This is a genomic window from Arthrobacter sp. D3-18 (genome assembly GCF_054408525.1).
Genome location: NZ_CP096440.1, coordinates 791,478 through 906,820 on the forward strand (window position 1 = coordinate 791,478; position 115,343 = coordinate 906,820).

A 115,343-nucleotide genomic window follows, 5' to 3' on the forward strand; every position below is an offset into this window, starting at 1 on the left:
TTCGATTTGTTTGGCCAGGGATCCGGTCCGCGGTGTTGCAGCCTCCTGGGCAAGGTCTTTTTCCACAGTGCGCTCCTATCTGAGCTCTGAAGGTTTCATTCATTGCCACGCGAATGGTTCCGTCATGCGGAATGCGAATATCACATGAGGGAATGTGATGGAGATTACACTTTGGGATACCAGAAGGCCATGGTTAGCGTGTAAACAGAATGTGACCGGGAGCTCAAATGGGGGTTGGCAGGCGCGGCGTGATGACCTCTTTTGAAGCTTTGGGCAGTGGAATGCATCCAATTTAGGTTGATTTTTCGCCGTTGAGGCGTCAAAAGAGGTCAGGATGCCACGGCCCAACAACCACCGGACCTCACTAAAAACCGTCCGGGCAATAGTGGCCCGTGAGCCCGCTAGTATGCCAGCGGCTCACGGGCCACTTGGAGTTACCAGCGGCCGCCGCCACCTGGACCCTGAGCCTGGGTGTACTCGCCGGCCGTCACTGTCCCCTGCTCTTCGGCGCCGGAGATGGAGCCGGTTGTCACCCCGGACTCAGCGTCAGCACTGCCTCCTGTGTACACGGTGTACGTCTCACCGTCGGTGATCGCGGAGGACGAGAACACCAAGGATGCGATCGTCTTGGTGGTCACGAACGTCGCCACCACTGCTCCCGAAGAATCAACAATGTGCACGGGGGTGCCTGCGGAAACCGAGGAGTTGAGAGTCACCTGCACACCGGACTGGGTGGATGAGGTTCCCGGGGCCACTGCCATTCCGGCGCTGCCTGCCGCTGCCACGGTGCCGCCGGTCACGGTCAGTTCACCGTTGACGTCGAGTGCGCCGTTGCCGTTGTTTGTGGGTCCGTTGACCACCACGGTGCCGCCGGAGATGGTGGCGCCACCGTTTGAATCCAGGCCGTCGCCCTCGGAATTGATGGTCAGCGTTCCGCCGGAAACGTCCACGGTGTAGTCACCAGCTGCGGACTCGCCCCCGCCCATCGGCCCTCCGCCGCCCGCCGCGCCGGAGTCGGTACTGGTGGACGACCCGCCCGAGGCGTTCACGCCGTCGTCGTTCGCCGTGACGGTAACGTCGCCACCGGTGATCGCCATGTGCTGTGCTTCGAGGCCTTCCTCGGACTCAGCCACTGTGACTGTTCCACCGGAAACAGTGAGGGTGTTGAAGGCCTTCACACCGTCATCGCCCGCGTTGACCGTCAACGAGCCGCCGCTGACCAGGAGCCAACCGCGGCCTTCGTCCGTTTCGTTGTCTGCTTTCACGCCGTCTCCTCCAGCGGTCACCTGGTACGCGCCGTCCAAGAGAACCGTGTAGTCCTTGCCACGAATGCCGTCATCCACAGCCTCCACGGTGACCTTGCCGGCGGCCATCACCAGACCATCCTTGGACACGATTCCGTCGTTGGATTTCCCGTTGACCGTGAGTGAACCGGTGCCGGCGATGGTCAGGTCGGCCATGGAGTAGAGGGCTGCATTGGGGGCTTCCTCGCCTTGGTCGGCGTAGCTGGCGGCATCGGTCAGAGTGTTCGTGCTGCCGTCCTCCAGGTACACGATTGCCTCATCCGCGCTCTGCACCACAAAAGGCGAGCCTGAGGAGTTGCCCAGTTCCACACCGTCCAGGATGATCCGCACGGCGTCTTCCTCACCCGCGGCCACCACGATCCGGCCATCGCTGAGTGAGCCGCTGAGGCGGTAGGTTCCCGCCGCAGTTATGGTGACGGTATCGCCGTCAACCGCCACGCCAGTGGAGGACGACGACGTCACTTTGCTGCCGCCGTCGGCCAGGCTGATTGCCACTTCGGTTGCCGCGTCCCACGTGAGGTCGTCGCTGTCGTAGTGGGTGTCCTCCTCGATGGTTCCGGCAGTAACTGCCTGCTGGGTGGTTGTTGTGCCGGAGTCGCTGGAGGTAGTGCCAGTGGACGTAGAGCTGGTGACGGCCGTGGAGCAGCCGGCCAAGGAAATGGCGAGGGCGACGGCGGCAACGGAAAGGGATGTACGGAAAGAGCGCATGGTGGATTCCTAAGTCTGTGGAGGGAAGGTCAGTGGAGAGGGCGCAGGGGCATCCTGCGCCGGAGGGTTTGGTTCCAGCGGTTGGCAGGCAGCTCCGGGTGCAGCGCGGCCATGCCAGTGGCAAATTTTGAGATGCGGCAAGGACGGACACCGTGTGCCCAGAGGTGCCTGTCCAACGGGCCGGGGGCGGAGCCGGATTTCGTCTCCACCACCACCGCGTTGTCCAGCCGCCATGGCAGGCCGTCGGGACTCTGCCAGGTGACGTCGGTATCGATGGTTGCGCGGCTCCCGGATTCGGGGAGGAACAGTGTGATGCGGTCGTAGCGTGTGGAGAGGACAGGCTCCAGGGGGCCGAATCTCACGTCACCGATAGCCGCCGCCAGTGTCTCGTTCACGTACGCGAGCCCCTCCTCTGTCAGCCGGTCGCGATCGCACAGCTCGTACGGGATCCGCTCCTTGACCGTCGCCTCGCGGGCACCTTCGGTTTTCACTTCCAGGAAGCTGACCGCACTGTCCAGATAGGTCCGCGTGCGGATCTTGAACCGTCGGCGTCGGCCACGCGCGGCCAGCATGTAACTGTCCAACTCGGGGGTGTCGAAGTACACGGAGTCGTAAGCGAACGTGCGGTTCCCGTCCATCTCCAAGACCCTGGCCTCAGAGCTGAACGTGCTGAGGACCGCGCGCGCAGTAGCCGACGGCACCAAATACTTGCGGTCCACCCGGGTCAACAGCGCGGCTTCCGTGGTGAGTTCTTCAAGTCCGACGGCGGGCAGCTGGCTCAGTTGCGGAATGATCGGTTCGGCGTCGACGCGGCTCACGCTACACCTGCCGAGGTGGGCACGGACTGCTGGGCCTGAGGCGCCGCCTGCGATGGCGGCGCATCCTGGGCTGGTTGTGCCGGAAGTTCCTGCGGTGCCGGCGAGAGTGCACCCGCCAACCGGTCGAAACCGAGCTGTGAATGCTTCGGCTGCAGCGGTCGGACCGCGTACCGGACGTCCACGATCGTCTTGTCGTTCACCAGGTCCAGTTCCTGGATGGTGGCTGAGTGGACGGTGCCGTTGAGGACTTCCTCCAGCCGTGCGTAGAGTTCAGGCTCGCTGTTGATGGCCCGGTCCAGTACTACGGTCTGGTGGCGGTAGGCGGGCAGGACCCGGGGGTTATCGCCGACGAACATCACCAGGAGGACCAACGCCATGAGGGACAAGGTCAGCCACACCGGCTCGACCCCGATCCCTGCGATGAGGCCCAGGGCCAACGCAGAGAAGTAATACGCCACCTCGTGCTGGGCCAGTTCCGTAGACCGGAGCCGGATGATGGAGAGAACACCGAACAAGCCCAATCCCAAACCAACGCCGGCGGCCGAACCGGACAAAGCCGTGGCAACTGCAAGCACGCCGACGTTCATGCCGAGGTAGGAAACAACCAGGTCACGACGCCGGTGCCGGCGGAGGTAGAGGGCGAGTGTCAGAATGGTGATCGCGGCCAGGTCTGCCGCGATGAGGATGATGGTGTTCATCAGTTACTCCGGAATCTCTTGGGGGATTGATCTCCACTTTTCCCGGTCATGCTGTGCTGAAACTGTGCTCGAACCAAGGTTGGGATATGTGTTTCGACTCGAGTAGCCTGCGCCTCCCGGACGAACAGGAACCGTTGCTGCACCGCGTAGCTGAAGCCCAGCAGGGTCACTTCGGTGACGAGCTTGGCCAGGAGGTCCGGTACAGCCAGTGACGTGAGTGCCCACATCGCGGCGTAGTTGGCGGACAACAGGACAAGCACCAGCGCCACATAGCCCGTGGCCGCAGCCCTAAGCGAGGTGTCCCGTCCGTGTTCAAAGACCAGCCGACGGTTGACTATGAAATTCACCGAGGCACTGATCAGGCGGGCCCCCACCACCGCCAGTACCAAAGAGTCCGTCCAGGCGCTGAGGATCAGGAACATCACCATGTCCACCATGAACGCCGACAAGGACGAGCCCAAGAACTTCAGCAGGGGAGCATAGATCCGAAGGGAGTCGGCTATGGGGCGGAAATGCGATGCCGAATTGTGGTCCAGGTACACAGTGGCGATCTCCACGCTGTCGATGCCGAACCCAGCCTGTTTCGCCTCGAGCAGGAGATTCAGCTCGTACTCGTACCGCTCGCCGTGCACGGTCAGCAACCACGGGAGCATGTCCGCCCGGTAACCGCGGAGACCGGTTTGAGTGTCCGTGATCCGTTGTCCGGTTGCGAGCCTGAACAGCCCTCGCGTCACCGTATTGCCGAACTTGCTCCGGGCCGGGACGTCTCCGGAGAAATTCCGGCAGCCCAAGACCATGGCACCGGTGACACTGCGCACCCGGTCGGCAACAGCCAGGATGTCAACCACGGGATGCTGCCCGTCGCTGTCAGCGCAGACCACATCCTGGCCGGGAAACTCTGCCGCAATAAAGGCAAAGCCCCTCTTGAGCGCGTGGCCCTTGCCACGGTTCACCGCATAACCGAGCACATGGCACCCGAGCCGCGCAACGGCGTCGAACGTGTCTTTGTAGTCGGGGCCGGAGCCGTCGTCCACCACCACGATGGTCAACCACGGATCGGCTTCCTGAAGACTGCGGACAAGGGCAGTGAGGTGGCGGTTCGGCTCGTAGGCCGGTATGAGGATGATCATGACTGGGCGATGTAGAGGATGTCCGAGGTGCCGCGCTCTTTGTTCTCGCCGAGGGGGTTGTTCACCAGGGATCCGTTGAAGTACATGGTGGAGGAGCCGCCGCCGTCGATGTTGTAAGCGGTGGTGGCGCCCAGGTCCTTCATGATTTGGGCGAGGCCGGTCATGGTGACGCCGGCGCTGTAGCCGGGGCTGCGGCCGTCCACCACCACGAACACCAGGTGGTTCTCATCGATGACGCCAACGGCAGTGCGTGGCTGCTCGCCCTGAATGGAGTGGTTGCCGAAATTCGTATCAACCTCCACGTCCTCGATGCCGGAGGCGATCTCGCCATCCGCCAACAACGACGGGCCAAACGAAAGCGTGTTCCAGACGCCGTCCCCGATCAGTTGTTCAGCAGTCGTGGTGGTTTCGTCGTAGACCTTAACCGTGCCGTCCTTGTAGAACGCGAGACCTTGGCGGGCCCCCTCATCCCGGTACACCACACCATTGCGGATCACGATGCCCGTGTCCCGGAAGCCGTAGTAGTCGCCGTTGATGGCGAAGATCCCGTTATGGTCCTCGGCGATCGCGGACGTGGTTTCGGTGATGTTTTCGCCGTAAGTGTCTTCGGCAAACGCCGACTTCAGCGTTGTGGCATCATCAAGCACGACGTCGGCAACGTAGTACGTCACGGTGTCGTCGCCGCTGCCGGTGGTCACCGTGGAGATGGTGACGCCGGTGTCCCCGGAAGTGTACGAAGTGTCGGTGACCACGGCGCTCGCCGACGTATCAGCGGAGGTGGCGTCCGCCGTCGTGCCTTCCGTAGTTGTGGTGCCTGCCTGGCTCGCCTCGTATTCCGAAACGTTGGTGATCTCTGCGTGCGGGACTACGAAACGGTCGAGGGCCCACGCTGCGGCACCCCCGGCAGAAAGAGTGACCGCCAGAACGGCGGAGACGACGGCGCGCCGAGTCCGGCCGCCCTTACGGTGTTCAGTCTGTGGAGGAGTCATGCCTCATTTCTACGGAGCAAGGCTACGCCTGAGGTTTGCCCAACATATGCGGGGGCTGTGAAGGTTTAAGTGGTGCTTTCGCCTGCCTGCAGCGCGGCCTGCTCAATACGGGCACGGTGGGCTGCCCACTCTTCCACGGACCGGCCCGGGATGTTCGGATCGCCCGGTCTTTGCCCGATGTTGCCGTCAAGGAGTTCGCGAATAATGTCCGCGTGACCCGCATGCCTCGACGTTTCCACGCACATGTGGACCAGGATCTGGTGGAGAGTGACGTTCTTCTTCTCATCAGACCACCACGGCACAACGCCCGGAGCGTCCAAAGGGAGGGACTCGATGGTCTCGTCGCTGTGCTTGGCGGAAAAGTGGTGAAGCCCCAGGATTTCTTCGCGGCTCTCCGTTGCCGGAACCCACATATCCGAATCCGGTGCTGCATCATCGGCAAACCACGGCAGCTCCCTGCCGCTGGGCCGGCCAAAGGTTTCACCGAAATACCCCAGTTCCACACTGGCCACATGCTTGACCAGGCCCAGCAGATTGGTTCCCGTGGGTGCCATGGGCCGGCGCGCATCGTACTCGCTCAGCCCGTCCAATTTCCCGAGCAGGTCAGCCCGCCGGAGGCGCAAGTATGTGAGCAGCGTCGCTTTTTCATCCATGGTCAGGACTCTACCGAAGGGGTCCGACGGAATTGAGACTCCACCTCCGGATGCGGGGACGGGATACTGCTTTATTCCTCTCTTCCCCGTCGCGTTGACTTCAACCCAAGCCAGTGGCGGACCCGGCGAAAGACGCCGGACCCCGTCCCGCCACGAGTGTTAGGAGCAACTCCTTGTCACGTCAATTCCCCCGCAGGACCCTGCTCCAGGGTGCCGGCGCACTTTCCCTCGCGGCCGTGGTCAGCTCGATGTTTGCCCGGAACGCGTGGGCCGACACCGAACCGTACGCCTCGGAGTTCGCAGCGTTGCGAAGCCGCTGGGTGGACCAGATCACGGGCCGCAATGTCATCCAAGCGGGCGATCCGGACTTCGCCAAAGCGGTCACTGCCGTGAACACCAAGGCTGCCGACTCCTTGGCAAAGCTCAACCGGGCTCCAGCCCGAACGTCGGTCTTCACGGACTTGTCCTTCGCCAAGGACGCGGAAATGGTCACCACCTACACGCGCCTGTCACAGCTCGCCACGGCCTGGGCAACACCAACAGCGGCGGTGTTCGGGGATGCCTCCGTGCTGGCAGACATCAAAGCCGGCCTCGCTGACGCCAACACCCTCTGCTACAACGATGCCAAGGAAGAAGTTGGCAACTGGTGGTCCTGGGAGATCGGTGTACCCCGTGCACTCGCGGACGCCATGGTGCTCCTGCACGGGGAACTGTCCGCCGACGAGCGTACGGCCTACTGCGCGGCGATTGACCATTTTGTGCCCGACCCTTGGCTGCAGTTCCCACCCAAGCGCGGAAAGATCACGTCCGTAGGGGCCAACAGGGTGGACCTGTGCCAGGGAATCATCGTCCGGTCCCTTGCCGGCGAAGATCCGGCCAAACTCAACCATGCAGTCGCCGGGCTCAGCCAGGTATGGCAATACGTCACCAGTGGGGACGGGATCTTCCGCGATGGTTCGTTCATCCAACACAGCACCACCCCGTACACAGGCTCCTACGGTGTAGTCCTCCTCACCGGTTTGTCCAAGTTGTTCTCCGTGCTGGGAGGCACTGTTTTCGAGGTTTCCGACCCGTCGCGCAGCATCTTTTTCGACGCCGTGGAGGGGTCGTTTGCTCCCGTCATGATCAACGGAGCCATGGCCGATTCCGTTCGCGGCAGGAGCATCAGCCGCGAGGCCAACACCGGCTACGACCTCGGGGCGTCGGCGATCGAGGCCATCCTGCTCCTGGCCCGGGCCATGGATCCGGCTACTGCATCCCGATGGCGGGGTTTATGCGCGGGCTGGATTGCGCGTAATCCCTACCGCCCGATCCTTGCGGGGGCCAGCCTGCCCAGGACGGCACTGGTGAAGGAGCTCCGAGCCACTGGTGTTGCTCCCGTAGCGGAATCTTTCGGGCACAGGCTCTTCCCGGCGATGGACCGCACCATGCACCGGGGACCCGGCTGGGCATTGTCGCTCTCCATGTCCAGCAATCGCATTGCCTGGTATGAGTGCGGCAACGGAGAGAATAACCGCGGCTATCACACGGGTTCCGGCATGACCTACTTCTACACGTCCGACCTCGCCCAGTACGATGACGCGTTCTGGGCCACGGCCAACTATAACCGCCTCCCCGGTACCACCGTGGACACCACGGCCTTGCCGGACAAAGTGGAAGGGGAATGGGGCGCTGCGGTCCCGGCCAATGAGTGGAGCGGCGCCACCGCGCTGGGCGAGGTGGCCGCCGTCGGACAGCATCTGGTGGGGCCGGGCCGGACAGGCTTGTCCGCACGGAAGTCCTGGTTTGTCAGCGGGGAGGTCACGGTCTGCCTCGGCGCGGACATCAGCACTGGTTCGGGGGCCAAAGTGGAAAGCATCGTCGACCACCGCAAGCTTCACCAAGGCAGCAATACACTCACGACGGCGGCAGGCACCATAGCCGGATCGACCGGCAGCGCTGAGGTACTGGGCGATGGGCGCTGGGTCCATTTGGAAGGTTTCGGAGGCTACGCCATGCTCGACGATTCCCCGCTCCACGTGCTGCGGGAAATCCGCTCAGGCAGTTGGTCCGGGGTCAACGTCAACGGCAGTACTACGGTCCACCAGCGTAACTACGCAACGCTTTATATAGACCACGGCGCCGGATCTGCCTCGGGCAGCTATGCGTACGTTGTGGCACCAGGCGCATCAGTAGAACAGACCCAAAGACTGGTGCAGGGAAACAAATACAGGGTGATCCGCAACGATGCGACTGCGCAATCCGTGGAATTCAAGGCCGCGAAGACTACGGCAGCAACGTTCTGGAAGCCCGGGATGGCAGGGGATCTTGGAGCGTCGGGCGCTGCATGCGTGGTGTTCTCAAGGCACGACAACGTCCTCAGTCTGGCTGTCAGTGAGCCAACGCAAGAGGCTGACAGCCTCACGCTGACCCTCCCGGAAGGCACCTGGTCCAGCGTGCTGGAAGGTGCGGGCACACTGGGGACGGACTCTGCGGGCCAGACCACCCTGACCGTGGATACGGCCGGGCTCAGCGGCCAGACAAAGCTCATCAAGCTCCGCCGCTAGAGCCCTTGTTGTTAGGCCCACTCTGCGCGCTAGGTGGCCCTCGAAGGATGCAGAGCGGGCCTCGCAACAGGCTGGAGGTGGCTGGCCATCTTGGCCCCACACGAGTCACGGACAACGATGCGTGGCCGCAGCCGGATTTGGTACAGGGGACACGCGTCACCTTCGGTCAGCCGACGCAACAGGACATCGGCGGCCATGACGCCCAACCTGTGCTTGGCTGGAGAGACCGCCGTGAGCGGTATCCGGGCGAGGTCGGCCATTTCATCGTCATAGGAGACGAGGGCAAGATCTTCCGGCACCCGGACCCCGTGCCTGGACGCCGCTCCTTCCAGCAAGGCAGCTTCCCGGTCTCCGAAGACCAAGGCAGCCGTGGCGCCACTGCCCGTCAGCAGCGCAAACATGTGCTCGGCCTGGTCCGCTTCCCACTCGGGTTTCGTGGCGCTGAACGCCATGGGACCGGGCTGATCCGTACCCAATCCCAACGCAGAGATGGCGGCGGTATAGCCTGCGATGACCGCAGCCTGAGTCGGATTACTGCTGCGCGCGGCCTCATTCGCCCGCGTGAGCAGCCCGATCTTTCGGTGACCCAACCCGTGAAGGTGCATGACGGCGTCGTACGCTCCGCCTTGGTGATCTGAACAGACGTGCTCCGTCAGGTCGCCCGGGCCCAAGTCGTCCAGGCTCCGTTCCAGGAGGACAACCGGTACGGGCAGGGCCATGAGCTCGGCAACACGCTGCTGGGGGTTGGCCAGACCGGTCAACGTTGGCACCAGGATGAGGCCGTCCACCCCGGCATCCAGGAGGAATTGGATGCTGGCGTTCTCGCGGGTGAAGTCGTAGTGGTACGTGGACAACTGCAGGCTCGCTCCGCGGGCGGAGAGATGTTCCTCGATCCCCTGGAGGACACGCGGGTAATAGAGCTGTGTGTCCGGTAGCAGGACTCCGATAACAAAACGGGAGCGCTTCTGCGCACGCTGGGGTGCGGCGACAAAGCTGCCTGCGCCTTGCCTGCGGACCACCAGCCCTTTGCCCACGAGGTCCTCGAAGGCCCGCCGCACCGTAGTCAGGGAGAGCCCGGTTTCTGCTGCGAGTTGCTGCTCGGTGGGGAGTTTCGTCCCCACAGCCCACGTACCGGCAATGATGTCCCTGCGGAGGTCGTCGCTCAGGTCCTGAAACTTCAAATTGGCTTTGGCAGTGTCTCGCAGTGCTGTAGCACCGGAGTCCGCTTGCGGTTCCTGATTCCTCTTTGGCATGATCCATCTCCACCTGTGGACAGACAATTTCTCTTATCATGCACCACCAATGAGGGAGTATTCCGATAGTAATTTCCTTCGCGTGCGAGTACTTTCGTTCTGTTTGGGAATGCTCATTGATTCCTTGCCTCCGCCCTGCGTAGCAATGGAGGGTGTCCAACAAGAAGCCGAATATCCTGTTCATCCTCAGCGACGACCAAGGTGCGTGGGCCCTGGGGTGCGCGGGAAACCCCGAGATCCACACCCCGCATCTGGATGCCCTCGCTGCCCGCGGAACGCGCTTGGAGAACTTCTTCTGCGTCTCACCCGTCTGCTCACCGGCGCGCGCCAGCCTGATGACCGGGGACATCCCCTCGCGGCACGGCGTCCATGACTACTTGGCAGGCATTGAAACGGGACCTGAGGCCGTTGATTACCTGCAGGGACAACGCCTGTTCACGGATGACCTCGCCTTCGCAGGGTACCGCCTTGGTTTGTCCGGCAAATGGCACCTTGGCGCCAACGATGCTCCGCGGAACGGCTTCAGTCACTGGTTCGCGCTGGAGGGAGGCGGCAGCCCCTATGACCGTTCAGTGATGTACAGGTTCGACGGCGACACCAGCCACCGGGAACCGGTCACCGAATACTTGACGGACGCGATCACCAGCGATGCGTTGGACTTCTTGACTGAGGCCTCGCACGAAGCCGAGCCCTTCTTCCTGGCCCTTAACTACTTGGCCCCCCACAAACCTTGGAAGGACCAGCACCCACCGGAGTTCGAGGAGCTCTACAGCGACTGCACGTTTGCCAGCTGCCCGCAGGAAGCCATACACCCCTGGACTCCCACCGTGGAGGGTGTCCCAATCGGCGGCGAGGCGGACGTACGGGCCTCGTTGGTGGGATACTTTGCCGCGGTCAGTGCCATGGATGCCGGGATCGGCCTGGTCCTCAGCCGGCTGGAGGAACTCGGGATCCGGGACAACACCCTGGTGGTCTTCAGCAGCGATAACGGCTTCAATTGCGGCCATCACGGCGTTTGGGGGAAGGGCAACGGGACGTTCCCGCAGAACGTCTACGACTCCTCCGTCAAGGTTCCGGCGATCTTCGCGCTCCCGGGCAGGATCCAGCAGGGCGTGGTACTGACGGAACTGTTGTCCGCTTACGACGTAGCCGCCACTGTTCTGGAGCTCGCAGGCCTGGACGCCCGGCCCTTCGAACGCGGGCCTGGGCAGTCTTTTGCGGAGCTGTTGCGCGCGCTGCCGGACCCAGCAGGGGATGCCACCGGTGAGACCCCCGACGACGGCGGGCCGCCCGCCGCTGCCGGGGAACGTGCCGTGGTGGTCTTCGACGAATACGGCCCGGTCCGGATGATCCGCAGCACGGACTGGAAGTACGTGCACCGGTATCCGCACGGTCCGCATGAACTCTACGATCTGGTGGCCGACCCGGACGAGCGAGTCAACCTTGTGGACCAGCCGGCGCACTCGGCACGGGTGGCGGGCCTGCGAGCCCAACTCCAGGAATGGTTCCAGCGCTACGCCGTCCAAGGACTCGACGGGAGTTGGCTTCCGGTGGCAGGGGCAGGCCAGACTGCGTCCGTGCTGGACGATCCCTTGGGGGCTTTCACCCCACCCACCTGGGATGGCACGGGCGCAACCGGCGGCACGGCCTAGGGGACTTCGCTAAGGATGAGTCCGGCTCGGGCAGCGTCATCGGACTCGTTGAGGACCACCGGGCTCCCGGTCCCGGCGGCCTCGTAGGACGCCAGGACTACCTCGACGATGTGGCGGGCGTGCTCAACGCTGACCTTGGGTGCGCCGCCGTCGAGCACTCTGATGAAGTCCTGCAACTGCAGGAAGAAGCCCTCCTGGATGTCCTCCGGCTGCGGCTCCCATACCGTGCGGGTGGTGCCGTTGCAGCGGACCAAGGTTCCGTTGTGTGGACTGCAGGAAATGGTGCCGTGCTCGCACACGATAAGGATCTCGTCCATGCGCTGCGCGGCGTCGGAAACAACCACGACGCTGACGTGGACGCTGTTGCGGAGCGTCAGCGAGATGGCACCGTCGGTTTCCACCGGGACGCCGAAGCGCTTGAGGGTGGAGGCGTCGAGGGATTCAACGGGTGCGCCACCAAACCAGATGGAACGGTCAAGGCAATGGCCGCCGATATTCATCAGGGCGCCACCACCGGCCAGGGTTTCGCTGAAGAACCACTCCGGACGGGTCCCTGGACGGTAATCGGTGGTCCTGTAGTCGCGGATCATCAGCACCCGGCCAAGTTCGCCGCCGGCCAGCACGTCCTCGGCCGCCAGCTTCTCCGGAAGGAAATGCTGGATCTGCCCGATCACCAAGGACACCCCGGCCTCCCGGCAGGCCCGGATCATGCGATCGCAGTCGGCCACGGTGGTTGCCATGGGCTTTTCCACCAGGATATGCAATCCGTTTTCTGCTGCGGCCAGCACCATCTCGAGATGCAGGGCGTGCGGGGTATTGATGATGACCGCATGCAGGCCGGCCTCACGAAACATGGCCAAGTAGTCCCCGTAGACGGAAGCCCCCCATGGCGATGCGACCCTCTCGGCGGCTTCATGCCGCAGATCGCAGACGGCGGCCAACTCCACGTTGTCGATCCGCGCTGCGGATGCTGCATGGAAGTGTGCCACGGCGCCTGCGCCAATAATTCCAAGTCGTATCAATTTCCCTCTTTAGCTCGGAGCCGGAGCGCGGGCTCGTTTGATCGGAACACCGCGCAGGTCCCCTCGATTGTTGGGCAGTCCGAAAAGAGGAATAAATGCCTAATTGGGCCGGACCAGGCTGCAGTACGCAGGGGATGCCGGGCAGTCATCGAAAGTTTCCTAAATACTCATTGAATCCTGCTTTCGGGGGCTGTGAGAGTCGTCTCACTGAACCGCATCCGGCTGGTTCCCCCTCACTCGAAAGGTGATTCCCATGGGCAAAACAGCCCGTCATCTTCGCCCGCTGGCCGCCCTGTTGGGTGCAGCGCTTGCTTTATCCACCACGGCTTGCGGTGGAGCCACCGATGCCTCCACGGCCGCCGAAGCCGTGGATATTTCCGGCTCCATCTCGGGCCAGACCATCAACTACTGGTCCATGTGGAAAGACGGTGAGCCCCAGCAGAAGGTCATCGCCGCTGCCATCGCCGACTTTGAAAAGGAAACCGGAGCCACAGTCAGCGTCCAGTGGCAGGGCCGCAGCAACACTGAAAAGCTGGTCCCTGCGCTGAACACCAACAACGTCCCGGACCTGGTGGACGGGACGTTCGCCAAATTGGCTCCGGTGATCGGTGAAACCGGGCAGGCGAGCCCCTTGACGTCCGTGTACTCGTACGAGGTGGACGGGAAAGCCGTCAGCTCATTGATCCCCGAGAAGTTCACCAGCAACGGCGTTTTCAAAGGCGAAGACGGCCAGCCCTGGATGGTGCCCTACAGCATCAGCTCCGACGGCATTTGGTTCGATGCTGCCAAGCACCCGGAGCTCAAGGCGAAGCCGCCAGCTACGTGGGATGAATTCATTGAAGTCCTGGACGCGCTGAAGGCCGGTGGAACGGCTCCGATCGCTGCGGACGGAGACATCGCAGGCTACAACTCCACGTGGTTCGTCACGGCGCTGCTCCGACTCAAGGGAGCAGGAAGTTTCAAGGCCCTTGCTGAAGACAAGTCGGGTGAAGGATGGGACGATCCCGCTGTCCTTGAAGCGGCCGGGAAGGTGGAAACCCTGGTCAAGGGCGGGTACCTGAACAGTGGCTACAACGCGAGCAAGTTCCCGGCACAACAACAACTCTGGGCAAACGGCGACGCGGCCCTGATCCTCAACGGTTCCTGGACGCCTACCGAAACGGGCTCGTACGCCGCACCCGGGTTCGAATACTCCTCCTTCCAGTTCCCGGCCATCGATGACAAGCCGGCCAGTGCCCGGGTGGACTTCATCGGCTTCGCTGTCCCGGCAAAGTCCAAGAACCAAGCACCGGCGCAGCGACTCTCGGCGTTCCTGCTGGGCGCCAAGTACCAGAACGCCCTGGGAACGGACGCCAAGGTGCTGCCCGTGAGGTCGGACGCGCCGGTGGATCCCGCCGTCGCAAGCGTCAAAGCTGCCATCGATGCCGCTCCGGCCACCCACTTGCAGAACGACGGCGTGACGTTCCCCGGGTACACGGAGAAGGTCTTCTTCCCCAGGGACGATGAACTGTTCCTCGGAAAGACCACAGCCAAGGAGTTCGTGGCCAAGATGAAGGAAGCCCAGATCCAGTACTGGAAGGACAACGGCTGATGTCCTTGGGTCTGAAAGAGCCCCGCGCCGGGAAAGCGGCACTACAGAATCCGGCGTCCCGCAAACCGGTGACCACGAGGTCATCAGCTCAGAGCCGCCGGCAGGGAAGTTCCATTGACGTGCAGCGCAAGAAGCTGCTGTTTCCCTTCGTGGGTCCGGCATTCGTCTTGTACACCGTCCTCTTCATTGTCCCCGCCCTCGGCGCCGTGTGGATCAGCCTCCACAAGTGGGCCGGCTCCGGACCCATGAAGTTCGTGGGCTTGGACAATTACGGCAGGATCTTCGGGGACCCGCTGTTCCTGTCATCGTTCGGCAACACGCTGCTGCTGTTGTTTGTAGTGGGAACTGCCATCTTCGTCCTGGCCTTTGCCATGACGCTCGTCCTCAGGGACATGGCAGGAAAGAAGGTGGTCCGAAACGTCATCTTCTTCCCCCACCTCATCAACGCACTCGTATTCGGCGTCATGGCAGGTTTCATTTTCAATCCGGGTGGCATGGTGAACAGCCTGCTGGCACCTCTTGGTGTGACAGACCCACCAAAATGGCTGGCGCAGGACAACATTTTCCCGCTCATCATGGTCACGCTGGTCTGCACTACCACCGGCTACTTCACCACCATCCTGATGGCTGGCGTCGACCGTATTCCGCCCTATTACTACGAGGACTGTGCACTGGCAGGGGCCACCGCGTTCCAAAGGCTGCGCTACGTGATCCTGCCGCTGACGTGGGACGTTTTCGGCACATGTGCCGTGCTGTGGACCATCTCGTCGGTGAAGATCTTCGAGATCGTCTGGGTCTTCGGTGGAAGCTCCGGGGCCGGGGTGCCGCCAACCCAAAGCTGGACGGCCGCCGTCTATACCTACGTCAACGCTTTCTCCGGACAGTCAACGCCGGCCTATGGAGCCGCGACAGCGTCTGCCGTCTTGTCCCTGGCACTGATTTCCGTCCTGGTTGTCCTGCTGCGCCGCGCGATGCGTCGCGACGCCGTCGAGTTCTAAAGGAAATGTCATGAGCGAATACAAACTGTTGGGACCCATGGCTATCACCCGCAGGCCGGGCCGCCGGGGCGTCAGTCCCGCCTTGCGCGGGGAGCGCAGCGTGCTCAGGGGTATCGGGGTGGGGCTGCTGTGGTTGGTGGTCGCAATCAGTATCGCGGCACTGGTGTGGATGGTGGCCCAGGCATTCCGGGATACACGGGCCATCCTTGACGACCCCTGGGGCGTGCCATCGTCTTTGGACTTCGGCAACTTCGTCCGGGCATGGACCGTGGGCGACTTCGCGGTGGCCACATGGAACAGCCTGCTGACCACGGTGGTGTCTTCGGTCCTGACCGTCGCCATCGCCGCACCGTGCGCCTACTACCTGAGCCGGGTGGACAACAGGCTGACCCGTGGCTTGAGCCTGTACTTCATCCTGGGCCTTGGTATTCCGGCGCAGGTCATTCTGATTCCACTGTTCGTGATGCTCAACAAGGTGTATCTCACGGACAGCATCATCGGATTGAACCTCGTCTACATCGGCGTCTCCATGCCCTTCACGGTCTTCCTGCTGACGGCGTTCTTCCGATCCCTCCCCTTGGAAATGGAAGAGGCAGCGGCACTGGACGGGACCACCGCTTTCGGGACGTTCTGGCGCATCACGTTGCCGTTGGCGAAAGGGGGGATTCTCACCGCCTTCATCCTTCAGGTCATCTCGCACTGGAATGAAACCCTTTTGGCCTTGACCCTGCTTCAATCCACCGAGAAGTACACCCTCCCTGTCGCCCTGATTTCCTTCGTCCAGCAGCAGACCTACTCGGGTGCAGACTGGGGCGGGCTGTTTGCCGGCCTCGTGATGGTGGTGCTGCCCATGCTGGTCATCTATGTATGGTTGGGTCGGCGCCTAACCGAGGGACTCACGCTGGGGATGGGTAAATAACCCTCGGCGGCGGCGCTACCGCGGACTCTTGTCGATGACGCAGAAGCGGTTGCCGTCAGGGTCCGCGAGGACCACGAAGTCCGGATCCTCGGGGTACAGGTCCCAGTCGACTCGTTCTGCCCCGAGACCGATGAGCCGCGCCACTTCCGCGGCCTGGTCATCCGCGTAGAGATCCAAATGGGTGCGGGGATGCTCCTGCACCGGTGTTTCACTCAGCATCAGCGCGAGCTGTGGGCCGGGGCCGGACGCCGGTACCAGGATCACCCACGTGTCATCGCCCGGCTCGCGGGGAACATAGCCGAGCGCTCCGTGCCAGAATTCTGTGGCGCGGGCAATGTCATTGACGCCCAGGACAGTGCTGCCGATGGTCAACATGCGCCCAGCCTAGCTGCGGGTTGCCCGGCATGTCTTGTCCACGGCGCAGGGCCAGTGCCACAGTGAACCATGGCCACAGAGCACGACGTAAGACGCATCTGCCTGAGCATGCCTGGAGTGACCGAGCGCCAGAGCTGGGGGCAGCCCGCGTGGTTCGCCAAGTCCCTCATGGCGCGCATGTGGGAAGAGGGCGTGGGCACTGTGAAAACTGACGAACGCGAAGCGCTCGCAGCCATGAAACCCGACACATTCTTCTGGACTCCGCATCACGAACAGTCGCCGAAACTGATGCTGATCCGGCTGGAGAACATTGAGGTGGACGAGCTCGACGAACTGCTCCAGGAGTCGTACAGAATTGCCGGCGGCCCGGGCAAACCCACCCAACTGAGTCGCAGTTGACGCCGTTTTGAGGGCTCAAAACGGCATGTGCTGCTACTTAGTTGGGTTCGGGGGCTCACGCTAGACTCGGCCGCATGGGGGAAAACAACATACTTGGGGAACAGAACACACCGCAGCCTGCGCGCAGGGTCTCTGCCGTCGTCGTGCCTTTGCTGGGGTTGATCGCCGTGATCGTGGGGCTGATCGTGGCGTGGAACAATCAAAGCACAAGCTTCGGCTGGTTCGCCTACGCACCGCTCAGTGACACGGTCTTCATCGGAAACGGTGTAGCCATGGTCAGCCAAGGAACGCAGCTCGGGCTCGCCGTGACCGTCGTCGGCCTGTTGGTCCTCGCGTTCCGGGCCGGGCTCGTCATAGGCCGCCGCAGCCGCTGAGTTCGCCGGAAACGCGCCGAAACCGCCTGAGAAACGCGAAATCGCCGGAAGGCTCCCAGCGAACTGGCGGCTTTCCGGCGATCTCGGCGGACGGGCAAGGACTAGGTGAGCTTCACCTGGCGGTTCATGTCCTTGTACAGCAGGTAACGGAACTCGCCCGGACCACCGGCGTAGCAAGCCTGCGGGCAGAACGCGCGCAGCCACATGAAGTCGCCGGCCTCCACCTCAACCCAGTCGTTGTTGAGCAAGTACATGGCCTTGCCTTCCAGGACGTACAGGCCGTGCTCCATGACGTGGGTCTCCGGGAAGGGGATCACGCCGCCGGGCTGGAAGGTGACGATGTTGACCTGCATGTCGTGGGCCAGGTCGCTGGAGTCCGTGAAGCGCGTGGTCTTCCATACGTCGTTGGTGTCCGGCATGGAGGTGGGCTCCACGTCCTTCTCGTTGGTGACGAAGGACTTGGCTTCGAAGCCCTCAAGGCGTTCGTAGGCCTTGCGGATCCAGTGGAAGGAGACGATGTCGTCGGACACGTTCTCCAGGCCCCAGTCTGCGCCGGCAGCAAGGTAGGCGTAGCCGCCCTCTTCGAGGTGGTGCAGTTCGCCGTCGAGGGTCAGGTTGACCTGGCCCTTGGTGACAAAGATGACGCCTTCAACGCCGGACTCAAACTCGGCCTTGGGAGCGCCTCCGCCGGGTGCGATCTCTACGATCAGCTGGGAGAACGTGGTGGCGAAGCCGGAGATCGGCCGCGCGATGATCCACGAACGAGTGTTGGAGAAACCCGGCAGGTTGCTGGTGACGATGTCCGTCATGACGCCCTTGGGGATCACCGTGTAAGCCTCGGTGACGATCGCCCGTTCCGTGGTGAGGTGGGTCTGCGGCGGCAGGCCGCCCTGCGGGTAGTAGTACTTGCCCATGCGAAATGCTCCTATCAGTGGGAAGTCGGTTGCGCGAGCCGCGGGTGCGCCAGCGCGGTCAGCTGTGAAAGTTCGACGCCGGCAAGCGCCTTGACCTCGTCGGTCCCCACTGCGCCGCATTGGACGCCACGGAGGACGAAGCCAGCCAGCGCGCGGGCTGTGGCGGGCTCATCCATGACGCCGCCTTCGGTGCGCTCCACGTAGTTGCGGAGGCGGAGGGCCGCGGCGGGGAGGCCTTCGCGGTAGAAAGCGTACGACGCCGAGAAGCGGCTGGGCAGCTGGGCTGCGTGCAGGTCCCACCCCTGGTAGTAGCCGTTTTCCAGGGAGCGTCGGACCAGTCGGCCGTGCAGCTTCCAGGCATCTTCCACGCCATCGCCCACGGGGATGATGTTGGTGGAACCGTCGGAGAGGCGGATGCCCGTGCCGGCAACTGCAAGCTGCATGACTTCCTTGGCGAAATCGGCCACGGGGTGTTCCATGGACTGGTATTCCGCAGAGATGCCCAGAGAAGCGCTGTAATCGTAGGTCCCGTAGTGCAGGGCGCTGATACGTCCCGGCACAATGTGGGGGAGTTGGGCCACAGGAGACGTTCCGTCAGCGCCAAGAATGAGCTGAGGGGTTTCCACCTGGACCTCAAAGCGAAGCCTGCCGGCGGGGAGTCCGTGGACTTCTTCGAGGCGGGACACTGCGAAGTCCATCGCCTGCACCTGTGCCACCGTGGTGACCTTGGGCAGGGTGAGGATGAGTCCGGCCGGGAGTTCGCCGGCTTCGGCCAACGTGGAGACGAACAGGTCCAGCGTCTTCAGGCCGCGGGCCCTCGTGGGGGCTTCGAAGCACTTGAACCTGATGCCGATGAACGGCGGAGCTGTCCCGGCCGCAACTGCCTCTGCAACCTTCTTGGCGGCAGCAACGGCGTCGGCGTCTTCTGCCTCATCGCCGCGATCGCCGTAGCCGTCTTCGAAGTCCAGGCGGAGATCTTCGATCGGCTCAGCACGGAGCTTCTCCGCCACACGGGAGGCAACAGCGGCAGCCAAATGAGACTCCTGGCCCAACAGCTGACCGAGCTTTTCCAAGCCGCCGTGAGCTTCCGCCGTCGCCAGTGCCTGGGCGCCCCACTCTGCCGCAAGGGAAGGCGTGAAGCGGTCGGCCGGGATGTAGACAGTATGGATGGGCTGGCGTGAGCCGTCGTCGCCAGGGTAGTTGCGGTCAAGCAACTGGTCCGTCGCGGCGAGCTGGGACTCGATGTGAGCCAGATCAGAGGAAGAGAATGAGCCCATCTCAGCCCACCAGCTCATACGCGGGAGTGGTGAGGAAGTCCGTGTAATCGTCGGACAGACAGATGTCCTCAATCAGCTTGGACGCGGGCTCGTAGTACGCCTTGAAGTTCTCGTCACCGAACTCGATGCGCAGGCGCTCGGTTTCTTCGCCGAGGATGCGGCTGACGAGTTCACGGGTCACGGTGTTACCCGTGTCCGCGAGGACAGACTTGTTGCGGATCTGCTGCCAGACCTGCGAGCGGGAGATCTCCGCAGTAGCGGCGTCTTCCATGAGGTTGTGGATGGCCACAGCGCCGCTGCCGGAAATCCACACGCCCGTATAAGCGACGGCGACGTACAGGTTCAGCCGCAGGCCGGCTTCAGTGACCGTGCCGCCGGCAGAGGCGACGTCGATGAGCTGCTCGGCCGTGACGCTTACCTCGGGGCGCTGCTTGTCGAGCTGGTTGGGGCGGTCGCCGAGTACGGAGTCGAAGACTTCGCGGCAGGTGGAGACCAGGTCCGGGTGTGCAACCCAGGAGCCGTCGAAGCCGTCGTTTGCCTCGCGGGTCTTGTCGGCGCGGACCTTGTCGAAGGCTGCGGCGGTGACGTCCGGCTGCTTGCGGTTGGGGATGACGGCGGCCATGCCACCCATGGCGAAGGCCCCGCGCTTGTGGCAGGTCTTGACCAGGAGTTCCGTGTAGGCGCGCATGAACGGAGCCGTCATGGCAACGGTGGCGCGGTCCGGGAGGACAAACTCTTCGCCGGCATCACGGAAGTACTTGATGATGCTGAAGAGGTAATCCCAGCGGCCGGCGTTCAGGCCCGAGGCGTGGTCGCGCAGTTCGTAGAGGATCTCGTCCATCTCGAACGCTGCCGGGATGGTCTCGATGAGGACCGTGGCGCGGACGCTGCCCTGCGGGATGCCGAGGAAGTCCTGGGCGAACACGAAGACGTCGTTCCAGAGGCGCGCCTCAAGGTGGCTCTCCATCTTGGGCAGGTAGTAGTACGGGCCGTGGCCGTTGAGGAGGAGCTGCTTGGCGATGTGGAAGAAGTGCAGGCCGAAGTCCACCAGCGCACCCACGGCGGGTTCGCCGTCGATCAGCAGGTGGTTCTCTTCCATGTGCCAGCCGCGGGGGCGGGCAACAACAACAGCCAAGGGAGCATCGGTGCGAAGGCGGTATTCCTTGCCCTCGGGCGAGGTGTAGCTCAGGGTGCCCTGGGCAGCGTCGCGAAGGTTGAGGATGGCGTCGATGACGTTGGGCCACGTGGGCGTGCTGGCGTCCTCGAGGTCCGCGAGCCATACCTTGGCGCCGGAGTTCAGGGCGTTGATGGCCATCTTGGCGGGGGTTGCAGGGCCGGTCATCTCAACGCGGCGGTCCTGCAAAGCTGCCGGTGCCTCGGCAACCTTCCAGTCGCCGTCGCGGATTTCCTGCGTCTCCGGGAGGAAGTCCAGGCGGCTGGTGTCCGCAACCTTCTGGCGCTTGACTTTCCGCGCTTCCAACAGCTCATTGCGGGTGCCGGCGAAGCGCTTGTGCAGTTCCTCGATGAAGCCCAATGCCTTGGGGCTGAGGATTTCCTCGGCACGATCGATCGGCCGGGGATCGGTGACTGTGATAGCCATGTGAGCGGATTCCTTTTTCTAGAGTGCGCTGGCGGCGTTGGCGTGCGCAGCATTAGCTACGGCGGTCGCAACATCGGCGGCAACATGGGGATCGAAGACGCTGGGGATAATGTAACTCGCGTTCAGCTCATCGTCAGCTACCCGGTTGGCAATTGCCTCTGCGGCGGCCACCAGCATGTTCGGCGTAATGTCCGAGGCTCCGGCGTCCAGCAGGCCCCGGAAGAAGCCGGGGAAGGCCAGCACGTTGTTGATCTGGTTCGGGAAGTCGCTGCGGCCGGTGGCAACCACGGCCGCGTGCTTGGACGCGACAACGGGGTCGATTTCCGGCGTCGGGTTGGCCATGGCGAACACGATAGCGTCCTCGGCCATCGAAGCGACCTGCTCTTCGCCGATCACGTGCGGGGCGGAGACGCCGATGAAGACGTCCGCTCCCTTGAGGGCGTCGTGCAGGGTTCCGGAGAAGCCTTCTTCGTTGGTGTTCGCGGCGATCCAGCTGCGGTGCTCGTCGTCGTACTTTTCGCCCGAGTGGATGGCACCTGAGCGGCCGGCGGCGATGATGTGCTGTGCGCCCTGGGCCTTGAGGAGCTGGATGATGGCGGAACCGGCAGCGCCGACACCGGAAACGACGATCTTGACCTCGGACAGCTTCTTGTCCACAACGCGAAGGGCGTTGACCAAGGCCGCGAGCGTGACGATCGCGGTGCCGTGCTGGTCGTCGTGGAAGACCGGGATGTCCAGTTCCTCGCGGAGGCGGTTCTCGATCTCGAAGCAGCGCGGCGCGGCGATGTCTTCGAGGTTGATGCCGCCGTAGACGGGCGCCATGGCCTTGGCGATCATGATGATTTCTTCGGTGTCCTGGGTGTCCAGGCAGACCGGCCAGGCGTCAACGTTGGCGAACTGCTTGAAGAGCGCAGCCTTGCCTTCCATGACGGGCAGGGCAGCGGCGGGGCCGATGTTGCCCAGGCCCAGAACGGCCGAACCGTCGGTGAGGACTGCGATGGTGTTGCGCTTGACCGTGAGGTTGCGGGCTGCGGCCGGGTCCTCTGCGATGGCCATGCAAACACGTGCGACGCCGGGAGTGTAGGCACGGGACAGATCGTCGCGGTTGCGCAGGGCGACCTTGGGGACGACCTCGAGCTTGCCACCGAGGTGCATGAGGAAGGTGCGGTCCGAGACGTGCTGGACGGTGACGCCGTCGAGGGCGTTCAGGGCATCCTTCACGCGGGCTGCGTGATCGTCGTCGGTGGTGTTGCACGTGACGTCAACAACGATCGTCTCGTGGTGGGATTCCGTGACGTCCAGCGCGGTGATCGCTGCACCGGCTGCGCCGACAGCTGCTGCCAGTTCGCTGGTAGCGGTGAAGCTCGACGGTGCGGCGACGCGCAGGGTGATCGAGTTTCCGGGGCTCGGATTCGCCATTGAAATTCCTCCTGTAAGGCCCGTTCCCGGGCCGCCGTTCCAAACTGAATGTTTTCGTATTATGGATATTATTATCTACAAAGTGGAAACACAACCCCCTGCTTGGTCATGTTCGGTGTCATCGCGCAGGTTGACGGTGTGCTGTATGTTGGGTGTTCTAAGCAATTCTTTTCACGATGCGGATAAGAGTTGTCGGAATCTGAGTCATTGGAGACAAGGGAATGGCTGAAAAAGCCTCCGGAGGCGTGCAGTCCGTTGAGCGCGTCTTTGAACTGCTGGAACTGATCACGGACGCGGGCGGCGACGTCACCTTGAGCGAACTTTCTTCGTCCACTGACCTGCCCTTGCCTACCATCCACCGCTTGCTCCGCACGCTGGTGTCGCTCGGCTATATCCGTCAGCTGCCCAACCGCCGCTACGCCCTGGGTCCCCGGCTTATCCGGCTCGGCGAAGGTGCCAGCAAGCAACTCGGCGCCGTGGCGCGTCCGCAGCTGAAGACCCTCGTGGAACGCCTCGGCGAGACCTCCAACATGGCCGTGCTGGATTCCGACATGGTCATTTACGTGGCCCAGGTCCCGTCCATGCACTCCATGCGCATGTTCACGGAGGTCGGCCGCCGCGCCCACACGCACGACACCGGCGTGGGCAAAGCAATCCTCGCCCAGTTGGACGACGAGGTTGTCCGCGGCATCGTGGCCCGCACCGGGATGCCCACTCCCACGGCCAAGAGCATCGGCGACATCGACTCCCTGCTGGCCGACCTCAAGCTCATCCGTGAACGCGGCTACTCCATTGACGAGGAAGAGCAGGAGCTCGGCGTACGCTGCTTCGCCATGGCCGTGCCTAACGCGCCCACGCCCACCGCGATCTCCGTCTCCGGCCCCATCACCCGTGTGGACCAGAGCTTCGCCGATCGCGCCGTGCCCATGCTTCGCGAGGCTGCCATGGCGATCTCCGCGGAGCTCAACCAGAACTGATTTTCTTACGCCGAGTTGGCAGATAATGCCCATGTTTTCCAAAAACATGGGCATTATCTGTCAGCTCGGCGCGGATTTTGAACGGGTGGCTTTCCTCAGCATCGCGTTCACCACGATCGGGTGAACCGGCCGCACGACGCCGAAGTACAGCTTTCCCCTCCAGCCTTTGAGCTCGACGGCGGTAGTCACCCTGATGAGCCGGCTCACCGGATCCACCCCGACGGCGGCTGCGAAGTTCAAGTGCTTGTCCCTGACGAAGATCAGTGCTTCTTCGCCCGCCTGGTCCGTCACCTTGAACGTGTCCCGCGGTGCCTTCGGAACGCCGATCAAGGGCACAAGCGCCTGGCGCAAACCCATGGCGGCGGCAACCCAACGCGGCATGGACTCCAAGGAGAACAGCCGCCCGGCCCATTCCCCGGGGTCCGTCCCGGCGCCATCCGGGAGCGGGGCCAAGCACACGTCTGCGTAGTCGGGCTTCGGAATTTCGCGGAAGGCCAATGAGCGGAAGCAGGGTGACTGTTCGGTCATGGGCTGATCCTACGGTGCGAAGCGTGCAGGTGAGCTTCCCGCGCGGGTGAGTGCCGCCGTCGTACGTTCTGCGCGAGATGACACTTGGCGCCCATGTTTTCGATAAACATGGGCGCCAAGTGTCAACCCGCGGCAGAAATCTAGTGCTCCGACGCGCTGGACGTCTTGAGCGGGACTTCCTTGCCGTCGGCGTCGATGAGCTTGCCGTTCTCGAAGCGGTCGCCTTCGCTGAGGCACTTGATGTCCTCTTCGCTGACGATCCGGTCAGTGCCCGCGACGAACACCGACTGGTTGTCCGAGTTGCCGGCCTTGAGGTGATTGAAGAGGATGTTCAGCAGGATGGCCATGACGGCTGCCGAGCTGATGCCGGAGTGGAAGATCGTGGAGAACCAGGACGGGAAGGCGTCGTAGAAGGACGGTGCGGCGATGGGGATCATGCCGAAGCCGATGGAGGCCGCCACGATGATCAGGTTCATGTTGTTCTTGTACTCAACCTTGGCCAGGGTACGGATACCGCTGGCTGCTACGGTACCGAAGAGGACGACGCCGGCGCCGCCCAGGACGGGCGTCGGAACCGCTGCGACCACGCGGCCCAGGATCGGCAGGAGGCCCAGGATCACCAGGATGAGGCCGCCGGCGCTGACCACGAAGCGGCTCTTGATGCCCGTGATGGCAACAAGGCCGACGTTCTGGGCGAAGGCGCTCTGGGTGAAGGAGTTGAACAGCGGGGAGATGGCGCTGGAGAGCATGTCTGCGCGGAGGCCGTCGCCGATGCGGCGGGAGTCCACTTTGGTGTCCACGATTTCGCCCACTGCGATGATGTCTGCCGAGGTCTCCGTCAGGGTCACCAGAATGACGATAAGCATGGAGATGATTGCGGCGATTTCGAAGGTGGGAGCGCCGAAGGCAAACGGCGTGGGGAATGCGACGATGTCGCCCTGGCCAACCTTGGAGAAATCGGCCATGCCTGCCACGAACGCAATGATGGTGCCGATGACCATGGCCAGCAGGATCGAGAGCCGGGATATGGCGGCGTTGCCAACTTTGCTGAGGAGCAGGACGACGCCCATGGTTGCTGCTGCGAGGCCGATGTTGGCCATGCTGCCGTAGTTATCGGCCTTGGCGTTGCCGCCCATGGCCCAGTTCGCTGCCACCGGCATCAGTGTGAGGCCGATAGTGGTGATCACAGTTCCGGTAACCACCGGTGGGAAGAACTTGATGATCTTGGAGAACAGGGGAGTGATCGCCAGGCCAATCAGTGAGGCCACAATGACCGAGCCGAACACCGCCTGGATCCCGCCGCCACCTTGGACGATCGCCACCATGGTGGAAACGCCGGCGAAGGAAACGCCCTGTACCAATGGCAGCTGCGAGCCGAAGAACGGAATGCCGACGGTCTGCAGGATGGTGGCCAGGCCGCCAACGAACAAACAAGCGGCGATGAGGAGGCCGATGTCCTGCGAGGACATGCCGGCAGCCGCTCCAATGATCAGCGGCGGGGCAATGATTCCCCCGTACATGGTGAGGACGTGCTGGAAGCCGTAAGCGAAGGTGCTTCCGATGGAGAGCCGCTTGTCCTCGGGACGTTCCGGCTTGTGCGACTGCGAAGGGGCGGTATTCGCAGGGCGGGATTTCTTCTTGATGTTCATGGCAGACTTTCTGGTTTCATGGCAGACGTCTTCGTCTGGCTAACTGTGTCTGGCTAACAAAATCTTGGGTTGTTTGGGGTTGGGTTTGTGTGCAGGCCTGGCCTCCACGGGACGCCGTTGGGGAGACCTGCACACAAACCCTTGGGTGATGCGTTTTAGTGCTGGTTTGGTGCGGGCTTAGCAGAAGCCGGCGATGCCGCTCCAGGCAACCGGGGCAGCGTCGATGTTCTCGCGCTGGACGGTTGCTTCGATGAGGCCGTACGGGCGGTCCGCGGCGAAGAAGACCTCGTTGGGGTTGTCCAGGCCGAACGGGCTCAGGTCAACCAGGAAGTGGTGCTTGTTGGGCATGGAGAACTTGATCTCGTCCACTTCGCTGTGTGCTTCCAGGACCTTCTTGCCCATGTCGAACAGCGTCTGCTGCAGGGCGTGGGAGTAGTTCTCGGTGAAGCCTTCAAGCAGGAGGGCTTTGATGTCCTCGTAGCTCTTGTTGAAGTCCGTGCCGGCGAAGTCCAGGTTGGTGTTGTAGCGCCAGCGGGCGGATACATCGGTGGCCAGGATGCGGTCGGTGGTTTCCGGCAGGGTGGTGTACTTGTCGCGTGGGTAGCCGACAAAACCGGACTGCGTGGTCTTCAGGACGGTCAGGTCCTTGAGGCCGGAAATCACGTGGGTGGTTGCGCCATCACGGACGACGACGGCGGTACGCACCTCTTGTCCGTTGCGGACGAAGCTGTGGTCGTGTCCCTCGCCGTGGGCCTGGATGCGGTCCCAGCTGTAGGCTTCGGCTTCCCAGCGGCCACCGGTGACCCAGTCGAATTCGCCGGTGAAGTGGTTTGCGAGGCGAAGCAGGAAGGACTCGGGTGAGCCTACGCCTTCACGGGCAAAGGCGTAGACCGTGTTCTTCTGGGTGTCGGTGGCAACGACGTGGCCGTTGTCGCCTTCGAGGTGGGCCGCCTGGAAGTCGCCGCGCAACTGCGAGGTGACGTTCAAGTCTTCAATGTGGTGGCGGTCGGTATCCCGGGTGACCTTGACGACGCGGACTTCTGCCTTGCCGTACTGGTTTTCGCCGAGGACGATGTTGTTGCTCATGGTCATATCCCAACTTCTGTGAGGTGGAACCTAGGTTCCATCAATGAAATTAAGCGCGTGTTTCCACTGCGTTTCTGGTGGAGCCGACCCAACAAAAAAGAGCCAGCATCCATGGATGCCAGCTCATTACGACCCTGCCTGCTGCTCTCAGGTTACGTGACCTACGCCACGAACTGATTCGAGAGTAGCGCACTAATTCGTCTTGTGTATACGGGTTTCGAAGGATCGTTATGAACCATCCAAATGTGACCGGGGCAACTGGGTTTGGCTCCTCGGAGGTCTTGACGGCTGCTTTCACCGCTGCCTACACTTTCCACATAACAATAAAAGTTTTCCGAAGTACGGAAACTGCTTGCATGAGAAAGAGGAGGAACAGATGGACTCGAAGGATACGAACAACGTCGTGGAATTCCCGGCGCCGGGTCAGGAGCTGTACCTGCCCTTCGGTGCGACAGATCCCGACTTCTATATTCCGGCCGACTGTGACCGCAAAGCCGGCGGGTTCTCCCGTTGGCTGCGGGCGCTCCCGGTGTTCGGCCGGCAGCGCCCCTAGATCCCCGGCGGCCCCCTTTCCTCGCAAGCTCGGACAGGGAACCCTGCCGCCGTGGGTCCTTATGGGGACGGACTCTGCGCAACAGAGCCAACGAGGCGGGCGATACCTGGGGAGGTGTCGTCCGCCTTTCCGTGTGCTGCCGGGCCCTACCTAACGCGCCCGCCCGCCCGCCCGCGCTCGCCCCTGCCCGTGCGCCCGCGCCCCGCCCGCCCGTTTCGTGGGTTCCCAGCGCAGCGTGCCGTGCGCACCATCGAATGCGCAGCGAACCCCCGAGATGGGCTCTAGCTTGCTCTCCGCAAAACGCTCAGCACGCTCGTTTTGAACTCCTGTTCCCTGAATAGGTTCTGCCACTTGATCCGGATGAACTTCCAGCCGAGCTCGGTGAGGGCCTTTTCTCGCTGCCGTTCCTGGTAGATCACCTCGGCGGTGGGTGCGTAGTCGAAGTATTTGACCTTTCCATCGAACTCCAGGGCCACCTTCTTTTCCTTCCATGCAAAGTCCAACCGATGGTGGCCTTCAGCTGACGCCACCTTCACCTGTAGTTCGGGCAGCTCGATCCGCAACCTTTGGAGCAGCTCGCGGGTGAGGGTTTCGCCGGGTGACTCGGATCTGGCATCGGCATTCTCCAAAGCCCGTCGAAGAGTGAGAACTCCGTTGCGTCCGGCCAGCGATGCGCACATCTCTTGCAGTTTCGAGACGTTGGCACCCTTTCGGAGGGCGTGGTCCATGAGCACCAGGGCTTGTTTGTAATTGAGCATGAGGCAGCAGTCCACAACCGTCTGTTCCAGCGTGGTGCAAGGCATTCCCTTGACGAAAACAGCCCCCATCATCGCCAACGGGCGGGTGTGCGGGACGACGTCCTTGCCGTGTGAAGTGGTGGATGCTGTTGTTTCCGTTGTGATGTGGACTTTATCTCCAACATCCCACAGGAATAAGCCATGGAGACGCGCCGCCGAGGTGTGGCTGTAGACCAAGCCGCCGCCCGACGTCGAAAGTGTGCCGTGCGCGTGCGCGGCGACTAGCTGCAGAGTTTGAACCCAGGGCTTTTGGGCTGCCCATTTGCTGCCTCGGATATAGCAACCACGGCGCAGTCGTACTAAGGCGCCGGAGCGAACCAGCGCGGCGATCTTCCGATGGTTGATCCCTAACTCGTGGAGTTCATCGGTCCGCCACAAATCCATCCCCGCGGGAAGCTCGTTGCTGTTGCTCTGTGTCATGGATCAAGACTTCAATGAGCCGACGGGCGAAGATAGCGGTGAGTTTGACTATGTGGAGAAGCCCGTTTCGATGGCTCGCTGCGGACAGTGCCGTGCGAACGGCATCCTGCGCAGGGAACCATCGAAACGGGTGGCCTAGGAGAGCCTGGGCCTACCCGGCAACCAACTTCCGCGCCGCCGCCGAGTGCTCAGCGATCAGCCCGGCAACGTCCAGCCCGGGAATCGCACCGTCCACCACTCGCCAAGCACCGCCCACCATGACGCGGTCTGCACGGTCTGCCCCGCAGAGCAGCAACGCGGCGACGGGGTCGTGGCTGCCGGAGAATCGCAGCTCGTCGGGCTTGAACAGGGCCAAGTCCGCTTGGAGCCCCGGTGCCAGTTGGCCAATGTCGGAACGCCCCAATACGGCAGCGGATCCGCGAGTTGCCCATCCCAGCGCCCGCTCCACGGGAACCGATGCACCATAGCGCAGCCGCTGCAAATACAGGGCTTGCCGTGCCTCGAGGATCATGTTGGAGGCATCGTTCGACGCCGATCCGTCCACTCCCAACCCCACAGGAACGCCCGCAACCTCAAGTTCAAGGACGCGCGCCGTCCCGGAGGCAAGGCGCATATTGGAAGTGGGGCAGTGCGCGACGGCGGTGCCCGCGGCTCCCAGCCTGGCGATCTCGTCGTCGTTGAAATGGATGCCGTGCCCAAGCCAAGTGCGGGATCCCAACCAGCCCACGGATTCCAAGTAGTCCACGGTCCGCAGTCCGAACATGGAGCGGCAGAAGTCTTCCTCGTCGATGGTTTCCGCGAGGTGCGTGTGCAGTCTGACGTCGAAGCGTTCGGCCATTGCGGCGCTCTCGGCCATGATCTCCTTGGTCACCGAGAAAGGCGAACACGGGGCAAGCGCGATCTGCACAACAGCCCCGTCCCCTGTTTCGTGGTACTGACGGATCAGCCGTTCGCTGTCCGCAAGGATCGTCTCGGGTGACTGGACTGTGGTCCGGGGCGGCAGCCCGCCGTCGTCCTCTCCCAAGGTCATGGATCCGCGGGTCAGTGTTGCCCGCATGCCCATGGAGCGCACCGCTCCCACCTCAATATCAATGGCATCTTCCATGCCGTCGGGGAAGAGGTAGTGGTGATCGGCGGCGGTGGTGCAGCCGGACAACAAAAGCTCGGCGAGTGCAACCTGCACTGCCAGCTCAAGGCTCCGGGGTGTCAACCGCGCCCACACGGGGTACAAGTTTTGCAGCCAGGGGAACAGTGGCGCGTTGGCCACAGGACCCCAAGCTCGGGTGAGGGTTTGGTAGAAGTGGTGGTGCGTGTTGATGAGGCCGGGGAGGACCACGTGGGAGGAGGCTTCAAAGACGGCCGCAGGAGAAGTAGGTTGCCCGCCCGTAGGCACGAGCTCCAAGATTTTTCCGTCGGAAACCACCAGGCCGCCGCCGGCGTCGAGGTCGTTTGCGGTGAAGATACCCAGCGGGTTCTTGATCCAAAGGGGGGTCATGACAGGTTCCTTGTCTGGTCGGCGTGTGCGCGTTCCAGCTCAGTTAGGCCCTGTCTGCTGATCCAGGTTGCCGGGCCGTCAGAATGCGGCCCGGTCCGAAAAGCGTAGAATGCACGACGTCGGCCGTCAACGCCCGCAGGCGGGCCACGGTCACATTCGGGCACGGGCCCGACGCGAGCCCGGCACGGACCCGACGTGAGCCCAGCACCAGCCCGGCACCACCCGGCAGCAATAAGTAATTTCGCATGACGAAATTAAATTTTCAAAAAACTATGGCGCGGCTCACAAACCCGGTGCTACGCTCTAACTGCCAAAGGCGGGCACCCGGACCTCGGGAAGCTATCTACCAGGCGCAACTTAACCTTCATCGCACATGCTGAAGCCTGGTAACCAAGCTAACTGGAGCTCCTCTCTGTAGCGCCCCCAAACAGGTCACCTGGCTTCCTCAGCACTAAGGAAGTCGCAACATGAGTACAACCGTCACGGCCGAGCAATTCCTGGCCACATCCATTGAGCTGGCAACAGCCAATGTCCTTAACAGTGGGGGCCCCTTCGGCGCCGTCATTGTCACCGCGGACGGACGAGCCTTCGAAGGCGTCAACCGCGTCACCGCCACGAACGATCCCACCGCACACGCAGAAGTCACGGCCATACGTAACGCCTGCCGCGAACTCGGAACCTTCGATCTCAGCGGAGCAACCCTCTACACCAGCTGCGAGCCATGCCCCATGTGCCTGGCCTCCGCACTCTGGGCACGCGTTGACCGCGTGTTCTTTGCCGCAGACCGTCACGACGCCGCATCCGTCGGCTTCGACGACGCTGTCTTCTACGAGTACTTCGAGAACGACAACCGGGACGCGCTGATGCCGGTAGCCAAGTTGGAACTGGGCGACCCCCAGGCTCCAGCGGCCCTCCAGCCGTTCAACACATGGAACACGCTTGATTCCAGGATTGATTACTAGGGCCCGGTGGCTGACATGACAATCCTGGACAATTCCGCTGAAAAGCAGACAGCAGCTGAAAAGCAGGCTGCGCTCTTCCCCCAAGGAGACGGCGCAGAGCCCACAGCGGCAAAGCACACGGCAACCGGCCTGGCAGATGGCAACAAAAGGCCCCCGGTGTCGAACTCCTTCCTGGATAAGTTCTTCCAGATCTCGAAGCGTGGCTCCACGTTGGCCCGCGAATTCCGCGGCGGCTTGGTCACCTTCTTCACCATGGCGTACATCGTCATCCTGAACCCGCTCATCCTGGGCGGCTTCTCGGCGGAAAACGCCCCTACCGACGTCGCTGGCGGCTGGCTCTCAGCTGCACAAGTTGGTGCCGTTACTGGCCTGACCGCCGGCGTCATGACCATCATTTTTGGTCTCGTCGCCAACCTGCCCTTCGGCCTCGCAGCAGGCTTGGGCATCAACTCGTTCCTCGCCGTCGCGGTCATCCAGGAAGTCACGTGGCCGGAAGCCATGGGCCTGGTGGTCATCAACGGCATCCTGATTGTCATCTTCGGTGCTACGGGCGCCCGGACGGCGATCTTCAAGGCAGTCCCGAAGGAACTCAAGGCCGCCATCACCGTTGGCATCGGCTTGTTCATCGCCTTCATCGGCTTCGTTGACTCCGGCTTTGTCCGCGCCACCACGGGCGGTCCGCCGGTCCAGCTCGGGGACAACGGCTCCATCACGTCCATTCCCACCCTTGTCTTCATCATTGGACTGCTGACCATGGGCATCCTCGTGGCACGCAAAATCCAGGGCGGTTTGCTGATCGGCATCGTCGCCACCACCATCCTCGCCGCTGTTGCCGAGGCTGTGTTCCATATAGGTCCAGGCAGCGCCGACAACCCCGGCGGCTGGCACCTCAACGTGCCCATCCTGTCGAGCCAATTGGTGTCCGTCCCGGACCTCACCCTGGTGGGCCAGTTCGATCTCTTCGGCTCGTTTGCCAGGATCGGTGGATTGGCTGCGACCATGTTGGTCTTCACCCTGGTGTTCACCAACTTCTTCGACGCCATGGGCACCATGACGGGTTTGGCCAAGAGCGCAGGCGTGGCACACAAGGACGGCACGTTCCCCAAGCTGAAGTCGGCCTTCATTGTTGAAGGCATGGGTGCAGTGGTGGGCGGCGCAACGTCCGGTTCGTCCAACACCGTGTACATCGACTCGGCTGCGGGCATCGGCGAAGGCGCACGGACTGGCCTTGCCTCGGTGGTCACCGGCCTGCTGTTCCTGGGCTCCATGTTCTTCACACCGCTCACCTCGGTGGTCCCGTTGGAAGTAGCAGCAGCTGCCCTGGTGGTAGTGGGTGCGATGATGATGGCGCAAATCCGCGAGATCAAGTTCACCAAGTTCTCCATCGCCCTCCCGGCGTTCCTGACCATCGTGACCATGCCGCTGACGTACTCCATCGCCAACGGCATCGGCGTCGGCTTCATCTCCTTCGCGGTGATCAGCGCGGCGTCGGGCAAGGCCAAGAAGGTCCACCCGCTCATGTGGGTGGTCACGGCAGGGTTCATCATCTACTTCGCACGCGGCCCGATCAACGCGCTGATGGGCGTCTAACCCGGACCCGCACCCGTGCCGGCGGGCTCACATTCCGGCACTCCGATCGGCGGTCCGCCGGTACCCACCGCACGAATAGGCGTCCGCCGTCGTCGTCCCTATATAACAGGCACGACGGCGGGCGGCGGCCGGGCACCGACGCTCCGTCAGGGAACGGGGGCAGGGAGATGAAGCCCTTGCCCCCGTTCCTATGAACTCCCACTTTTACTGATTAACCGCGACTACCTCCTCTGGAAATGAGAATATGAGGCAAGATCGCGCACTGCTCCGGCCGGGCCACCTGGCCGGGACACCTGGAATGAGGATGTGTTGCCATGCTGGATCTGATGCCTTCACTGGGCAGCTGGCGGCCTGCGGTCTCCGGCCAACTGTGTGCTGTGGCCACGATCGTGGGGACCGGCGGCTCCGTGCCGCGGCCTATGGGGACCTCCATGATGGTCTCCGAAAACGGCGAAATCCTGGGCAGTTTGTCCGGAGGTTGCGTGGAAGGTGCCGTAGTGGAGGCGGCCTTGGAAGCAATGCGCGACGGCGGCTCTCGCCTTGAGTCCTTTGGCTACAGCTCTGAGGATGCGTTCGCCGTCGGCCTCACGTGTGGAGGAGAACTGGAAGTCCACATCCAGCCGCTCCGGGCCGGATCGCCTGAACTTTCAGTTTTTGCTGAAACGCAACGCCCTGCAGCCCTGATCCGTCGGCTGGATGCCCATGGCGGAGTCATGGTGGTCAATGATCCTGTGCGGTTCCGGGCCATGGAATCCGAGGAGCTGGCCAAGCTGTTGGGCGACCACCCCTCCACACTTTTCGCCGCTGCTGCCCAGGTGGAGCCGTTGCTCCAAGGTGGTCGCGCCGGCTTGGTCCGCTTGGCACCGCCCGAGGGTTGCATCGATGGCTGGGTCACCACCGAGAGGCTGGCTTTGCCCCCACAGGAGGAGACGCAGCCGGAGCCGATTACGCTGTTTGTGGAAAGCCGGTTGCCGGCGGCTCGGATGCTGATCTTCGGTGCCAACGATTTCGGCGCGGCCCTGCTCCCGGCCGGGCAACTTCTCGGTTACAACGTCACGCTGTGCGACGCCCGCCCAGCCTTCGCGACGCAAAGCCGCTTCGCAGGGGCAGACCAAGTGGTCACTGATTGGCCGCACCGTTACCTGGAAGCCGAGGCAGCGGCGGGACGCATCGATTCCCGCACAGTGGTGTGCATCCTGACCCACGACCCCAAATTCGACATCCCGTTGCTTGAGGGCGCCCTCCGGTTGAACCTGGCGTACGTCGGTGCGATGGGTTCCCGTCGCAGTCACCGCCAACGGATCGATGCCTTGCTCGAGGCAGGCACTCCGCCGGAGTCCTTGGAACGGCTGCATTCGCCCATCGGGCTGAACCTCGGCGCCGTGACTCCTGCCGAGGTAGCAGTTTCCATCACGGCAGAAATCATCGCTGAGCGTGGAGCTGGCCAGAAGCAGGCCAAGGCACCCGGGTTCCCGTCGCTCAAGGACAGCGCCGGCCCAATCCACCCGGCGCCGACTCACACAGCGCCGACTCACACAGCACCGACTCACACAGCACCGACTCACACAGCATCGACTCACACAGCAGCCCTACACCTCACTCAGGAGGACCCATGGACATGAACACCATCGAGGCCGTGGTCCCCACCACGGACCCGTCACAATGGCGCGACGGGGATGCCTGGCTCGCCGGAGGCACTGTCCTTTTCTCCTACGGCAGCACCGTCCTCAGACGGCTCCTTGACCTCGGCCAAGCAGAGTGGCCCGCCATCTCCATCTCGGACGAAGGCATCGAACTCGCCGCCACCTGCACCGTCGCCGAGCTCTACGCCCTGCCGCGGTCGGCGGAAACAGCAAACCGTGAATGGCCCGGACTGGCACTGATCCGCCCATGCTGCGACTCATTTGTGGCCTCGTTCAAAATCTGGAACATGTCCACGGTGGGCGGCAATATTTGCACCGGTCTCCCGGCAGGACCCATGACGTCACTGTGCGCAGGACTTGACGGCGAAGCCACCATCCTCAGCCCGGACGGCAGCAGCCGGGACGTCCCGGTGGCCGACGTCGTCATAGGGGACATGCAGACTGTCCTGGCACCAGGGGAGTTGCTCCGCAGCATCCATCTTCCCGCCAGCGCGCTGTCTGCCAGGGTTGCCTTCCGGCGTTTGTCGCTCAGCAACCTGGGCCGCTCCGGCGTGCTGCTGATCGGGCGGCTCGACCCCGACGGCGGTTTGGTCATCACGGTGACCGCCTCCACCAAAAGGCCGGTGCAACTGAGGTTCCCCGCCGGACAGGTTGCCGATGCCGGGACGCTGGCTGACGCCGTCGGCGATTCCATCCCGTGGCCGCTGTACCACGATGACATCCACGGGCTGCCTGCATGGCGGCGCGACATGACGTTCAAGCTGGCCGAGGAAATCCGCGCCGAGCTGCTGGGCGAATCAATGACCGTCTCCGGCGATTTCTGGCCGCCGCACAACACCTCGCCCCAGCCGTCCACCCAGCCAGCCGTAACAAGCACCCAGCAGAAGGAGGCCCGCAATGGCAATTGAGATCAACGGTTCTGCCTCACAGGCCACACCCCGCCCAGGACAATGCCTCCGCACCTTCCTTCGCGAAGAGGGCAACTTCGGCGTCAAGAAGGGCTGCGACGGCGGCGACTGCGGGGCCTGCACTGTGCACGTCGATGGCACGCCCGTCCACAGCTGCATCTACCCGGCGGTCCGCGCCGAAGGCAAAGCGGTCACCACCATCGAGGGCCTGTCCAAGGATGGCCAACTACACCCTGTGCAGGAGCAGTTCCTCGAGGCCCAGGGCTTCCAATGCGGCTTCTGCACCGCGGGCATGATGATGACGGCAGCAACGTTCGACGACGAGCAACGCGCCAACCTGCCCCGCAACCTCAAGGGCAACCTATGCCGCTGCACTGGCTACCGCTCCATCGCGGACGCGGTCTGCGGTCACGCTGGCGACCACAGCGGCGTCCACCAGCACGACGCCGGAGCGGACGTTTCGGGGGCACATTCAGTTTCGGGGACACAATCGTCCGCCGCTGTGCCCGCCACACCTGGCCAGCTCGGGGACAACGTTCCCGCACCCGCCGGCCAAGCCGTGGTGACAGGAACCGCCCGCTATGCCTTGGATGTGCCGGCTGAACAACTCCCAGGCCTGCTACACATGAAGCTCCTGCGTTCGCCGTATCCGCATGCCCGGATCGTGTCCGTCGACAAGGCTCCTGCTTTGGCTGTTCCTGGCGTCGTCGCGGTTTTCACCCACGACGACGCACCGCAGCTGCTGTTTTCCAGTGCCCAACACGAGAATTACACCGACGACCCGGACGATACCCGCGTGCTGGACAACGTGGTGCGGTTCATTGGGCAGCGGGTTGCCGCTGTCGTAGCCGAATCCGTGGGCGCGGCCGAGGCCGGTGCCCGTGCGTTGGCCGTGCAGTACGAACTCCTGGAGCCGGTGTTCACTCCGCAGGAGGCCATCCTCCCCGGAGCCCCGGCGATTCATGGGGAAAAGGACGGTGTCTTCTCTCGCATTTCCCGCCCGCTCCAGAACGTGGTGGCCGAGGTCCATGCCGAACTGGGCAGCGTGGCCGACGGTTTTGCGGCCGCAGACTTCATCCACGAGCACACGTACCAAACCCAACGTGTGCAGCATGTAGCGATGGAAACCCACGCGTCCATTGCCTGGCTGGATGAGGACGGCCGCTTGATGATCCGTTCTTCCACGCAGGTGCCATTCCTGGTGAAACGGACGTTGAGCCGCGTATTCAACCTGCCTCCTGAGACCATCCGAGTGGTGGCCGGCCGGGTTGGTGGCGGATTCGGCGGAAAGCAGGAAGTTCTCACTGAAGATTTGGTGGCCCTCGCAGCGCTTGCACTGCGGAGGCCCGTGCAGCTGGAATTCACCCGTACCGAGCAGTTCACGGCGACCACCACCCGGCACCCCTTCACCATCCATCTCAAGGCCGGCGCCAGCCGCGATGGTTCGCTCACTGCGCTGCAGTTGAACGTCCTCACCAACACCGGCGCCTATGGAAACCATGCTCCCGGCGTCATGTTCCACGGCTGTGGAGAGTCTTTGGCGGTCTACAAGTGCGTGAACAAGAAAGTGGATGCCCACGCCGTCTACACCAACACCGTCCCCGCGGGTGCTTTCCGGGGATATGGCCTGAGCCAGATGATCTTCGCGATCGAGTCGGCCATTGACGAACTGGCTATCGGCATCGGGATGGATCCGCTCGAGTTCCGGCTCAAGAACATGGTCCGGCCCGGCGATCATATGCTCTCCACAACGCCCGAGCCCGAAGAAGACGTCCACTACGGAAGCTACGGCCTGGATCAGTGCGTGTCCTTGGTGCGGGACGCTCTGGACCGCGGAAAGGAACGCTACCGGGCTGCCGGCTTGGATGAGCTGGGGCCGGATTGGGTGGTCGGGGAAGGCTCAGCCCTTTCCATGATCGACACCGTCCCGCCCCGCGGCCACTTCGCCCACACCCGGGTGAGCCTGGAAGCGAACGGAAGGTTCGCCGTCGACGTCGGTACTGCGGAATTCGGGAACGGCACCACAACCGTCCATGCGCAATTGGCTGCCACGGCTTTGGCTACGACGGCGTCCAAAGTGACGGTGCGGCAGTCCGATACCGATCTCTTGGAGCACGACACCGGCGCGTTCGGTTCGGCTGGAACCGTGGTGGCCGGTAAGGCGACCTTGGGTGCGGCGCTGGAACTCGCCACCCGGATCCAGACGGTCGCGGCTTCACTGACCGGTGTTCAGTTGGGCGATTGCCGACTAGTGGACGGCGCCGTTGAATGCGGAGACCGCACGGTGCCGCTGACGGAAATCGTCGACGCCGCCCTGCTGCAAGGCGTTCGGCTCGCCACGGATGGCAACTGGGGAGGGACGCCGCGCTCGGTCGCGTTCAACGTTCACGGCTTCCGGGTTGCTGTTAATACGGGAACCGGTGAGTTGCGGATCCTGCAGAGTGTCCAGGCCGCCGACGCCGGTGTGGTGGTGAATCCGCGGCAGTGTCGGGGGCAGATCGAAGGCGGCATTGCGCAGGCCCTGGGTGCGGTACTTTACGAGGAAGTGAAAGTGGACGACGCCGGACGCGTCACCACGGACATCCTGCGGCAGTACCACATTCCGTCGTTCGCGGACGTGCCCCGGAGCGAGGTCTATTTCGCCACTACCAACGACTCCACAGGCCCGCTCGGAGCCAAGTCCATGAGCGAGAGCCCGTTCAACCCCGTGGCTCCCGCCTTGGCCAACGCGATCCGCAACGCCACCGGGATCCGCTTCGGTGAACTGCCCATCGCGCGGGACAAGATCTATCTGGCCCTCCGCGACCGCACCCTCATCCCCAACTAGGTCGCAGTTGAGGTCGTTCTGAGCGTTCAAAACGGCCTCAACTGCTACCTACTTGGGGGAGACGGCTACTTGGGGGAGACGGCGAGCTCCATGAACACGCTGTTCGGGTCCAGCGTGTATTCCCCGAACGGCGGGCACTCCCTGAATCCGTGCCGGGCATACAAACGACGCGCGGGGGCGAAGTAGTCTTGGGTTCCCGTTTCCAGGCTCACACGCTCGTAACCCATCCGGGCAGCTTCGGCCACGATGTGTTCCAGCATTTGGGTGGCCACTCCACGTCCGCGGGCAATGGAAGTAGTGCGCATTGACTTGATCTCGGCGTGCCCGGAGGACAACGTCTTCAAGGCTCCACAACCCAGCAGAACGCCGTCCTCCCGGGCTGTCCAAAACGTCATCGACTCGTGCTTCAACGCCGAGTGGTCCAGTGCATGAACGCTTTCCGCAGGAGAAGCGGCGAACATATCGGCCAAGTGCTCGCTGAGGAGTTGGTGGACATCCGGGCGTGCGGGATCATCAGTCGCGATGCGGATCATGCACCTAAATTTACCCGCCGCTACCAGTCCAACCCGCCGCTACCCGTCCAACAGATGCAGCTGGTCCTTCGTGTCCAGGTCCTCCCCGGAGCAGAGGTCGCTGCAGTCCACCAGATCCACGAGGCCCGGATGCGCCTTGAGGAACGAACGCGCACCCGTGTCGCCATTAGCGGCCGCGGCCGCTTCGGAGCGGAGTCCGACGTCGAATATCACCGGGTGCCTGCGCTTCAGGTGGCCGGACTCGTCAGGGTAGGCGGCTGCGGTGACCCTGCCGGGCCGGTGGCTGCCCAGCAACCTGCTCACCGCCGTCGGGGTTAGTCCGGGCTGGTCCACCAGCGCCACCATGATGCTGTTGCCCGCCGTGGCCGCATCGATGCCGGCGCGGAAGGATCCGGCCATCCCCTTTGCCCAGTTCTCGTTCTCGACCACTACATGCGTGCCCAGATCGGTGCTTCGCCGGACATGGTCGGCCTCAGCGCCGAGCACCACCACAACCTCGCGGCATCCGCCGTCGAACAGTGTGTCCGCGAGTACCTCCACCAAAGTCCTGCCCCGGAAGGGGAGCAGTGCCTTGGGGCCGCGACCCAGCCGCGTCCCTGCCCCTGCAGCGAGGAGCACGCCCGTGGTGGGGGCCGTGCCGGTGTCAGTCATATCCTCACGATACGCGCGGGGCTGCATGCGGTCTCTAGCTCCTTGGGTTCTTTCCAAGAGATCTACCGATATCGGTTGTAAATTACCGATCAGTAGGGCTTTTGGTGCTCTGAAATGGCCGATATTGTCGATGAGGGAGTTATGAAGTCAGCTCGGATACGCAATGTCGCGTGAAAGAAACAGGGGAAAATGGCTGGCAGTTTTGAAATCATCAAAGCAGGAACCAACTCATTCCGGTTCCGGCTAACCGCGGAGGATGGAACCGTTGTGGCAGTGTCGCCACAGTTCCCGAATCTGAACGCGGTAGTGGCTGGTATCAACGCCGTTCGCGAGAACGCGGCAACCGGCTTCGTGGTGGATAGAAGGAACCTGGGCACTTAAGCCCGCTTCAACGAAACCCGCTCAACGACAATTGGCGGCAGCGTTCTTCACGAACGCTGCCGCCAATTTGTCATGCGGGCTATTTAGGCGCCGCCGCCTGCTCCGCCGGTGGTGCCGGCGTTCACGTCCAGCAGTTTGTAGCGGTCAATCGCGTACGACGGCGCGCCCTCCTCCACTTCGCCCCTCGCCGCCAGCAACTGGAGGGTTTTGGCGACGATGGAGTGGGTGTCGTTTTTGAAGTAGCGGCGTGCGGCTTGGCGGGTGTCGGAGAAGCCGAAGCCGTCTGCTCCGAGGGAGGCGAAGTCGTTGGGGATGAATTGGCGGATTTGGTCGGGGACGGCTTTCATGTAGTCGGACACGGCGATGACGGGTCCGGTGGTGCCGGCGAGTTGTTCGGTGATGAACGGGGTGCGGGCGGGTTGGCCGGGGTTGAGGAAGGCGTGTTCTTCGGCGGCGAGTCCGTCGCGTCGGAGTTCGTTCCAGGAGGTTACGGAGTAGATGTCGGCGGCGACGTTCCAGTCTTCGGCGAGGATCCGTTGGGCTTCGAGGGCCCAGGGTACGGAGACGCCGGAGGCGAGGATGGTCGCGGTGGGCCTGTTCCCGGTGGTGCTGTCCGCTGCGGGGGCGGGGGCGAGGCGGTAGATGCCTTTGAGGAGTCCGTCGATGTCGAGGTTTTCGGGTTCGGCGGGTTGGGTGATGGGTTCGTTGTAGACGGTGAGGTAGTACATCACGTTTTGATCAGTACTGTTCTCGCCGTACATTTCTTCGAGGCCGTGGCGGATGATGTGGCCGATTTCGTAGCCGTAGGCGGGGTCGTAGGTTTTCACGGCGGGGTTGGTGGAGGCCAGGATGGGGGAGTGCCCGTCGGCGTGTTGGAGTCCTTCGCCGGTGAGGGTGGTTCGTCCTGCGGTGGCGCCGATGATGAAGCCGCGGGTCATTTGGTCCGCGGCGGCCCAGAACGAGTCGCCGGTGCGTTGGAAGCCGAACATGGAGTAGAAGACGTAGATCGGGACCAGGGGTTCGCCGTGGGTGGCGTACGCGGTGCCGGCGGCGGTGAACGCTGCGACGGCGCCGGCTTCGTTGATGCCGGGGTGGATGAGTTGGCCTGCGGGTGATTCTTTGTAGGCCAGGACGAGGTCGCGGTCCACGGAGAGGTAGTTCTGGCCTTTGGGGTTGTAGATTTTCGCGGTCGGGAAGAACGCGTCCATGCCGAAGGTCCGGGATTCGTCGGGGACGACGGGCACGAACCGGGCCCCGAAGTTTTTGTCCCGCATCAGGTCCTTCAACAAACGGACGAAGGCCATGGTGGTGGCGGCTTGTTGTTTCCCGGATCCGCGTTTGGCCACGTCGTAGGATTTGGGCTCGGGCAGGGTCACGGGGGTGTGGGTGCGGCGGCGTTCGGGGACGAAGCCGCCGAGTTCGGCGCGGCGTTCCATCAGGTATTTGATTTCCGGGGCGTCCATGCCGGGGTGGTAGTACGGGGGCCGGTAGAGGTCAGCGTCGAGTTGGTCATCGCTGATGGGGATGCGGAGGTGGTCACGGAAGGCTTTGAGGTCTTCCATGGTCAGTTTCTTCATCTGGTGGGTGGCGTTGCGGCCTTCGAAGTGCGGGCCCAGGCCGTAGCCCTTGACCGTTTTAGCCAGGATCACGGTGGGTTTGCCCTTGAACTCGGTCGCTGCCTTGTACGCGGCGTAAACCTTGCGGTAGTCGTGACCGCCGCGTTTGAGGCCCCAGATCTGTTCGTCGTCCAGGTCCGCGACCATGTCTTTGGTCTGCGGGGACTTGCCGAAGAAGTGTTCCCGCACGAACCCGCCGGACTCGGCCTTGTAGGTCTGGTAGTCACCATCGGGGGTTTCGTTCATGATCTTCACCAACGCCCCGTCCCGGTCCGCTTCCAGGAGAGAATCCCACTCGCGGCCCCAGACGACCTTGATCACGTTCCAGCCCGCACCGCGGAAGAACGCCTCCAACTCCTGCATGATTTTGCCGTTACCGCGGACCGGTCCGTCCAGGCGCTGGAGGTTGCAGTTGATCACGAAGTTCAGGTTGTCCAGGTTCTCGTTCGCGGCGAGCTGGAGCAGGCCACGGGACTCGGGCTCGTCCATTTCCCCGTCGCCCAGGAACGCCCAGACCTGCTGGTCGGAGGTGTCCTTGATGCCACGGTTCTGCAGGTACCGGTTGGACTGGGCCTGGTAGATCGCGTTCATCGGGCCGATACCCATCGACACGGTCGGGAACTCCCAGAAATCCGGCATCAGGCGCGGGTGCGGATACGAGGACAGGGCATGACCGGCCTTGGACTTTTCCTGACGGAACCCGTCCAGATCCTCTTCGGTGAGGCGGCCTTCCATGAACGCCCTCGCGTACATGCCCGGCGAGGCGTGGCCCTGGAAGAACACCTGATCCCCGCCCGAGGGGTGGTCCTTGCCGCGGAAGAAGTGGTTGAAACCCACCTCGTACAACGTCGCAGCACCGGCATAAGTGGAAATGTGCCCGCCGACACCGATATCGGAACGCTGCGCACGGTGGACCATCACCGCGGCGTTCCACCGCATGTACGCCCGGTACCGGCGCTCGAACTCCTCGTTCCCCGGGAACGCAGCTTCCTGGTCCACCGGGATCGTGTTCACATAATCAGTGGTCGTCACCATCGGCACACCCACCGACCGGGCACCAGCACGCTGCAACAACGAACGCATAATGTACTGGGCACGCTCGGTACCCTGCTCCGCGATCAACGCATCAAGGGACTCAATCCACTCCGCGGTCTCTTCCGGATCACGATCAGGCAGCTGGGCAGTCAACCCGCTGAGGATGTGTGAGGTCTCTTCTCCTGCAGCCACGTCCAACCTCTCTTCATTGAATGTCTGGGCGCTTGCTCTGTGGGGGCGCTCAAGGAATTTCGTATTGTGAGAATAAAATTCTGCAATTCGAGATTACGTCTGCTGGTTGGGCAGCGTCAACACGGATTGCGTAACCGAATCAGTCAACTGGGAAACCGTCGGCCAAGCAACCGAATGTGACCCTGCATACACGAAGAACCTTGACGTTACGTGATCTGAGTCATAGAGTGCTTTCACTATTCAATAACTAGATTCCGTATTGTGGAATCTGTACGAAGTGGAGATCCACGATGCAGACGACTTCATCAGTCGGCGTCACTGAGACTCCGGGAGACAAAAACGCAGGTGGCCCCAACCATCCGGTCGTGGGCAACACTGACCTTTGCGCCATTGCTTCTGAAGCCGCAGGCCGTACCATCAGCCCAAGTCTTTACAACATCGACCTCGCACCCACTAAAGCCAAGGGCCGCAAGTGGACCAGCTACAGCATCTTTACCCTCTGGGCCAATGACGTCCACAGCCTGGGTAACTATGCCTTCGCCATCGGCCTGTTCTCCCTCGGTCTGGGCGGCTGGCAGATTCTGGTAGCACTGGGCATCGGCGCCATCCTCCTGTTCGCCCTCTTGAACTTTTCCGGGTTCATGGGTGAGAAGACCGGTGTTCCCTTCCCTGTCATGAGCCGCATCAGCTTCGGCATCAGGGGAGCGCAGATCGCCAGCCTGGTTCGCGGCGCTGTTGCCGTTGCTTGGTTCGGCATCCAGACGTACCTGGCATCCGTGGTCCTCCGCGTCATGCTCGTTGCCATTGCACCGGGCCTGAAGGACCTGGACAGCAACTCCATCCTTGGCCTCTCAACCCTGGGCTGGTTGTCGTTCGTGGCGCTATGGATCGTCCAATTGGTCATCGTTAGCTTTGGCATGGAGATGATCCGTAAGTATGAGGCCTTCGCCGGACCCATCATCCTGGTGACCATGGCAGCGATTGCCGTGTGGGTCTTCATCGAAGCGGGCGGCGCCATCCAGTGGAGCGGCATCAAGGGGCTTGAGGGTACCGAGATGTGGCTCACCATCTTTGCCGGCGGTGCTCTCTGGGTTTCCATCTACGGAACGTTCGTCCTGAACTTCTGCGACTTCACCCGCTCCTCTGCATCCAAGAAGTCCATCGTCAAGGGCAACTTCTGGGGCATCCCCATCAACATGCTCGTCTTCGGCGCAATCGTCGTGGTCATGGCCGGTGGCCAGTACAAGATCAACGGCACCGTCATCGAGAGTCCCTCGGACATTGTGGAGAGCATCCCTAATACGCTTCTGTTGGTCCTTGCTTGCCTGGCCCTGTTGATCCTGACCATCGCCGTGAATCTGATGGCCAACTTCGTAGCTCCCGTCTATGCCCTGACCAACCTCTTCCCGCGGCACCTGAACTTCCGCAAGGCGGCCTGGGTCAGCGGCACCATCGGCTTGATCATCCTGCCGTGGAACCTCTACAACAACCCGATCGTGATCGTGTACTTCCTGGGTGGCCTAGGTGCCTTGCTCGGCCCCCTGTTCGGTGTTGTCATGGCGGATTACTGGCTGGTCCGTCGAGGCAAGGTCAATGTCCCGGAGCTCTATACGGAGGATCCCAAGGGCGCCTACTTCTACAAGCGGGGCGTGAACCCGAAGGCCATCATCGCGATGCTCCCGGCAGCCGGCCTCGCCATTGCCATCGCTTTCATCCCCGCACTGGCCGCGGCTGCTCCGTTCGCTTGGTTCATCGGAGCCGGCGTCGCAGCGCTGACGTACTTCGCTGTCGCGGACAAGAAGCAGGTCCACGAGGACGTCTCCGGCGAGCCGATCGCCGTCGCCAGCACCCACTGACACTGAGGAAACCCATGCGCATCCTTGTCGCAAACGTAAACACCACCCAGTCCATGACGGACTCCATCGCGGCCCAGGCCCGTGCCGCAGCGGCCCCCGGAACCGAAATCATCGGCATCACACCTCGTTTCGGCGCCGACTCCTGCGAAGGCAACTTCGAAAGCTACCTGGCGGCGATCGCTGTCATGGATGCAGTGGTGAGCTATCCCGAACCCTTCGACGCCGTCATCCAAGCCGGCTACGGCGAGCACGGACGCGAAGGCCTCCAGGAACTCCTCGACGTCCCGGTAGTTGATATCACTGAGGCAGCAGCCAGCACCGCGATGTTCCTTGGCCACAAGTATTCAGTGGTCACCACGCTTGACCGCGCCGTACCGCTGATTGAGGACCGCCTCAAGCTCGCCGGTCTGGAAGCGCGTTGCGCCTCGGTCAGGGCCAGCGGCATGGCCGTGCTGGAGCTCGAGGAATACCCGGAGCGTGCTGTCGAAGCGATTGTGAGCCAGGCGGAACAAGCCGTCCAGAATGACAAAGCCGAGGTCATTGTTCTCGGCTGCGGCGGCATGGCCGGACTCGACGAACAAATCCGCCAGCGCACCGGCGTCCCCGTGGTGGATGGAGTGGCGGCGGCGGTCACCATCGCCGAGTCCCTGGTCCGCCTTGGGTTGTCTACGTCCAAGGTCAGGACCTATGCCACGCCGCGTCCGAAGACTGTCATAGGCTGGCCGATAACAGCCGCCCAGGCGGCACAAACCCAGGCAGCAGATGCCCAGTCAGCTGAAGCCGCACGCTGACGCTGCCACGAGCAATTCCCCGAAAGGCAACCACATGACTGACTCCAGCCCTCCCGCAAACTCGAGGGTCGCCGTCGTGACCGGGGCCGGTTCGGGTATTGGGCGGGCCGTCGCCAGGCTTATGCTCGCCGAGGGTTACCGCGTTGCGCTTGCCGGCCGCCGGGAGGCGCAACTCCTGGAAACGGCCAGCGACCATCCGGAAGCGCTGGCGGTTCCTTGTGATGTAACAGCGCCCGACGACGTAGCTCGCCTTTTCGCGGAGGTCCGCCAACGCTGGGGGCGGGTTGATGTGCTGTTCAACAACGCTGGCATTTTTGGACCGGCGGGCGACGTGGGAGACATCAGTGTGGAGGAGTGGGAAGCAACCCTTCGCGTGAACGTCACGGGCTCCATGTTGTGTGCTGCGGAGGCAGTGCGGACTATGAAAGCGCAAGAGCCGCAAGGTGGTCGAATCATCAACAACGGCTCCATTTCGGCGCACTCGCCCAGGCCCAAATCCGTGGCCTACACAGTCACCAAGCACGCGATGACGGGCCTGACCAAGAGTATCGAGCTCGATGGCAGGGAGTTCGGCATAACGTGCGGGCAGATCGACATCGGCAACACCCGCACGGAAATCATGGACACCATCGGAGTGGGCTCCGGCGCGCTGCAGGCTGATGGCAGCCGGAAGGTGGAGCCCATGTTCCCGGTGGACGATGCAGCCCGCGCCGTCCTGATGATGGCCAACATGCCGGCGTCGGCCAGTGTCGGATCCTTGGTGGTGACGGCTGCCGGCATGCCCTTCGTGGGCCGCGGCTAGCCTCATAGAACTGTTCCGAACGGTGGGCCTGTGCGGCCACCACCCACTTTGATTCCGAAATGCCCGTGACACGCCCTAGAAGGGTGTGTCACGGGCATTTCTGCGTCAAAGAAGGTCGTGGGCGCACCGCCAACCTAGCTCCGAACCCAATATGACTTTCCATAATATGGAAATGTTATTTCCCCTTGCGGAATGGTGTGAGCAGGCTTACATTTGAAAAACCCCCTCAAAATGTGGGGCCGTTCCCAAACTGATTGGTTCAGATCAATGAAGATCCCAGACTCCGCGGCGCTGAAGGCGAGTTCGGCCCCGCAGAAGAAAAAGCGGCTGTACCAGTCGCTCTTTTTTCAAATCCTGATCGCCGTCGTCGCAGGTGTACTCATCGGTCATTTTTGGCCGACCATTGGGTCCGCCCTCCGGCCACTGGGCGATGGATTCATTCAACTCATCAAGATGATCATTGCCCCGCTGATTTTCCTCGTGATCGTCACAGGCATCTCGGCAGTGGGCGACGTCAAGGCGGTCGGAAGGGTCGGGGTCAAAGCGCTCCTGTACTTCACCGGCGCCACTCTTTTCGCCCTCGTCTTCGGGCTCATCGTCGGAAACATCGTTCAGCCTGGTGCTGGCCTTAATATCGACCCCGCTACGCTCTCCCAGGACGCGCTCAACGCCAAGACCGGCAACGCGCCTCCCAAGGACGCTGCAGCCTTCATCCTGGATGTCATTCCCGTCAGCGTGATCGGTGCTTTTGCCAACAACAGCCTGCTTCAGGTGCTGTTCTTCTCCGTGTTCTTTGGTGCAGCGATCGTGGTCATCGGCCGCGAACGTTGCCTCCCGGTCATCAGCCTCATGGAAACCGTCCTGGAGCTGATCTTCAAGATCATGTCCTGGATCATGAAAGTGGCTCCCATCGGTGCATTTGGTGCCATGGCGTTCATTATTGGCCAGTACGGACTTGGCACGCTCAGCACTTATGCCCTCTTGATAGCTGCCTGCTACGGCGCAGCGATCATCTTCATTGGCCTGCTGTTCCTGGTGGCCTGGGGCTTCGCCCGGGTCCCGCTGTGGGCGTTCCTCAAGTACACCCGTGAAGAATTCCTGCTGGCACTCGGCACCGCCTCCACTGAAGCAGTCATGCCGCGCATCATGACCAAGCTGACCAATGCCGGCTGCTCCCGGGCCACCACGGGCCTGGTGGTTCCCACGGGTTACTCCTTCAACCTGGACGGCGCAGCGATCTACCTGTCTATTTCACTCCTGTTCCTAGCGCAGGCCTTCGGCCACAACCTTGACCTTGGTCAGCAACTGGCGGCGTTGGGCGTCCTGCTCCTCACCTCCAAGGGCATGGCCGGCGTGCCAGGTTCGTCCTTCCTGGCACTCTCCGCCACGGCAGCTGCGCTGGGCATCTTCCCGGTAGCCGGCGTGGCACTCCTCCTCGGAGCCGACCGCCTCATGGACTCCATGCGCGTCGTGGTGAACCTGTTGGGCAACTGCGTGGCAACGTTCGTTGTGGCCAAATGGGAAGGCCAGTTCGACCGTAGCGTCATGCTCCGCGCCTTCAATGGCGAGATCACCAATCACGATTCCGCCATCATGCTCGGCAAGGAAGAAGTCTTCGAGGAACAGGAACTCGAACGCATCAGTGGCGGCCAGGAGCCCTCGCCGAAATTCCGTGGTGGCCCAGCTTCGGAAGACATCCCGCAGTTCGAAATGAGCAAACGGGGCCAACCATCCGCCCCGGTCTGCCCGGACTAGTACGCCCCAAAGCATGAGGCCCCTCAAGAGAATTCTTGAGGGGCCTCAGCTGTATAAAAGCCCACTAAAGGGGCAGTAACTCCGAGAGGTCGGCACGTAAACCGGACGCAGTCAGCTTGTGTTCCGAAACAGCGTCTGCCCACGAAATCCTGCCCGTCACCAACGAAAGCCAAGTGGCGGCGTCGCACTCAATTACGTTCGGGGGAGTGCCACGCGTGTGGCGGGGCCCCTCCACGCACTGCGTCACACCGAACGGCGGCACGCGGACTTCCACAGAGTTGCCGGGGGCGCGGGCGGTGACTTCCTCCAGGGAGTAGCGGACCGCCGTCGCAATTAAAGTGCGCGACGGCGGTGTCCCGGCTACGCCTCCCGGCTCACCTGTACTGCCGGGAGGCTCGACGGCGGCCTGCCAGGCTGCGAGGGCGGCGCGGCCTTCATCAATGTTGACGCGTCGTCGTGCAACTGCCATGTGTTCTTCTCCTCCGAAGTACTAGTCCAGCAGGGCGGAGACAGCGTGGCCGAGCCGGATCTTGCCCACCTCGTGGCCGCCGCCGAGCACGGGCTCCACCACGCGCTCCAAAACACTGGAAACTGCCGGGATGTCCACGGCACCGCTCACGGCCAGGAGAGTCAGTCCTACCAAGGACGTGGCGCGAAGGTTGCCGTCCAGCATCTTCACGGCCACGGTGGCGCCTGTGGGAGTGGCCATGACCAGGACGCCCTCGGCGCCGATCTTGGCCAGGACATCCAGCTCCTCCATGACGATCGTGTTGGACTCACCCTTGCCTTGGACGGCCCAGGGGTAATCCAGCATGGACGTGGCGATGGTGGCGGCACGCGCGTTGGACGATTTATCGCCCGGGGACTTGGCCAGGCGGGAGTAGGCGCGGGCGAGGCCGGTCAACGAGATGGCGGCAACAGGTGCTCCACAGCCGTCGATGCCCAAGTGGGAGATGCGTTCGCCACTGTATTCCTCAATCACCGAGCGAACGCGCTGCTGCAGCGGGTGGTTTGGTTCGAGGTAGCTGCGCAGGTCCCAGTCGTTTTCGGTGCAAGCCCACAGGAATGCTGCGTGCTTGCCGGAGCAATTGAAGGCCAGCTTGGATTGTCCGCGGTCGGAGCGGATTAGCCAGTTGCGGGCCGTTTCGTCCTGGGGCCAGGCGGTGGGGCACTGGAGGTTTTCTTCTTTAACACCCGCTGCTTTCAGCATCCCCTCCACAACGTCCATATGATCCAGGGAACCGGTGTGGCTGCCACAAGCCACAGCAACCTGGGCGCCGCGGAGGGGCACGCCGGACTGCATGGACGCCAAGGCCTGGAAGGGTTTGAGGGTGGAGCGGGCGAGGATGGGGGCGTCGATGTCACCAAGACGGGTGACCACCGAGCCGTCACCGGCAAGAACCACGGCTGCGCCGATGTGCCGGGACTCAATAAAGCCACTTCGTTCGATCACTGCCAGTTCCACCGCGGACTCAACGTTGAACGTTTCATGCGAACTTATGGGCATGAAGCAAGTCTAGGGGCGCGGCAGGGCGGTTCCCCGGTCATACGCGCGCCCGCGCGCGTGATCCCGTGCACGCAGGCCCTGCACGGGATCCGTTTCCACAGGTCCGGTGAATGACACAGCTTAGGCCCCGCGCCCTTCACAAAGTACCCTTGAGGACTGTGAAGGTACTCGTCATTGGCCCAGGCGGCCGCGAACACGCCATTGTCCGCTCTCTGCTTGAAGACCCCAACGTTTCCGAGGTCCACGCGGCCCCAGGCAACGCGGGCATCAGCAAACTCGTTCCCACCCACGCGATTGACGGGAACAACCCGGAAGCCGTGTCCGCCCTCGCCACCAAGCTGGGCGTGGACCTGGTTGTTGTAGGACCCGAGGCACCCTTGGCTGCCGGTGTGTCCGACGCCGTCCGCGAAGCCGGCATCCCGGTGTTCGGTCCCAGCAAGGAAGCAGCCCAGCTGGAGGCTTCCAAGGCCTTCGCCAAGCAGATCATGGCCGAAGCCAACGTTCCCACAGCCATGGCCCGCGTTGCCACCAACGCCGACGAAGCTGCCGACGCCTTGGACACCTTTGGTGCCCCGTATGTAGTCAAGGACGACGGCCTGGCCGCGGGTAAGGGCGTGGTGGTCACCAGGGACCGCGCAGAGGCCCTGGCGCATGCACAGGCGTGCTTCGACGCCGGTGGAACCGTGGTCATCGAGGAATTCCTTGACGGCCCCGAGGTTTCCCTGTTCGTCCTCTGCGACGGCCGCACCACCGTTCCGTTGTCCCCGGCACAGGATTTCAAGCGCATCTTCGATAACGACGAAGGGCCCAACACCGGCGGCATGGGCGCGTACACCCCGCTTGAATGGGCTCCCGAGGGCCTGGTTCAGGAAGTCATCGACCGCGTTGCCCAGCCGACCGTGGACGAGATGGCCCGCCGCGGCACCCCCTTCGTTGGTGTGCTGTACTGCGGCCTCGCCCTGACTTCCCGCGGCATGCGTGTCATCGAGTTCAACGTTCGCTTCGGCGACCCCGAAACGCAGGCCGTCCTCGCTCGCCTCAAGACGCCTCTCGGTGCGCTGCTGCTGGCCGCTGCCAAGGGCGAACTGGACACGGCTGAAGAGCTGCGCTGGTCCAAGGACACGGCAGTCGCCGTCGTCGTTGCTGCCGAAAACTACCCCGACGCACCCCGGACGGGCGATCGCATCCGTGGCCTGAAGAAGGTGGATGAACTGGACGGTGTCCACGTAGTCCACGCCGGCACCAAGCTGGACGACGAAGGCAAAGTGGTCTCGGCCGGCGGCCGTGTCCTTGCTGTTGTCGCGCTCGGTTCAGATCTGGTGGAGGCCCGTGAAAAGGCGTACGACGGCGTTGAGCTGGTTCAGCTTGAAGGCTCACAGTTCCGTACGGACATCGGAGGCAAAGCCGCCCGCGGCGAAATCCGCGTTCCGTACACGGCTACAGGAACCATCCCGAAAGTGCAGGCCTGAGCATGACTGAAGGCATCCCTACGGGCGGCTTCGAAACCGAAACGCTGGAACTTCCGGGCTGGACGCACGTCTACTCCGGCAAGGTCCGCGACCTCTACGTCCCGGCAGACGAAGCAATCACGGACAAGATCGGCCAGGAATGCGTGCTGGTTGTCGCCAGCGACCGCATCAGCGCCTACGATCACGTGCTGAGCAGCGAAATCCCGGACAAGGGCCGTGTCCTGACGCAGCTGAGCTTGTGGTGGTTCGACCAGTTGGATGTTGAGCACCACGTGTTGGCGTCCACGGTTGAGGGTGGCGTTCCTGCCGCCGTCGAAGGCCGCGCCATGATCTGCAAGAAGCTGGACATGTTTCCGGTGGAATGCATCGCGCGCGGCTATCTCACCGGCTCCGGCCTGGCTGAGTACAAGGAATCCCGCACGGTCTGCAACATTCCGCTGCCCGAGGGCCTGGTTGACGGTTCACGCTTGGAAAAGGCCCTCTTCACGCCCTCTGCCAAGGCCGAAGTTGGCGAACACGACGTCAACATCACCTATGACGATGTGGTGGCCATGGTGGGCGACGACATCGCTGCCCGCCTCAGCGAACTCACGTTGAAGATCTACACCCGCGCTGAGGAGATCGCCCGCGACCGCGGCATCATCCTGGCCGACACCAAGGTGGAGTTCGGCATCGACGCGGCCACCGGCATCATCACACTGGGCGACGAAGTCCTCACCCCGGACTCCTCACGGTTCTGGGACGCATCCACCTATGCGCCGGGTCAGTCGCAGCCTTCGTACGACAAGCAGTACGTCCGTGACTGGCTAACGTCCGCCGAGTCCGGCTGGGACAAGTCCTCCGACACTCCGCCGCCTGCACTGCCCGCCGAGGTTGTGGAGCGCACCCGTGCCCGCTACGTTGAGGCTTACGAGAAGCTAACGGGCCGCACCTTCGCCTAGAAGCACCCAACTGAGTCGCAGTTCAGGTCGTTGTGAGCTCTCATAACGACCTGAACTGCGACTTACTTGGGTAATCAGGCTTCCGAGTGTTCCTTTGCGGCACGGCGCTCGGCGAGGCGGATCTCCAGCACTGCGTCCATGGCCTGCTGAACCCGGTCCGACGCTCCTGCCGCACTGAAGTCGTGCTGCGCCTCTTCCAGGAACTGGAGCGCCTCCGCGGCTTCCCCGGCTGCTTTTAAGGACTTGCCCAGCAGCAGCGAAACTTCACCTGCGGTGTGCCGCGCCAATACCTTGCGGTCGGCGTGGATCTCGCGGAGCTTCTCGACGGCGGCAGGGATGTCCCCGGTCAGGTACAGCCAGCGGGCGCGGATGAAGGCGACTTCAAGCTGGTCTGTCTTGTTTCCGCCCACAATGGACAGCGCGAGTTCTGCACGCTCAATGGCGGACAAGGTTTCCGGTTCCACAATCCCAGAGGACAGTCGAACCGCTGCGGATGCCTTGTTGAAACGGGCCCACAGCTCAATGTCGTTGGCGGGGGATAGGAGCTTGGCTGCACGCTCGTGGTGCTTGATGCCCTCAATGTAGTCGTGGCGCATGAAGGCGACGTTGCCGACCACCCAAGCGACTTCGCCGGCCAGTTGCGACATGGAGTGTTCGTCCATGTGCTCGATCATGGCCAGGCAGTACTGCCACGCTTCGTCCAGCTTGCCGCTCTCGGCCAGGGCACCAATCAGCGCGCGGTGCGCACCGATGATGAGCGTGGATCCCTTGGGCAGCTGCTCGCTGAGCTTTACGGCTTGCTTGGCATGCTCGACGGCGGTGGCCAGTTGGCCTTGTCCGTGACACACCGCGGCAAGCATCTGCCAGGCGCGGACTCCGAGGCCAGCGGATTCGGTGGCCATGGGGTGTTCCAGGAGGTGCTCAACGATTTGCTGACATTCCTTCAGCTGGCCTTGCTTCATCACGCACTCGGCCTGCATGTAAGTCATGTTCCACCAGGCGCTGTTGTTCTTGGCCTCGAGGGCAATCTGCGCGGCTGTGGCAGCGTGGCTGGCGGCGAGTTGGTAGTCGCGAAGATCCCAGGCCTGTCGGGCGTAGAGACCGGCGAGGACGTACTCGGCATCACTCACGGAGACCGGTTGGCTCCAGGCTTCCAAGGCCTTCGGTGCAAGTTCAAGCCTGCGGGCCAGCTCCTCGATGACCTCAGCCGTAGGCTCACGCCGGCCTGTCTCGAGCAGCGAAATGTAGCTCGGTGAATACAGGTTTTTGCCGAGCTCTGCCTGCGTTAACCCACGTTCGAGCCGTTCGGCACGTAGCTTCTCGCCGAATCCGTTTCCCACGGGTCCCTCCTACAGGTGTCTTTTGACCAAAACCTTGACAGTCTCTGTGGAAAACATTTTACAATGTATGTCAACAGGGACCGTGCAATTTCCGTAACGAATCCGACTCGCATTGGGGTACTACATCATGTTCAAGAAAATCATCGCTTCAGTGGCCGTGGCGGGCGCACTGACGTTCGCGGTTGCGGCTCCCGGGGTTGTCTCCGCTGCTCCTGCAGCAGATTCCAGCACAGTAAGCGCCATTGGTAACTGGCCGGACCCCATGCGGTCCACCACCACCACACCCAAGAAGGACAAGACCGAAACGACAGTCACCACGATGTCCATTGGTAACTGGCCCGACCCTATGTAAAACAATTGTAGTAAAGAAACCCCCGGAGCGTGACGAGCGATGCTCCGGGGGTTTCTTTTTGCCCTGACGCGGGTGGTGCGCGCCTTGGTTGGGAGAATGGGGAAACAAAAATGGCGCCGATTTCTCGACGCCATTCTCGTGTTTGGTCGGGATGACAGGATTTGAACCTGCGACCTCTTCGTCCCGAACGAAGCGCGCTACCAAGCTGCGCTACATCCCGATCCGCTGCGAAAGCAACTGTTCAAGAATAGCCGAAACGTGCCGTGATGCGAAATCGAGCAGCAGGTGTCCCTCGTCACTGCCTCGACCCACAGAAAGGCTAGACCAACGAGTCGCGCCAGGCCCCGTGCAGCTGGGCAAACCGTCCGCCACCGCTAATCAACTCGGCCGGCGTCCCGTCCTCCACAATGCGTCCGTCGTGGACCACCAGAACCCTGTCAGCCGTCTCCACAGTTGAGAGGCGGTGGGCGATGATGATTGCCGTCCGGGCTCCCCGGCCACCGGCCACTCCCTCCAACAGGTTGGACAGTCCTTGCTGGACCATGCGCTCAGAAGGAATGTCCAAGGAGGACGTTGCCTCATCCAGGATCAACACGGCAGGTGCGGCCAGGAACGCTCGGGCGAAGCCGATGAGCTGGCGTTGACCGGATGACACCCGACCACCCCGCTTGTTGACGTCCGTGTCGTATCCCTCGGGAAGGCTCATGATGAACTCGTGAGCACCCACCGCTGCAGCTGCGGACTCGACCTCAGAACGGGAAGCCTCTGGCCTGCCCAATGCAATGTTCTCTGCCACGGAGCCGCTGAAGAGGAACGCCTCCTGCGTCACCATCACCACGGCTCGGCGGAGGTCTGTGGTGGACAGGTCACGAAGATCGACGCCATCCAGGGTGATGGCGCCTGACGTGACGTCGTAGAAGCGTGCCACGAGCTTGGCCAACGTCGACTTTCCCGCACCCGTCTGACCCACCAGGGCAACTGTCTGGCCAGCCGGGATGTGAAGGTTGAGCTTTGGGACTACAACCTTGCCGTCGCTGTAGCCGAACTCCACAGCCTTGAAGTCGATCTCGCCGCGTGAGCTCTTCAGCGGTACCGGGTTCTTTGGTGGACGGACGGTGGGCACTTCTTCGAGGAGCCCGGACACCTTTTCCAAGGCAGCCTGTGCACTCTGGAAGGAGTTGTAGAACATAGCCATCTGGTCCACGGGCTGGAAGAAACGCTTGGTGGACAGGATCAGTGCCAGCAGGACGCCAACAGCCAGGTCTCCATTCAGCACGCGGAAGCCGCCAAACAGCAGGACCACGGCCACACAAACATTGCCGATCAGCACCAAACCAGGCTGGAAGATGCCGTTCAAGTTGATGGAGCGGACGGTGTTCTTGCGGTAGTCCTCAGCCAGCTCGCCGTATCGGGAGGCATTCTCGCGCTCCTTGCGGAAGGCTTTCACGGCACGGATCCCGGTCATCGTTTCCACGAAGTGAACGATCAAGCGGGCGGACACCACGCGAGACTCACGGAACGCGATCTGTGAATGCTTCTGGTACCAACGGGCGAGGAAGAACATGGGAACCCCGGCCGCGAGGACTATCAAGCCGCTGCGCCAGTCGAGCGCAAAGATCGTGAACGCGGTGAACACCATGAACAACATGCCGGACGCCAGGGAACTCACCCCGGAATCCAAGAGTTCGCGCAGCGCTTCGAGGTCCGAGGTCTGACGGGCAATGATGCGGCCCGAGGTGTATTTCTCGTGGAACTCCAGGCTCAACCGCTGGGTGTGCCGGAAGACCCGAAGGCGCAGATCCAACAGCATGGCCTGGCTCAGCCGGGCAGTGGAGGTCACGTAAAGCGCCGTCATCCCGGCCGTGGCAATTGCAGCTGCCAAGTACAGGGAACCGGCCAGCACCAAGGGCCCGTTGTCGCCGGCCTGCAGAGCGGGGAGCGCGTTATCGATGCCAAAGGCGATCAGCGCAGGCCCGGCAACCCGGGTGAGCTGCGAGACAACAACCATCACGATCGTCAGCCAAAAACGCAACCGCACGGGCCGGATGAGCGAGGCAAGCAAGGTGAGCGACCGGCGTCGTACGGCTTTGCTGTCTGCCTTGGTGAGGAGGGTGTTGTCCTCGTTGGCGGTTCCAAACGTTGCGGCAGTCACCGGCGGGCCTCCTCAGCTTCTTCGAGCTCATCCAGTTCGGTGTCCAGGTCCTTTGGACCGGCGTCCAGGCTGGCGATGACGTAGCGGTAGTGATCGTTCCCGGCCAGCAGTTCCGTATGGGTCCCGACGGCGGTGATGGTCCCGTTTTCGAGCAGGGCCACGCGGTCCGCCAAGGCCACGGTGGAGGGGCGGTGCGCGACGATCAGGGTGGTGGTCTCGCGCAGGACCTCGCGCAAACGGGCCTCCACACGTTCCTCGGTATTCACGTCCAGGGCGGACAGGGGATCGTCAAGGACCAAAACCTTGGGCTTGGCGGCGATGGCACGCGCCAACGCTATGCGCTGCCGTTGACCGCCGGAAAGGCTCAGCCCTTCCTCGCCGATCAAGGTGTGCACACCGTCAGGCAACGAGTAGGCGAACTGGGCCTGTGCCACATCCAGGGCCTCGTCCAAGGCGGCGTCGCTGGGATCGGGGGCTCCGAGCAGTACGTTGTCCCGGACCGAACTGGAGAACAGCGTGGTGTCCTCGAACGCCACGGCGACGATCTTTCGGAGTTCGTCGATGTCGTAGTCGCGAACGTCCACGCCGTCGATAGTCACGGCGCCCTCGGTGACGTCATAGAGGCGGGGGACCAGCTGGAGCAGGGCGCTCTTGCCGCTGCCCGTGATGCCGACAAGGGCCATTGTTTCCCCAGGGCGTATATCCAGGGTGACGTCGTGCAGGAGGGTGCCGCCGTCGTCGAACCCGAAACCTGCGTGCTCAAAGCGAAGGGCGCCCTTCACGCTTTCCGGAACAGCGGGTTGAGCCGGCGAGGTGATGGTGTTCTCCGTATCCATCACCTCGAAGTGGCGGTCCAAGGCGGTTTTGGCCGTCAGCGCCATGGCCAGGAGCATGCCGGAAAATTCCACCGGAGTGGCTACCACGGCCGCTGTTGCGAAGAACGCCACCAACGCGCCGATGCTGAGTTCCCCACTCGCGGCGAGCATGATGCCCACCACCAGGCCGACGCCCAACGCCAACTCCGGCAGCAGCGTAACTACCAGCGTGAAGCCAGCCTGCTGCTTGGCCTTGGCGATCTCGGTCTGGCGCAGTTCTTCTGCCTGGCCGTTGAAGTTCTCCAGCGCTTCACGGCTACGCCCGAAGGCCTTCAGGACACGGATGCCGTGGACTGATTCCTCCACGGTGGTGGCGAGGTCGCCAGCTTGGTCCTGGCTGAGGCGCGTAACCAAACTGAAGCGGCGGCGGAATCGGAACGAGTTGATCATGATCGGCACGGCCGCTCCGAGGAAGATCAGTGCCAACTGCCAGCTCATGGAGAACATGACGCCTACGCCGATGATCACAGTAAGCGTCGTGACCACTAGCATGATCGCGCCAAACGCCATCCAGCGGCGCAGGAAACTCAGGTCCGTCATGGCGCGCGACAGAAGTTGTCCCGAACCCCAGCGGTCGTGGAAAGCGACCGTCAGTTGTTGCAGGTGGCCGTAAAGGGTCACCCGCATCCGGGTCTCAACCGTCGTGGCCGGGTTGATGACGAACTGCCGGCGCAAGGCCACCAGCCCGGCTTCGGCAATACCCAAAGCAAGAATCACGACGGCGGCAATCCAGACGGCATCCGTGGAACCACCGGGCTGCAAAGAGTTGTTGACAAGAACCCGCAGCACTTGCGGGATGGTCAGCGCGACGATGCTGGCCAACAGGGCGCATAGCAGGCCCATGAATAGTCGGGGGAGGATGGGCCGCACGTGAGGGTACAGGCGGCCGACGGAGGTGAAGAATGACGTTTGCTTGGACATGCCCGCTTCTCAACAGCTGGATCTTCAGATGGTGCGGAGGTAGTTTCCCGTAGCAACTACCCTATGCCATGGCGTGATTCGTTTCACAGGACTACGCAATGAAGGTGAAATGTTTGACCCAGTTATTGAGGATCGCAATGATCTGCGGACTTGGCTGGTGGGCTCTAGTTGCGTGACGTGAGCGTCAGCAGCACTGCTTCCGGGCGGCACGCGATGCGGACCGGTGCGAAGCGGGACGTCCCGATGCCGCCGGAGACGTTCACCGGCGTCGTGAAGCTATCGCTTTCCCAATCGTGGAGGCCCTTGGCACGCCAGTTGGGGAGATCGCAGTTGGCGACGAGAGCACCGTAACCAGGGATGCAGATTTGGCCGCCGTGCGTGTGGCCAGCAAGGATCAGGTCTGCACTGGCCTCCGTGAAGTGGTCCAGCACGCGCTGGTACGGAGCGTGAATGACCGCTACCTTTAGGTGCGGGCGGGCATCCTGGTTGACCGTCCCTCGAGGCCAACCGGCATAGCGTTCGCGGTTCAGGTGGGGGTCATCGACTCCGGAGAAGTCGAAGCGCAGCCCGTTCAGCACCACTGACTGGGCGCGGTTGGTGAGGTCGATCCAGCCGCCCATGCCGAAGGCCGAGCGGAGCTTCGGCCAGTCCAAGGCAATCGGGTCGGTTCGCATCCGGGACGGGCCGCGGAAGTAGCCCACTGGGTTTTTGATCCGCGGGGCGTAGTAGTCATTGGAACCCGGAACGAAGACGCCCGGGAACTCCAGCAGGGGTCGCAGAGCCTGGATCAGGGGATCGACGGCCTTGGTGTGGCTGAGGTTGTCGCCCGTGTTGACCACGAGATCAGGCTTCAGATCTGCCAGTGATTGCAGCCACTGCGTCTTCTTATCCTGGCCCGGTACGAAGTGGATGTCGCTCAGGTGCAGGACACGGAGCGGGGCCGAGCCGACCGGCAGGATGGGCAAGGTTTCGTGGCGGACCTCGAACTGATCCTTCTCCCACCACCCGTATGCGGCCGCCGCTGCGCCTGCTGCTGCACCGACGGCAGCAGTGACGGCGAAACCGCGCCCGAAAGTGCGGACGCGGTTAGCCAATGAATCACTAAACGACATGATCAGTTCTTATTGCCGTTGCCGTTGTTGCCATTCCCAGTGGACGGCGGGTTGGGCGCCGTCGACGGGGTGTTTTTGGACGGGGTGTTGTTACGTTGTGGAGCAGGAGCTCCCGTCAGGTTCGACGGCGGAGCCGGGAACGGATTGGTCCCATAGGCCGGAGCCACAGCAAGCATGTAATTGGTGAACTGCGGACCAGCAATCATGTAGCCGTCAATAGCATCGTAGGACTTGCCATTAATGGTCAGATTACGGCCGGGACGAGACTGGTCATCCAGAGGATCACCAAACCATGAGGCAGTCGCGAGGCCGGAGGTGTACCCGACTACCCAGGTTGAGCCGTTGGTGTCATTGGTTCCGGTCTTGGCGGCCACCGGGAAGTTCTTGGAGTTCAAGGCCGGACGGATCAGAGATCCCGAGCCCTCGTCCAACACCTTGCCCATGGCATAGGCGACGCCTCGAGCAACCTCTGGCTTCACAGCATCCTTGCAACTGGAAGACTGGGCAGGCAAAGAGGCGCCGGACTGGTCTTTCACCGAAGTTATAGCAATTGGTTCACAGTACTTGCCGTCAGCGGCGAAGGTTGCGAAAGATGATGCCATGGTCAGAGGTGCGGTCTGCGTTGCACCAATGAGGTTGGACAATCGGGTCATCTGAACCTTCGGGTTTGGATCCGTGACTTTACCCGTGTCGTCGCGTGTCGGAAGGCCGCCGTGGATGCCTGTGGCATCAACGATGCCCTGGATGCCGCAGAGGTCAACCTGCGCCGCCGAAGCGAACGTGGCTGTGTTGATGGAGTTCTTGAGGCCCCAGAGGACCGTCATGTTCCGGTAGTACTGCGGTTCGGCATTTTGGAGGTCGAAGCTGCCCTGCACGTTGCCATCATAGAAGCCATCGGTCGGTGTGGGGCACGTATTTTTCCAAGGGAAGTTCTGCGGATATTTGCGAACCGCCGCGTTGACGTTCGTTTCCATCGACTTGCCCTCGTTCAGCCACTGGGCGAACGTGAAGGGCTTCATGGTTGAACCGGGCTGGAATCCGCCGATGCCGTTGAGGTCGTTGCCGTTGGCGTCCAGGACGTCAACGTTGAAGTTTTGCGTCTGATCGAACTTGCCCTCTTGAGGCAGCCAAACAGTGTTCTGGGCCATGCTGACGATCTGGCCGGTACCCGGCTGCACGGAGACGATCGACGCGCCCCACTTGTCCGGGTTAGCGCCAGCCGTTGCGTCGACCTGCTGCTGTGCGACGTTCTGAGCGGTGGGATCGAGGGTGGTCTGGATGGTGAGGCCGCCACGCTGGATGCGCTTGACGCGCTCTTCCGTGGTGTCACCGTACGCCGGGTTGTTGAAGAGCAGGTGGAGCACGTAGTCACAGAAGTACGGCGCCATGGTGGCATACGCGCAGCCCTGGCGAGCCGGGGTGACCTGCGTGGTGACCGGAGTGGCGACAGCTTCTTCGTACTGTGCCTGCGTGATCTTCCCCTGGTTGACCATGGAGGCGAGCACCAGGTCACGGCGAACCTTGGAGCTATCAGGGTTGGCGATGGGATCGAAGGCCGACGGGCTGTTCACCAGGCCGGCCAGGAGGGCAGCCTGCGGAAGCGTCAGGTCCTTGGCAGAGGTGCTGAAGAAGAACTTCGAGGCAGCCTCAATGCCGTAGGCGTCACGGTTGAAGAAGACGATGTTGAGATAACCCTCAAGTATCTGTTCCTTGGAGAACTTCTTCTCCAAGGCGATCGCAAGCTTCATTTCGCGGAGCTTGTCGCCCACGCCCTTTCCGCCACCGTTGAGCTTGACGTCTTCTTCGCGGTCGGATGCCACCAGGGACTCGTTGATGACGTTGTTCACGTACTGCTGCGTGATGGTGGACGCGCCCTGCTTGTTGCCGCGGGCGGTGCTGACGATGGCTCGCATGATGCCGGTGGTGTCAATGCCGCCGTGCTCATAAAAACGGCTGTCCTCGATAGCGATGACAGCGTCCTTGATGAACGGGCTCATTTGATCCAGCGGAACCTTGGTCCGGTTCTCCGCGTAGATCGAGGCGATCGGCGAACCGTCCTTCGCCAGGATCGTGGTGTTCTGGCTGGGCGGATCCACCTGGAGTTCCGCCGGCAGAGTGTCAAAGAACTGAATTGAACCACTTGCGGCACTGCCCGAAACGGCGGCTGCGGGGACCAAAAGGCCCGCCACCAGGACGCCACAAATCGCGCTCACACCAAGGAAGCCTAGAATCTTTCCGAGGGTGGTGGCAGTGTCGAATAGTGGGTTCTTGCGAGTCACCATGTTTTCCACTTTACCGGCAAGGGCTAGGCTTTCTGTCATGACCAAATGGGAGTACGCCACGATTCCGCTCATTATTCACGCTACGAAGCAGATCCTGGACCAGTGGGGCGAGGACGGCTGGGAGCTCGTCCAGGTCGTCGGTGGACCCGATGGCAAAGGCCTTGTTGCATACCTGAAGAGGGAGAAGCAGTAATCATGACCACCCCCGCAGAAACCACCTCTGCCGCGGAATCCGGCGCCCCCACGTCTGCTGTTGAGCAGCGTCTGGCCGAGCTCGGATTGACCCTCCCCGAGGTCGCCGCCCCCGTAGCCGATTACGTACCTGCCATCGTCTCAGGCAACTACGTTTACACCTCCGGACAGCTGCCGTTTATTAACGGCAAACTCGAAGCTACGGGCAAGGTGTCCCTCGGCGAGTTGGGCACGTCCGACGAACCCACCGTTGATCCGGAAGACGCCAAGCGATACGCAGCACTCTGCGCCATCAACGCCCTCGCCGCCGTCAAGAGCGTCATCGGCGATCTTGACCGCGTCACCCGCATCGTCAAGGTCGTGGGTTTCGTATCCTCCGAACCCACCTTCACTGGTCAGCCCGGCGTGATCAACGGTGCATCCGAACTCCTCGGACAGGTATTCGGCGACGCCGGCAAGCACGCACGCTCCGCCGTCGGCGTCTCTGTCTTGCCGCTCGACTCTCCCGTTGAAGTCGAGCTCATCGCTGAATTCAGCTAAGGAACCGGTTCACCCAATTGCCGCAGCTTGCCCGCCGTCTGTTCGTACTGCCCCCGGAACTCGAAGGGGCAGCACGAAACTGGCTTGAGCTTGGCGAACGGACCCCCAGGGCCGCCCGCTACGCCTCCTCAGTTGTGCTGTTGCGCGACTCGCCCACCGGCTTGGAAACCTGGCTTGGATACAGGCCAGGTTCCTCGCCGTTGGGCGTTGTCGCGTTTCCGGGCGGCTCGCTGGACCCGTCCGACGACGACCCCGTAGGTTGGCTAGGCCCCTCACCCCAGCATTGGGCTGAGCAGATGGGAACGGACGACGTCGGGCTCGCTCGCCGTCACGTAGTGGGTGCAATCCGCGAACTCTTCGAAGAAACCGGTGTCCTGCTCGCAGGCCCTGATGCTTCCTCTACGGTCGAGGCGAACTCCACCGTCGACTGGATGCGTGCCCGCGAAGCTGTGGCCGCCCAGGAGAAGTCCTTCACAGAGATGCTCTCCAAGCGCGGTCTCTCCCTCCGCACCGACCTCCTGAAACCACTGGTGAACTGGCTCAGCCCGGACTTCGCCCATGCACGTTTCAACACCCGATACTTCGCCGCCACCGTCCCCGTGAACCAGCAACCCAGCATCCTGGGCAGTAAGGGGGTTTGGGGCCGCTGGGTCACCGCCGCCGAAGCCATCGGCCTGCGGGACACTTCAGCACTCGGTGACGAAGTAGGCCAGGAAAATACCGTTGGCCTCAAGCTTGGTCAGCTCCTGGTACCTGGTTCCGAGATCATGCTCGAAAAGATGGCCAACGCCAACGGATGCATCGCTTACTTGAGCTACAAACGCAAAGCCCACGTGTACCAGGCGAAATTGGTGGACGAGGGCGGAATTCTGATGCTCGAGGTCGAAGCCGCCCGCACCGTGGCAGGGGAGCCCCAGCGCGAGCGCTAAGACGCTCTCTCACATCCCTCGGGCTTGAGGCGGTCGCTCGCTCACGTCCCTCGGGCTTGGGCCGGTCGCTCGCTCACATCCCTCGGGCGTTAGGCCGAGTCTGCCAGGTACTCGATGGCCAGCTTGTAGCCGAGCACACCTGCTCCCACGATGACCGCGTTGCACACCCCCGACAGGTACGAGTGGTGGCGGAACTCTTCACGTTGGTGAACGTTGGTGATGTGGACCTCGACGGCGGGCAGCTGCACAGCCGCCAGGGCGTCACGAAGGGCCACGGACGTATGTGTGTACGCGCCGGCGTTGATCACAATTCCGACGGCGGTGCCTCGCGCAGCGTGGATGGCGTCCAAGAGGTCGCCCTCATGGTTGGACTGAACGCAGTCAACCGTGAAGCCATGGGCGGCGGCCGCACTCATGGCCAGTTGCTCCACATCGGCAAGGGTGGACGTGCCGTACTTCTCAGGTTCGCGGGTACCCAGAAGGTTCAGGTTGGGGCCGTTTATCACAAGAATGGTGCCGCGACCGGTTTCGGCGGCGGGAGTGGCTTCAGTCATGACTCCCAATCTATAGCGGTCCGTGAGCGTGCGGGAATTGCGCCCGCTCAGTGAGCACGAGGCCCCTGAAAACACCCACGATGCGGGAGACGCCCTACTTACGAGTGCACTGACCGGCGGAGACGGGGTCGCTGAGGCCGGGAGCCTGCGCAGCCACCGGTTCCAGGTCCTGCATGGTGAGGGCGAAGCCGAGGGCGGCGTCGGTTGTGGTCTTGGCGAAGATCAACCCCGCCACCTGACCCTGCATAGTCAGCAGGGGACCACCGGAGTTACCCGGCTGGACGTCGCCCGCCAGCCTGTAGACCAGCTCCGGCGAAGGATTGTTGCCGTAAATATCCGGAACCAGAATGGTTGAAATGCCTTGTACCGTAGCCGGCTTGGATTGGAACGGACCGCCGTGCGGGTACCCTGCAAAAGCGGCGGGACTGCCCGCCGCCAAATCGGCACTCAAGGGCAGCGGGTTGGACTGAAGACCATCCACGGCTAGGACGGCGATGTCCCGCTGGGAGTCGAAGTACACCACCCGACCCGGCAACGCACCGCCGTCGGGAACTTCCACAACGGGCTGCGACACGCCCGCAACAACGTGCGCATTAGTGACGACGCGCCCGGGCGAGACAACGAATCCGGAACCGGTCTGGTTCTGCCCGCATTCGAATGCGGTACCGGCGATTTTGAGGACAGATTCGGCGGCCTGGTTGAGGGCTGGAGTGTCGGTTGACTCGTTGGGGACGGGCACCGGCGTGACGGGGCCGACGCCCTCAATGAGCTTGGGAATTCCGTCACCGATCACCGTGGACCGCAGCTGTGCCATGGTGCTCTTGACGGGCGTGGGAGTCACACTGTCGATGTAACGAATGACGCGGGACTCGGCCAATTGCTGCGAAACGAACGGCACGCCGAGAGAACTGATGCTGAACGCGAGCATGGACATCACCAGTGCCGCCACGACAACGCTCACCACGCCACCGATCAATCGGTCAACGGCATGCAACGGCTTGATCCGCACGGCGTGGCGGACTTTACGCCCGATCATGGTGCCCAGCCCGTGCCCCAAAGCGATAAGCACGACGGCGGCACCCACCGTGGCGGTCAGCCTCCAACCGCTGTCGGTCACCCAGCCGCTGACGAGTGGAACTGCCATGAAGGCCGCGATGGCGCCGACGACGAATCCTGCGATTCCACCCAGCGTGACCATAAAACCGTTCCGCAGGCCATAGATCAGGTAGGACAGCAGCATCAAGATCAATGCCAAATCCAATATCGTCAAGCCAAACACCAATGCTCCTCATAGCCGGGTAGCGCCAATTCTAGGTGGCCACCCTGACAACCAACCGTTAGTCCGGTCACGATATGGGCCGGTTATACCCCTCTGAAGGGCGTAAGGAGGGGCTGGATGCCCCGAAACCCGCGCCATTTCAGCGTTTCACGTGCCAAGTACGTCACAGAAGCTTAAAAATTCTGAAACAATGGCCTGAGCGCCACGACCGAAACTTATATTCAGGAGATTTCATGGACATCGAGGTATTGCGCCGCGCACCCCTCTTCGCCACCCTTGACGACGACGCATTCCGCTTGCTGACGGACGAACTCACCGAGGTGGACCTTTCACGTGGAGCTTCGGTGTTCCGCGAAGGCGACCAGGGTGACCAGCTCTACTTCATCGTTTCCGGCAAGGTAAAGCTCGGCCGCACGTCCCCCGACGGCCGCGAGTCGCTCCTGGCCATCCTTGGCCCAGGTGAGCTCTTCGGCGAAATGGCGTTGTTCGACCCCAGCCCGCGTACCGCAACGGCCACCGCCGTCTCGGAAACCCGCCTGGCCGGCCTCAAGAACGAGAGCCTCAACGCACTGCTCCGCACGCGCCCTGAGGTTTCCGCGCAGCTGCTGCAGGCCCTGGCCCGCCGTCTCCGCCGGACCAACGATTCCCTCTCCGACCTCGTCTTCTCCGACGTCCCGGGCCGTGTAGCCAAGGCACTCCTCGATCTGGCAGACCGCTTCGGCCGCCCCGCCACTGACGGAGTCCTGGTAGCGCACGAGCTCACCCAGGAAGAACTTGCCCAGCTGGTGGGCGCTTCCCGCGAAACCGTGAACAAGGCACTGGCCGAGTTCGTTCAGCGCGGCTGGCTCCGTCTGGAAGCCCGCGCCGTGGTGATCCTGGACATGCAGCGCCTTCGCCAGCGCTCACGCTAAACAGCGACGAAAAAGCCGCCCTGGTTCTGAACCGGGGCGGCTTTTTCGTGTCAACCGTGAGCGAACGTTGGTCTCAAGCCCGTGGGATGTGAGCGAGCGTGGGTCTCAAGCCCGTGGGATGTGAGCGGGCGTGCGGCTCAAGCCCGTGGGATGTGAGCGAGCATCAGAGGGCCGTGAACCGCAGCAGGATGGCATGCTCCGGGTTCAGGACCGGCATGGGAAGACCCACCTCACCCAGGAACCGTCCCGAAGCGTCAGCCCCGGACGCCAGCCACGGTGCGGGCTTTGCCTCAGTGAACGTGTGCCCGTAGTCAGCATCCCCAGGTGCAGGGAAGATCGCCTCCACCCGGTACATCCGGGACGGATCCAACGCCGGTATGGTCACTCGTCCGGGCAGTTCGCTAAAGCCTGTCCGGGTCTTCACCACGGCGAACAGGGCAGCCGCGGCACCGGACGTTGGAGCGTCAGCCACCACGCCGTGCACCATCAGCGACTCGTCCGGCACATCGGCCCGCACCATTCGGCCACTGTGGATGAGGCCACGGTGTTCCTTGTAGAGCCCGATGAAGCGCTTGAGTTCCTCACGCTCCTCCCCGGTGACGGAACGGACGTCCCACTCCATGCCGAAGTGTCCAAACAACGCCGTGATGGCGCGGAACGAGAGGTCGTGCGTCCGCCCGGTGGTGTGCGACGTGGTGGGTCCAATGTGCCCGCCCACCAGTTCCGGCGGGACCACCATGCCGGTCCATCGTTGGATGGTTTGCCGTTCCAAGGCGTCGTTGCAGTCTGACGCCCAGATCCGGTCGGTCCGCTCCAGGATCCCAAGGTCCACGCGGGCACCACCGGAGGAGCAGCTTTCGATTTCAACACCGGGGTGGGCTGCATGGAGCGCATCGAACAGCCGGTACGCGGCAAGGGTTTGCTCGTGCACCGAGGCCCGGCCAGCATGCCCGTGCTCCAGAAGGTCGCGGTTCTGGTCCCACTTAAGGTAGCTGATGTTGTTCTCACGCAGCAGCGCGTCAATACGGTCATAAATGTACTGCCATGCGTCCGGGTTCACGAGGTCGATCACGTGTTGCTGCCGCCACCCGAGGGGCAGGCGGCCGCCGTCTTTGTAGGAAACCGCTGAGGGGCCCACAATCCATTCGGGATGAGCCCTGGCGATGTCGGAGTCAAGGTTGACCATTTCCGGCTCAACCCAAAGACCGAATTCCATGCCACGGCTGGTCACGGCATCAATCAACGGTGTCAGGCCGCTTGGCCAGAGCGTCTCATCGACGTACCAGTCGCCCAGCCCCGCGTGGTCGCCGCGGCGCCCGCGGAACCAGCCGTCGTCGAGCACGAAGCGCTCAACTCCAAGATCGGCAGCCGACTCCGCCAGCTCGATCAGGGTGCCCAGTTTGTGGTCGAAATACACTGCTTCCCACGTGTTGAGGACTACTGGGCGGGCTTTCCCGAAAGCTGCACCCACATGGTGGGGCCGTGAACGGAACCAGGAGTAGAAAGCCTCGGAGATCCCGTCCAGGCCCCGGTCGGAGTAGGCTGCGAACAGCGCGGGAGTTGTGTAACTTTCGCCGGGCTGCAAGGCCACTTCTGCGGGTCCCAACAGCTCGGAGCCACCCACCATGGTGCGGCCATCAGCAACGTTGTCCGCAAACTGCTCGTGGTTGCCGCTCCAGGCCAGGTGCGTGGCCCACACCTTGCCGTGTCGGTTGCCGAAGCCGGCTGTTCCGGCCGCAAGCAGGAGCGAGGAGTCATGTCCGGTCCGTCCATGACGGCCCGTGCGGACCCAGGTTCCCTGCTGGATGGCCCTGCGCTGCGGGTGGCGCTCACGGCACCAACGACCCGTCAGGTCCAGAAGTTCGACGGCGTCAGGCGCCACCGGGAGCATGGTCGCCAACTCATCCACCTGGAAAGGCGACGTGCCGTCGTTCGTCACCGAGTGCCGCAGTTCGAGAAGCCCGCCGGGGTGCAAGGTGAGGTCGCTGGTCACGGTGATACCGGCGTCGGGATCTGCTTGAACAATCACCGCGGAGTTGCCATCGGAAGTCGCGCTCACCAGCCGAAGGCGGACGGAGAAATCAAAGCCGGGAACGCCATCCGTGAAACGGTGCCCACGAAGGCCCGGCCTGCCCTGCCACGACGACGAAGCCTGGGGGAGGAGCCCCGCGGGGACGTTGGCGTCAATGGACGACGGCGGGATGGGCTCGTTGAGGATGGCCGGATCCGGCAGGGTGTCGCCCAAATCGGCTCCCCAGTGGGTTATCTCAGCCTCTCCACGGTGGGTGCTGATCACCAAGCTGGTACCTGCGGAACGGAGATGGAGCGGGTGCATGTATGGAGTCACTTTCAGTTCGGGTCGTATGGGGGTGTTGTGGGGCCCGCTCTGCGCACTTCGCGAACGAAATGACGCGCAGAGCGGGCCTCACAACGGGAGGGTTGTTACTTCGCGAAGAGCGCGTTGACCTGTTCGTTGGCGGCCGTCAGTGAACTGGCGGGGGACTTGCCGGCGATCACCGCGTCCATTGCCGGCTTCATGATTCCCGAAACCTTGGAAGCGTTGTCAGTGATCGGGAGCATGAAGGTGGTCTTGTCCTTCACGTGTTGGGTGAAGGCGCTGACGTCCACATTCTTGGCCTTGAAGGCTTCTGCGGCTTTCTCGGAGGAGGTGGTGATGGCCGGGAACACGACGGCCTTGGAGGCAACGACGTCCTGGCACGCTGCGGAGCCGAGGTATTCGACCCACTTGATGGCGGCGTCTTTCTTCTTGGTGCCGGCCCACACGGAATCGGCCAGGCCATTGAACATGGAGGCGCGCTTGCCTTCGGGGCCCTGAGGTGTGGGGGCGATGCCGACATCGATGCCCTTGTAGCCGGTGTACTGGCCGATCATCCAGGAACCATTGCTGTTGATGGCGGCCTTCCCGGCGCCGAAACTGTCGGCAGCGTTGGCGCCAACGGTGGTTTCAAGCTTGGGCATGTAGCCCTTCACTGCGAGTGAGGCCCACCAGTCGATGGTGTCCTGGAGTTTTTTGTCGTCGTAGTTGAAGTGGGTGCCCCAGGGGTTCTTGTCTGTGGTGGTCCAGCCAGTGGTGGCGGACAGGTAGCTCCACTGAGTCTGGCCGGCGTTCTCGGCATCGGAGCCCGGCAGGCCCAATCCGTAGACGGCAACATTGTTCTTGTCGAAGCCTGCCTCGTCGCCGCGTTTGCCGTTCTTGTCCACAGTGAGTCGGGCAATTGCCTTCTCGTAGGTTCCGCCGTCCTGAGGGTTCCAGGTCAGGGAGCCCATTTGTTCAGGGGTGATGCCGGCGTCGGTGGCCATCTTCTGGTTGTAGAACAGTGCAATGGTGTCCCAGTCTTTGGGCAGGCCGTAGCGCTTGCCATCCTGACCCACCCAGAGGTCTGCGAGGCCTTCGTTGTACTGGGAAAGGTCCACCTTGTCTTGTGTGACGCTGTCGTCAAGGGCCACCAACTGCTTGGTCTTGAGGAAGTCGGGGTACTTGGACAGGTGGTCCGTAAAGACGTCCGGTGCGGTGCCGGAGGCCATGCCGTTGGTGAGCTTGGACCAGTAGTCGTCCCAACCGGTCTGGGTGATCTTGACGGTGATGTCGGGGTTGACCTTTGTGAAGTCAGTGGCGCACTGCTGGTAGGCAGGGAGCTGATTGGCGTCCCAGAGCCAGTAGCTGATCTCGCCCTTGGCAGCGTCTCCTCCGGAACTCCCTCCGGAAGTTCCGCCCGAGCAGGCGGACAGTGCGAGGACAGCAGCTGCGGCGACGGCGACGGCGCCTAATGCCTTCTTGTTCATCATGGTTGGTCCTTTCAGGACGGGATGGGGTGAGTGCCGGCACATGCCGGTTTCCGCGTGTGGGAGGTGGAGAAAGCTATTTGGTGCCGTTGAATCCGATGGAGTTGACGATTCGCTTGCCGAAGATGGCGAAGAGGATCAGCACGGGCGTGGCGGACACGAGCGTTGCGGCCATGAGCCCGGACCAGTCCGGTGCCCCTTGCGGGGACTGGGATTTGAAGACTCCCAGTCCCACAGTGAGCACCCGGGATTCCTCTGAGGTGCCTACGAGCAGGGGCCAGAAGTATTCGTTCCACTGACCCATGAAGGTCAGCAAGGCCAAGGTCGCGATCGGGGCAGCGGCGTTGGGCATGATGATTTGGAAGAAGATCCGCCAATGCTTGGCGCCGTCGAGCATTGCAGCTTCTTCAACTTCCCTGGACATGTTCAGGAAGAACTGGCGCATGAAGAAGATCGCGAACGGGGTCATGAACAGGTAAGGCAGCACGAGTCCGAGCATGGAATTCAGTAGGCCCAGGTTCTTGATGAGCAGGAAATTGGGCAGGGCGGTGAAGATCGGCGGAACCAGCATGGTGGCAAGGAACAGGGAGAAGACCGCGTCACGGCCTTTCCACCGCAGCCGGGAGAATGCATAGGCGGCCATTGAGCTGAAGAACACAGCACAGGCTGTAGTGATGCCGGAGAAGAGCAGCGAGTTCCAAAGGTACTGCCAGAAGTTGATTGAAGCGCCGGAGCCGCCTTCTGCGATGGCTTCGGAGGCGCTCTGGAGGCCGAAGACACGCTTGAATGCGCCCAGATTGAAGTCGGCCGGCAGCAGGTTGGCGGAGTTCGCGGCGAGGGAGCCGTTGGAGGACAGGGCTGTGCGCAACACCCAGTAGAAGGGCAGGATGCTCACAGCAACGGCCAGGGCGAGGAGGGTCAGGGCGATGGCTCGGCGCCAGTTGAAGGGACGGCTGAGCGGGCGACGGCGGTCGCCTTTCTTGGGCGATGCAAGAGTGGTCATGACGTGTCCTTAGTCCAGGTCCGACTGGTTGCCGCGGAGGAATTTCATCTGGATGAAAGCGACGATGGCGAGGATGAGGAAGAGGATGACAGCCAGGGCCGATCCATAGCCGAAATCCTGTTCATTGAAGGCGCGCTGGTAGATGTAGAACTGCAGCACACGGGTCGCGTTGACAGGTCCGCCGGCCGTGGTGACGGCAACAGTGTCAAAGACCTGGAAGGAGCCGATCACGGTCACTACGAGGACAAGTACCAGGACCGGTCGCAGCAGCGGTAGGGTGATCCGCCAGAAAGTGCTCACGGCCTTTGACCCGTCGATGCTGGCCGCCTCGTAGACGCTGTTCGGGATGGCCTGGAGCCCGGCGAAGATCAGGAGCGCTGTGTAGCCCATGTGCCGCCATGTGTTGATGAGCGCCTGGGTGGGGATGGCCCATTGCTCGCTGCCGAAGAAGGCGACCCGGGGCAGTCCGGTCCATTCGATGATCTGGTTGATGATGCCGATCTGGTAGTCAAGCATCCAGAACCACAGCAGAGCCGCGATGACGTTTGCCATCAGGTAAGGCATCAGGAGCGCACCGCGGATGAGGGTCGACTTTGCGACACGGTGCATCAGGATTGCCAGGCCCAGGGCCAACGCCGTCTGAAGGACGATGTTGATCACCACGTATTCCGACGTGACGCCCAAGGCGTTCCAGAACAGCGGATCCTTGGCTATGCGTTCATAGTTCCGTGCACCAATCCATTCCGGGTCGCCCAGGATGCTGTACTCGGTGAAGCTGAGGTAAATGCCCCGGATGGTCGGGACGAGGTAGAAGAGGATCAATCCGACCATCGCCGGAGCGATGAAGAGGAGTGCGACCTTCAGGTCCCCGATGCCCCGGAACCCGTCGGATGGTTTTCCCCGCTTCCGTGACTTCCGCGGCGCCCTGGCAGAGAGCCCCGGATCTGGTTGCTTGGTTAGCGTGGTCATCGTCGACCCTTTCCTGACTGTGATGTGCCTAACAACTGGATGCGAATCTACACGAGTAGATCTGGGCATAGCAAGAGGTGGCGGAAACTTTTGGTCAGAAATGTTCAAATATGTTGCTTCTGTTGACTCGAGTAGATGGCAGTGCAAGACTCAACGGGAAATCGCATGAGGACACAGCGGAGCTGCTTCGGCAGCCCAGGGAAGGTAAACAATGACGTTTTCGATCGGTGTTGTGGGTGCCGGGCAGTTCGGCAGCCAATTCGCCCATTTGTTCAAGCTCCACCCCGGCGTCAGTGCGGTCTATGCAATCGACGAACTTCCCGAGCGGGCTACTGCTGCGCAGGAACGTTGGGGGCTGGATGGCGTGATGGGCAGCTTTGAGGAGCTGCTGGAGTCCGACGTCGATGCTGTCGCCATCTTCACGCAGCGGTGGACGCACGGGCCGCTTGTCGAGCGGGCGCTGCGTGCTGGAAAGCACGTGTATTCAGCCGTGCCCATGGCCATTTCAGAAGATGAAATTGAACGGATCATCGAGGCCGTGCGTGAGACCAAGTTGGTCTACGCGATGGGCGAGACCAGCTACTACAACCCCGCAACGGTCTTCGCCCGGCAGCAACATGCCGCCGGCAAGTTTGGCCGCATCTTCTACACTGAGGGCGATTACGTCCACGACATGGATCTCGGGTTCTATGAGGCTTACCAGTACAGCGGCGGAGAGCGGTGGAAGGAAACCGCCAGCTACCCTCCCATGCTGTACCCCACTCACGCGATCGGCGGCGTCCTGGGCGCAGTCCCCGGACATGCGGTCAGCGTCAGCTGCATCGGCATGAAGGACCAGCGTGGCGATGGCGTCTTCGACAAGGACGTCAGCATGTTCGCCAACGATTTCTCGAACGCCACGGCGCTGTTTGAAATGAACGACGGCGGCGCGATGCGCACCAATGAGATGCGCCGCGTAGGGTACCCGTCGCATATTCGCGAGTCCCGCTTCCGTTTCTTTGGCACCGATGCCAGCTTCGAGCAACTTGCCACCACCACCGTGTGGCAGGACAAGTCCACTGTGGAAGACGTGTCCCAGCAGGTGGAAACCAAGCCAACCATGTCCTTGGATGATCCCTCCCTGGCAGACGTGGCCCCCGAGCTGCGGGATGCATTCATCTCGGGGCTGGCTCCAGTGCATGACCAGTCCAGGCTTCCCCAAGAGTTCCTTGGAGCGCCCAACGGGCATGAGGGAAGCCATCAGTTCCTGGTGGACGACTTCGTCACGGCTGTGAATAACCGCAGTCTTCCTCCCGTAAACGCCTGGGTGGCAGCCCGGTTTACGTTGCCGGGAATCGTCGCCCACGAGTCTGCGCTTCGCGGCGGGGAGCGCCTTCCCATCCGCGACTTCGGTGATGCTCCCGTGGAGTAGCTAGCATTTACCTCATGACAACTTCGGCGGTACAAACCTCGCGCGGCCCGGTTACACGCAAAGACGTGGCCCGGTACGCCGGGGTGAGTACCGCCGTCGTGAGTTATGTGGTGAATGGTGGGCCCAAGAACGTGGCCCCGGCGACGGAAGCCAAGGTTCGCGACGCCATCCGTGTCCTCGGGTACCGGCCAAACGCCGCCGCCCGGGCCCTGAAGCTGGGATCCAGCGAGACCATTGGCGTGGTGGTTCCGGACAACACCAACCCGTTTTTCACGCAACTGGCCCACGCTGTGGAAGACGCCGCAGCGGAACTGGGTTTCGGCATGGTACTCACCAACTCGGACGGAAGCCTGACGCGCGAACGCAAGAACATCCGCACGTTGGCCGCCCGCCAGGTGGACGGTGTATTTCTGGCCAGCTGTGTGTTCGATCCCGATGTCACGGAACTGGAGGCTTCGGAGATTCCGTCCGTGCTCCTGAACAATGCAGGGTCGCCGCCGGGACTTAGTAGCGTGGGTGTTGACCTCCAAGCCGGAGCGCGTGCCGCCGTGGAACATCTTATTGGTCACGGGCATACGAATATTGGCTTGGCAATCGGCACCAATACCGGCAACCAGCTGGATGGGCGCGAGGTGGGCTGGCTGGCCACCTTGCGCGACGCCGGGCTGCCGGACGGGCCTATGCTGCACGGTCCCTTTAGTCGTCCGGGCGGCTACGAGGTAGGCAAACGCTTCCTCGCCATGGCCAACCGTCCCACCGCGATCTTCGCCAGCAATGACATGCAGGCGATCGGCATCCTCCGGGCGCTGCATGAGGCAGGCGTTCGTGTGCCCGAGGACCTTGCGCTGGTGTCCTTCGACGGATCCCTTGACGCCGAATACTGCTGGCCAGCGCTGACGACTGTTGCCCAGCCCGTCCAAGCGATGGCCGAAGCCGCCGTACAGGCACTGATAGGCAAGGGCCGCGGCGATGAACTGCAACACCAGATCCTGCCCACTGAGCTGATCATCCGGCAGTCCTGCGGCTGCAAATAGCCCGCCGGGAAGCAAATAGCCCGCCGAGACGGCAGTTAATGCCAATGTTTGTGGGAAACACTGTCATTAAATGCCACCTCGGCGGGCGGTTTGCGGGGCTTCGGGGGGGATTACGACGGCGGCTGGCCGGGTTACGAGTCCATGCTCGCGTAGCGCTCGGGACGGGCCAGCACTTGGCTGATCTGCGCCGTTCCCGCGGCCACGGCCAGCCGGACCAGCAGGAATCCAGCCGCGAACACCCCGCCGATGGTCAGGAACACCACGGGCTGGGTCAGCAGTGCAGCACCCGTGAGCGGCAGGACCAGGACGGCAGCCGCAGCAGCTGAAATGCCCGCCACCAGGAACAGCGGCGACATCACGGCGTTGACCCGCGCCGCGACCATGAGCTTCTGTGGCATCCCAACCCGGTCCAGTGCCACCAGTGTAGAAGCCCGGTCCAGCACGGCAGCAGCCTGGTTCACACCAGCGGAACAGGCAACCATAAGGAACGAGCCCAGCAGGGTGATCATCACGCCGGTGTTGATGTCCCGGACAAGCAGGGTTGCTTGAGCGTCGCCGCCGGTGCCCATGGTGTCAGCCACAGCCAGGCCGACACCCACGAAAACCCCCACAAAACTGGTCATCGCCACGCCCCCGACTTGCCGCCACGATTCCTTCGGGCTCTCCAATACCGTCCGCGCGGCCAGCAGTTGCTCGGGTCGTTTGGCGCGTTTGAGCTGCGACGACGCCCGCAATCGCAGGATCCACGGTCCCATGAGGTTCAGGGCCAGAAGCGCCAGTCCGAAGCAACCGCCCATCACGGCAATGATCACAATGAACGCACCGAAGCTGCTGAGCATCCCCATCGCCCCCACTCCCACAACCACCACAACAGCCGCGATGAGTCCGCGAACCCAGTGCGCGCCGTCGGCCGTTTGTCGGGTCCGGACCCCCAGCGGTGTCACCACAACTTTCCGGAGCCCCAGTGCGGCGCTCGCCGCAGCAAGGACACAGACGGCCAGAACGCAGCCAAGGATGGACGGCACTGACAGCCACGCGTGGCTCCCGATTGGCTGGCCGCGGAACTGGATCAGCCCCAGGAACGGCGCCATGCAGGCATAGAGCCCCGCACCGGCCAACGCTCCCACGGCAGCGAGGACGGTTGATTCCATGACGGTCATCCACACCACGGTCGCGCTGTTGGCTCCGAGCAACCGCAAGGAAGCCAAGCGGTCATCACGACGGCGGGCGGCGAGTCGGGCGGCAGAGCCACCGAGCGTCAACAAGGGGATGATGAGCAAGACCATGGCGACGACGGCCAAGGCCTGGTAGGTGCCTGCGATGTCGTCGGACCAGGACCAGAAGATCTGTGAACCTCCGGCCACCGTGAGCAGCAGGGCGGTGACCGTCCCAAAGGCGAGGATCGGGAGCCCGGCATCGCGAAGACCGGTTTCCCGGAAGTTGCTCCCGTTGCTCCGGGCGAGATATGGGGTGAGGCGCAGGGCCATGGAGAGACTAGACATTGAAAGCACCCTTGAAGTCGGCGGTGGCTGGCGCAACCTGCGAGGGAGCCGGTGAGGGGCTGCCGCTATCTGCCACGATCCTGCCGTCGCACAACTCCACAACCCGTTGGCAGCGGGCAGCAACGTTGGGATCGTGGGTGACCACCAGCAGCGTCCGGCCATTGGCAGCTACTGAGTGGAGGAGCACGTCCAGGACTTCCTTGGAGGTCGCCGAGTCCAAAGCGCCGGTAGGCTCGTCGGCGAAGACAACCCGGGCGCCCGTTACCTGCGCGCGGGCGATAGCCACGCGCTGCACCTGTCCCCCCGAGAGCTCGCCCAAACGGCGTTGTTCCATGCCTGCAAGCCCCAAAGCACCAAGCCACTCGGCGGCCCTGGACTCGGAAGTGTTGCGGTCCGTGCCGTTGAGCATCAGGGCCAAGGCGACGTTCTCCAAGGCAGTGAGCTCCGGCAGCAGCATGCCCTGCTGGAAGACGAAGCCGAACTCCTCGCGCCGCAGGCGGGACAGCGCAGCGTCTCCCAGAGTGTCCAGCCGCAGAGGCGAGGACGGCGTGTTCAAGGTGATGGCGCCGGCGTCGGGCCTCAAAATTCCGGCGAGGCAGTGCAAAAGGGTGGTCTTACCGGAACCTGAGGGTCCAATGATCGCAATGGACTCGCCGGAGTTTGCTGTGAAGTCGACGTGGTCCAAAGCGATGCTGCCGGGGTAGTGCTTGGTGAGCTGCTGGGCGTGGAGGAAGGCGTTCATCTATCCAGCATCCCTGCGGCCCCTATCCTGGGTCGTCAGTCCCGCGGCTGAACTCTGCGGGCAGGCCTCCACCCGGGGTATGAGACCCAACTAAGTAACAGATCACGTCGTTTTGAGCTCTCAAAACGACGTCAACTGCTACCTACATGGGTTAGGCCTCGGCGATCCGAAGTTTTGCAACGTTCTCGGCCAGTACGCGCCGGGCGTCTTCACCAAGCAGCGAGTCCGTGATCAGTTCGTCGGCCTCTTCCAGTTGGGCGATCGAGGCAATGCCCACTACGCCCCATTTACTGTGGTCGGCCAGGACAACGGTGCTCCGGGCGGACGCCATGAAGGCGCGGTTTGTTTCCGCTTCCAGGAGGTTGGGGGTGGTGAAACCGGCGTGGGCATCCATGCCGTGGACACCCAGGAAAAGAACATCCAAGTGAAGCTGCTTCAGCGATGATGTGGCTATCGGGCCTACCAGGGCGTCTGACGGCGTCCGCTCGCCGCCGATCAAAATCACTGTGGATCCGAAGCGTGCAGGGCCGGACGAAGAACCGTGATGGAACAGATCTGCGATGCGCACCGAGTTGGTGACCACGGTGATGCGGGGCCCGTTGACGAGTTCCTTCGCCAACGCCCAGGTGGTGGTGCCGGCACCGAGGCCGATCGCCATGCCTTCCTGGACGAGGGACGCGGCTTCAACAGCGATCGCGTGTTTCTCGGCGGTTAGTTGCGTGGACTTGAGCTCGAACCCGGGTTCGTGGGTGCTCGCATCACCGGGAAGCTTGGCTCCGCCGTGGATGCGCTCAACGCGGCCGGCTTCCTCAAGGGCTTCGATGTCGCGGCGCACGGTCATGGGGGACACTCCCAGCAATTGCGCAAGGTCCGAGACCCGCACTACGCGTTCCCGTTGGACGGCGTCAATGATGGCGGAGTGGCGTGCTGCCTGAAGCATCAGGGCCTTTCTGGGGAACCTCGTCAAATGGGGCTGAATCTGGCTCCAGTCTAGGGCGGGAGGCTTCCGGAGCCCGGCAGGCCCAGCGCAGCGGCGTCACGCCTGCGTCACGTAAGTCCGGTGCGGAGGACGGCTTAACGCACGACGGCGCCGCTCGCCTCGTAAGGTGAGCGGCGCCGTCGTGAACTATTTACTTGCGGAGGGACTCCGCAATCTGGGCCATGATGCCGGGGTCTGCCAGGGTGGTGGCGTCGCCGGTGTCGCGGCCTTCTGCGATGTCCTTAAGGAGGCGGCGGACGATCTTTCCGGAGCGTGTCTTGGGCAGTTCCGGAACGATGAGCAGCTGCTTGGGCTTGGCGATCGGGCCGATTTCCTTGCCCACGTGGTTGCGCAGTTCCAGGACGGTTTCGTCGCCGTTGTTCACGGCGTCGCCGCGGAGGATGACGAATGCGACCACGGCCTGGCCGGTGGTCTCGTCAGCGGCACCAACCACGGCCGCTTCAGCGACGGACGGGTGGCTGACGAGGGCGGACTCGATCTCGGTGGTGGAGAGGCGGTGGCCGGACACGTTCATGACGTCGTCCACGCGGCCCAGGAGCCAGACGTCTCCGTCTTCGTCCTTCTTGGCACCGTCACCGGCGAAGTACATCGCCTCGAAGCGGGACCAGTAGGTGTCCTTGAATCGCTCGGGGTCGCCCCAGATGCCGCGGAGCATGGAGGGCCACGGTTCGCGGACCACCAGGTAGCCGCCTTCGCCGTTGGCCACGGATTGACCGTTCTCGTCCACGACGTCCACGGCGATGCCGGGCAGCGGAACCTGCGCGGAGCCGGGCTTGGTGGCCGTCACGCCGGGCAGCGGCGCGATCATCTGCGCACCCGTTTCTGTCTGCCACCAAGTGTCCACGATCGGGGCGGGGTGTTCCTTCTTTTCACCGTTCTTGCCGGCGTTGGCACCGATGACATCGCGGTACCACATCCATGCCTCGGGGTTGATGGATTCGCCCACGGAGCCCAGGACACGGATGGAGGAAAGATCGTACCTGTCCGGGATGTCCCGGCCCCACTTCATGAATGTCCGGATGGCAGTCGGCGCGGTGTACAGGATGGAGACCTTGTACTTCTCCACGATTTCCCACCAGCGGCCCTGGTGCGGGGAGTCGGGGGTGCCTTCGTACATGACCTGGGTGGCGCCGTTGATGAGCGGGGCGTAGGTGACGTAGGAGTGGCCGGTGACCCATCCGACGTCGGCGGTGCACCAGTAGACGTCCGTTTCGGGGTGGAGGTCGAATACGGCTTTGTGCGTGTACGCGCCTTGGGTGAGGTAGCCGCCCGTGGTGTGCAGGATGCCCTTGGGCTTGCCCGTGGTGCCGGAAGTGTAGAGGATGAACAGCGGGTGTTCGGAGTCATGGCCCACGGCGGTGTGCTCGGCTGAGGCCGTATCTACCGTCTCGCTCCACCAGAGGTCGCGGCCTTCCACCCAGTTGACGTCTTCGCCGTTGCGCTTGACCACCACGACGTTCTGGACAGTGTGACCTGCTTTGGAAAGGGCTTCGTCCACGGCTGGCTTCAGGGCACTGGGCTTGCCGCGACGGTAGGTGCCATCGGCGGTGACCACGAGCTTGGCTTCGGCGTCCTCGATCCGGGAGCGGAGGGCGTCTGCGGAGAAACCACCGAAGACCACCGAGTGAACGGCCCCGATCCTTGCACAGGCAAGGAGCGTGATGACGGCCTCGGGAATCATGGGAAGGTACACGGCCACGCGGTCGCCCTTGGCGACGCCGAGGGACTCGAAGGCGTTAGCAGCCTTCTTGACCTCTTCGGTCAGTTCCGCGTACGTGTAAGTGCGGGTGTCGCCGGGCTCGCCTTCAAAGTAGATGGCAACGCGGTCACCCAGGCCGTTCTCCACATGGCGGTCCAGCGCGTTGTACGCCGCGTTGACTTCGCCGCCGACGAACCACTTGGCGAACGGCGGGTTGGACCAATCCAGCGCCTCGGTGAAGTCCTTGTCCCAGGTCAAGAGTTCCCGGGCCTGCTTGGCCCAGAAGGCAGGACGATCAGCCTCGGCCTCAGCGTAGGCATCAGCGCTGGTCACGGCGTTTGCGGCGAACTCTGCCGACGGCGCGAACTTGCGGTTCTCGTGGAGGAGGTTTTCAAGCGCCTCAACGTGTGCGGCCGGACCGTTGTGCGCCGTTGAAGCTGCAGCGGTGGCCGTGGATCCGGTGGTGTCCTGGGACATGGTGAACCTCATCATTCATCGATCTTTGCTGCGCGGATCCTGCCGAGAGGTCCCCGCCCGGGCCGTCATCGGCGTCGAGCGCGTCCCTCAAGGGTCCGCAGAGTGCTGTCCGGCATCAACACTATCGCTTTGAGAAGTCCAACGTGTGCGTCATCACAAATGCGGCAGCGAGCGGCACGGATTTAGCGACGAATGGCTTCTTGGGCGGCGGGGAACCGTTTACATGACGACGACGGCGACCCTCGCCAGCCACTGCCGGTGCAGGAAGTGGTGGCTACTTTCCATAAGGAACCTTGGAGTTTGCTGTGGGCGAAGCTGGATGGCCGTTTTCAGCTAGAACCCTGTCAGTGGGGTGGCATAGGCTGAAGAAGTCTTGGGACGCACTTCTGGCGTGTCCGGTTCTCCGCGGAATCCCGCGGAGCTCGCCGGGCCGGACTGTCCAAGGCGCCGCCGTACGAAGGAGAAATAGATGAACCAGCTGAGCCCAGGCCCGCACGACTCACAGCCGACGGGACCGGACACCACGGCTGGAACGGCCACCGCTGCAGGTGGCAACGCTGCTGCTAAGGACGACGCTGCTAAGAACGACGCTGCCAAGTATGATGCCGTCGCCGGGCCATTCACCATCCGGGACCTTACTGTTTTCGGCTCCACGCTCCTGATGTTCGTCGCGTCGCTCCTGCCGATGTTCGGGGCACGCTACAACCTCTGGAACCTCGGAAACCTGTTCTTCCTGCTGCTGGGCATCATCCTGCCGCTGGTTGTGGTGGCGCTCTTCGTTGCCCGCAGGCTGCAACCGGGCACGATCGTCCGCGTTGGCTCGCTGTCCGTCGACCAGTTCGCATCCGTCACGGCCTCGTTCGCCTTCCCCTTGTTCTTCCTCACCATTGCCAACTCGTTCAACGGCAGCGTCCTGCTGGGTTTGGTCGGTTCTGTTGGCCTTCTGGCTGCGACGGTTCTGGCTCCACACCTTCCGTGGCTTTCCGCTGACTTCAAGGGCCGTGCTGAGACGCCGGCGCACGTTGTTGCACGCGAGGCAGCTGTGCCCAGCCGCAAGCCGGCCGCTCCCAAACCGCCGAAGGCCCCCAAAACGCCGAAGCCGTCCGCCACAACCGGTTCAACCCCAGGATTCCAGGGATCGACGCCCGGATACCAAGCACCCGTAGCCCATGTTTCGGGTACAGCGGCGGCCGCAGCCTCCACAGGTGCTCCAGGCGCGGGCGCCCCCGGCGCAGGTGCCGCAACAGGCTCCAGCCCCTTCGCCCCGCCGGCCAGTTACGGGACCACGCCGTCCCCGGCAACCGAAACCCCCGCCGTCGTGCATGCGGCTGACGCCAAGCCTGAGAACGCTGCCGCTTCTGCAACCACCAGTCCTGCGACCACTACCCCTGCGGATTCTCCCGCCGCTGCGCCTGCGCCGTCCGGTTCAGGCGCATCTCCTGCCACGTCTTCGCCAGAGATCGCAGAGCCTGCTGGAGAATCGGGTGCGAAGGACGCGCCGGCGACGGCCCCACGTTCGACGTCGGAGCCGGCCACCACCCAGCACGCTGCCCAACCGGCCACCACCCAGCATGCTGCGCAGCCGGCAGCGCAGCAGCCGTGGGCTGCAACCATGGCTACGCCCATAGTCTCCGGTGACACGCGCAGGGTCAGCGACTCGATTGGTGCCACCGTGGACCCGGCAAGCCGTCCGGAAGAATCCGATGCGCCACAGTATGAAGCCTTCTGGTTCGCTGTTGCCCAGCCCCGGACTGCGTATGACGAACACACGGGCGCTCCGGCCTTCACCATCGAACCTGGCGGTTGGGTCTTGGCACTGGAGGACCGCGGCCATGAATTCCTGGTCCAGGACACCGACGGCAAGGTTGGGGTTCTTCGGGAGCTCAGCAACATCGAACGCGGCTAAGCAGGGACACCGTGGCCATCGCTGAAGCTGGTTCGCTGCTCGCGCTCAAACGCCGGGCACGCAAGATCAACAGGGTTCTCGCTGATAAGTATCCCTACGCGCATGCGGAGTTGGATTTCAGGAACCCCTTTGAGCTGGTGGTGGCCACAGTCCTTTCGGCCCAAACCACTGATGTGGCGGTCAACCAGGTCACCAAGATCCTGTTTGCCCGCTACCCGGATGCCCGCGCCATGGCTGAGGCGGATCCCTTGGAGCTGGAGACAATCCTGCAGCCAACGGGCTTCTTCAGGGCTAAAGCGAGGAACGTCCTGGCCCTCAGTACGCGGCTTGTGGATGAGTACGACGGCGTGGTCCCGGGGCGTCTTGAAGATTTGGTGACGCTCCCGGGCGTCGGGCGCAAGACCGCGAAGGTCGTTTTGGGCAATGCGTTCGGTATTCCCGGGATCACCGTGGATACACACTTCGGCAGGCTGGCCCGCCGGTTCGGGTGGACTGCCTCGGACGATCCTGTGAAGATCGAGTTCGACGTCGCCGAATTGTTTGAACCCAAGGACTGGACCATGCTCTCGCATCGAGTGGTGTTCCATGGACGCAGGGTCTGCCATTCCAGGAAGCCGGCTTGTGGTGCCTGCCCGGTCGCGAGCCTCTGCCCGAGCTACGGCGAGGGTGAAACGGATCCCGTAAAGGCAGCCAAATTGCTGAAGTACGAGCTTGCGCCTGGCAATGAAGCTTTGCTGGACAAGCTCTTGGCCGAGACGCACAGGGCCGCGGAGATCCGCATGGAATCGCAAAGGAGGCCCGGGTGACCGCGCTTGAGGAACTGTCCGCGCTGGTCACCCGCTTTGAAGACGGCCAGCAACAGCACTCGGCCCTCTGGGAGAAGCTTCCTGTCACCCCCGAGACCAACCGGGCTGCCGCAGTCCTCATGCTTTTCGGCGTGCTGGACAACATTCCTGCCGAATCGGGGCGGCCTATCGCGCCGGCCGACCTCGATGTCCTCTTGCTGGAACGGGCCCACACACTTGACGACCATCCGGGCCAGGTGGCGTTCCCGGGCGGCAGCGTGGACCCGGAAGATGAGTCGGTAGTGGCCGCTGCCCTTCGCGAAGCTGTGGAAGAAACCGGCCTGGACGCAAGTGGCGTCCGTGTACTTGGAGTCATCCCTGAACTTGGCCTCATCCGGAGCAACTTCCGGGTGACGCCAGTCCTGGCATGGTGGGATGCGCCATCGCCCATTCGGGTTGTGGACTACGCCGAGTCTGCCCAGGTCTTCAGGGTGCCGGTGCGCGACCTTTTGGATCCAGTCAACCGCGTCACCGCCACTATCTCCCGGTTTGGCCGCACGTACACCAGCCCTGGGTTCACCGTAAATGGCGTGCTGGTATGGGGCTTCACCGGGATGGTCCTCAGTGGCCTCTTTGACGAACTGGGCTGGACCGTTCCCTGGGACAAGGACAAGCTGCACGACATCGACCTCTAATGGGACCCTTGCCTGACTGGTCCTGCGCCTTCGTGACTGATTAGGCGGCCTCGCGGGCCGTCGTCGATCGGTCCACGATCAGTCCCGTTGCGGCGTTTTCCCGCACGGCGTTGATTCCGGCGACCACGCCTTCCAGGTGCGTGAAAGTTGGTGATACGGCCACGACGGTTCCGTCAGCCGCAGTCAGGCGGAACCGGTAACCGTCGTTGTTGTCCTTGAGAATTTCAAACCTGCCAGCCATCGAAATGCTTCCCCCTTTTGATGCTTCCTTGCACACAGATGTGGATCAGCAAAACTATCCACATAGTGAAAGTATCCAGAACAGGGGACGAACTAAAGTTACTTCGCAGTACCCGTCATCGGCGGGTCATCCCGGCTCATACAGCGAGATGTGACTGGATAGTCCCACGGCTTGCCGCTATGGTCCGGCTACTTCGCTTTATCGTACGAATCGACCACCGCCACACTCACCGGAAATTCCACTGGAATTTGCCCGAACATGAGTTCCTTCGCTGCTGAAGCCGCTTCTTCGATGGCCCTGATACAGGCGTCTACCGCGTAGTCGGGTGCGTGAACCATCACTTCATCGTGCAGGAAGAAGACGAGTTCCCCGATTGGTGAGCCTTCTGCTCGCGAAGCCCGCAGCCGCCGTCGTAATTCCGCAAGCCAGCAGGCAGCCCACTCAGCCGCCGAGCCCTGGACCACGAAGTTGCGGGTGAAACGGCCCCTGGAACGGGCCAGGTTGTCAGCGCGGCGCTGTTCTTCAGCGGTGGTGGACTGCTGGCTCCGCAACCAACCGGCCGACGGCGGTGGGCTGCTCCTGCCCAGCCGCGTGGTGACTGTCCGGCCCGCTTCGCCCTCACGAGCCGCCTGCTCCACGAATCCGACGGCGCGTGGATAGGTTCGCGTGAGTTGCGGCATGAGCCTGCCCGACTCGCCCGTGGTGGCGCCGTAAATGGCTCCCAACAGCGCAATCTTTGCTTTGGCACGGTCACCGCCAAAACCTTGGGCAGCGATGCCGGCATAGAGGTCCTTGTCGCGGGCGGCCTCTGCCATTTTCGTGTCTTGCGCCAGTGCCACAAGGACCCTCGGCTCCAATTGCGAGGCATCGGCGACGATGAGTTTGTGGCCCGGGTCCGCATGGACCGCTGCCCGGATGTTGCGCGGAATCTGGAGCGCACCGCCACCGCGTGAAGCCCAGCGGCCTGACACGACGCCACCCACTACGTACTCCGGGTGGAATCGCCCGTCACGTACCCACGCGTCCAACCAGGACCAGCCGTTGGCGGTATGCAGGCGGGAGAGTTTCTTGTAGGCGAGCAGGGGCTGGATGGCAGGGTGCTTCGATTCCTGAAGCTCCCATTGACGGGTGCTTTTCACTTCGATCCCGTTCCGGTGCAGGGCGCGCATGAGGTCCTGCGGGGAGTCCGGATTCAGGCTGGGGGAGTTGAGGATACTCCGGAGCTCGGCGCAGAGAGCCTCGAGTGCCGGAGGCCTGTGCCCAATCGGCGGCCTGGGACCCAGGACATCGGCAAGGATCTGTTGGTGCAACTCTTCTCGCCACGGGACACCGGCGTGCTGCATCTCGATGGCGATGATGGCGCACGCAGACTCCGCGGCCAGCAGCAACTGCAGGCGTTGTTTCTGCTGGTGGTCAGCAGGGATCTGAGAGATGGCGTGCTGCTGGGCAGCGAACTCCTCCCTGAGTTCAGCCAACCCCGCTTTGGGGTTGGACGGCGACAGGTCTTCGAAGAGCGCGCCTTGGTCCACGGGCGGTGGCGGGGGCTGCAGAGCCCGTGGCGGTGTTGAGTCGTCGTCCTGCGTGAGCTTGACCGCATGCATCGCGTAGTCCGTATGCGCCGTGAATTCAGAGTGGGCCAAAATGACTCCGCAGAGCGCCAGGTCGTGGCAACGCTCCAGTTCTATGCCATGAGTCAGCAGTTCCGGATACCATTCCTGGGCACGATGCCACACCCAGCGGGGCCGCTGAGCTTCGAATTCACGCACGACGCCGGGCAAGTCACCGCGGGTGACGACGCGCGCGTCAGCAGTCGCCTTTCCGGTGGGAGAGATCCGTTGTATGGCTGCGCCTTCCTGGTGGGCGGCGAGCAGCAAATACATGGTGTCCATTCTGCCCTGTGCGGCGGGGTGCTGCGGTAGTGCTGGGGCGGGGAGCGACTACTCCTCCACAACTGCGGCCGTCCTCGGTTGTGCACATAACGGCATACAGACCTTATGTAGTCACGGCCGATTCAATCAGTGTGAATGTCATGAGCATGCGAAATCGTCGGCAAAGGCAAACCAGCACGCACCACGGGCAAAGCAGCAGCCAGACAGCGCAGGGGGACGCGGACGGATCCTGGGTGCCCCGCGACGCCGTCGGGATACTGCTTGTTTCCGGCGACCCCTACCTTCAGGAAGAGGCCAAACGGATAGTCGCAGCGGCAGGCGGGAACCTGAAAACGGCCATTGACGTGGCGGAGGCCGTCCATGGTTGGGATAACGCCGACGTCGTTCTAGTGGGCAGTGATATCCGCGAACTGCCCCCGCGGCGAAGGGCTCCCACAGTGTTGCTCGGCAAAGCCTCTGAAGGTGACGGGCTATGGCGTTTAGCTGCTTCACTGGGAGCTGAACGGGTAGCCGTCCTTCCCGAGGCCGCCGCCTGGCTGGCTGAACACCTCAGCACGTCCGGCTCTCCAGACCCCGGGGGCACGGTCATGGGAATCATCGGCGGTAGTGGCGGGGCGGGAGCTACAACCACCGCGATTTGGCTGGCCCAGGCTGCGGCAGGGCATGGCGTCAGCACCGTGCTGATCGATGGTGACCGTTGGGGTGGAGGCCTTGAACTGGCGGTGACGGCTGACGAAATTCCAGGCCTGCGGTGGCCGGACTTCGCCGAAACCCGCGGCAGCATTGATTCCTCCAAGTTCCGGGACTCCCTGCCCGTGGCCGGTGGGTTCGCCTACCTGTCATGGCCCGGGACCAGGGAACCGGTCCATATTCCCGCGGCCGGTGCTGTAGCCGCCGTGGTTGACGCCGCACGCCGAAGCTTCGAACTCGTCCTGGTGGACATCGGACGCAGCGGGGAAGGACTCGGGACGCTCGCGTGGGACTGCGACAGGATTTTGCTGTTGAGCAAGGCTCACCTCAAATGCGCTGTGGCGGCCGCGCGTGTCCTCGACGAGCTCCCACCCGGCGACGCCGGACTTTTGGTCCGCGGAACCGGCGCTACATCTGTGGACGCTCCGCTGATTTCCGAATCTTTGGGATTGCCGCTGTTGGGCGTCCTTCCCGAGATACGTGGCGTGGCGGCTGCTACCGAACGTGGACGATTACTGGAACTCGGACGCCGAAAGCAGATCAGTCGTTTTGCCGGTTCTGTGCTGGAATTGAACTCTGTGCCGGAGTTGAACGGTGTCATCCAATGAGCCGTTTCGCCGAGGGAACCCGGCGTCGGCAGGGCCGCAGGCTGGACGCCGTTCTTCTTGAGACGGTGCGGGAATCAGTGCTCGCCGGGACCGGAGCCGTCACCCCGTCAACGGTCGCAGCAGCTGTGCAGGCGAGCGGCAGACTTCTAGGTACTGCTGGGGCGTTGGAAGCTGCGGAATCCATCAGTGCGGAATTGAACGGGTTGGGACCCCTCCAACACCTTGCTCAGGATCCTTCCGTCACTGACATCTTTGTCAACGGACCCGATTCAGTCTGGTTGGACCGCGGTAACGGCTTGGAACGTTCATCGGTTCACTTCGACACTGAACAACAGATCAGGTCGCTGGCCACACGCTTGGTTGCAGCCGGGGGCAGGCGATTGGATGACGGTTCTCCCTGCGTGGACGTCCGGCTCAAGGGAGGCTACCGGGTGCATGCAGTCCTCGCACCGATCTCAACGGCAGGCACCCTGCTGTCCATCCGTATCCGCCGGGAAGAGGTGTTCACTCTGACCGAGTTGAGGGAAAGTGGAATGTTTTCTGAGCACGTCGAGGCGGTTCTGCATGCCATCATGGCGCACAAACTGAGTTTCCTCATCAGCGGTGCCACGGGTTCAGGAAAGACAACGCTGCTCTCCACGATGCTCGGGTTGAGCCATCCGGCCGAGCGATTGGTGCTCATCGAGGACGCCGCCGAGCTCAATCCCGTTCACCCACATGTAGTGACGCTCGAATCACGCCATGGAAACCTTGAGGGTGGAGGAGCCCAGGACCTCGGAGAGCTGGTCCGCCAAGCACTACGCATGCGGCCGGACAGGCTGATTGTAGGAGAATGCCGAGGCGCTGAAGTCCGTGAATTGCTGACCGCGCTCAACACCGGCCACACCGGCGGCGGTGGCACGATTCACGCCAACACCGCCGAGGCTGTACCCGCACGGTTGGTGGCCCTCGGCGCCCTAGCGGGTCTGAACGCAGAAGCCGTCCGGTTGCAGGTCTCCAGTGCCTTGGACGTCGTGATTCACGTAGACAGATCCTCGTCGGGGCGGAAAGTGGCATCCATTGGCGTAGTGGACGATACACGGGCTGGCCAGAAGGTGGTGCCGGCCCTCGGCTGGAACCGCTCAGGAGTGACATACGGACCAGCATGGCCAGGACTTGCCGCCCGGCTCTCCTTGGCGCCGCTGGAAGAGGACGCTAACTCGCGAGCAGTTGATTTGTCGCCACAGGCCGGGGACGGCAAATGATTGGGACGTTCGTCCTCGTTGCGGCACTCGCGGCATGGCTGCAGCTCCGGGGCCATGGTGCCGGCAGCCGACGAATTCGGAGGAGCCTGGCGGAGCCGACAGGCGGGAAGGAAAGTACCAACGCTCGTGTAAGGGCCTGGCCCCGACGCTCACGACGAAAGCGGACCGAGCCTTTGTCACTTGTGGTGCTGGTGCAACAGCTCGCAGCCCTCCTGCGCGGCGGGCGGGGAACCCACAGGCTGTGGGAAGAGCTATGGATTGTCCACGGTTCACGGCACATTACGGACGGTGGCACGGCCGCTGCAATGCAGAGGGGGAACGCCGGGCTGTCGAACGAGTCGCTAAAAGTACTGGCAGCAGCACGGGCAGCGTCAACCGTAGGAAATTCTCCTGCTGAAGCCATCCGTGGCACGGCAGCAAAGGCGTATCCGCGACGCGGAAGTTCCGAACGACGAGTGTGGATGGAACTGGCAGCATGCCTGGACATCGCCGAAACCAGCGGCTGCCCCCTAGCTGACCTCCTCACCCGATTCGCAGCCCAACTGGAAGCCGAGGAAGACTCCGAAGCCGCCCGCCAGACGGCGCTCGCAGGGCCCAAGGCTACCGTTCGGTTGTTGTCGTGGCTCCCGGTCTTCGGGCTTGGGCTGGGGATGGCATTGGGCGTGGATCCGTTGGGGATCTTGCTGAACAACTTCCTGGGTGTTGCCACGTTCGCGGCGGGACTCCTGCTAACGGTGGCGGGCAGGGTTTGGTCCTCACGGCTGGTCGCTTCTGCGGCCGGAGACCTCTGATGCCCGGAGCTCCGGTGTTGGTGATGATGGCGATCATGGCGTTCTCGGCCTTCATCAGCTTCGCGGCACCCACGCCGCTGAGGAGGCGGTTACGTCCCCGGGGTAGGGAGGCTGAAGCGCCGACGGGGTCATTGACGGCAGCCGATGGTGACCCGGCAACGGACGGGCTCCGCGATACGGCAATGATGCTGGAACTGGTGGCCTCCATGCTCGACGCTGGAGCTGGAATAGGGCGGGCACTGGAACTTATCTCAAAGTGTGCTTCCCCACCAATCGGGCAATCACTCCGGCCAGTTGTTGCCGCACTTGCCCTTGGTGCCGACTGGGAGACTGCCTGGCGGACCCCCACGACGCACGGCTCCGAGGTAACCCGCCTCAAGGACGCACTGGCTTTTGCAGCCCTGACCGGTGCTCCGTCTGCGGCCATCCTCTATGCGCAGGCTGCTAGGGAACGGCGTGAGCAGTTCCGGGCCGCGGAGAAGCGGGCCGCTGCCTTGGGAGTCAAGCTGGTGGTTCCTTTGGGTCTCTGCTCGTTGCCGGCCTTTATCTGCCTTGGGATCATTCCCGTCCTGATCGCCATGCTTCCCTCAGGCTGAAGGGGGAGACAGGCCTGCTCGAGGAAGAACCCCAACCTTTCCTCCACATCCTGCCATTCAAGAGTGGTTATCCACTTGCAGGAATCGACTTCTTTCCGGTTACTCCACGCCACGGAAGAGTCGGTTCTGTCGGCAGACCCGCTGGCACTTCTTGAAAGGAACCCACCGTGAAAACACTGTCCACTACGCTTCCTGACATTCTCTGTGATGCGCCCCGGGATCGACCGGACCCCGTTGAAGACCTTGGGGTTCTTTCCGGAGAATCGGGGACAACCCACGAGTACGAGCTCTCCGAGTACGAGCTTGAACACAACGACCTTGAGCGATTCGATCTCGAGGACGAACTCGGGCAGTTCGAAGTGGGATTCGACGATCTTGAGGAGTTCGAGGAGACACAACTTGCTGGCGATGGCTTCTGGGCAAGGACAAGGCTGATGGGTTCGGAAGCGGGCATGGCCACCGCCGAGTACGCCATAGCCACCCTCGCTGCTGTTGGGCTCGCGGGTCTCCTTGTGGTCATCCTTCGGAGCGAGGAGGTCCGCGGCTTCCTGCTCAACCTGATCCGTACGGCGTTGTCCTTACCATGACGGATATGCTGCCTGCCCGCGGGAGAGTGTTTGGGGGAGAGGCGGAACGGGGCGCTGTCACTGCGGAGTTCGCCGTCGCCCTGCCAGCCGTTGTGTTGCTCCTGGCGTTCCTGCTGGCAGGCGGCGCCGCAGGCATCACCCAACTTCGACTGGAGGAAGCAGCCAGGGCGGGAGCGCGCGCATCGGCCCGGGGTGAGACCTCGGGCTCGGTGGAAGGGGTCGTCAAGCGACTTGCCGGGGACGGCGTTAACGCCACGCTGACCGACGACGGCGAGTGGCTGACCGTGACAGCTTCGTCGCCAGTGGGCGGAGCCTTGGGCCCGCTTATCCCTTGGACGCTGAAAGCATCTGCGTCAGCACGGGCAGAAGCGGGCACCCCGTGAAGAAAGTGTTGGTGAATACCCGGAGTGAGCGCGGGGCCGGCACAGTGCTCGCCCTGGGACTTGGGGCCGTGGTCATGGCGATGCTTCTTGGTCTGCTTTTCCTCGCGCAGGCAGGGGTAATGGCATCCCGGGCTGCGTCGGCAGCTGACCTGGCGGCTCTTGCAGCCGCAGATGCTGCCCGGGGTCTTGCTTCCGGGGAACCTTGTGCCGTCGCAGCAGACGTTGCTGCGAAGCACGATGCGAAGCTCGCGGCCTGCACGGTGGCCGGCGGGAATGTGGTGGAGGTCAGGACTGAGTTGGCACGCCCCTTCCAATGGGGCGTCGCCACGGGCAGGGCACGGGCTGGACCTCCTCCGTAGGCGGCACACACCGGACCGGTTCCTGCAGGACGGGCCTGGCCAAGGCGTTGTTTGAGTGGCGCCATTGTGATGTTTAGCTGACGCTCTTGGCTAGCTGGCGTCCTTCAACAACACGTCCAGGAGTGTGATGGCGGCTGCCTTGTCCAACGGGTTGTTCTTGTTGCCGCATTTAGGTGACTGAACACAGGACGGACAGCCGGCATCACACTCACAGGCCTTGATGGCCTCCCGGGTTGCCGTTAGCCAAATCTTGGCCTTTTCAAAGCCCCGCTCAGCGAATCCAGCACCACCTGGGTGGCCGTCGTAAACGAAGATCGTTGGCACCCCGGTGTCGGCGTGCAGGGCGGTGGAGACGCCGCCTATGTCCCAGCGGTCACTGGATGCCACCAGGGGGAGCAGCCCAATGGCGGCATGTTCAGCCGCATGCAGCGCGCCGGGGAACTCCGCTTCCACTAAGCCGGCGCCGTGCAACGAACGGTTGTCCACCACGAACCAGACAGCCTTGGTAAACAGGTCCCGGGCTCCCAGATCGAGGGGTTCTTCACCGAGGATCTCGTTCGAAATCAAGGCCTTGCGCTGAAAGGAGACCACTTGGGTGGTTACTTTGACGTCGCCAAAGTGCACGGTGATGTCACCCCACTGGACCGATCGCGAGGTTTCAAGGACTTCGATCTGGGTTACATCCCGAGCCATGGTGTAGAAGTCCGGATTTACCCGGCGGACCATCACGCAGTGATCGGTTTCGTTGAGGTCCTCCACCAGGTAGCTGTCACCTTGGTGGACATAGATGGCACCTGTATGAGCCTGATAGTGCGTCTGTGGCGAGTCCATGGTTCCCAAGAGGGACCCGGTCTCGGCGTCAACAATACTGACGGGCCCGCCTCCGTCGGCCCGGAGGTTTACCATCCCGGCAGCGCTCTCCGGGTGGGTCCAGAACCATCCCGCGGGACGCTTGCGAAGGTAGCCCTGCACCACCAAGCGATCAAGGAGACCCTCGGCAGTGGGGCCGAAGAGATCCAGCTCCGCCGGTCCGATCGGCAACTCGGCCGCCGCCGCGCACAAGTGCGGGCCAAGAACGTAAGGATTGCCGGGGTCGAAGACAGTGGCCTCCACCGAGACGTCAAAGATCGCCTCCGGGTGGTTCACCAGATAGGTATCCAAGGGATCATCGCTGGCCACAAAAGCCGCAATTGCATCCTGTCCCGCGCGGCCTGCGCGGCCGATCTGCTGAAAGAGCGAGGCCCTGGTGCCCGGCCATCCGGCGACCAGCACGGCATCAAGGCCCGAGATGTCGATACCAAGCTCCAAGGCGGAGGTGCTGGAGACCCCCAGCAACTGGCCGGACCTTAAGGCCTGCTCCAAAGCCCGCCGCTCCTCGGGCAGGTATCCGGACCTGTAGGCTGCCACCCGCCCTGGAAGACTGGGATCCACCTCATCCAGCAGTCTCTTGGTAATGGAGGCAATGGACTCAGCGCCGCGACGCGACTTGATGAACGCGATGGTCCTGACGCGCGACGAAACGAGGTTGGCCAGGATGTCCGCGGTCTCAGCTACTGCTGTCCTCCGTTGTTTAGCACCGTTCTCGCCTTTGACATCGGTCAGGGCCGGCTCCCAGAAGGCCACCGTAGTGGAACCGTGCGGAGAGCAGTCTTCGGAAACTTCCCTGACGGGAGCGCCTATGAGCCGTCCAAAGGAAACCCCGGGATCGGAAGCGGTGGCGGAAGCAGCTATGAAGACAGGTTCGGGGAAGGAGGTCCCCGCACCGTAATAAGCGCAGATCCGGCGCAGGCGCCGCATCAAATTGGCCACGTGTGAGCCGAACACACCGCGGTAACTATGTGCTTCGTCTACGATGACGTAGCGCAGCCGTCGGAAGAACCGGGCCCACCATGTGTGGTTGGGGAGGATCCCGAAGTGCAGCATGTCCGGGTTGGCAAGGATGAAATTGGCGTGGTCACGGATCCAGCGCCGGGACGAGACGTCAGTATCGCCGTCGTAAGTTTCAGCCCGGACCGTAGGCAATTTCAGCGAGCGGATCGCCGCGAGCTGGTCTGCTGCAAGGGCCTTGGTAGGGGACAGGTAGAGCGTGACTGCGCCGTCGTCGTGGATCTTTCCAGGATCAGATAGGACTCGCAGCTCCGAACGGTGAATCGCATCCAACGCCGGCAGCTGATAGGCGAGCGACTTGCCGGAGGCAGTTCCGGTGGCAATGACAACGTGCTGCCCGGAATGGGCGAGATCTGCCGCTTGGATCTGGTGCCGGTACGGTTCGTGGATGCCCAGGGTGCCGTACGCCGCCACCACATCCGGGTGGACCCAGTCGGGCCAAGGTTCGTTGACAGCTTTTCGGGCAGGGATGGTGTGGACATGGCGCAACTGCTCAGGGTCCGCCGTTCGGCCCAGTAAGGAGATCAGTGAATTTGGTGCAGCCACCGAATCATTCTGTCACTGTGCGGGCACGCCAACGGCGGCACCTTAGCGGCACCGCCGTCGTGCTTGGCTGTTAGCGGGAGTTTCTAGGCTCCTGACAGGTCCGATCCTTCGGTGCCACTGGACATCATGAGGACGTGGCACACCACGTCCCAGCCCAGATGGGAGTACAGCTTTTGGCCGTCCAAGGAAGCCAACAAAAGCCCGTTCTCAACATCGTGCGAGAAAGCTTGAGCGGCGAGGGCCTTCATGATGAAGCTGCCCAGACCTCGGCGCTGAAAATCGGGTTCGGTGACGATCTTGTCGAAGATGGCGGTGCCATTGACGACGTAGACCCGGCCGCTGGCAGCAACCTGTTCACCAGAGTGGACCACTGCGTGATGGACGCCGTTTGATTCGGAGGTAGCGAGCTCCAAATCGTCGTCAGGGAGCCACGGATCCTCAGAATCCTGGGTTTCCATGTCCACGATCATCATGGTCTGGGATGCGGACGTCACGGTGAGTCCGCGCTGCTCAGCGAGGTATTTGTACCGTTGGACGTCGTTAGTGAGTACCGTCAGGATCCGGTTTGGGGATTCTGCGGTCTTGTCCGCAAGGGCGGCGAACTCTTCGTCCGACGGATCATGGGCGAAATACTCCCAATCACCGGTTTTGTCGGCGCGAAGTGCGGCAGGGAAGCGGCCCTCTTGGCGTAACTCATAGCCGCGGCAGCCGGACCAGCCAGCTACCCAGACTTCCAAGAGGTGCGCAATGTCTTCAACCAAGGCGTCTGGACTCATGTAGAGAGAGTATGCCAGCGCATCACCAAGCAACAGAGCCATATCAGCCCGCCGATGGTTGCTTATGGAATTGTGACTTACGGCCGCAGGCCAACCCGCAGGCCCACACGCAGACACCGCGCGGAACGAACGGATTTTACTGCACCAAGTACCCTTTAATAGTGGCTTTGAACCGAATTGTGCTCTTCTATGGCTTTACCCCGATCGCCGACCCTGACGCCGTGCGTCTGTGGCAGCGTGCCCTGTGCGAAAAGCTGGGCCTCACCGGCAGGATCCTCATATCCAAGGACGGCATCAACGCCACCGTGGGCGGCGAGCTCAACAACATGAAGCAGTACGTGAAAACCACTCGCGAATACAAGGGTTTTCACGACATCGACTTCAAATGGTCGGAGGGAAGTGCAGCAGATTTCCCGCGCCTCAGCGTCAAAGTACGCGATGAGATCGTGTCGTTCGGTGCGCCGGGTGAACTGAAGGTGGACGCCAACGGCGTGGTAGGCGGCGGGAAGCACCTCCAACCCGAGGAACTTCACGCGCTGGTGGATGCCAAGAAGTCCAGTGGCGAAGACGTAGTGTTCTTCGATGGCCGGAACGCGTTCGAAGCGCAGATCGGCAAGTTCAAGGATGCAATCGTTCCGGACGTGGACACCACCCACGACTTCATCAAGGAACTCGACTCGGGCAAGTACGACGACCTCAAGGACAAGCCGGTTGTCACCTACTGCACCGGGGGCATCCGCTGCGAAGTACTCTCCAGCCTGATGGTCAACAGGGGCTTCAAAGAGGTTTACCAGTTGGATGGCGGGATTGTCCGCTACGGTGAGACGTTCAAGGACAAAGGCCTCTGGGAGGGTTCGCTTTACGTCTTCGACAAGCGCATGCACGTCGAGTTCAGCGAGGAAGCCAAGACCATCGGCGAGTGCGTCCGCTGCTCTGCTCCCACTAACAAGTTCGAGAACTGCTCCAACCTCAGTTGCCGTACTTTAACTCTGTACTGCGAGGAATGTGCCTCCAGCCCGGAAACGCTCCGCTGCCCCGGAGGCTGCGAAGCGGCCTGACAATCCGAATCAGAGCCGGCTCACCCGGTAGGTGAAATTGGCATCAGACCTGGTACCCACCGTGATGGACAGTATGGCGTCCTTTTCCAGCTGAACCACGCTCACGCGCGCATTGGCGCATCCCAGCGTCAAGTTCACCAGCTCCACCTCGCCCACCTTGACGGAGAACGTCACCCGGCGCGTGCCACGGCAGGCCAGCGTCACCGCGTACGTCCCACCCGGTAATTGCACTGTTTGCTCAGACTTGGACTCGCCGGGATTGAGGTACCCGCTGCTTGAATAGAACGACTGCCCCTGGGACTCAGGCAAGGCCGATTTTGCCCACTCTTCGAGTGCCTCGCCGGTAACGGTCTCCTCCAGAGCCGGATCGGGCGGCAGAACTACACTTCCCGCTGTCGAGGTAGGGCTGGCATCTGGCCTTCCGCCCTCGTCATAGGTGTATTCGCACGCCGTCAGGCTGCCGCCCAGCACAACAAGGATGACGACGGCGGCCCTCGCCAGCCGCTGTGGCATCACCGAGCGAGCTGCCTTGCTGCCCATGCACTGACTTTACGCCCGTAAAGCCACTGGCCAAAGGCCTATCGGAGCAGGTGCGCCCGGCCCTAGGCGGCAGGAACCATGTGATAGGCGAAGATCAGCGGAGCGTCGACGCTGCTCGTCGAGATGCTAAGGGGACCCGTCCCGGGCACCTTGATCTTCACCACATCAAGGCTGCCATTGCATGCCGCGGCCGCGTCCGCGATCTTGATGCCGCTCGAAGAAATCGCGAAGTACGCCTTGCCGCCCCCATCGCACGCCATAGTGAGCGTGTAGCTTCCGCCCGGAACGTTGGGGGACTCCTTGACCAACGGGTCCCGGTTGAGGATCTTGCCGGAGTCCTCCAACACCACGCCGCTTGCCGCGGGCAGGATCTTTTCCTTCCAAGCAGGAACGTCCGCATCTTCGATGTTGGCCGGCGCCTGGCAGCCGGAGACCCCCAGCAATGCCGCGGCGATGATGGCGACAAGGCCCGCACGGCGCCTTGTGGAGGAGAAGTTGAGCATGAATCCAACGCTACCGGGTTCCAAGGGCGGCCTTTGTCCACATAGTGCTGGTCAACGATCCAAAGGCAGGGTGCGCCGCCCCTACACTTGCAAGGTGACTGACTCAGCTTCCCTCTTTACTGCCGGCAACATTGACGATGCTCCCCGCAGTGACCGCCCCGAACTGCTTTCGGCGCTCGCCGCAGACCTTCGTGCCCTCAACTACACAGTGGACGGTGTGGCTGAGCTTTTGGGAGCATCCGCCTCAGAAGCACTCGGCAGGGACCAGCTGATTCCTGCACTCCTTGCCAGTGAGAGGCTCATGGACTCCGAGGACCCTGCCCTCCGGTCACAGGCTGTGATTGTTCGTCTCTGGCTGCTTGCCGTTCCGCAGTCAGTCCCGGACATCGATTCCGCTCTCCCCGGTACTCGCGCAAAAGGCCTTGAGGAACTGGGGCTGATCACCGTGGATTCAGGAATGGCCAAGGCCAAGGTGGACCTGCGCCCCTATGGCTGGGACGCCAACACGGACGGCAGTGGCGGTGCAGAACTCTGGGTTGCCAGCGACCTCGCGGCCCACCAGCAGCCTGGAGTCTTGAGGCACGATCACGTCCTGGGAATCGGACGTGCCTCCACAACGCTGGTCCAAACCACGTACAGGAAGCACAGCAAACGAGCGCTGGACGTGGGCACCGGCTGCGGTATCCAGACCTTCCACCTGCTCCATCACTGCGAGCACGTCACAGCCACGGATATCTCGGAGAGGGCACTCGCGTTCACCCGGTTCAACCTTCTGCTGAACGCCGCTGAACTGGAGCTGGACCCGGACAACTTGGAGCGTCGGGTGAGCCTTCGGCTTGGATCGCTCCTGGAACCGGTAGCAGGGGAGCAGTTCGGCTTGGTGGTATCAAACCCACCGTTCGTCATCACTCCGCGAAGAGGCGGCGAATCGTCGGCGGACCGGTTCACCTACCGCGATGGCGGTCTTCCCGGCGACGACATAGTGGCTTCCCTCGTGCAGTCCCTCTCTGAGGTCCTCGAGCCCGGCGGAACAGCACAAATGCTGGGCAATTGGGAGGTCAGCTCTGGTACGAACTGGAAGGACCGGCCCAAGGCATGGCTGAAGGACTCAGGTTTGGACGTCTGGTTCATCCAACGGGAGCAAGTAGGCCCCGAACAGTACGCGGAGACTTGGCTCCAGGACGCATCGCAGAACCGCGAGGGCCAGCAATACAAGGAAGCCTACGCCGCATATCTGGACGATTTTGCTTCCAGGAACGTCGACGGTATTGGCTTCGGCATGATTTGGCTGCGCCGCCCGGAGACACCGCTCGGGGTCATCATCAACCGCTTCGAGGAAATCACCTACCCAATAGAGCAGCCGATCGGACCGCATCTGGGTGCTGCCGTGGAACGGGCTGATTGGGTGGCCGCACATTCGGTCCCGGAGGCCCACCTGGTGGTTGCCGAGGACGTCACCGAGGAACGGCACCAGCGTCCCGGAGCTGTTCATCCCGGGGTTATTCTCCTGAGGCAAGGGGCCGGACTTCGCCGGACCAATCTGCTCAGCACTGAACTGGCCGGGTTCGTCTCTGCCTGCGACGGCCAATTGTCGGTCCGGCAGATCGTCTCGGCTTTGGTATCGCTCCTGGGCGGGGGTGAGGACTTCGACGAAGAATCCTTCCGCGAAGGGCTTTTCCGAGAGGTCACCAACCTGGTCCTGGACGGATTCCTTCTTCCAGACCCGGCGCAGGTCAGCGCATGATCCGGGGTGTGGCGCCGCGATCATCAAACACCGGGCCTCCGGGAAGTGACCCTGACTACACTGATGAAGTGAGTGCGAACAACGAATCATCCCAAGCGTCAGGCGATGTTCCCCGGCGGAAGCGTGCCGAGAAGACGGTTGAGATCACTGATCCCAAGGCTATCCGTGCATTGGCGCACGCCGCCCGGATTGAGGTCATCTCTGAGCTCTACGCCACACAGGTCAGCCACACAGCCACGGAACTCGCTGCCAGGACCGGGCTGACACCCAGTGCAATGAGTTACCACCTTCGGGCCCTCCAGAAATGGGGGATCGTGGCACCTGCGGAAAACGCCGGTGATGCCCGGGAACGTCGCTGGAAAGCGGCCGGAACGGACTTCACTATCTCGGGAGGGAGTGTTGCCAGCCCTGAGATTGCCGTGGTTGACCTGGAGCTTGATGCTTTCCGACGCCGGGCTTCGGCCTTCGCCAAGGCCCGCGGGGAACGCCGGCAACGGGGGGAAACAGGAGAAGAGCCGGCAGCAGTAGTCCTTTCCAGCAACCTGCTGTACTTAACCAACCCACAGCGCAGGGAACTTTTGGACAGAATCCGCGCCGTTCTGCGGGAGTACGAACTCGAGGACCCCACTCGGATACCGGAAGGTGCTGAACGTGTGGCAACCTTGTGGTCAATGATCCCGGATGACCGGGTTGCACCCGGTCAGTAAGAGCCCGCCGGGTCTTTGACTGTCCGCCCTGGTTCCGCACCAAAACGCAGGATTCTGCAAACTATGGTGAACTAGGCCAATATGGGCACCAGCCCAATTACACATTTTTTCTGTAGGAGCACCGTGCCCAGCAAGGCAAAAACCGGCAAGAAACTCGTGATCGTGGAGTCTCCCGCCAAGAGCAAGACCATCGCCAAGTATCTTGGCGAGGGCTTCATCGTCGAGGCTTCGATCGGCCACATCCGGGACCTCCCGCAGCCGTCGGACCTCCCTGCCGAGCTGAAGAAGACCTCGTTGGGCAAGTTCGCTGTCGACGTCGAGAACGACTTCAAGCCGTACTACGTTGTTTCTCCGGACAAGAAGAAAAAGGTCGCCGAGCTCAAGGCCCAGCTGAAAGACGCTGACGCCCTTTACCTCGCAACTGATGGGGACCGCGAAGGCGAAGCCATCGCGTGGCACCTCCTGGAGGTCCTGAAGCCCAAGGTTCCCGTCTACCGCATGACCTTCGGTGAAATTACCAAGGAAGCCATCCACCGCGCCATGGACAACCTCCGGGATGTCGATACCGCTTTGGTGGATGCCCAGGAAACACGTCGTATCCTTGACCGCCTTTATGGGTACGAGATTTCCCCCGTGTTGTGGCGCAAAGTTGCCCGTGGACTGTCCGCCGGCCGTGTCCAGTCCGTGGTTACCCGCATGGTGGTTGACCGTGAACGTGAACGCATGGCCTTCCGGGCCGCATCCTACTGGGACCTCACCGGCCAGTTCGGTTCAGATTCGGGTTCATTCAAGGCCAAGCTTGCCGCCGTGGACGGTTCCAAGGTAGCCAGTGGCCGGGACTTCAACGACAATGGGCAGCTCACCTCCTCCAACGTGGTGCACCTCAATGAGGAACTTGCGACGTCCTTGGCTACCGGTCTGGAGAACGCTGACTTCCGCGTCCGTTCCGTAGATACCAAGCCTTATACACGCCGCCCTGCCGCACCGTTCACCACCTCCACTCTGCAGCAGGAAGCGGGCCGAAAGCTCCGCTTCTCGTCGAAGAGCACCATGCAGGTTGCCCAGCGACTGTATGAAAACGGCTACATCACCTATATGCGTACCGACTCGTCTGCTTTGAGCGATGAAGCACTGACAGCTGCCCGCCGTCAGGCTTCCGAGCTTTATGGTCCCGAGTACGTGCCTCAGAGCCCCCGTGTCTACGCCAACAAGGCTGCCAACGCCCAGGAAGCTCACGAGGCCATCCGTCCCGCAGGAGACTCCTTCCGTACTCCCGCGCAGGTTGCCAAGCAGCTGAGCGGTGATGAGTTCCGCCTCTACGAGCTCATCTGGAAGCGCACGGTCGCCTCTCAGATGGCTGACGCCAAGGGTTCTACGGCTACCATCCGCCTGGGTGCAGTGGCCGCTGACGGTCGCGACGCCGAATTCTCCGCTTCCGGTACGGTCATCACCTTCCCTGGCTTCCTTGCAGCCTATGAGGAGGGCAAGGACGAAAGCCGTGGTGATGACGAGTCCGATGAAGCCCGTCGCCTGCCGAACGTGGCCAAGGATGATTCTTTGACGGCTTCGGACATTCTGGCTGTCGGGCACGAAACGTCACCGCCGCCGCGCTACACGGAAGCCTCGCTGACAGCTGAGCTCGAAAAGCGGGGCATCGGCCGCCCGTCCACCTATGCCTCCACCATCTCCACCATTCAGGACCGTGGCTACGTTCGTAAGCAGGGTTCTGCACTGGTTCCCAGCTGGATCGCGTTCTCCGTAATCCGCTTGCTGGAACAACACTTCACCGATTATGTGGACTATGAGTTCACGGCAGACATGGAAGGCGACCTGGACAAGATCGCCAACGGCCAGGCCGTGGGTGCTGCCTGGCTCAAGCACTTCTACTACGGTGAGGACGCAGATCCCGGTCTGTTGAGCATCGTCAACAACCTCGGCGAAATCGATGCCCGCGAAATCAACTCCGTGCCCATCGCCGACGGCATCACGCTGCGTGTGGGCAAGTTCGGCCCATACCTGGAAAGCTCCATCCCCACCTTGGATGCGAAGACCGGCGAAGTGGTTGAATCCGCACGGGCCAACGTCCCCGAGGAACTCGCTCCGGACGAGCTCACGGCCGACAAAGCCAAAGAGCTCATGGAGACCGCAGCCCCCGAGGAACGGGTCCTGGGAACCGACCCGCACACCGGCCACACCATCGTTGCCAAGAACGGCCGCTACGGCGCCTATGTCACCGAGATCATCCCGGAGATGACCGAGGAGCAGCTGGCCAACCAGCCGGTGGAGTATTACAAGAACGGCAAGCCCAAGCCTCCCAAGAAGCCCGTGAAGGCCAAGCCACGTACCGGTTCACTGTTCAAGTCCATGACCGTGGATACGGTCACTTTGGATGAGGCCCTCGCGCTCATGAGCCTGCCCCGGGTCCTCGGTGAGGACGCGGATGGCAACCCCATCACGGTGCAGAACGGCCGCTTCGGGCCTTACCTGAAGAAGGGCACTGACTCCCGCTCCATCGGTTCGGAAGAGGAAATCTTCACGATCACCCTGGAGCAGGCTCTGGAGATCTACTCGCAGCCCAAGCAGCGTGGCGCACGCGCCTCAGTACCGCCTTTGGCTGAGTTCGGTCCAGACCCCGTCTCCGAGAAGAACATCGTGGTGAAGGAAGGCCGCTTCGGCCCTTACATCACTGACGGCGTCACCAACATCACTGTCCCGCGCTCAACGTCCCTTGAGGAGCTGACCCGGGAACGCGCCGTCGAGCTCTTGGCGGAAAAGCGGGCCAAGGGACCGGTCAAGCGGACCACCACCCGCAAGGCACCGGCCAAGAAGGCAACAGCCAAAAAGTAGTCACCATGACGGCCGGGGCAGCATTCGCGAATTGCGTCCCGGCCGGCATCGTGGTCGAGTAGAACCATGACTGAACAGACGGTTTCACCGGACAACGAACCCTTGAACGACCTCGAGGCGAAGCTCGCCTCGGCCGAACAGCCGGACGCGAACCCGGTGGACGTCATCCTCGCTTTCCTGAACAACGAGGTCTACCTCGTCAGCTCGGAAGCCGTGGACGGCCCCGACTCCTCCGTGGAGCCTTTGGTCCTGTCCAACGCTGACGGCCAGCCCGTCCTGGCGGTATTCAGCCACCCGAGCCGCGTGGATGAGCGCTTCCTCGAAGCAGCCCCGCACGTCCTGGGCACCATGGGGTCAGCGATCCTCGGCAACATCGGAGACGAACTCGGTATGGTCATCAACCCGGGAAGTGAATTCGGCTTCGAAATCGACCCCGAGGGCATTGCGAACATTCGCCGCGACTTCAAGCGCGCCGACGAAGCCGGGGAGTCCGCCGAATAGCGGTGGCCCAGGCTGCCGGTAACCATCCGGTCAGCGAAACGTCGTCGCCAAGTTGCTTCACGGGCTTAGAATCGGTGAATAATGGCAGAATGCGTCTTGGCGTTCTCGACATCGGGTCCAACACCGTCCACCTGCTGCTGGTGGACGCTCACCCCGGCGCGCGTCCGGTAGCTTTCGCTTCCCACAAGCGCCCCCTTTCCCTGGTGCAGTACCTCGACGGCGATGGCAACATCAACGACGCCGGCCAGCACGAGCTCATCGAGTTCGTCCTGGAAGCCTGGGAGTTCGCGGCCAGCCACAAGGCGGAGGACCTCCTGGCCTTCTGTACCTCGGCCATTCGCGAAGCAACCAACGGCCCTGAGGTTCTGGCCCGGGTCAAGCACGAAACCACGGTGACGCTCCAAGAGCTCACGGGCAGCGAAGAAGCCTCCATGACTTTCTTCGCCGTACGCCGTTGGTACGGATGGGGAGCAGGTCCCATCTTGGACCTGGACATCGGGGGCGGCTCGTTTGAAATGGCGTACGGGACGGATGAACTCCCTGAGTACGCCACGTCTGTTCCCCTGGGTGCCAGCCGTTTGACGCGGGACTGGCTCCACGATGATCCGCCCAGCGCTAAGAGCGTCAAGGAACTTCGGCGCTACATCCGGTCCACGCTGAAACCGGTAGTCCGGGACTTCCACGAGTTGGGTCGGGCTAATTTGGTGGCCGGCACATCCAAGACATTCCGCTCCTTGGCGCGTATCGCCGGTGCAGCCCCCAGCGCGGCAGGACCGTACGTGAAGCGCGAGCTCCACGCAGCAGACCTGGGGCTGTGGGCACAGCGGATTTCGGCCATGACCGTGGAAGACAGGCTGTACCTTCCTGGCGTCTCCGATGCCCGCGCCCGACAGTTGTTGGCAGGCGCGCTCGTTGCTGAAGCGGCACTTGAGCTCTTTGAATTCCCCAAGATGGAGATTTGTCCCTGGGCCCTTCGTGAAGGCCTGATCCTGCGCCGCCTGGACCAGCTGGTCTTCGAGGAAGCCCTGGATCCGGCGCCGCACGTGGGCAAGCGCAAGAAGGACAAATCGAAGAAAAAGGCAGCCAAGGAAGCCGCCAAGGCTCCCGATAAAGAAGAAGAGCCCCACCCGGGGTTCAAAGAATTCCCGGTCCCTGTAAACACACCGTCCCCATCACCCATCCCAGCCCCAGTGGCAGGCGGGCTGGCCTCCTGAGATGAGCAACGACGTCGAACCTGAAGTGAATGACCGCCAAATTCCCGTGGCCCTGTCCAGTGCATCCGTGTACCCCCTGAGCGTCCACGACGCTTTCGCGGTGGCGCAGGACCTGGGTTACGAGGGCGTGGAGGTGATGGTTACCAACAACGCGGTGAGCCAGAACCCGGATGCCTTGATCCAACTAAGCCACCGGTACCACCAGGAGATCGTCTCCATCCACGCGCCTACCTTGCTGTTGACGCAACAGGTGTGGGGTACGGCGTGGAACAAGATTGAGAAGTCCTGCCAAATGGCCGCGGACGTCGGCTGCGACACCGTGGTGGTCCACCCGCCGTTCCGTTGGCAGTCAAACTACGCAGAGAACTTCGTGGAAGGCGTGCGGGAAATCGCCGCGCGGTACCGGGTGCGTATCGCCGTCGAGAACATGTACCCGTGGCGCGTCCGTGGACGCGAGGCGGTGGCCTACCTGCCGCACTGGGACCCTTTGGGCCAGGATTACGACGACGTCACATGGGACTTCTCCCACGCCGCCACTGCGGGGGCCAACAGCCTGGAAGCCATCAAGGCACTCGGGAACAAGCTCCGGCACGTCCATCTCACCGACGGTTCGGGTTCGGGCAAGGACGAGCACCTGGTGCCCGGCACCGGAACACAGCAGTGCGCCGATGCCTTGCAGCATTTGGCAGCCACGGGTTTCGACGGCGTCGTAGTGGCCGAGATTTCAACGCGCAAGGCGAAGGTAGCGGGGGAGCGCGAGGAAATGCTGGCAGAAACCTTGCGTTTCGCCCGACAGCACCTCAGCGTCCCGTTGTTGCGCAGCGTAGACAACTAATCGGCGTCGAGCGCTGCAAGTCAGCGCCTCACCTTGTTCGCCTGACCTGCCCTTGAAGGGTGCGTCAGGCGGATAAGAGCGGGATTCGCGCGGTTCGCGCTGCTTAAATGCGAAAGCACCGGCGGCCGAATCGGGAAATGGGGGAAAACCCGCCCGGCCACCGGTGCTGCTGGCGGACATCCCCATGCCCGCCTCATCACTCGCACCCTCAATGAGGTAACTACTAAGTTACGGACCAAGAATGAGTGCTGCCTGCAATAACCTTGGGAGCAAGCTGGGAATCTGGAATTCGTTAGACCCCGTCCAAGGCCAACTGCAATGATGGAGCCATGAGCAACCGAATCGCATTCCTTGGCTGTGGATCCATGAACGAGGCAATCCTGGGAGGCCTGCTTGCCGCCGGGACGGACCCGTCCGATATCGTCGCCACCGTCCGCCGTGCCGAGCGGGCGGACGAACTCGCCCAGCGCCATGGGGTCATGGCCATCGCAGGCGAGGAAGAGCCGGACAACAATAAATTGGCCACCAAGGGCTCCAGCATGGTCATTCTGGGCGTCAAGCCGGTGGGCATCCTGGATTTAGCCCGGGAAATCAGCCCCGCGCTGGGGAAGGACACGATCGTTGTCAGCGTCGCGGCGGCAGTCTCCATCGCCCAGCTCGAAGCGGCACTGCCGGACGGACAGCCGGTGATCCGCACCATGCCCAACACGCCGGCAAGGCTGGGCCGCGGCGTCATATCTGTCTCCCCGGGTACGCATTGCACGCCTGAGCAGCTGGAAAAGGCCAAGAAGGCACTTGCCGGTGCTGGCACTGTGGTCCAGATTCCTGAGGAACAGGTGGACGCACTATCCGCCATCAGCGGTTCCGGCCCGGCCTACGCGTTCTACCTTGCCGAAGCCATGGCTGCGGCCGGAGTGGAGCTTGGTTTGGACGAGGAGCTGTCCGTGATGCTTGCCCGCGAAACCGTGGCAGGTGCCGGCTTCATGTTGGCCGAACCGGGAGCGAACCCCTCTGCCCTCCGCGTCGCCGTCACCAGCCCCAATGGGACCACCGAGCGGGCCATCGCGGCCTTCGACGACGGCGGGATCCCCAGGATCATTGCCGACGGCGCCCGCGCGGCCGCAGCCCGGGCAGCAGAAATCACCAAACAGCTCGGCTAACGCTACGGCCACGGCGCTACGGCTTTGCCACTACGGCCGCGCTGCTATGGCCGCTGCCGCTACGGTCGCGCTGCGAAGCGCTCCAGCAGGTCCACGTGTCCGGACACGATCAACATGTCGTGGCCGGACACTTTGGTTTCCGGCCGGGCGTAAGTGAAGTCCTCGCCCGGGGTTTTCACGCCGACAATGGTCACGCCATACTTCGAACGCACCTTGGATTCCTCCAAAGTGAAGCCCACTGTTTCCTTGGGCGGGTACATCTTGACGATCGCGTAGTCGTCGTCGAACTCGATGAAGTCCAGCATCCGCCCGGACACCAGGTGGGCTGCGCGGACGCCGGCGTCGGCCTCCGGATAGATCACGTGGTTGGCGCCGATACGGGTCAGGATCTTGCCGTGCGAGGGCGTGATGGCCTTGACCCAGAGGTGCTGGATGCCCAGGTCCACCAGGTTCACGGTGATGAGCACAGAGGACTCAATGGAGGTACCAACACCCACTACCGCTGAGCTGAATTCCTGGGCCCCGAGCTGGCGCAGGGCATCAATATTGGTGGCGTCGGCTTCCACGACGTGCGTGAGCACAGGTGCCCACTTCTGGACGAGTGTCCGGTCACGTTCGATAGCCAGGACTTCACGGCCCTGCTTGACCAGTTGCTCAGCCGTCGCGGAACCGAACCGGCCAAGGCCAATCACCAGCACTGGTGCGTTGTGGGCGGGGCGGTTGGCTGCCCCTGTGCTACTAGCCAATGATTGGCCTCTCTTCCGGGTAGTGGTACAGCTGGCTGCGTTGGCGCAGGGCCAACCCGGCCGCGAGGGTTACGGTGCCGACACGGCCGGCGAACATCAGCGCGGTTAAGACGTAAACGCCCGACGGCGGCAGCTCGGCACTGAGGTTTGTGCTCAGTCCCACGGTGGCGAAGGCGGAGATGGATTCAAAGAGCACCCTGTCCAGGGAGGCGCCGCTGATGGACAGGAGCAGGAAGGCCGCCACCGACACCAAGGTGGCTCCGGCCACGATCACGGAGATGGCCACCCGCATGGTGCCCTGTGGAATGGTGCGACCGTAGACCTTGACGTCGGCGTCGCCGCGGGCTTCGGCCATGATGGCCAGGAACATGACCGCAATGGTGGTCACTTTGATGCCGCCCGCCGTGGACGCAGAACCGCCGCCGGCGAACATCAGGGCATCGGTGAGGAGCATGGTGGTGGATTCCATGTGGTTTTGGTCCACCAGGTTGAAGCCACCCGAGCGGGTCATGACGGAGGCGAAGAGTGAATGGATCACCTTGTCGCCCATGTCCATGCGGCCGATGGTGCGGATGTTGTCCCACTCCATCAAAGCCCACAGGACAGTGCCTGCCGCGAGCAGGATGAAGGAGACCTGGATGGTGAGCTTGGTGTGGAGGTTCCACTTTTTCCAGTTGAGCCCGTTCTGCTGCAGCACCATCACCACTGGGAAGCCGAGGCTGCCGAGGAACACGCCCAACATGAGTGGAATGAGGATCCAAAGGTCGGTTTCGTAGGGGACGATGCCGTCCGAATGCGGCGTGAATCCCGCATTGTTGAAGGCGGAGATCGAGTAGAAGACACCGTGCCAGACGGCCTGCCAGAATGGTTCGCCCAGCACAATGAACCGGGGAATCAGGGCTATGGCCAGCGCCGCTTCAATCACCACCGACGTGACGATGACAATGCGCAGCAGCGTACCGACCTCGCCGAGCCTGCCCGCGTTGTTCATGGCTTCCTGGGCTATGAGCTTGCCACGCACCCCCAGCCTTTTGCTGACCATGAGGGCCAGCAGCGAGGCGAGGGTGAGTGTGCCGAGACCACCCACGAAGATGCCCACCAAAATGACCAGCTGACCGAAGAAGGTCCAATGCGTGGCCGTGGAAACTACTGTTAGCCCGGTGACGCAGACGGCCGAGACCGCCGTAAACATGGACTGGTGCAGGGGGGTGACTGTGCCGGCCGTGGAAGCGGCGGGCAGGGACAGCAAGCCGGTAAAAACCAGGATCACCACGGCGAAGACGGTCAATGCCAAACGGGCAGGGGAGGTGTTGGCAATGTTGTCAACGAAGTCGCGCACGCGCGTGAAAATCCAGAGACCTTCCCGCTCCTGCTGGTTGGGTTGCCAGTTGGTCGGGCTCGTGGACCGCGACTGGCTTTGAGACATGGCGCTCTTCCTCGGTTGAACAAGCTTTCCTGAGTAGTAAACCACTATTCCTGCGGCGTAACCGGGCAGTAGGCTACTCCGGGCTCAGGTAGCCTGTTCTGGATGAACTCACGGCTTGGAACAACGGCTTCCAGCATTACGCGGTCCGCACTGCCAACGACGGTGGTGTGGGATCCAGCCATGACTGCCTATAACTTTGGCCCAGGTCACCCCATGGCGCCGCAGCGACTGGAGTTGACCGCGCGGCTGGCGGAATCCCTCGGCCTGTTTGACCACCAGCACGTGGCTGTTGAAGCGCCCACGGTGGCCACCGACGTCGAACTTTTTAGCGTGCACAGCCGCGAATACGTGGAGGCCGTGCGCCGCGTCAGTGTGGACCCCTCGGCTCCCGAAGAGGACCGCGGGTTGGGAACCGAGGACGATCCCGCGTTCGCGGGGATGCACGAGGCCAGTGCACGCCTCGCCGGCGGTTCGCTGCTGGCGGCTGAGACCATCCTGTCCGGCCAAGCCGTCCGTGCTGTGAACTTCAGTGGCGGAATGCATCATGCCGCGAGGGAGCGGGCCAGCGGCTTTTGCGTTTACAACGACGTTGCGATTGCTATCCAAAGGCTGCTCGATGGCGGCGTGCAGCGCGTCATGAGCATCGACGTCGATGCCCACCACGGTGACGGCACACAGAGTATTTTCTGGAACGACCCCCGCGTCATGACCATCAGCTTGCACGAATCGGGCCTCACACTTTTCCCGGGGACAGGGTTTGCCAACGAAACCGGCGGCCCAAACGCTCCAGGGACCGTGGTTAACGTTGCGCTTCCAGCGTTCACCGGCGACGCCGCCTGGCTGCGGGCGTTCCATGCGGTGGTCCCGCAGCTTGTCGGCGCGTTTCAACCCGAAGTGATTGTCAGCCAGCACGGCTGCGACTCGCATCGGGACGATCCTCTGACGCACCTCAACCTGAGCGTTGACGGGCAGCGTGAGGCGGCTTCCGCCGTCGCCGGCCTTGCCGCCCGCTACTGCGACAACCGCTGGATCGCGACCGGGGGAGGCGGCTACGACGTCACCGGTGTTGTGCCGCGTGCTTGGAGCCACTTGATCGGCATGGTGACGCAACGTCCGGTGCCGCTCAGCACGCCCGTGCCTGAAGCGTGGCGGACATACGTGAGGGAAACGTACGGCGTGTGGGCCCCGGAGTCGATGAGCGACGACGTGGACGTCTGGTGGCGGTCCTGGGAGGTCGGCTACGATCCCGCAGACGAGGTTGACCGGACGGTCATTGCCACGCGCAAAGAGATCTTCCCCCTCTACGGCTTGGATCCCTGGTTCGACTGACGGTGCTGGTCGACTAACGCTGTAGCGCCACGAAACAGGGATGCCAATCGGCGTATATGTCGCTAGGGTGGGAGGCATGGTGACTGACGACGTATTTGCCGTCATAGCTGAGGCAACCAGGCGCGACATCCTGGTCTCCCTCCGCTCTGGGGATAAAGCTGTAGGCGAACTGGTGGAAGAACTGGCTGCGAGCCAGCCCACCATCTCCAAGCATTTGAAAGTGCTCCGCGAGGCGGACCTCGTCAGTATGCGTGCCCAGGGCCAGAAGCGCTTCTACGCGCTGAATCCCAAGCCGCTCGCCGGCGTCGCCAGCTGGCTGGAGACGTTCGACGTCGGCACTCCGGCGCCCGCCGTCGTCGCACCTTCCGAGGCGGCACCCGCCGCTGAACCCCCTGCCGACGCGGTTGTTGTCTCCTCGCCGGAGGCCCCGGCTACCCGCACCGACGCCATCGGCCAGGCTGTGAAGGTTCATGCCAGCGGAACTCCGGTCACGTTGGATCCGGCGTCGGACGACACTGTGCCTCAGCAGATCGGCCGTACCGTCGGCCGTGCTGCCACTAAGGCCGCTGATCTCTTGGCGAACCTGCCGAACCTGCCCAACCTTCCCAAGTTCGGGCGAAAGCGATAGTCAGCCTCGACTTAACGTGATCCTTCTCACATTGTGAGTTTTCGTTAACCTCTTGTTTCCTTGAGATTTCAACGATTTTCTACACTTGTGTTAACTCCTTGACCCGGGTCACATTGCCTCGGGATGGAGATCCTATGTCCCTCGGTGCAACCATGAGCGGGACTGACCGTCTCGCCGCTGGCCGGCGCACTGAGGATAGGAAGACGCATGGATTCAAGGCTCGAAGCAGTCCGCGACACTGTGTTGGCGCGGAACCCGGGAGAGAAGGAATTCCACCAGGCCGTCACTGAGGTCTTCGAAAGCCTTGGTCCTGTTCATGATCGTCATCCTGAATTCCTTGAGGGCGCTGTTCTTGAACGCCTGTGCGAGCCCGAGCGCCAGATCATCTTCCGCGTTCCTTGGACCGACGATGCCGGCCGCGTCCACGTAAACCGTGGTTTCCGGGTGGAGTTCAACTCCGCACTAGGCCCCTACAAGGGCGGACTTCGATTCCACCCGTCGGTGTATCTGGGAATCGTGAAGTTCCTCGGCTTCGAACAGATCTTCAAGAATGCGCTCACCGGCATGCCCATTGGCGGCGGCAAGGGCGGCTCGGACTTCGATCCCCGCGGACGTTCCGACGCCGAAATCATGCGCTTCTGCCAGTCCTTCATGACTGAGCTGTACCGCCACATCGGTGAGTACACCGATGTCCCGGCCGGCGACATCGGCGTGGGCGGCCGCGAGATCGGCTACCTCTTCGGCCAGTACAAGCGCATCACCAATCGCTACGAATCCGGCGTCCTCACAGGCAAGGGCATCTCGTGGGGCGGCTCCCTGGTTCGTCCCGAGGCCACCGGTTACGGCACGGTGATCTTCGCGCAGGAGATGCTCAAGACCCGTGGGCAGTCCTTCGACGGGCAGCGCGTTGTGGTCTCCGGTTCGGGCAACGTCGCCATCCACGCGATCGCCAAGGCCCAGGCCTTGGGTGCAACGGTTGTGGCTTGTTCGGACTCGGCGGGCTACATCGTGGATGAGGCCGGGATCGACGTCGCGCTTTTGAGCCGGATCAAGGAAGTGGAGCGCGGCCGCCTGACGGAGTACGCCGCACGTCGGCCGGGAGCAAACCACGTTTCAGGCGGTTCCGTGTGGGACGTCAATGGGACCGTGGCCTTGCCTTGCGCAACGCAGAACGAACTCGACGGCGAGGCCGCGGGCAAGCTGGTCAGCAATGGCCTGATCGCAGTGGCTGAAGGTGCCAACATGCCCTCCACCCGTTCAGCCGTGTCAGTCTTCCAGGAAGCCGGGATCCTGTTCGGGCCGGGCAAGGCTGCGAACGCCGGTGGTGTTGCTACCTCTGCGCTGGAAATGCAACAGAACGCGAGCCGCGACTCCTGGTCCTTCGAGCACACGGAACAGCGCCTCACCGAGATCATGGTGGGAATCCATGACCGCTGCGCCGAGACAGCCGACGAATACGGAGCGCCCGGAAACTACGTGGTGGGCGCCAACATCGGCGGCTTCGTCAAGGTGGCCGACGCAATGCTGGCCCAGGGCCTGATCTAGCACTCCATAAACCCAACTGGGTAGCAGTAGAGGCCGTTTTGAGCGTTCAAAACGGCCTCTGCTGCTACCTACTTGGGTGACTTTAGTGCTGGAGCAGCCGCACGTGGTCCGGGTTCAGGTCCGCTACCTTGCTGACGCCCAGGAGTGCCATTGTGCGGGTCATGTCCTTCTCGAGGATCTGGATGGTGCGGTCCACGCCTTCGCGTCCACCGGCCATCAGGCCGTAGAGGTACGCGCGACCGATCAGCGCAAAGTCCGCGCCCAAAGCCAGGGCTGCCACGATGTCAGCGCCGCTCATGATGCCCGTATCCAGCATGACGGCAGCCTTGCTGTTGTCCGCCTTAAGTGCCGTGGTGACCTCCGGTAGCAGGTGGAAGGGGATGGGTGCGCGGTCCAGCTGGCGGCCGCCATGGTTGGACAAAATGATGCCGTCCGCGCCATGGTCCACTACCTTGCGGGCGTCTTCCACGGTCTGGATGCCCTTGACCACCAGCTTGCCCTTCCAGGTTTCGCGGAGCCAGTCAAGGTCCTCGTAGGTCAGGGTGGGGTCGAACATGGAGTTGATGAGGTCAGCCACGGTGCCGGTGTAGCGCGAGAGTGAAGCAAACGTCAGCGGCTCGTGAGTGAGGAAATTGAACCACCAGGCCGGGCGGTAAGAGGCGTCCAGGACGGTCTTGATGGTCAGTGCCGGCGGGATGGTCATGCCGTTGCGGACATCGCGGAGCCGGGCGCCGGCAACTGCGGTGTCGACGGTGACCATGAGTGTGTCGTTGCCGGCTTTGGCGGCGCGTTCGATCAGTTCAAGCGAGCGGTCGCGGTCCGTCCATAGGTACAGCTGGAACCAGTTGCGGCCGTTCGGGGCGGCGGTGGCAACGTCCTCAATGGACGCGGTGCCCATGGTGGACAGGGTGTAGGGAATGCCTGCAGCTTCAGCGGCCTGCGAGCCCGCGTATTCGCCCTCCGACTGCATCATGCGCGTGAAACCCGTGGGTGCGATGCCGAACGGAAGCCGTGATTCCTTGCCAAGGATGTCAGTGCGGAGATCGATCCTCGAAACGTCGCGCAGGATGCCCGGACGGAACTCGATGTCCTGGAACGCCTGGCGTGCCCGGCGGAGGGTGATCTCTTCTTCTGCGGCGCCGTCCGTGTAGTCGAAGGGCGCCTGCGGAGTGCGGCGCTTAGCCATGTCTCGCAATTCCCAGATGGTGCTGGCGCGCTTGAGCCGGGCGGTTTTGCTGAATTCAGGCTTTTTGAACTGCATCAGCGGCGCCAGATCGGAAACCTTGGGCACGCGGCGCTTCAGGGCAGGTGGCTGAGGTGCAGATGATTGCACGACGGCGGACTGCGGCTGAGTGGTGCGTGCCACGTTCTGATCGCTGCCGGCATTGGCGGGCGCGGCGGTGATCTTGGGGTCGATGGTGTCAGTCATGCGGTTCTCCCTTGAATTCTGTGGTCCTACCACTGTGGTCTAACCACACTGTAATCCATGTGGTTGGACCACATCAACTAGTATTCCGTTATGCGTACCCATGAGTTGGTCCTGCAATGGATCGAGAAGCAGTTGTCTGACGGAGACCTCACTTTGGGCGGGCGGCTCCCGGGGGAACGTGCCATGGCTGAGCAACTTCAAGTTTCCCGGACCTCGGTGCGCGAGGCTGTCAGGATACTGGAGGCCATGGGCGTGGTCCGGGCCGGAGTGGGTTCGGGCAAGGACGCGGGGACAGTGGTGATCGCCGAGCCGGGTTCCGCCCTCGGCTCCACGCTTCGGCTGCATGTAGCCACACGGCATCTCCCCGTGGCAGACATCGTGGAGACCCGCGTGCTACTGGAATCCTGGGCTGCGGAACGGGCTCACGTGGGCGTTCCGGCACTGGCAGAGGCTGCGGAACTGCTGGACCAGATGGATGCCGCCCCGGACATTGATTCATTCCTGGCCCTTGACGCGCGCTTTCACGTGGCGCTGGCCCAAGCGGCGGGCAACTCAGTGGTCAGTGCCATGATGGCCTCGCTTCGGGGCGCGATCGAGAACTACGCAGGTCAGCTGACCGGAAACCTCCCCGACTGGGACGCGACGTGCAGCAGGCTTCGGGCCGAGCACCGTGCCATCCTCGCCGCTGTGAACAATAACGACGGCGGCAAAGCAGCTGAGCTTGTTGCCGCCCACATCCAGGGCTTCTACAAGGAGGCCGGGGTGGGCACGAGCCCTTCGGCCAGTTGACACTTAATGCCGATGTTCGCGCCGAACATTGGCATTAAGTGTCAACTCGCGGGCTTGAGGGCCGGCGCCGCGGTGCTCTTTCGGATCTCCATCCTGGGTGAGAACTCGTCCTGCGCCTGGGTGGTGGCTTCGCCGGCCTGCTGGATCTGTTCCCGCATCCTTCGCCAAGCCAGGCTTCCGAGCTCGTTGATGGGCACGGCCGCGGTGGTTAGCGGGGGAGTGGTGTACTTGGCGAACGGGATGTCATCGAATCCGGTGACTGAAATGTCTTCCGGGACGCGCACTCCACGTTCATGCAGGCCGCTGAGTAGCCCCATGGCCACGAGGTCGTTGAATGCCAGGATTCCGGTGGCACCACTGGCGATGATGGCCTCGGTGGACTCATGGCCGGAGTCGAAGTTGGAACCGCCGTGGAGCATCTGCAACTCAATTTCCGGGTGCTCCTTGCGGAACTGGTCCAAGCCCACCAGACGTTGGCGATTGGATGCACTGTGCTCCGGGCCGGAGAGGAACACCAGGCGGCGGTGGCCCAGAGTCACCAGGTGCTGAGCCAGTTCCTGGATGCCCTGCCCGTAGTCCACGCTCAGGCTCGGAGTATTGGTGGCGATGGTGGTGCGGTTGATCAGCACCAGCGGATGCAGGGTCGGGGCCAACTCCTCCAGCTCGGCATCGCTCATGCGGGGAGCGCAAAGCACCACGCCGTCGCAGCGGCGGCGGGCCTCACCGGCAAGGATGGCTTCCTCGCTGGTGACTTCCGAGGAATCGGCAATGAGGACGCGGTACCCGTCCTGGGCGGCGGCGATGCTGAGCCCGCGGAGGATTGCTTGGAAGGTGGGGTTGGCCAGGTCCGGAACCACGATTCCGATGGTGTCTGTCTTGCCGAGTGCCAGGCTGCGCCCCACTGGATTGGGTTGGTATTTCAATTCAACCGCGGCAGCTCGAACCCTCGCGGCAATACCGGGATCCACGGCGGCATTACCGTTCATGACGCGTGAAACGGTGGCGTGCGAGACGCCCGCCTTCTCTGCGACATCGGCGATGCCGACGCGCCTGTTGGTGTTCCTGCGTGCCATGTGGCCCCTTCCCATTGGTCGCCTCCCGCAAGCTCCGTCGTTGGAGCAGTGGTTGACGTGACCACCAGAGTCTTGATACAAAGCTTATAACGCTCTGAGAAAACGCTTTCTCATGATTCTTCCCATACGAAGCCGGGCCGTCAAGCGGTTCACTCCTGCCTTTCTGAAAGGGGCACCCCACATGGTCAACGTCGACTCAGCCGAAACCCAGACCGAATCTGCCGAAACGACCACTCAAGCCCCCAAGCGGACCCGTATAGCCCTCATTGGAACCGGCGGCCGTTCGGAGATGTATATCCGGGCCATCTACGGGCAACACGCGGATGTCGCTGAACTTATTGCGCTCTCGGACGTCAACCAGGGTCGCGTGGACTTCTACCAGGACCTGATCAAGGAACTCGGCGGAACTGAGCCGGTGGCTTCGTTTGCCCCTGGCGAGCTCACCAGCTTCATCCAGTCCAACGGCATCGAGCGGGTCATCGTCACGACGCCCGACTACACCCATGCGGACTACATCGTTGAAGCGCTTGAGGCTGGCGCCGACGTCGTAGTTGAAAAGCCCTTGACCATTGATGTACAGGGCTGCCGCCGTATTACCGACGCCGTGGCGAAGACCGGACGCAACGTGGTGGTGACCTTCAACTACCGTTACTCGCCGCGCAACACCGCTCTCAAGGAAGTCATCCAGAACGGCGTGATCGGCAAGGTCACGTCCGTCGACTTCAGCTGGGTTCTGGATACCGTGCACGGTGCTGACTACTTCCGCCGCTGGCACCGTGAAAAGAAGAACTCCGGTGGCTTGCTCATCCATAAGGCTTCCCACCACTTCGACCTGGTCAACTGGTGGATCAACGACGTCCCCGAGCGTGTTTTCGCATCCGGTGGCCTGCGCTTCTACGGTGAAAAGAACGCTGCCGAGCGAGGCTTGGGAGACCGTCCGGAGCGCGGCACCGTTGATGGTCTGGGGCACGATCCGTTCCGCCTGGACATGCGCGAGGATGAGCGCCTGAAGGCCCTGTACTACGACAATGAAAAGTTTGACGGCTACATCCGCGACCAGGACGTTTTCACCGGGGGCATCACCATAGAGGACAACCTCGCCCTCGTGGTGGACTACCAGGGAGGCCCTACGCTGAGCTACTCCCTGAACGCCCACAGCCCGTGGGAAGGCTACCGCGTCACCGTCAATGGCACCGAAGGCCGGGCCGAACTCGAAGTGGTGGAACGCGCCGCCGTCGAGTCCAGCACCGACAAGAAGACCGTGGTTGACCCGAGCGCCACGCCCATCGAGGAAGATGATGCGGTGCGCCGGAACGGCGAGCGCCTGGTTGTTCAACGCCATTGGGAAGCTGCTTACGAAGTTCCGATCGTCAACGGCGAGGGCGGCCATGGCGGCGGAGACAATCTGCTGCTCTCGGACCTCTTCAACGGCCCGGGCGTCGACCCGCTGGGCCGCCCTTCCGGCTACATCGACGGCCTCCGCTCCGTGTCGGTGGGTATCGCCGGAAACAAGTCCTTGGAATCTGATCTTCCCGTCCGCATCAGTGAACTTGGCCTCGGCGTCGATCTCAGCCGCGGCCAAGCCTGACCATTCACTACCCAGCAAGGAAAAGACCATGAGCAGGATTTTCGTCACCGGCGGTTCCGGCAGGCTTGGCCGCAGCGTTGTGGCCGGACTCGCCGAGGCGGGACACAAGGTGATCTCTGTGGACCGGGACGCTATCCCGACGGAGCAGTTGCCGCCCGGAGCCGAGCAATACACGGCAGACCTGTTGGCTCCAGGGGAGGCGGAGCGGCTGATCCGCGAAACAGCGCCCGACGCCGTCATCCACCTCGCTGCTATTGCCGTGCCTTTCAGCGCGCCCGAGGATATTATTTTCAGCACGAACACCCGGCTCGCCTACGCAGTGGTCAGCGCGGCCACCGACGCCGGTGTCCCCAAGATTGTGACGGCAAGCAGCCCCACCGCCCTGGGCTATGGCTCACCGGCGGGGTGGCTGCCGCCGTCGTTCCCCTTGAATGAGCAGACGCCGCCCAAGCCGTGGAACGCGTACGCGCTGTCCAAGCTGATTGCCGAGCAAACCGTGCAGATGTTCGCTGCCGCTCAGGGCAACAAGGTCAGGTACGCGGCATTCCGCCCGTGCTACGTCATTTCCCCCGAAGAGTGGGAAGGGGCGCTGACACAGCAAGGGCACACAGTCCGTGAGCGGCTTCAGGATCCGGCACTTTCCGCGCCTGCATTGTTCAACTATGTAGACGCGCGGGACGTAGCTGACTTCCTGGACGTGCTGCTGCACAAGATGGATGCCATCCCGAACGGCGAGGTGTTCTTCGTTGGTGCTAAGGATGCTTTGGCCACAGCACCTTTGGCTGGGCTGTTCCCGCGATTCCTGCCTGGTAGCGGACCCCTGACTGAAAACCTGACGGGTACCAGCCCGGCGTTTTCCATCGACAAGGCCCGGGAACTCCTGGGCTGGGAGCCGAAGAGAACCTGGCGCACCGAACTCACACCGCCTTTCGAGGGTGAAGACACAGCAGCAAGCGAACAAGCAGCACCCAAGCAAGCAGCACTCAACGACGAGATCCCCGCCGGCCTGGTTCCA

101 protein-coding genes and 1 tRNA gene (2 of these 102 cut by a window edge) are annotated in these 115,343 nt (G+C 62.7%); 52 read left to right on the forward strand and 50 right to left on the reverse strand.

All coding sequences use genetic code 11. The features are described from left to right. The 7 genes from M1D89_RS05840 to M1D89_RS05870 all read right to left on the reverse strand — a co-directional run. Positions 1-66: the 5' portion of an MFS transporter gene (locus tag M1D89_RS05840; RefSeq protein ID WP_498648852.1), read on the reverse strand. 1,374 nt of this gene lie to the left of the window's left edge; only the first 66 of its 1,440 coding nucleotides appear in the window; its start codon is at positions 64-66; its stop codon lies off the left edge, out of view. A 368-nt stretch (positions 67-434) separates the two neighbouring features. Next, positions 435-2,012, reverse strand: a complete 1,578-nt coding sequence (locus M1D89_RS05845; protein ID WP_498648854.1) for a carbohydrate-binding domain-containing protein — start codon at positions 2,010-2,012, stop codon at positions 435-437. Between the two features lie 29 nt (positions 2,013-2,041). Further along, on the reverse strand, positions 2,042-2,830 hold the full coding sequence (locus M1D89_RS05850) for a polyphosphate polymerase domain-containing protein (protein ID WP_498648855.1): 789 nt from the start codon (positions 2,828-2,830) through the stop codon (positions 2,042-2,044). Then, positions 2,827-3,528 (reverse strand): DUF4956 domain-containing protein, encoded by a 702-nt coding sequence (locus M1D89_RS05855; protein ID WP_498648857.1) that lies wholly within the window; start codon positions 3,526-3,528, stop codon positions 2,827-2,829. The genes M1D89_RS05850 and M1D89_RS05855 overlap by 4 nt, the downstream gene beginning before the upstream one ends. Beyond that, entirely contained in the window at positions 3,528-4,658 is a 1,131-nt protein-coding gene (locus tag M1D89_RS05860; RefSeq protein ID WP_498648859.1) for a GtrA family protein, read from the reverse strand. Before M1D89_RS05860 ends, M1D89_RS05855 begins: the two co-directional genes overlap by 1 nt. Beyond that, positions 4,655-5,647 carry a phosphodiester glycosidase family protein gene (locus tag M1D89_RS05865; RefSeq protein WP_498648861.1) on the reverse strand — a complete coding sequence of 331 codons (993 nt, stop codon included), beginning with the start codon at positions 5,645-5,647 and terminating at the stop codon, positions 4,655-4,657. Before M1D89_RS05865 ends, M1D89_RS05860 begins: the two co-directional genes overlap by 4 nt. Before the next feature lie 65 nt (positions 5,648-5,712). After that, entirely contained in the window at positions 5,713-6,300 is a 588-nt protein-coding gene (locus M1D89_RS05870) for a DinB family protein (protein WP_498648863.1), read from the reverse strand. A gap of 173 nt (positions 6,301-6,473) precedes the next feature. On the opposite strand from M1D89_RS05870, the gene M1D89_RS05875 reads away from it, so the two are divergent. Further along, a complete protein-coding gene (locus M1D89_RS05875) occupies positions 6,474-8,846 on the forward strand; it encodes a polysaccharide lyase 8 family protein (RefSeq protein ID WP_498648865.1) in 2,373 nt (790 codons plus the stop codon). A 29-nt stretch (positions 8,847-8,875) separates the two neighbouring features. Here M1D89_RS05875 and M1D89_RS05880 read toward each other — a convergent pair whose 3' ends face one another. Continuing rightward, positions 8,876-10,099: a GntR family transcriptional regulator gene (locus M1D89_RS05880; protein ID WP_498648867.1), complete on the reverse strand. Its 1,224-nt coding sequence runs from the start codon at positions 10,097-10,099 to the stop codon at positions 8,876-8,878. Positions 10,100-10,251: 152 nt separating this feature from the next. Between M1D89_RS05880 and M1D89_RS05885 the strand changes: the two genes are divergently transcribed. Further along, complete coding sequence (locus M1D89_RS05885; RefSeq protein ID WP_498648869.1) at positions 10,252-11,751, forward strand: sulfatase-like hydrolase/transferase; 1,500 nt, start codon at positions 10,252-10,254, stop codon at positions 11,749-11,751. Here the strand turns inward: M1D89_RS05885 and M1D89_RS05890 are convergent. Beyond that, a complete protein-coding gene (locus tag M1D89_RS05890; RefSeq protein ID WP_498648870.1) occupies positions 11,748-12,773 on the reverse strand; it encodes a Gfo/Idh/MocA family protein in 1,026 nt (341 codons plus the stop codon). The genes M1D89_RS05885 and M1D89_RS05890 overlap by 4 nt on opposite strands. 253 nt (positions 12,774-13,026) lie before the next feature. Between M1D89_RS05890 and M1D89_RS05895 the strand changes: the two genes are divergently transcribed. Genes M1D89_RS05895 through M1D89_RS05905 form a run of 3 tightly spaced genes read left to right on the forward strand, consistent with a single transcriptional unit; the run spans position 13,027 to position 16,281 of the window. After that, positions 13,027-14,364 carry a sugar ABC transporter substrate-binding protein gene (locus M1D89_RS05895; RefSeq protein ID WP_498648872.1) on the forward strand — a complete coding sequence of 446 codons (1,338 nt, stop codon included), beginning with the start codon at positions 13,027-13,029 and terminating at the stop codon, positions 14,362-14,364. After that, positions 14,364-15,362 (forward strand): carbohydrate ABC transporter permease, encoded by a 999-nt coding sequence (locus M1D89_RS05900; protein ID WP_498648873.1) that lies wholly within the window; start codon positions 14,364-14,366, stop codon positions 15,360-15,362. Before M1D89_RS05895 ends, M1D89_RS05900 begins: the two co-directional genes overlap by 1 nt. A 10-nt stretch (positions 15,363-15,372) precedes the next feature. Continuing rightward, entirely contained in the window at positions 15,373-16,281 is a 909-nt protein-coding gene (locus M1D89_RS05905) for a carbohydrate ABC transporter permease (protein ID WP_498648875.1), read from the forward strand. Between the two features lie 15 nt (positions 16,282-16,296). On the opposite strand, the gene M1D89_RS05910 is transcribed toward M1D89_RS05905, so the two are convergent. Continuing rightward, entirely contained in the window at positions 16,297-16,656 is a 360-nt protein-coding gene (locus tag M1D89_RS05910) for a VOC family protein (protein WP_498648876.1), read from the reverse strand. A gap of 69 nt (positions 16,657-16,725) precedes the next feature. Between M1D89_RS05910 and M1D89_RS05915 the strand changes: the two genes are divergently transcribed. Further along, a complete protein-coding gene (locus M1D89_RS05915) occupies positions 16,726-17,055 on the forward strand; it encodes an MmcQ/YjbR family DNA-binding protein (protein ID WP_498648878.1) in 330 nt (109 codons plus the stop codon). 74 nt (positions 17,056-17,129) lie between these two features. Then, complete coding sequence (locus M1D89_RS05920) at positions 17,130-17,429, forward strand: hypothetical protein (RefSeq protein ID WP_498648880.1); 300 nt, start codon at positions 17,130-17,132, stop codon at positions 17,427-17,429. A gap of 101 nt (positions 17,430-17,530) precedes the next feature. On the opposite strand, the gene M1D89_RS05925 is transcribed toward M1D89_RS05920, so the two are convergent. The 4 genes from M1D89_RS05925 to M1D89_RS05940 are packed head-to-tail and all read right to left on the reverse strand — an operon-like array spanning position 17,531 to position 22,639. Further along, on the reverse strand, positions 17,531-18,343 hold the full coding sequence (locus M1D89_RS05925) for a bifunctional allantoicase/(S)-ureidoglycine aminohydrolase (RefSeq protein WP_498648882.1): 813 nt from the start codon (positions 18,341-18,343) through the stop codon (positions 17,531-17,533). Positions 18,344-18,357: 14 nt separating this feature from the next. Next, positions 18,358-19,620, reverse strand: a complete 1,263-nt coding sequence (locus M1D89_RS05930) for a DUF6986 family protein (RefSeq protein WP_498650908.1) — start codon at positions 19,618-19,620, stop codon at positions 18,358-18,360. Position 19,621: 1 nt separating this feature from the next. Next, entirely contained in the window at positions 19,622-21,220 is a 1,599-nt protein-coding gene (gene aceB, locus M1D89_RS05935; protein ID WP_498648883.1) for a malate synthase A, read from the reverse strand. Positions 21,221-21,238: 18 nt separating this feature from the next. Continuing rightward, a complete protein-coding gene (locus tag M1D89_RS05940; RefSeq protein ID WP_089596170.1) occupies positions 21,239-22,639 on the reverse strand; it encodes an NAD-dependent malic enzyme in 1,401 nt (466 codons plus the stop codon). A 221-nt stretch (positions 22,640-22,860) separates the two neighbouring features. Here M1D89_RS05940 and M1D89_RS05945 point away from each other — a divergent pair, with 221 nt between their 5' ends. Beyond that, the gene (locus tag M1D89_RS05945) at positions 22,861-23,616 is read left to right on the forward strand and encodes an IclR family transcriptional regulator (RefSeq protein ID WP_011776026.1); all 756 of its coding nucleotides are present in this window, start codon (positions 22,861-22,863) and stop codon (positions 23,614-23,616) included. Between the two features lie 60 nt (positions 23,617-23,676). On the opposite strand, the gene M1D89_RS05950 is transcribed toward M1D89_RS05945, so the two are convergent. The 3 genes from M1D89_RS05950 to pucL form a co-directional block, all read right to left on the reverse strand. After that, positions 23,677-24,144 (reverse strand): DUF2867 domain-containing protein, encoded by a 468-nt coding sequence (locus M1D89_RS05950; RefSeq protein ID WP_498648885.1) that lies wholly within the window; start codon positions 24,142-24,144, stop codon positions 23,677-23,679. A 140-nt stretch (positions 24,145-24,284) separates the two neighbouring features. Continuing rightward, positions 24,285-25,793 (reverse strand): nucleobase:cation symporter-2 family protein, encoded by a 1,509-nt coding sequence (locus M1D89_RS05955; RefSeq protein ID WP_498648888.1) that lies wholly within the window; start codon positions 25,791-25,793, stop codon positions 24,285-24,287. Between the two features lie 177 nt (positions 25,794-25,970). Next, on the reverse strand, positions 25,971-26,885 hold the full coding sequence (pucL, locus tag M1D89_RS05960) for a factor-independent urate hydroxylase (RefSeq protein ID WP_498648891.1): 915 nt from the start codon (positions 26,883-26,885) through the stop codon (positions 25,971-25,973). A 370-nt stretch (positions 26,886-27,255) separates the two neighbouring features. On the opposite strand from pucL, the gene M1D89_RS05965 reads away from it, so the two are divergent. Further along, the gene (locus M1D89_RS05965) at positions 27,256-27,432 is read left to right on the forward strand and encodes a hypothetical protein (protein ID WP_014922716.1); all 177 of its coding nucleotides are present in this window, start codon (positions 27,256-27,258) and stop codon (positions 27,430-27,432) included. 281 nt (positions 27,433-27,713) lie between these two features. Here M1D89_RS05965 and M1D89_RS05970 read toward each other — a convergent pair whose 3' ends face one another. Beyond that, positions 27,714-28,649: a type IV toxin-antitoxin system AbiEi family antitoxin domain-containing protein gene (locus tag M1D89_RS05970; protein ID WP_498648894.1), complete on the reverse strand. Its 936-nt coding sequence runs from the start codon at positions 28,647-28,649 to the stop codon at positions 27,714-27,716. Positions 28,650-28,800: 151 nt separating this feature from the next. Further along, the gene (locus M1D89_RS05975) at positions 28,801-30,144 is read right to left on the reverse strand and encodes an 8-oxoguanine deaminase (protein ID WP_498648896.1); all 1,344 of its coding nucleotides are present in this window, start codon (positions 30,142-30,144) and stop codon (positions 28,801-28,803) included. Between the two features lie 467 nt (positions 30,145-30,611). On the opposite strand from M1D89_RS05975, the gene M1D89_RS05980 reads away from it, so the two are divergent. From M1D89_RS05980 to M1D89_RS06000, 5 genes are all read left to right on the forward strand, one after another. Next, a complete protein-coding gene (locus M1D89_RS05980; protein WP_017200639.1) occupies positions 30,612-31,106 on the forward strand; it encodes a nucleoside deaminase in 495 nt (164 codons plus the stop codon). 15 nt (positions 31,107-31,121) lie between these two features. Continuing rightward, positions 31,122-32,696 carry an NCS2 family permease gene (locus M1D89_RS05985; protein WP_498648901.1) on the forward strand — a complete coding sequence of 525 codons (1,575 nt, stop codon included), beginning with the start codon at positions 31,122-31,124 and terminating at the stop codon, positions 32,694-32,696. A 314-nt stretch (positions 32,697-33,010) separates the two neighbouring features. Then, positions 33,011-34,318 (forward strand): XdhC family protein, encoded by a 1,308-nt coding sequence (locus M1D89_RS05990; RefSeq protein WP_498648903.1) that lies wholly within the window; start codon positions 33,011-33,013, stop codon positions 34,316-34,318. Next, positions 34,309-35,247 carry an FAD binding domain-containing protein gene (locus M1D89_RS05995; RefSeq protein WP_498648905.1) on the forward strand — a complete coding sequence of 313 codons (939 nt, stop codon included), beginning with the start codon at positions 34,309-34,311 and terminating at the stop codon, positions 35,245-35,247. Before M1D89_RS05990 ends, M1D89_RS05995 begins: the two co-directional genes overlap by 10 nt. Beyond that, positions 35,237-38,074 carry a molybdopterin-dependent oxidoreductase gene (locus M1D89_RS06000; RefSeq protein WP_498648908.1) on the forward strand — a complete coding sequence of 946 codons (2,838 nt, stop codon included), beginning with the start codon at positions 35,237-35,239 and terminating at the stop codon, positions 38,072-38,074. Before M1D89_RS05995 ends, M1D89_RS06000 begins: the two co-directional genes overlap by 11 nt. Positions 38,075-38,139: 65 nt before the next feature. On the opposite strand, the gene M1D89_RS06005 is transcribed toward M1D89_RS06000, so the two are convergent. After that, the gene (locus M1D89_RS06005) at positions 38,140-38,607 is read right to left on the reverse strand and encodes a GNAT family N-acetyltransferase (protein ID WP_498648910.1); all 468 of its coding nucleotides are present in this window, start codon (positions 38,605-38,607) and stop codon (positions 38,140-38,142) included. A 39-nt stretch (positions 38,608-38,646) separates the two neighbouring features. Further along, positions 38,647-39,285, reverse strand: coding sequence for a nicotine blue oxidoreductase (nboR, locus tag M1D89_RS06010; protein ID WP_498648912.1), 639 nt, complete (start codon positions 39,283-39,285; stop codon positions 38,647-38,649). Positions 39,286-39,447: 162 nt separating this feature from the next. On the opposite strand from nboR, the gene M1D89_RS06015 reads away from it, so the two are divergent. Beyond that, positions 39,448-39,639, forward strand: coding sequence for a YegP family protein (locus M1D89_RS06015; RefSeq protein WP_498648914.1), 192 nt, complete (start codon positions 39,448-39,450; stop codon positions 39,637-39,639). Positions 39,640-39,722: 83 nt separating this feature from the next. Here M1D89_RS06015 and aceE read toward each other — a convergent pair whose 3' ends face one another. Continuing rightward, positions 39,723-42,482: a pyruvate dehydrogenase (acetyl-transferring), homodimeric type gene (aceE, locus tag M1D89_RS06020; protein ID WP_498648916.1), complete on the reverse strand. Its 2,760-nt coding sequence runs from the start codon at positions 42,480-42,482 to the stop codon at positions 39,723-39,725. 290 nt (positions 42,483-42,772) lie between these two features. Between aceE and M1D89_RS06025 the strand changes: the two genes are divergently transcribed. The 4 genes from M1D89_RS06025 to M1D89_RS06040 all read left to right on the forward strand — a co-directional run bounded on the left by M1D89_RS06025 (position 42,773) and on the right by M1D89_RS06040 (position 47,686). After that, on the forward strand, positions 42,773-44,338 hold the full coding sequence (locus M1D89_RS06025) for an NCS1 family nucleobase:cation symporter-1 (RefSeq protein ID WP_498648919.1): 1,566 nt from the start codon (positions 42,773-42,775) through the stop codon (positions 44,336-44,338). 14 nt (positions 44,339-44,352) lie between these two features. Beyond that, complete coding sequence (locus tag M1D89_RS06030; protein WP_498648921.1) at positions 44,353-45,129, forward strand: aspartate/glutamate racemase family protein; 777 nt, start codon at positions 44,353-44,355, stop codon at positions 45,127-45,129. Between the two features lie 34 nt (positions 45,130-45,163). Then, positions 45,164-45,931, forward strand: a complete 768-nt coding sequence (locus M1D89_RS06035; RefSeq protein ID WP_498648923.1) for an SDR family oxidoreductase — start codon at positions 45,164-45,166, stop codon at positions 45,929-45,931. Positions 45,932-46,198: 267 nt separating this feature from the next. Next, positions 46,199-47,686, forward strand: a complete 1,488-nt coding sequence (locus M1D89_RS06040; RefSeq protein WP_498648925.1) for a cation:dicarboxylate symporter family transporter — start codon at positions 46,199-46,201, stop codon at positions 47,684-47,686. Between the two features lie 64 nt (positions 47,687-47,750). Here the strand turns inward: M1D89_RS06040 and M1D89_RS06045 are convergent, their stop codons facing one another. Both M1D89_RS06045 and M1D89_RS06050 read right to left on the reverse strand, forming a co-directional pair. Then, positions 47,751-48,155 (reverse strand): sterol carrier family protein, encoded by a 405-nt coding sequence (locus M1D89_RS06045; RefSeq protein WP_498648927.1) that lies wholly within the window; start codon positions 48,153-48,155, stop codon positions 47,751-47,753. A gap of 21 nt (positions 48,156-48,176) precedes the next feature. Then, positions 48,177-49,193 (reverse strand): asparaginase, encoded by a 1,017-nt coding sequence (locus M1D89_RS06050; protein WP_498648928.1) that lies wholly within the window; start codon positions 49,191-49,193, stop codon positions 48,177-48,179. Between the two features lie 110 nt (positions 49,194-49,303). Between M1D89_RS06050 and purD the strand changes: the two genes are divergently transcribed. Beyond that, positions 49,304-50,662 carry a phosphoribosylamine--glycine ligase gene (gene purD / locus M1D89_RS06055; protein WP_498648931.1) on the forward strand — a complete coding sequence of 453 codons (1,359 nt, stop codon included), beginning with the start codon at positions 49,304-49,306 and terminating at the stop codon, positions 50,660-50,662. Positions 50,663-50,664: 2 nt separating this feature from the next. Continuing rightward, a complete protein-coding gene (locus tag M1D89_RS06060; RefSeq protein ID WP_498648934.1) occupies positions 50,665-51,603 on the forward strand; it encodes a phosphoribosylaminoimidazolesuccinocarboxamide synthase in 939 nt (312 codons plus the stop codon). Between the two features lie 74 nt (positions 51,604-51,677). On the opposite strand, the gene M1D89_RS06065 is transcribed toward M1D89_RS06060, so the two are convergent. Then, the gene (locus M1D89_RS06065) at positions 51,678-52,943 is read right to left on the reverse strand and encodes a helix-turn-helix domain-containing protein (protein WP_498648936.1); all 1,266 of its coding nucleotides are present in this window, start codon (positions 52,941-52,943) and stop codon (positions 51,678-51,680) included. A 127-nt stretch (positions 52,944-53,070) separates the two neighbouring features. Here M1D89_RS06065 and M1D89_RS06070 point away from each other — a divergent pair, with 127 nt between their 5' ends. Next, on the forward strand, positions 53,071-53,295 hold the full coding sequence (locus M1D89_RS06070; protein WP_498648938.1) for a hypothetical protein: 225 nt from the start codon (positions 53,071-53,073) through the stop codon (positions 53,293-53,295). 143 nt (positions 53,296-53,438) lie between these two features. Here the strand turns inward: M1D89_RS06070 and M1D89_RS06075 are convergent. The 5 genes from M1D89_RS06075 to M1D89_RS06095 form a co-directional block, all read right to left on the reverse strand. Beyond that, positions 53,439-53,515 (reverse strand) — tRNA-Pro (locus tag M1D89_RS06075). Positions 53,516-53,614: 99 nt separating this feature from the next. Beyond that, complete coding sequence (locus tag M1D89_RS06080) at positions 53,615-55,447, reverse strand: ABC transporter ATP-binding protein (RefSeq protein ID WP_498648940.1); 1,833 nt, start codon at positions 55,445-55,447, stop codon at positions 53,615-53,617. Continuing rightward, positions 55,444-57,243, reverse strand: a complete 1,800-nt coding sequence (locus M1D89_RS06085; protein WP_498648942.1) for an ABC transporter ATP-binding protein — start codon at positions 57,241-57,243, stop codon at positions 55,444-55,446. The genes M1D89_RS06080 and M1D89_RS06085 overlap by 4 nt, the downstream gene beginning before the upstream one ends. Before the next feature lie 164 nt (positions 57,244-57,407). Next, a complete protein-coding gene (locus M1D89_RS06090) occupies positions 57,408-58,355 on the reverse strand; it encodes a metallophosphoesterase (RefSeq protein ID WP_498648944.1) in 948 nt (315 codons plus the stop codon). A gap of 2 nt (positions 58,356-58,357) precedes the next feature. After that, positions 58,358-60,676 carry a transglycosylase domain-containing protein gene (locus tag M1D89_RS06095; RefSeq protein WP_498648945.1) on the reverse strand — a complete coding sequence of 773 codons (2,319 nt, stop codon included), beginning with the start codon at positions 60,674-60,676 and terminating at the stop codon, positions 58,358-58,360. Here M1D89_RS06095 and sp36 point away from each other — a divergent pair. The 3 genes from sp36 to M1D89_RS06110 are packed head-to-tail and all read left to right on the forward strand — an operon-like array spanning position 60,675 to position 62,298. Next, the gene (gene sp36, locus M1D89_RS06100) at positions 60,675-60,830 is read left to right on the forward strand and encodes a Sp36 family protein (protein ID WP_011775990.1); all 156 of its coding nucleotides are present in this window, start codon (positions 60,675-60,677) and stop codon (positions 60,828-60,830) included. The two genes, M1D89_RS06095 and sp36, sit on opposite strands and share 2 nt — an antisense overlap. Before the next feature lie 2 nt (positions 60,831-60,832). Further along, complete coding sequence (locus M1D89_RS06105; RefSeq protein ID WP_498648948.1) at positions 60,833-61,369, forward strand: RidA family protein; 537 nt, start codon at positions 60,833-60,835, stop codon at positions 61,367-61,369. Positions 61,370-61,386: 17 nt separating this feature from the next. Then, entirely contained in the window at positions 61,387-62,298 is a 912-nt protein-coding gene (locus M1D89_RS06110; RefSeq protein ID WP_498648950.1) for an NUDIX hydrolase, read from the forward strand. Between the two features lie 89 nt (positions 62,299-62,387). Here M1D89_RS06110 and aroQ read toward each other — a convergent pair whose 3' ends face one another. Both aroQ and M1D89_RS06120 read right to left on the reverse strand, forming a co-directional pair. Then, complete coding sequence (gene aroQ / locus M1D89_RS06115; RefSeq protein ID WP_498648952.1) at positions 62,388-62,852, reverse strand: type II 3-dehydroquinate dehydratase; 465 nt, start codon at positions 62,850-62,852, stop codon at positions 62,388-62,390. A 94-nt stretch (positions 62,853-62,946) separates the two neighbouring features. Next, positions 62,947-64,131 (reverse strand): MarP family serine protease, encoded by a 1,185-nt coding sequence (locus M1D89_RS06120; RefSeq protein WP_498648953.1) that lies wholly within the window; start codon positions 64,129-64,131, stop codon positions 62,947-62,949. A gap of 233 nt (positions 64,132-64,364) precedes the next feature. On the opposite strand from M1D89_RS06120, the gene M1D89_RS06125 reads away from it, so the two are divergent. Beyond that, positions 64,365-65,042: a Crp/Fnr family transcriptional regulator gene (locus tag M1D89_RS06125; RefSeq protein ID WP_011775987.1), complete on the forward strand. Its 678-nt coding sequence runs from the start codon at positions 64,365-64,367 to the stop codon at positions 65,040-65,042. A gap of 163 nt (positions 65,043-65,205) precedes the next feature. On the opposite strand, the gene M1D89_RS06130 is transcribed toward M1D89_RS06125, so the two are convergent. The 4 genes from M1D89_RS06130 to M1D89_RS06145 form a co-directional block, all read right to left on the reverse strand. Next, complete coding sequence (locus tag M1D89_RS06130) at positions 65,206-67,377, reverse strand: alpha-galactosidase (protein WP_498648955.1); 2,172 nt, start codon at positions 67,375-67,377, stop codon at positions 65,206-65,208. Between the two features lie 107 nt (positions 67,378-67,484). Further along, positions 67,485-68,849 carry an ABC transporter substrate-binding protein gene (locus M1D89_RS06135; protein ID WP_498648957.1) on the reverse strand — a complete coding sequence of 455 codons (1,365 nt, stop codon included), beginning with the start codon at positions 68,847-68,849 and terminating at the stop codon, positions 67,485-67,487. 73 nt (positions 68,850-68,922) lie between these two features. Next, on the reverse strand, positions 68,923-69,849 hold the full coding sequence (locus M1D89_RS06140; protein WP_498648959.1) for a carbohydrate ABC transporter permease: 927 nt from the start codon (positions 69,847-69,849) through the stop codon (positions 68,923-68,925). A gap of 9 nt (positions 69,850-69,858) precedes the next feature. Further along, a complete protein-coding gene (locus M1D89_RS06145; RefSeq protein ID WP_498648961.1) occupies positions 69,859-70,818 on the reverse strand; it encodes a carbohydrate ABC transporter permease in 960 nt (319 codons plus the stop codon). A gap of 211 nt (positions 70,819-71,029) precedes the next feature. Here M1D89_RS06145 and M1D89_RS06150 point away from each other — a divergent pair, with 211 nt between their 5' ends. Both M1D89_RS06150 and M1D89_RS06155 read left to right on the forward strand, forming a co-directional pair. Beyond that, complete coding sequence (locus tag M1D89_RS06150) at positions 71,030-72,229, forward strand: Gfo/Idh/MocA family protein (RefSeq protein ID WP_498648963.1); 1,200 nt, start codon at positions 71,030-71,032, stop codon at positions 72,227-72,229. 14 nt (positions 72,230-72,243) lie between these two features. Continuing rightward, positions 72,244-73,263 (forward strand): LacI family DNA-binding transcriptional regulator, encoded by a 1,020-nt coding sequence (locus M1D89_RS06155; protein ID WP_402935286.1) that lies wholly within the window; start codon positions 72,244-72,246, stop codon positions 73,261-73,263. Positions 73,264-73,394: 131 nt separating this feature from the next. Here M1D89_RS06155 and M1D89_RS06160 read toward each other — a convergent pair whose 3' ends face one another. The 4 genes from M1D89_RS06160 to acs all read right to left on the reverse strand — a co-directional run bounded on the left by M1D89_RS06160 (position 73,395) and on the right by acs (position 78,683). Further along, complete coding sequence (locus tag M1D89_RS06160; RefSeq protein ID WP_498648965.1) at positions 73,395-74,765, reverse strand: FtsX-like permease family protein; 1,371 nt, start codon at positions 74,763-74,765, stop codon at positions 73,395-73,397. Next, entirely contained in the window at positions 74,758-75,507 is a 750-nt protein-coding gene (locus M1D89_RS06165) for an ABC transporter ATP-binding protein (RefSeq protein ID WP_498648967.1), read from the reverse strand. The genes M1D89_RS06160 and M1D89_RS06165 overlap by 8 nt, the downstream gene beginning before the upstream one ends. A gap of 151 nt (positions 75,508-75,658) precedes the next feature. Then, entirely contained in the window at positions 75,659-76,447 is a 789-nt protein-coding gene (locus M1D89_RS06170; protein ID WP_498648969.1) for a DeoR/GlpR family DNA-binding transcription regulator, read from the reverse strand. 190 nt (positions 76,448-76,637) lie between these two features. Then, on the reverse strand, positions 76,638-78,683 hold the full coding sequence (gene acs, locus M1D89_RS06175; RefSeq protein WP_498650909.1) for an acetate--CoA ligase: 2,046 nt from the start codon (positions 78,681-78,683) through the stop codon (positions 76,638-76,640). A 469-nt stretch (positions 78,684-79,152) separates the two neighbouring features. On the opposite strand from acs, the gene M1D89_RS06180 reads away from it, so the two are divergent. The 3 genes from M1D89_RS06180 to M1D89_RS06190 are packed head-to-tail and all read left to right on the forward strand — an operon-like array spanning position 79,153 to position 82,069. Next, on the forward strand, positions 79,153-80,589 hold the full coding sequence (locus tag M1D89_RS06180; protein ID WP_498648971.1) for a hypothetical protein: 1,437 nt from the start codon (positions 79,153-79,155) through the stop codon (positions 80,587-80,589). Between the two features lie 11 nt (positions 80,590-80,600). Next, positions 80,601-81,395: an endonuclease III gene (nth, locus tag M1D89_RS06185; RefSeq protein ID WP_498648973.1), complete on the forward strand. Its 795-nt coding sequence runs from the start codon at positions 80,601-80,603 to the stop codon at positions 81,393-81,395. Then, positions 81,392-82,069 carry an NUDIX hydrolase gene (locus tag M1D89_RS06190; protein ID WP_498648975.1) on the forward strand — a complete coding sequence of 226 codons (678 nt, stop codon included), beginning with the start codon at positions 81,392-81,394 and terminating at the stop codon, positions 82,067-82,069. The genes nth and M1D89_RS06190 overlap by 4 nt, the downstream gene beginning before the upstream one ends. A gap of 40 nt (positions 82,070-82,109) precedes the next feature. Here M1D89_RS06190 and M1D89_RS06195 read toward each other — a convergent pair whose 3' ends face one another. Both M1D89_RS06195 and M1D89_RS06200 read right to left on the reverse strand, forming a co-directional pair. Further along, complete coding sequence (locus tag M1D89_RS06195; protein ID WP_498648977.1) at positions 82,110-82,310, reverse strand: YegP family protein; 201 nt, start codon at positions 82,308-82,310, stop codon at positions 82,110-82,112. Positions 82,311-82,498: 188 nt separating this feature from the next. After that, positions 82,499-84,190: a bifunctional 3'-5' exonuclease/DNA polymerase gene (locus M1D89_RS06200; RefSeq protein ID WP_498648979.1), complete on the reverse strand. Its 1,692-nt coding sequence runs from the start codon at positions 84,188-84,190 to the stop codon at positions 82,499-82,501. Between the two features lie 149 nt (positions 84,191-84,339). Here M1D89_RS06200 and ssd point away from each other — a divergent pair, with 149 nt between their 5' ends. The 7 genes from ssd to M1D89_RS06235 all read left to right on the forward strand — a co-directional run bounded on the left by ssd (position 84,340) and on the right by M1D89_RS06235 (position 89,457). After that, complete coding sequence (gene ssd, locus M1D89_RS06205) at positions 84,340-85,497, forward strand: septum site-determining protein Ssd (RefSeq protein ID WP_498648981.1); 1,158 nt, start codon at positions 84,340-84,342, stop codon at positions 85,495-85,497. Next, complete coding sequence (locus M1D89_RS06210; protein WP_498648983.1) at positions 85,494-86,741, forward strand: TadA family conjugal transfer-associated ATPase; 1,248 nt, start codon at positions 85,494-85,496, stop codon at positions 86,739-86,741. Before ssd ends, M1D89_RS06210 begins: the two co-directional genes overlap by 4 nt. Beyond that, positions 86,738-87,532: a type II secretion system F family protein gene (locus M1D89_RS06215; protein WP_498648985.1), complete on the forward strand. Its 795-nt coding sequence runs from the start codon at positions 86,738-86,740 to the stop codon at positions 87,530-87,532. Before M1D89_RS06210 ends, M1D89_RS06215 begins: the two co-directional genes overlap by 4 nt. Next, positions 87,532-88,128, forward strand: coding sequence for a type II secretion system F family protein (locus M1D89_RS06220; protein ID WP_498648987.1), 597 nt, complete (start codon positions 87,532-87,534; stop codon positions 88,126-88,128). The genes M1D89_RS06215 and M1D89_RS06220 overlap by 1 nt, the downstream gene beginning before the upstream one ends. Positions 88,129-88,295: 167 nt before the next feature. Next, on the forward strand, positions 88,296-88,715 hold the full coding sequence (locus tag M1D89_RS06225; protein WP_498648989.1) for a DUF4244 domain-containing protein: 420 nt from the start codon (positions 88,296-88,298) through the stop codon (positions 88,713-88,715). Beyond that, positions 88,712-89,098, forward strand: coding sequence for a TadE family type IV pilus minor pilin (locus M1D89_RS06230; protein ID WP_498648990.1), 387 nt, complete (start codon positions 88,712-88,714; stop codon positions 89,096-89,098). Before M1D89_RS06225 ends, M1D89_RS06230 begins: the two co-directional genes overlap by 4 nt. An 11-nt stretch (positions 89,099-89,109) precedes the next feature. Continuing rightward, positions 89,110-89,457, forward strand: coding sequence for an Rv3654c family TadE-like protein (locus tag M1D89_RS06235; RefSeq protein ID WP_498648991.1), 348 nt, complete (start codon positions 89,110-89,112; stop codon positions 89,455-89,457). A gap of 90 nt (positions 89,458-89,547) precedes the next feature. On the opposite strand, the gene M1D89_RS06240 is transcribed toward M1D89_RS06235, so the two are convergent. Beyond that, positions 89,548-91,890, reverse strand: coding sequence for a DEAD/DEAH box helicase (locus M1D89_RS06240; RefSeq protein WP_498648993.1), 2,343 nt, complete (start codon positions 91,888-91,890; stop codon positions 89,548-89,550). Positions 91,891-91,973: 83 nt separating this feature from the next. Continuing rightward, the gene (locus M1D89_RS06245) at positions 91,974-92,666 is read right to left on the reverse strand and encodes a GNAT family N-acetyltransferase (RefSeq protein ID WP_498648995.1); all 693 of its coding nucleotides are present in this window, start codon (positions 92,664-92,666) and stop codon (positions 91,974-91,976) included. Between the two features lie 161 nt (positions 92,667-92,827). Between M1D89_RS06245 and trhO the strand changes: the two genes are divergently transcribed. Further along, the gene (gene trhO / locus M1D89_RS06250) at positions 92,828-93,724 is read left to right on the forward strand and encodes an oxygen-dependent tRNA uridine(34) hydroxylase TrhO (protein WP_498648997.1); all 897 of its coding nucleotides are present in this window, start codon (positions 92,828-92,830) and stop codon (positions 93,722-93,724) included. A 9-nt stretch (positions 93,725-93,733) separates the two neighbouring features. Here trhO and M1D89_RS06255 read toward each other — a convergent pair whose 3' ends face one another. After that, positions 93,734-94,264 carry a DUF6023 family protein gene (locus M1D89_RS06255; protein ID WP_498648999.1) on the reverse strand — a complete coding sequence of 177 codons (531 nt, stop codon included), beginning with the start codon at positions 94,262-94,264 and terminating at the stop codon, positions 93,734-93,736. A gap of 62 nt (positions 94,265-94,326) precedes the next feature. After that, the gene (locus tag M1D89_RS06260; protein WP_498649000.1) at positions 94,327-94,767 is read right to left on the reverse strand and encodes a DUF6023 family protein; all 441 of its coding nucleotides are present in this window, start codon (positions 94,765-94,767) and stop codon (positions 94,327-94,329) included. Positions 94,768-94,861: 94 nt separating this feature from the next. Here M1D89_RS06260 and M1D89_RS06265 point away from each other — a divergent pair, with 94 nt between their 5' ends. From M1D89_RS06265 to proC, 7 genes are all read left to right on the forward strand, one after another. Next, positions 94,862-96,511 (forward strand): DUF7059 domain-containing protein, encoded by a 1,650-nt coding sequence (locus tag M1D89_RS06265; RefSeq protein WP_498649002.1) that lies wholly within the window; start codon positions 94,862-94,864, stop codon positions 96,509-96,511. Then, entirely contained in the window at positions 96,508-97,218 is a 711-nt protein-coding gene (locus M1D89_RS06270; protein ID WP_498649004.1) for an ArsR/SmtB family transcription factor, read from the forward strand. Before M1D89_RS06265 ends, M1D89_RS06270 begins: the two co-directional genes overlap by 4 nt. Before the next feature lie 123 nt (positions 97,219-97,341). Beyond that, entirely contained in the window at positions 97,342-100,065 is a 2,724-nt protein-coding gene (gene topA, locus M1D89_RS06275) for a type I DNA topoisomerase (RefSeq protein WP_498649005.1), read from the forward strand. A gap of 66 nt (positions 100,066-100,131) precedes the next feature. After that, positions 100,132-100,566, forward strand: coding sequence for an SseB family protein (locus tag M1D89_RS06280; RefSeq protein ID WP_017199191.1), 435 nt, complete (start codon positions 100,132-100,134; stop codon positions 100,564-100,566). Positions 100,567-100,655: 89 nt separating this feature from the next. After that, positions 100,656-101,780, forward strand: a complete 1,125-nt coding sequence (locus tag M1D89_RS06285; protein WP_498649007.1) for a Ppx/GppA phosphatase family protein — start codon at positions 100,656-100,658, stop codon at positions 101,778-101,780. A 1-nt stretch (position 101,781) separates the two neighbouring features. Then, positions 101,782-102,615, forward strand: coding sequence for a sugar phosphate isomerase/epimerase family protein (locus tag M1D89_RS06290; RefSeq protein WP_017199189.1), 834 nt, complete (start codon positions 101,782-101,784; stop codon positions 102,613-102,615). Between the two features lie 329 nt (positions 102,616-102,944). Continuing rightward, positions 102,945-103,775, forward strand: a complete 831-nt coding sequence (gene proC, locus M1D89_RS06295; RefSeq protein ID WP_498649009.1) for a pyrroline-5-carboxylate reductase — start codon at positions 102,945-102,947, stop codon at positions 103,773-103,775. A 59-nt stretch (positions 103,776-103,834) separates the two neighbouring features. On the opposite strand, the gene M1D89_RS06300 is transcribed toward proC, so the two are convergent. Together M1D89_RS06300 and M1D89_RS06305 are read right to left on the reverse strand one after the other, a co-directional pair. Continuing rightward, complete coding sequence (locus tag M1D89_RS06300) at positions 103,835-104,473, reverse strand: potassium channel family protein (protein ID WP_011775951.1); 639 nt, start codon at positions 104,471-104,473, stop codon at positions 103,835-103,837. Positions 104,474-104,513: 40 nt separating this feature from the next. Beyond that, entirely contained in the window at positions 104,514-105,947 is a 1,434-nt protein-coding gene (locus M1D89_RS06305; RefSeq protein WP_498649011.1) for a TrkH family potassium uptake protein, read from the reverse strand. 102 nt (positions 105,948-106,049) lie between these two features. Between M1D89_RS06305 and M1D89_RS06310 the strand changes: the two genes are divergently transcribed. From M1D89_RS06310 to gdhA, 3 genes are all read left to right on the forward strand, one after another. Next, positions 106,050-107,276, forward strand: a complete 1,227-nt coding sequence (locus M1D89_RS06310) for an acetoin utilization protein AcuC (RefSeq protein ID WP_498649013.1) — start codon at positions 106,050-106,052, stop codon at positions 107,274-107,276. A gap of 76 nt (positions 107,277-107,352) precedes the next feature. Then, complete coding sequence (locus tag M1D89_RS06315) at positions 107,353-107,904, forward strand: ArsR/SmtB family transcription factor (protein ID WP_498649015.1); 552 nt, start codon at positions 107,353-107,355, stop codon at positions 107,902-107,904. A gap of 207 nt (positions 107,905-108,111) precedes the next feature. Further along, entirely contained in the window at positions 108,112-109,449 is a 1,338-nt protein-coding gene (gdhA, locus tag M1D89_RS06320) for an NADP-specific glutamate dehydrogenase (protein WP_498649016.1), read from the forward strand. Positions 109,450-109,531: 82 nt separating this feature from the next. Here gdhA and M1D89_RS06325 read toward each other — a convergent pair whose 3' ends face one another. Continuing rightward, positions 109,532-110,878, reverse strand: a complete 1,347-nt coding sequence (locus tag M1D89_RS06325) for an alpha-hydroxy acid oxidase (protein ID WP_498649018.1) — start codon at positions 110,876-110,878, stop codon at positions 109,532-109,534. A 90-nt stretch (positions 110,879-110,968) separates the two neighbouring features. Here M1D89_RS06325 and M1D89_RS06330 point away from each other — a divergent pair, with 90 nt between their 5' ends. Further along, positions 110,969-111,667, forward strand: a complete 699-nt coding sequence (locus M1D89_RS06330) for a FadR/GntR family transcriptional regulator (protein WP_498649021.1) — start codon at positions 110,969-110,971, stop codon at positions 111,665-111,667. Between the two features lie 41 nt (positions 111,668-111,708). On the opposite strand, the gene M1D89_RS06335 is transcribed toward M1D89_RS06330, so the two are convergent. After that, the gene (locus M1D89_RS06335; RefSeq protein WP_498649023.1) at positions 111,709-112,740 is read right to left on the reverse strand and encodes a LacI family DNA-binding transcriptional regulator; all 1,032 of its coding nucleotides are present in this window, start codon (positions 112,738-112,740) and stop codon (positions 111,709-111,711) included. A gap of 181 nt (positions 112,741-112,921) precedes the next feature. Between M1D89_RS06335 and M1D89_RS06340 the strand changes: the two genes are divergently transcribed. After that, positions 112,922-114,328 (forward strand): Gfo/Idh/MocA family protein, encoded by a 1,407-nt coding sequence (locus M1D89_RS06340; protein ID WP_498649025.1) that lies wholly within the window; start codon positions 112,922-112,924, stop codon positions 114,326-114,328. A 28-nt stretch (positions 114,329-114,356) separates the two neighbouring features. Continuing rightward, a protein-coding gene (locus M1D89_RS06345) for an NAD-dependent epimerase/dehydratase family protein (RefSeq protein WP_498649027.1) crosses the window boundary here: on the forward strand, positions 114,357-115,343 show its 5' portion. 27 nt of this gene lie beyond the right edge of the window; only the first 987 of its 1,014 coding nucleotides appear in the window; it begins with the start codon at positions 114,357-114,359; its stop codon lies beyond the right edge, outside the window.

Excerpts from the sequence above, each read along its gene's own strand:
- M1D89_RS05845 (WP_498648854.1), bottom strand. The coding sequence starts at position 2,012 with ATGCGCTCTTTCCGTACATCCCTTTCCGTTGCCGCCGTCGCCCTCGCC.
- M1D89_RS05855 (WP_498648857.1), bottom strand. The coding sequence starts at position 3,528 with ATGAACACCATCATCCTCATCGCGGCAGACCTGGCCGCGATCACCATT.
- M1D89_RS05860 (WP_498648859.1), bottom strand. The coding sequence starts at position 4,658 with ATGATCATCCTCATACCGGCCTACGAGCCGAACCGCCACCTCACTGCC.
- M1D89_RS05865 (WP_498648861.1), bottom strand. The coding sequence starts at position 5,647 with ATGACTCCTCCACAGACTGAACACCGTAAGGGCGGCCGGACTCGGCGC.
- M1D89_RS05870 (WP_498648863.1), bottom strand. The coding sequence starts at position 6,300 with ATGGATGAAAAAGCGACGCTGCTCACATACTTGCGCCTCCGGCGGGCT.
- M1D89_RS05880 (WP_498648867.1), bottom strand. The coding sequence starts at position 10,099 with ATGCCAAAGAGGAATCAGGAACCGCAAGCGGACTCCGGTGCTACAGCA.
- M1D89_RS05895 (WP_498648872.1), top strand. The coding sequence starts at position 13,027 with ATGGGCAAAACAGCCCGTCATCTTCGCCCGCTGGCCGCCCTGTTGGGT.
- M1D89_RS05900 (WP_498648873.1), top strand. The coding sequence starts at position 14,364 with ATGTCCTTGGGTCTGAAAGAGCCCCGCGCCGGGAAAGCGGCACTACAG.
- M1D89_RS05905 (WP_498648875.1), top strand. The coding sequence starts at position 15,373 with ATGAGCGAATACAAACTGTTGGGACCCATGGCTATCACCCGCAGGCCG.
- M1D89_RS05910 (WP_498648876.1), bottom strand. The coding sequence starts at position 16,656 with ATGTTGACCATCGGCAGCACTGTCCTGGGCGTCAATGACATTGCCCGC.
- M1D89_RS05915 (WP_498648878.1), top strand. The coding sequence starts at position 16,726 with ATGGCCACAGAGCACGACGTAAGACGCATCTGCCTGAGCATGCCTGGA.
- M1D89_RS05920 (WP_498648880.1), top strand. The coding sequence starts at position 17,130 with ATGGGGGAAAACAACATACTTGGGGAACAGAACACACCGCAGCCTGCG.
- M1D89_RS05925 (WP_498648882.1), bottom strand. The coding sequence starts at position 18,343 with ATGGGCAAGTACTACTACCCGCAGGGCGGCCTGCCGCCGCAGACCCAC.
- M1D89_RS05930 (WP_498650908.1), bottom strand. The coding sequence starts at position 19,620 with ATGGGCTCATTCTCTTCCTCTGATCTGGCTCACATCGAGTCCCAGCTC.
- aceB (WP_498648883.1), bottom strand. The coding sequence starts at position 21,220 with ATGGCTATCACAGTCACCGATCCCCGGCCGATCGATCGTGCCGAGGAA.
- M1D89_RS05940 (WP_089596170.1), bottom strand. The coding sequence starts at position 22,639 with ATGGCGAATCCGAGCCCCGGAAACTCGATCACCCTGCGCGTCGCCGCA.
- M1D89_RS05945 (WP_011776026.1), top strand. The coding sequence starts at position 22,861 with ATGGCTGAAAAAGCCTCCGGAGGCGTGCAGTCCGTTGAGCGCGTCTTT.
- M1D89_RS05950 (WP_498648885.1), bottom strand. The coding sequence starts at position 24,144 with ATGACCGAACAGTCACCCTGCTTCCGCTCATTGGCCTTCCGCGAAATT.
- M1D89_RS05955 (WP_498648888.1), bottom strand. The coding sequence starts at position 25,793 with ATGAACATCAAGAAGAAATCCCGCCCTGCGAATACCGCCCCTTCGCAG.
- pucL (WP_498648891.1), bottom strand. The coding sequence starts at position 26,885 with ATGACCATGAGCAACAACATCGTCCTCGGCGAAAACCAGTACGGCAAG.
- M1D89_RS05965 (WP_014922716.1), top strand. The coding sequence starts at position 27,256 with ATGGACTCGAAGGATACGAACAACGTCGTGGAATTCCCGGCGCCGGGT.
- M1D89_RS05970 (WP_498648894.1), bottom strand. The coding sequence starts at position 28,649 with ATGACACAGAGCAACAGCAACGAGCTTCCCGCGGGGATGGATTTGTGG.
- M1D89_RS05975 (WP_498648896.1), bottom strand. The coding sequence starts at position 30,144 with ATGACCCCCCTTTGGATCAAGAACCCGCTGGGTATCTTCACCGCAAAC.
- M1D89_RS05980 (WP_017200639.1), top strand. The coding sequence starts at position 30,612 with ATGAGTACAACCGTCACGGCCGAGCAATTCCTGGCCACATCCATTGAG.
- M1D89_RS05985 (WP_498648901.1), top strand. The coding sequence starts at position 31,122 with ATGACAATCCTGGACAATTCCGCTGAAAAGCAGACAGCAGCTGAAAAG.
- M1D89_RS05990 (WP_498648903.1), top strand. The coding sequence starts at position 33,011 with ATGCTGGATCTGATGCCTTCACTGGGCAGCTGGCGGCCTGCGGTCTCC.
- M1D89_RS05995 (WP_498648905.1), top strand. The coding sequence starts at position 34,309 with ATGGACATGAACACCATCGAGGCCGTGGTCCCCACCACGGACCCGTCA.
- M1D89_RS06000 (WP_498648908.1), top strand. The coding sequence starts at position 35,237 with ATGGCAATTGAGATCAACGGTTCTGCCTCACAGGCCACACCCCGCCCA.
- M1D89_RS06005 (WP_498648910.1), bottom strand. The coding sequence starts at position 38,607 with ATGATCCGCATCGCGACTGATGATCCCGCACGCCCGGATGTCCACCAA.
- nboR (WP_498648912.1), bottom strand. The coding sequence starts at position 39,285 with ATGCAGCCCCGCGCGTATCGTGAGGATATGACTGACACCGGCACGGCC.
- M1D89_RS06015 (WP_498648914.1), top strand. The coding sequence starts at position 39,448 with ATGGCTGGCAGTTTTGAAATCATCAAAGCAGGAACCAACTCATTCCGG.
- M1D89_RS06025 (WP_498648919.1), top strand. The coding sequence starts at position 42,773 with ATGCAGACGACTTCATCAGTCGGCGTCACTGAGACTCCGGGAGACAAA.
- M1D89_RS06030 (WP_498648921.1), top strand. The coding sequence starts at position 44,353 with ATGCGCATCCTTGTCGCAAACGTAAACACCACCCAGTCCATGACGGAC.
- M1D89_RS06035 (WP_498648923.1), top strand. The coding sequence starts at position 45,164 with ATGACTGACTCCAGCCCTCCCGCAAACTCGAGGGTCGCCGTCGTGACC.
- M1D89_RS06040 (WP_498648925.1), top strand. The coding sequence starts at position 46,199 with ATGAAGATCCCAGACTCCGCGGCGCTGAAGGCGAGTTCGGCCCCGCAG.
- M1D89_RS06045 (WP_498648927.1), bottom strand. The coding sequence starts at position 48,155 with ATGGCAGTTGCACGACGACGCGTCAACATTGATGAAGGCCGCGCCGCC.
- M1D89_RS06050 (WP_498648928.1), bottom strand. The coding sequence starts at position 49,193 with ATGCCCATAAGTTCGCATGAAACGTTCAACGTTGAGTCCGCGGTGGAA.
- purD (WP_498648931.1), top strand. The coding sequence starts at position 49,304 with ATGACACAGCTTAGGCCCCGCGCCCTTCACAAAGTACCCTTGAGGACT.
- M1D89_RS06060 (WP_498648934.1), top strand. The coding sequence starts at position 50,665 with ATGACTGAAGGCATCCCTACGGGCGGCTTCGAAACCGAAACGCTGGAA.
- M1D89_RS06070 (WP_498648938.1), top strand. The coding sequence starts at position 53,071 with ATGTTCAAGAAAATCATCGCTTCAGTGGCCGTGGCGGGCGCACTGACG.
- M1D89_RS06085 (WP_498648942.1), bottom strand. The coding sequence starts at position 57,243 with ATGTCCAAGCAAACGTCATTCTTCACCTCCGTCGGCCGCCTGTACCCT.
- M1D89_RS06090 (WP_498648944.1), bottom strand. The coding sequence starts at position 58,355 with ATGTCGTTTAGTGATTCATTGGCTAACCGCGTCCGCACTTTCGGGCGC.
- sp36 (WP_011775990.1), top strand. The coding sequence starts at position 60,675 with ATGACCAAATGGGAGTACGCCACGATTCCGCTCATTATTCACGCTACG.
- M1D89_RS06095 (WP_498648945.1), bottom strand. The coding sequence starts at position 60,676 with ATGACAGAAAGCCTAGCCCTTGCCGGTAAAGTGGAAAACATGGTGACT.
- M1D89_RS06105 (WP_498648948.1), top strand. The coding sequence starts at position 60,833 with ATGACCACCCCCGCAGAAACCACCTCTGCCGCGGAATCCGGCGCCCCC.
- aroQ (WP_498648952.1), bottom strand. The coding sequence starts at position 62,852 with ATGACTGAAGCCACTCCCGCCGCCGAAACCGGTCGCGGCACCATTCTT.
- M1D89_RS06125 (WP_011775987.1), top strand. The coding sequence starts at position 64,365 with ATGGACATCGAGGTATTGCGCCGCGCACCCCTCTTCGCCACCCTTGAC.
- M1D89_RS06130 (WP_498648955.1), bottom strand. The coding sequence starts at position 67,377 with ATGCACCCGCTCCATCTCCGTTCCGCAGGTACCAGCTTGGTGATCAGC.
- M1D89_RS06135 (WP_498648957.1), bottom strand. The coding sequence starts at position 68,849 with ATGATGAACAAGAAGGCATTAGGCGCCGTCGCCGTCGCCGCAGCTGCT.
- M1D89_RS06140 (WP_498648959.1), bottom strand. The coding sequence starts at position 69,849 with ATGACCACTCTTGCATCGCCCAAGAAAGGCGACCGCCGTCGCCCGCTC.
- M1D89_RS06145 (WP_498648961.1), bottom strand. The coding sequence starts at position 70,818 with ATGACCACGCTAACCAAGCAACCAGATCCGGGGCTCTCTGCCAGGGCG.
- M1D89_RS06150 (WP_498648963.1), top strand. The coding sequence starts at position 71,030 with ATGACGTTTTCGATCGGTGTTGTGGGTGCCGGGCAGTTCGGCAGCCAA.
- M1D89_RS06155 (WP_402935286.1), top strand. The coding sequence starts at position 72,244 with ATGACAACTTCGGCGGTACAAACCTCGCGCGGCCCGGTTACACGCAAA.
- M1D89_RS06160 (WP_498648965.1), bottom strand. The coding sequence starts at position 74,765 with ATGTCTAGTCTCTCCATGGCCCTGCGCCTCACCCCATATCTCGCCCGG.
- M1D89_RS06165 (WP_498648967.1), bottom strand. The coding sequence starts at position 75,507 with ATGAACGCCTTCCTCCACGCCCAGCAGCTCACCAAGCACTACCCCGGC.
- M1D89_RS06170 (WP_498648969.1), bottom strand. The coding sequence starts at position 76,447 with ATGCTTCAGGCAGCACGCCACTCCGCCATCATTGACGCCGTCCAACGG.
- acs (WP_498650909.1), bottom strand. The coding sequence starts at position 78,683 with ATGTCCCAGGACACCACCGGATCCACGGCCACCGCTGCAGCTTCAACG.
- M1D89_RS06180 (WP_498648971.1), top strand. The coding sequence starts at position 79,153 with ATGAACCAGCTGAGCCCAGGCCCGCACGACTCACAGCCGACGGGACCG.
- M1D89_RS06195 (WP_498648977.1), bottom strand. The coding sequence starts at position 82,310 with ATGGCTGGCAGGTTTGAAATTCTCAAGGACAACAACGACGGTTACCGG.
- M1D89_RS06200 (WP_498648979.1), bottom strand. The coding sequence starts at position 84,190 with ATGTATTTGCTGCTCGCCGCCCACCAGGAAGGCGCAGCCATACAACGG.
- ssd (WP_498648981.1), top strand. The coding sequence starts at position 84,340 with ATGAGCATGCGAAATCGTCGGCAAAGGCAAACCAGCACGCACCACGGG.
- M1D89_RS06210 (WP_498648983.1), top strand. The coding sequence starts at position 85,494 with ATGAGCCGTTTCGCCGAGGGAACCCGGCGTCGGCAGGGCCGCAGGCTG.
- M1D89_RS06215 (WP_498648985.1), top strand. The coding sequence starts at position 86,738 with ATGATTGGGACGTTCGTCCTCGTTGCGGCACTCGCGGCATGGCTGCAG.
- M1D89_RS06220 (WP_498648987.1), top strand. The coding sequence starts at position 87,532 with ATGCCCGGAGCTCCGGTGTTGGTGATGATGGCGATCATGGCGTTCTCG.
- M1D89_RS06230 (WP_498648990.1), top strand. The coding sequence starts at position 88,712 with ATGACGGATATGCTGCCTGCCCGCGGGAGAGTGTTTGGGGGAGAGGCG.
- M1D89_RS06245 (WP_498648995.1), bottom strand. The coding sequence starts at position 92,666 with ATGAGTCCAGACGCCTTGGTTGAAGACATTGCGCACCTCTTGGAAGTC.
- M1D89_RS06255 (WP_498648999.1), bottom strand. The coding sequence starts at position 94,264 with ATGGGCAGCAAGGCAGCTCGCTCGGTGATGCCACAGCGGCTGGCGAGG.
- M1D89_RS06260 (WP_498649000.1), bottom strand. The coding sequence starts at position 94,767 with ATGCTCAACTTCTCCTCCACAAGGCGCCGTGCGGGCCTTGTCGCCATC.
- M1D89_RS06270 (WP_498649004.1), top strand. The coding sequence starts at position 96,508 with ATGATCCGGGGTGTGGCGCCGCGATCATCAAACACCGGGCCTCCGGGA.
- M1D89_RS06280 (WP_017199191.1), top strand. The coding sequence starts at position 100,132 with ATGACTGAACAGACGGTTTCACCGGACAACGAACCCTTGAACGACCTC.
- M1D89_RS06285 (WP_498649007.1), top strand. The coding sequence starts at position 100,656 with ATGCGTCTTGGCGTTCTCGACATCGGGTCCAACACCGTCCACCTGCTG.
- M1D89_RS06290 (WP_017199189.1), top strand. The coding sequence starts at position 101,782 with ATGAGCAACGACGTCGAACCTGAAGTGAATGACCGCCAAATTCCCGTG.
- proC (WP_498649009.1), top strand. The coding sequence starts at position 102,945 with ATGAGCAACCGAATCGCATTCCTTGGCTGTGGATCCATGAACGAGGCA.
- M1D89_RS06305 (WP_498649011.1), bottom strand. The coding sequence starts at position 105,947 with ATGTCTCAAAGCCAGTCGCGGTCCACGAGCCCGACCAACTGGCAACCC.
- M1D89_RS06310 (WP_498649013.1), top strand. The coding sequence starts at position 106,050 with ATGAACTCACGGCTTGGAACAACGGCTTCCAGCATTACGCGGTCCGCA.
- M1D89_RS06315 (WP_498649015.1), top strand. The coding sequence starts at position 107,353 with ATGGTGACTGACGACGTATTTGCCGTCATAGCTGAGGCAACCAGGCGC.
- gdhA (WP_498649016.1), top strand. The coding sequence starts at position 108,112 with ATGGATTCAAGGCTCGAAGCAGTCCGCGACACTGTGTTGGCGCGGAAC.
- M1D89_RS06325 (WP_498649018.1), bottom strand. The coding sequence starts at position 110,878 with ATGACTGACACCATCGACCCCAAGATCACCGCCGCGCCCGCCAATGCC.
- M1D89_RS06330 (WP_498649021.1), top strand. The coding sequence starts at position 110,969 with ATGCGTACCCATGAGTTGGTCCTGCAATGGATCGAGAAGCAGTTGTCT.
- M1D89_RS06335 (WP_498649023.1), bottom strand. The coding sequence starts at position 112,740 with ATGGCACGCAGGAACACCAACAGGCGCGTCGGCATCGCCGATGTCGCA.
- M1D89_RS06340 (WP_498649025.1), top strand. The coding sequence starts at position 112,922 with ATGGTCAACGTCGACTCAGCCGAAACCCAGACCGAATCTGCCGAAACG.